73 protein-coding genes and 1 pseudogene (2 of these 74 running past the window's edge) are annotated in these 115,343 nt (G+C 44.0%); 7 read left to right on the top strand and 67 right to left on the bottom strand.

The window, feature by feature from the left end:
- The 6 genes from ACSQ8P_RS11730 to ACSQ8P_RS11705 all read right to left on the bottom strand — a co-directional run.
- A protein-coding gene (locus tag ACSQ8P_RS11730; protein ID WP_436235328.1) for an ABC transporter permease crosses the window boundary here: on the bottom strand, positions 1-94 show its beginning. Its footprint begins 1,616 nt before the window's first position; 94 of the gene's 1,710 nt are visible here — the first part of the coding sequence; it begins with the start codon at positions 92-94; the stop codon falls past the left edge of the window.
- Positions 95-106: 12 nt separating this feature from the next.
- Positions 107-1,117 carry an ABC transporter ATP-binding protein gene (locus ACSQ8P_RS11725; RefSeq protein WP_436235327.1) on the bottom strand — a complete coding sequence of 337 codons (1,011 nt, stop codon included), beginning with the start codon at positions 1,115-1,117 and terminating at the stop codon, positions 107-109.
- A gap of 84 nt (positions 1,118-1,201) precedes the next feature.
- The gene (locus tag ACSQ8P_RS11720) at positions 1,202-2,314 is read right to left on the bottom strand and encodes an extracellular solute-binding protein (RefSeq protein ID WP_436235326.1); all 1,113 of its coding nucleotides are present in this window, start codon (positions 2,312-2,314) and stop codon (positions 1,202-1,204) included.
- A gap of 67 nt (positions 2,315-2,381) precedes the next feature.
- Positions 2,382-3,200 carry an MBL fold metallo-hydrolase gene (locus tag ACSQ8P_RS11715; RefSeq protein ID WP_436235325.1) on the bottom strand — a complete coding sequence of 273 codons (819 nt, stop codon included), beginning with the start codon at positions 3,198-3,200 and terminating at the stop codon, positions 2,382-2,384.
- A gap of 20 nt (positions 3,201-3,220) precedes the next feature.
- Entirely contained in the window at positions 3,221-4,363 is a 1,143-nt protein-coding gene (locus ACSQ8P_RS11710) for a GntR family transcriptional regulator (protein WP_436235324.1), read from the bottom strand.
- 469 nt (positions 4,364-4,832) lie between these two features.
- Positions 4,833-5,204 (bottom strand): winged helix-turn-helix transcriptional regulator, encoded by a 372-nt coding sequence (locus tag ACSQ8P_RS11705; protein ID WP_436235323.1) that lies wholly within the window; start codon positions 5,202-5,204, stop codon positions 4,833-4,835.
- A gap of 128 nt (positions 5,205-5,332) precedes the next feature.
- On the opposite strand from ACSQ8P_RS11705, the gene ACSQ8P_RS11700 reads away from it, so the two are divergent.
- Positions 5,333-6,505 carry an MFS transporter gene (locus ACSQ8P_RS11700; RefSeq protein WP_436235322.1) on the top strand — a complete coding sequence of 391 codons (1,173 nt, stop codon included), beginning with the start codon at positions 5,333-5,335 and terminating at the stop codon, positions 6,503-6,505.
- A gap of 149 nt (positions 6,506-6,654) precedes the next feature.
- Positions 6,655-7,215, top strand: coding sequence for a DUF3231 family protein (locus ACSQ8P_RS11695; protein WP_436235321.1), 561 nt, complete (start codon positions 6,655-6,657; stop codon positions 7,213-7,215).
- On the opposite strand, the gene ACSQ8P_RS11690 is transcribed toward ACSQ8P_RS11695, so the two are convergent.
- From ACSQ8P_RS11690 to ACSQ8P_RS11675, 4 genes are all read right to left on the bottom strand, one after another.
- Positions 7,216-7,377, bottom strand: a complete 162-nt coding sequence (locus tag ACSQ8P_RS11690) for a hypothetical protein (RefSeq protein ID WP_436235320.1) — start codon at positions 7,375-7,377, stop codon at positions 7,216-7,218.
- An 86-nt stretch (positions 7,378-7,463) separates the two neighbouring features.
- Positions 7,464-7,937 (bottom strand): pentapeptide repeat-containing protein, encoded by a 474-nt coding sequence (locus ACSQ8P_RS11685; protein WP_436235319.1) that lies wholly within the window; start codon positions 7,935-7,937, stop codon positions 7,464-7,466.
- Positions 7,938-8,621: 684 nt separating this feature from the next.
- Positions 8,622-11,516: an S-layer homology domain-containing protein gene (locus ACSQ8P_RS11680; RefSeq protein WP_436235318.1), complete on the bottom strand. Its 2,895-nt coding sequence runs from the start codon at positions 11,514-11,516 to the stop codon at positions 8,622-8,624.
- Between the two features lie 113 nt (positions 11,517-11,629).
- On the bottom strand, positions 11,630-13,303 hold the full coding sequence (locus ACSQ8P_RS11675; RefSeq protein ID WP_436235317.1) for a ribonuclease J: 1,674 nt from the start codon (positions 13,301-13,303) through the stop codon (positions 11,630-11,632).
- Positions 13,304-13,630: 327 nt separating this feature from the next.
- On the opposite strand from ACSQ8P_RS11675, the gene ACSQ8P_RS11670 reads away from it, so the two are divergent.
- Together ACSQ8P_RS11670 and ACSQ8P_RS11665 are read left to right on the top strand one after the other, a co-directional pair.
- A complete protein-coding gene (locus ACSQ8P_RS11670) occupies positions 13,631-14,353 on the top strand; it encodes a hypothetical protein (protein WP_436235316.1) in 723 nt (240 codons plus the stop codon).
- Between the two features lie 172 nt (positions 14,354-14,525).
- Positions 14,526-14,915: a WGxxGxxG family protein gene (locus ACSQ8P_RS11665; protein WP_436235315.1), complete on the top strand. Its 390-nt coding sequence runs from the start codon at positions 14,526-14,528 to the stop codon at positions 14,913-14,915.
- A 295-nt stretch (positions 14,916-15,210) separates the two neighbouring features.
- Here ACSQ8P_RS11665 and ACSQ8P_RS11660 read toward each other — a convergent pair whose 3' ends face one another.
- Positions 15,211-16,353: a zinc-dependent alcohol dehydrogenase gene (locus ACSQ8P_RS11660; protein WP_436235314.1), complete on the bottom strand. Its 1,143-nt coding sequence runs from the start codon at positions 16,351-16,353 to the stop codon at positions 15,211-15,213.
- A gap of 158 nt (positions 16,354-16,511) precedes the next feature.
- Here ACSQ8P_RS11660 and ACSQ8P_RS11655 point away from each other — a divergent pair.
- A pseudogene (locus ACSQ8P_RS11655) lies at positions 16,512-16,577 on the top strand (DUF2243 domain-containing protein); the annotation flags it as partial.
- A 91-nt stretch (positions 16,578-16,668) separates the two neighbouring features.
- On the opposite strand, the gene ACSQ8P_RS11650 reads toward ACSQ8P_RS11655, so the two are convergent.
- The 11 genes from ACSQ8P_RS11650 to ACSQ8P_RS11600 all read right to left on the bottom strand — a co-directional run bounded on the left by ACSQ8P_RS11650 (position 16,669) and on the right by ACSQ8P_RS11600 (position 33,315).
- On the bottom strand, positions 16,669-19,923 hold the full coding sequence (locus tag ACSQ8P_RS11650; RefSeq protein ID WP_436235313.1) for a hypothetical protein: 3,255 nt from the start codon (positions 19,921-19,923) through the stop codon (positions 16,669-16,671).
- A gap of 101 nt (positions 19,924-20,024) precedes the next feature.
- Positions 20,025-21,026 (bottom strand): zinc-dependent alcohol dehydrogenase, encoded by a 1,002-nt coding sequence (locus ACSQ8P_RS11645; RefSeq protein ID WP_436235312.1) that lies wholly within the window; start codon positions 21,024-21,026, stop codon positions 20,025-20,027.
- A 23-nt stretch (positions 21,027-21,049) separates the two neighbouring features.
- Entirely contained in the window at positions 21,050-23,302 is a 2,253-nt protein-coding gene (locus ACSQ8P_RS11640; RefSeq protein WP_436235311.1) for a helix-turn-helix transcriptional regulator, read from the bottom strand.
- 50 nt (positions 23,303-23,352) lie between these two features.
- Complete coding sequence (locus tag ACSQ8P_RS11635) at positions 23,353-24,216, bottom strand: carbohydrate ABC transporter permease (RefSeq protein ID WP_436235310.1); 864 nt, start codon at positions 24,214-24,216, stop codon at positions 23,353-23,355.
- On the bottom strand, positions 24,210-25,115 hold the full coding sequence (locus ACSQ8P_RS11630; protein WP_436239508.1) for an ABC transporter permease: 906 nt from the start codon (positions 25,113-25,115) through the stop codon (positions 24,210-24,212). The genes ACSQ8P_RS11635 and ACSQ8P_RS11630 overlap by 7 nt, the downstream gene beginning before the upstream one ends.
- 158 nt (positions 25,116-25,273) lie before the next feature.
- On the bottom strand, positions 25,274-26,884 hold the full coding sequence (locus ACSQ8P_RS11625; RefSeq protein WP_436235309.1) for an extracellular solute-binding protein: 1,611 nt from the start codon (positions 26,882-26,884) through the stop codon (positions 25,274-25,276).
- 319 nt (positions 26,885-27,203) lie between these two features.
- A complete protein-coding gene (locus ACSQ8P_RS11620; protein ID WP_436235308.1) occupies positions 27,204-28,547 on the bottom strand; it encodes a NosD domain-containing protein in 1,344 nt (447 codons plus the stop codon).
- 36 nt (positions 28,548-28,583) lie between these two features.
- Complete coding sequence (locus ACSQ8P_RS11615) at positions 28,584-30,083, bottom strand: glycoside hydrolase family 32 protein (protein WP_436235307.1); 1,500 nt, start codon at positions 30,081-30,083, stop codon at positions 28,584-28,586.
- Between the two features lie 39 nt (positions 30,084-30,122).
- Complete coding sequence (locus ACSQ8P_RS11610; RefSeq protein ID WP_200962437.1) at positions 30,123-30,968, bottom strand: carbohydrate ABC transporter permease; 846 nt, start codon at positions 30,966-30,968, stop codon at positions 30,123-30,125.
- 16 nt (positions 30,969-30,984) lie between these two features.
- On the bottom strand, positions 30,985-31,866 hold the full coding sequence (locus ACSQ8P_RS11605; protein WP_436235306.1) for a carbohydrate ABC transporter permease: 882 nt from the start codon (positions 31,864-31,866) through the stop codon (positions 30,985-30,987).
- A gap of 69 nt (positions 31,867-31,935) precedes the next feature.
- Complete coding sequence (locus tag ACSQ8P_RS11600) at positions 31,936-33,315, bottom strand: ABC transporter substrate-binding protein (protein WP_436235305.1); 1,380 nt, start codon at positions 33,313-33,315, stop codon at positions 31,936-31,938.
- Positions 33,316-33,672: 357 nt separating this feature from the next.
- Here ACSQ8P_RS11600 and ACSQ8P_RS11595 point away from each other — a divergent pair, with 357 nt between their 5' ends.
- Positions 33,673-34,554 carry a helix-turn-helix domain-containing protein gene (locus ACSQ8P_RS11595; RefSeq protein WP_056615607.1) on the top strand — a complete coding sequence of 294 codons (882 nt, stop codon included), beginning with the start codon at positions 33,673-33,675 and terminating at the stop codon, positions 34,552-34,554.
- Positions 34,555-34,761: 207 nt separating this feature from the next.
- On the opposite strand, the gene ACSQ8P_RS11590 is transcribed toward ACSQ8P_RS11595, so the two are convergent.
- The 41 genes from ACSQ8P_RS11590 to ACSQ8P_RS11390 all read right to left on the bottom strand — a co-directional run bounded on the left by ACSQ8P_RS11590 (position 34,762) and on the right by ACSQ8P_RS11390 (position 104,578).
- Positions 34,762-36,819 (bottom strand): methyl-accepting chemotaxis protein, encoded by a 2,058-nt coding sequence (locus tag ACSQ8P_RS11590; protein ID WP_436235304.1) that lies wholly within the window; start codon positions 36,817-36,819, stop codon positions 34,762-34,764.
- Between the two features lie 17 nt (positions 36,820-36,836).
- A complete protein-coding gene (locus ACSQ8P_RS11585) occupies positions 36,837-37,814 on the bottom strand; it encodes an ABC transporter permease (RefSeq protein WP_056615613.1) in 978 nt (325 codons plus the stop codon).
- Positions 37,811-39,367: a sugar ABC transporter ATP-binding protein gene (locus ACSQ8P_RS11580; protein ID WP_056615616.1), complete on the bottom strand. Its 1,557-nt coding sequence runs from the start codon at positions 39,365-39,367 to the stop codon at positions 37,811-37,813. The genes ACSQ8P_RS11585 and ACSQ8P_RS11580 overlap by 4 nt, the downstream gene beginning before the upstream one ends.
- A 101-nt stretch (positions 39,368-39,468) precedes the next feature.
- Positions 39,469-40,467: a substrate-binding domain-containing protein gene (locus tag ACSQ8P_RS11575; protein ID WP_235550475.1), complete on the bottom strand. Its 999-nt coding sequence runs from the start codon at positions 40,465-40,467 to the stop codon at positions 39,469-39,471.
- 470 nt (positions 40,468-40,937) lie between these two features.
- Positions 40,938-44,987, bottom strand: a complete 4,050-nt coding sequence (locus ACSQ8P_RS11570) for a GH32 C-terminal domain-containing protein (RefSeq protein WP_436235303.1) — start codon at positions 44,985-44,987, stop codon at positions 40,938-40,940.
- Positions 44,988-45,396: 409 nt separating this feature from the next.
- Positions 45,397-52,359: a GH32 C-terminal domain-containing protein gene (locus ACSQ8P_RS11565; RefSeq protein ID WP_436235302.1), complete on the bottom strand. Its 6,963-nt coding sequence runs from the start codon at positions 52,357-52,359 to the stop codon at positions 45,397-45,399.
- Positions 52,360-52,541: 182 nt separating this feature from the next.
- On the bottom strand, positions 52,542-54,320 hold the full coding sequence (locus tag ACSQ8P_RS11560) for a sensor histidine kinase (RefSeq protein ID WP_436235301.1): 1,779 nt from the start codon (positions 54,318-54,320) through the stop codon (positions 52,542-52,544).
- A 12-nt stretch (positions 54,321-54,332) separates the two neighbouring features.
- Positions 54,333-55,937 (bottom strand): response regulator, encoded by a 1,605-nt coding sequence (locus ACSQ8P_RS11555; RefSeq protein ID WP_436235300.1) that lies wholly within the window; start codon positions 55,935-55,937, stop codon positions 54,333-54,335.
- A 38-nt stretch (positions 55,938-55,975) separates the two neighbouring features.
- A complete protein-coding gene (locus ACSQ8P_RS11550; RefSeq protein WP_436235299.1) occupies positions 55,976-56,983 on the bottom strand; it encodes a substrate-binding domain-containing protein in 1,008 nt (335 codons plus the stop codon).
- Positions 56,984-57,176: 193 nt separating this feature from the next.
- Positions 57,177-58,652: a glycoside hydrolase family 32 protein gene (locus tag ACSQ8P_RS11545; RefSeq protein WP_436235298.1), complete on the bottom strand. Its 1,476-nt coding sequence runs from the start codon at positions 58,650-58,652 to the stop codon at positions 57,177-57,179.
- Positions 58,639-59,607 (bottom strand): carbohydrate kinase family protein, encoded by a 969-nt coding sequence (locus ACSQ8P_RS11540; protein ID WP_436235297.1) that lies wholly within the window; start codon positions 59,605-59,607, stop codon positions 58,639-58,641. Before ACSQ8P_RS11540 ends, ACSQ8P_RS11545 begins: the two co-directional genes overlap by 14 nt.
- Positions 59,608-59,643: 36 nt before the next feature.
- Complete coding sequence (locus tag ACSQ8P_RS11535; RefSeq protein ID WP_436235296.1) at positions 59,644-61,887, bottom strand: GH32 C-terminal domain-containing protein; 2,244 nt, start codon at positions 61,885-61,887, stop codon at positions 59,644-59,646.
- 24 nt (positions 61,888-61,911) lie between these two features.
- Positions 61,912-63,570, bottom strand: a complete 1,659-nt coding sequence (locus ACSQ8P_RS11530; protein ID WP_436235295.1) for an extracellular solute-binding protein — start codon at positions 63,568-63,570, stop codon at positions 61,912-61,914.
- 117 nt (positions 63,571-63,687) lie between these two features.
- Complete coding sequence (locus tag ACSQ8P_RS11525) at positions 63,688-64,584, bottom strand: carbohydrate ABC transporter permease (RefSeq protein WP_436239507.1); 897 nt, start codon at positions 64,582-64,584, stop codon at positions 63,688-63,690.
- Positions 64,585-64,596: 12 nt separating this feature from the next.
- Positions 64,597-65,511 (bottom strand): ABC transporter permease, encoded by a 915-nt coding sequence (locus ACSQ8P_RS11520; RefSeq protein WP_436235294.1) that lies wholly within the window; start codon positions 65,509-65,511, stop codon positions 64,597-64,599.
- 86 nt (positions 65,512-65,597) lie between these two features.
- On the bottom strand, positions 65,598-66,617 hold the full coding sequence (locus tag ACSQ8P_RS11515; protein ID WP_436235293.1) for a LacI family DNA-binding transcriptional regulator: 1,020 nt from the start codon (positions 66,615-66,617) through the stop codon (positions 65,598-65,600).
- A gap of 80 nt (positions 66,618-66,697) precedes the next feature.
- The gene (locus ACSQ8P_RS11510) at positions 66,698-67,789 is read right to left on the bottom strand and encodes a GerAB/ArcD/ProY family transporter (protein WP_436235292.1); all 1,092 of its coding nucleotides are present in this window, start codon (positions 67,787-67,789) and stop codon (positions 66,698-66,700) included.
- A 15-nt stretch (positions 67,790-67,804) separates the two neighbouring features.
- The gene (locus ACSQ8P_RS11505) at positions 67,805-69,019 is read right to left on the bottom strand and encodes a Ger(x)C family spore germination protein (RefSeq protein ID WP_436235291.1); all 1,215 of its coding nucleotides are present in this window, start codon (positions 69,017-69,019) and stop codon (positions 67,805-67,807) included.
- 51 nt (positions 69,020-69,070) lie between these two features.
- Entirely contained in the window at positions 69,071-70,663 is a 1,593-nt protein-coding gene (locus tag ACSQ8P_RS11500) for a spore germination protein (protein ID WP_436235290.1), read from the bottom strand.
- A 145-nt stretch (positions 70,664-70,808) separates the two neighbouring features.
- Positions 70,809-72,317, bottom strand: coding sequence for a glycoside hydrolase family 32 protein (locus ACSQ8P_RS11495; RefSeq protein ID WP_436239506.1), 1,509 nt, complete (start codon positions 72,315-72,317; stop codon positions 70,809-70,811).
- Positions 72,318-72,481: 164 nt separating this feature from the next.
- Complete coding sequence (locus ACSQ8P_RS11490) at positions 72,482-73,948, bottom strand: glycoside hydrolase family 68 protein (protein ID WP_436235289.1); 1,467 nt, start codon at positions 73,946-73,948, stop codon at positions 72,482-72,484.
- Between the two features lie 214 nt (positions 73,949-74,162).
- Positions 74,163-75,443, bottom strand: a complete 1,281-nt coding sequence (locus ACSQ8P_RS11485; RefSeq protein ID WP_436235288.1) for an ABC transporter substrate-binding protein — start codon at positions 75,441-75,443, stop codon at positions 74,163-74,165.
- A 26-nt stretch (positions 75,444-75,469) separates the two neighbouring features.
- Positions 75,470-76,660: a response regulator transcription factor gene (locus ACSQ8P_RS11480; RefSeq protein ID WP_436235287.1), complete on the bottom strand. Its 1,191-nt coding sequence runs from the start codon at positions 76,658-76,660 to the stop codon at positions 75,470-75,472.
- A 4-nt stretch (positions 76,661-76,664) separates the two neighbouring features.
- A complete protein-coding gene (locus ACSQ8P_RS11475; RefSeq protein ID WP_436235286.1) occupies positions 76,665-78,446 on the bottom strand; it encodes a sensor histidine kinase in 1,782 nt (593 codons plus the stop codon).
- Between the two features lie 280 nt (positions 78,447-78,726).
- Positions 78,727-79,830, bottom strand: a complete 1,104-nt coding sequence (locus tag ACSQ8P_RS11470) for a Gfo/Idh/MocA family protein (protein ID WP_436235285.1) — start codon at positions 79,828-79,830, stop codon at positions 78,727-78,729.
- Positions 79,831-79,876: 46 nt separating this feature from the next.
- Entirely contained in the window at positions 79,877-80,734 is an 858-nt protein-coding gene (locus ACSQ8P_RS11465; protein WP_436235284.1) for a sugar phosphate isomerase/epimerase family protein, read from the bottom strand.
- Positions 80,731-82,236 (bottom strand): DHA2 family efflux MFS transporter permease subunit, encoded by a 1,506-nt coding sequence (locus ACSQ8P_RS11460; protein ID WP_436235283.1) that lies wholly within the window; start codon positions 82,234-82,236, stop codon positions 80,731-80,733. The genes ACSQ8P_RS11465 and ACSQ8P_RS11460 overlap by 4 nt, the downstream gene beginning before the upstream one ends.
- A 20-nt stretch (positions 82,237-82,256) precedes the next feature.
- Positions 82,257-83,795, bottom strand: coding sequence for an ABC transporter substrate-binding protein (locus ACSQ8P_RS11455; protein ID WP_436235282.1), 1,539 nt, complete (start codon positions 83,793-83,795; stop codon positions 82,257-82,259).
- Between the two features lie 59 nt (positions 83,796-83,854).
- Positions 83,855-84,745, bottom strand: coding sequence for a carbohydrate ABC transporter permease (locus ACSQ8P_RS11450; RefSeq protein WP_436235281.1), 891 nt, complete (start codon positions 84,743-84,745; stop codon positions 83,855-83,857).
- A 16-nt stretch (positions 84,746-84,761) separates the two neighbouring features.
- The gene (locus ACSQ8P_RS11445) at positions 84,762-85,667 is read right to left on the bottom strand and encodes an ABC transporter permease (protein WP_436239505.1); all 906 of its coding nucleotides are present in this window, start codon (positions 85,665-85,667) and stop codon (positions 84,762-84,764) included.
- Positions 85,668-85,915: 248 nt separating this feature from the next.
- Complete coding sequence (locus ACSQ8P_RS11440) at positions 85,916-87,535, bottom strand: response regulator transcription factor (protein WP_436235280.1); 1,620 nt, start codon at positions 87,533-87,535, stop codon at positions 85,916-85,918.
- Positions 87,507-89,282, bottom strand: coding sequence for a sensor histidine kinase (locus ACSQ8P_RS11435; RefSeq protein ID WP_436235279.1), 1,776 nt, complete (start codon positions 89,280-89,282; stop codon positions 87,507-87,509). The genes ACSQ8P_RS11440 and ACSQ8P_RS11435 overlap by 29 nt, the downstream gene beginning before the upstream one ends.
- A gap of 35 nt (positions 89,283-89,317) precedes the next feature.
- Entirely contained in the window at positions 89,318-89,971 is a 654-nt protein-coding gene (locus ACSQ8P_RS11430) for a TetR/AcrR family transcriptional regulator (RefSeq protein ID WP_436235278.1), read from the bottom strand.
- 166 nt (positions 89,972-90,137) lie between these two features.
- Positions 90,138-91,736, bottom strand: coding sequence for an alkaline phosphatase family protein (locus ACSQ8P_RS11425; RefSeq protein ID WP_436235277.1), 1,599 nt, complete (start codon positions 91,734-91,736; stop codon positions 90,138-90,140).
- 230 nt (positions 91,737-91,966) lie between these two features.
- Positions 91,967-92,857, bottom strand: coding sequence for a diguanylate cyclase (locus tag ACSQ8P_RS11420; RefSeq protein WP_436235276.1), 891 nt, complete (start codon positions 92,855-92,857; stop codon positions 91,967-91,969).
- Positions 92,858-92,862: 5 nt separating this feature from the next.
- The gene (locus ACSQ8P_RS11415; protein WP_436235275.1) at positions 92,863-93,309 is read right to left on the bottom strand and encodes a response regulator; all 447 of its coding nucleotides are present in this window, start codon (positions 93,307-93,309) and stop codon (positions 92,863-92,865) included.
- Between the two features lies 1 nt (position 93,310).
- Positions 93,311-95,035, bottom strand: coding sequence for a sensor histidine kinase (locus tag ACSQ8P_RS11410; protein WP_436235274.1), 1,725 nt, complete (start codon positions 95,033-95,035; stop codon positions 93,311-93,313).
- Positions 95,036-95,126: 91 nt separating this feature from the next.
- Positions 95,127-96,413, bottom strand: coding sequence for an ABC transporter substrate-binding protein (locus ACSQ8P_RS11405; protein ID WP_436235273.1), 1,287 nt, complete (start codon positions 96,411-96,413; stop codon positions 95,127-95,129).
- A 16-nt stretch (positions 96,414-96,429) separates the two neighbouring features.
- A complete protein-coding gene (locus tag ACSQ8P_RS11400) occupies positions 96,430-100,329 on the bottom strand; it encodes a galactose-binding domain-containing protein (RefSeq protein ID WP_436235272.1) in 3,900 nt (1,299 codons plus the stop codon).
- A gap of 548 nt (positions 100,330-100,877) precedes the next feature.
- A complete protein-coding gene (locus tag ACSQ8P_RS11395; RefSeq protein WP_436235271.1) occupies positions 100,878-101,876 on the bottom strand; it encodes an aldo/keto reductase in 999 nt (332 codons plus the stop codon).
- Positions 101,876-104,578: a UxaA family hydrolase gene (locus ACSQ8P_RS11390; RefSeq protein WP_436235270.1), complete on the bottom strand. Its 2,703-nt coding sequence runs from the start codon at positions 104,576-104,578 to the stop codon at positions 101,876-101,878. The genes ACSQ8P_RS11395 and ACSQ8P_RS11390 overlap by 1 nt, the downstream gene beginning before the upstream one ends.
- Before the next feature lie 204 nt (positions 104,579-104,782).
- On the opposite strand from ACSQ8P_RS11390, the gene ACSQ8P_RS11385 reads away from it, so the two are divergent.
- Positions 104,783-105,685, top strand: a complete 903-nt coding sequence (locus ACSQ8P_RS11385) for a helix-turn-helix domain-containing protein (RefSeq protein ID WP_436235269.1) — start codon at positions 104,783-104,785, stop codon at positions 105,683-105,685.
- A 131-nt stretch (positions 105,686-105,816) separates the two neighbouring features.
- On the opposite strand, the gene ACSQ8P_RS11380 is transcribed toward ACSQ8P_RS11385, so the two are convergent.
- The 4 genes from ACSQ8P_RS11380 to ACSQ8P_RS11365 all read right to left on the bottom strand — a co-directional run.
- Entirely contained in the window at positions 105,817-106,086 is a 270-nt protein-coding gene (locus ACSQ8P_RS11380) for an amidohydrolase family protein (protein WP_436239504.1), read from the bottom strand.
- Between the two features lie 236 nt (positions 106,087-106,322).
- A complete protein-coding gene (locus ACSQ8P_RS11375; RefSeq protein WP_436235268.1) occupies positions 106,323-112,421 on the bottom strand; it encodes an OmpL47-type beta-barrel domain-containing protein in 6,099 nt (2,032 codons plus the stop codon).
- A 386-nt stretch (positions 112,422-112,807) separates the two neighbouring features.
- A complete protein-coding gene (locus ACSQ8P_RS11370; RefSeq protein ID WP_436235267.1) occupies positions 112,808-113,869 on the bottom strand; it encodes a glycoside hydrolase family 88/105 protein in 1,062 nt (353 codons plus the stop codon).
- Between the two features lie 69 nt (positions 113,870-113,938).
- A protein-coding gene (locus ACSQ8P_RS11365; RefSeq protein ID WP_436235266.1) for an extracellular solute-binding protein crosses the window boundary here: on the bottom strand, positions 113,939-115,343 show its 3' portion. It continues 236 nt past the right edge of the window; the window shows 1,405 of its 1,641 coding nt (coding positions 237-1,641); its start codon lies off the right edge, out of view; it ends in the stop codon at positions 113,939-113,941.

Here is a 115,343-nt window from a genome sequence, read left to right as displayed (position 1 = left end):
GAAAGGCGATGACAAACCATGCTATCAAAGCATAGAAAATCAATGTTGATAAAGGGACGGACGAGCGTGCTTTTTTAATTTTCTGTACGTTCAACAATGTGACCCCCTAGTACTGCAAAATATCGCCGGCATGCATATATATGTCTATTTCATCTCCCGTTTGGTATTGGTCATGCCCTTTTTCTGTTTCAACGGTCTTCAGTATCCCGCCGCCAGCAATCTCCACCGAATACTTTGTGTATATGCCATAAAATTCCTGATCCACAATTTTCCCTTTTAGTTGAACGGCATTATTATTGGGAGTTATTGGTGTTAGGCTAATTTTTTCGTTTCGAATGTAAGATTTCTTAGTGGGGTCAATTAAATCCTTTAAGGGAGTGTTATGAATAATCGCCGGTTGAATCAGATTAATATCGCCTATAAAGTTACAAACAAATTCCGTCTTAGATGCATTGTAAATTTCTCGCGGTGTACCGACTTGTTCAACAATTCCCTTGTTAAATACAGCGATTCGATCCGATAAAGTCAGGGCTTCTTCCTGGTCATGCGTTACATATACCGTAGTGATCCCAAATTTCTTCTGAAGATCCTTTAACTCATTACGCAATTGCACTCTCAGCTTGGCGTCCAGATTGGACAAAGGTTCATCCAATGCGAGTATGCTTGGCTTGAGTACAAGAGCCCTCGCGATAGCGACACGCTGCTGCTGACCGCCTGATAACTCGGATACTTTTTTGACAAGCTGTTCCTCGCTTAAATCGACTTTTCTGGCAATCTCTTTAACCTGCTTATCTACTTCGGCTTTAGAGAATTTCTTCACCCGCATGCCAAAAGCAATATTTTCGTATACATTTAACGTGGGAAACAGGGCATAGCTTTGAAAGACCATGCTGATTTCACGCTTTTCAATAGGCACTTGAGTGATATCCCGGTCATTCAACAGGATCTGTCCACTCGTAGGATTTATAAATCCCACCAAGCTCCGAAGAATAGTCGTTTTCCCGCATCCCGACGGCCCGAGAAACGTGAAAAATTCTCCTTCTCTAATGTTGAGATTGAGGTTCTTAATGGCATGAAAATCGCCAAAATGAATTTGAACATCTTTAAATGTAATCATTTTTACCCTCTGTAAAAAGTATTTTTTAATTCTAGCAGGCTGCATGCTTGGAATATCCTACCATGCAGCCTCAATCATCAAACCTTATTTCATAATTTCCAATTGAATTTTTTCTACCCATTTCCCAAGATTTCCGGCAACAAATACCCAGTCAAAAGCAATAGGTTTAATTGACGCATAAAGATTTTGTACATCTTTGTTTGCTTTTGTAGCAGCTTTCGTATTTGCAGGCATGGCATTGAACTGTGCGGCAAATTGTCCTTGCACGTCCGCCGAACCGATCCAGTCGATAAACCTTTTCGCCGTTTCCATTTTCTTGGTTCCATTCGCAATGGCCGCTTGTTCTACAATCATTGGTACTCCACTACTTGGACTTACAATTCCCGCTTTAACCCCAAATTGTTTCTCTTTTGCCTGCAGAGTGCCCGAAACGACGGCTCCAATCGGGGATTTTCCGTTCACCATATTTTGGTAGAAGTCTTCTCCTTTAACAGCCGGTACGCCATTGTCATACAGCTTCTTGATTTCATCCCAGCCTTGCTTTGAAATCCCATATTGGCCTTTGTCGTCTTTGTATTTGGTTAATATGCTTGCCACAATTAGCTGCGGCGTAATTTGATCAAGTTGAGTGGGGGTCTCATATTTACCTTTGAACTGCGGATTGCTATACACATCGGACCAATCCTTCGGTGCTGTATCCGCCGTAAAAGACTTTGGATTATAGCCAATCAGAATGGCTTGCTTGACCAAACCGTGGTAATATCCTTCCGTGTCGTTCAAGCCTGCTTCAACTTCTCCAGCCCATGCAGGGGCATATTTGGCAAGAACTTTTTCTTTCTTTAAATTTTCATATAGCATATTGTTCAATCCATAGATAACGTCCGCAACCGGATTGTTTTTTTCGGCGATCAAGCGATTCGTTAAATTTGCTCCGCCTGCCCCGACAATTTCGATTTCATATCCGGCTTCTTTCGCCTTCTGAATTAACCAATCACCTCTGCCGTCTGAATTCGCGTTTGTATATACAATCAACTTTTCATTCTTAATCGGTTCTTTCACTGCGGGTGCAGATGCGGCTGGTGTACTAGTTGGTGCAGTAGTCCCCGTAGTATTACCGTTTGTATTGCCTCCACCGCAGGCAGTTACCGCTAAACACATGATTGATATCAAAGATAAGCTTACCATTTTTCTCATCATTCTTTTTGACTCTCCTTTGTATAGTTAATTTTTTATAAAGACAGTGGGACTATTAGCAGCTGTATTTCTAGATATTAAAAATTAATCCGTCATAGGCCACCACGACCCCGGCGGGTTTGAAAATTTTATCAAATTCATCGTGAAGAAGTTTGGAATTATGGCTAAAGTGCGTGACGATGATGTGCCCTTCTTCTTTCAAGATATTTTCTTTCCGAAACTCACGCTGAGCTTCAAGTACCGTCTCAATACACATATGATTGCGATCTCGGGAATTCCCCGTGTATCCGTGCGTGCAGTCGAGTATAGCACAATCGAGATTTTTCCCCTTTAACCATGCCCATGTAGCTTCTGGAAACCAGCCCGAATCATGTCCATACAGCAGCTTTTTGCCATCCTTTTCGATCACATACAACAAGCATGTTTCCATACGGTCATGATCCGCCAGGAGCGGTGTAACCAATGCATCACCTACCTTTATCGTCTCGAATGGGCGCAGCAGATGAAAAGCAAACCTTTCTCCTTCGAAGCGTCCGATGGCGACACGCGTATGGTACATCACGGCATCATTCCCATAGATATGCATCGGATGCTGAAGTTCGTGTGCAATTCCCGCTCTCCGACATTCCAAATCATAAGCATTAAAATGATCGGAGTGCGTATGGGTGACAAGCAGGTGCTCAATAGCGCCCAAATCAATGTTGTCGCGAAGCGCCTGCATATAAGAATCTGGCGAATAGTCGAATTTGATGACATCGTCAATGATGGCGGAGGTTCGTGTACGTATGTTTTTCCCTCCAAGCTTGCGTGCTTTAAGGCAATGCTCACAGCGGCAAAATGCATTCGGAAAGCCCTCTGCAGCTGCGGTTCCTAAAAAATGAATTTTCATATAAACTCCCTCTGTCAATCCTAAAGAACGGATTTCCTCTCTACGATTTTTGTTTGAATTTTGATTGTAATCGGTTTCTCATGTGAATGGTTTATGCGCTTCATAAGAAGATTAAATGCCGATTGGGCAAGCTGCCCAGTATCCTGTCTGACCGTTGTAAGAGGAATCGGCGTTAACGCTGATAACTGGATATCGGAGAACCCCACAATTGAAAGCTTATCTGGGACTGGGATCCCCATACTCAAGGCTGTATATAAGGTTGAAATAGCCACATGATCATCCCCGCACATGAGAGCTGTCATCTGAGGATTTTCCTGAATAAACCGTTCCTGTTCGGGGTCGCTCTCGTTAATACGACTTGGATTGCATGCCACGCTTTTAAAATGAATATATTGGTTTTTGACGGGAATCGCATGATCGAGCAACGCCTGGATATAACCTAGATACCTCTCCTCCCTGCTTGTGATATTATCTATCGAGTTCGAGGTGTATCCGATTTCCCGGTGCCCCTTCTCGATCAAATACTTGGTCATCTGGTAAGAACCCTGATAATGATCGTGATACACACAATCAATCTGAACCTCACGAAAGATTCGATCGATAATAACAATCGGAAACTGCTGTAATTTCAATCTCAGCACCTGGTCACTGCATGTCTTGCGCCCCTGGGGAAATAAAATGATGCCGCCTATTCCCCCTTCAACAAGCCTCTGCAGGCAACGGTCCTCATCATCTTTATCCTTGCATATTTTCAGAATGAGATCGCAATCGTGTTTTCGCACTTCAATCTCTGCTGCTGCAATAATTTTTGAAGTGTAATCAGATAGATGGGGCACTATGAGCGCAATCTGATTACTCTGCTTCTTCTCGACTGAAAGCGCTTTATTCTCCGACGGGAGCACTCCGTTGTAAGGCTCTCCATCCCTGTTTTCGGAAAGGAAGGTCCCCCTTCTCGGCAAACGGTACACTAGACCCTGCTCGACCAACCGTTCCAGCGCCAGCTTACTCGTCATCCGGCTAACACCAAACAACTTCGCAAGCTCTCCTTCCGAAGGGACGGGATCATGCGGTTGAAGTCTGCGGCTCTGGATAATTCCTATGGCCTTATCAGCTATTTGCAGGTAAAGTAGACTCGGTTTCTTTGACGCGTGTGCATTTTTCATTACTGGTTATCCCTCGTTTTTAATCAAAATCACATACTGCTAAGAATCACACATAGATCAGTGATCTATAGTGAGCTTAATTCATGTCACTGACATATACAATGACATAGGTCATTAAGTTTTTGTAAAACAAGCATTTCGTGCCAAAAATTCTAGATTCATCAACGATCTCTATATCAATTAATATCAATACTTCCATGCCAATAAATTTACAAAATCGATACAATTGTATTTAAAACTGTTGCTCTATGGTTCAACAGAGGACAATCCGATCTTCCGCCTTTCCTTACGGCAAGACTTGATTTCCCAATGATATGGTGAACACGAAGCAACGTAAAATAGGCGCTCACCCAGAGAGTGAACGCCATTGGATCAATTCAGTTTCAGTTGCACGCGAGTTCAACACTTTCTCATTCAGTACCTTTTGGCCAATTAATAGGTGAAGCTTGCATTCAAGGAAAAGCGCTTGTTAAGAAGAAATGCTGGTCTTCCCGTTTATTTGCTGTGGCTTCCCCCACTTTTGCACCCATTTATTCATTTCGTTCAGCGCAGTTTGGAAGTCGCATCCCTTTTCTGTTAATGAATATTCCACAGTTACAGGTACAGTAGGAAAGACTTGGCGCAGGACAAGACCATTATGTTCCAAATGGCGGAGTGTATCCGTAAGGGACTGCGTCTTAATCACAGCTACATTCCGTTGCAGCTGATTAAATCGCTGTGGCCCGCGAAGCAATTCGTTCAGTACAAGAAACGCCCACTTGGCTCCAAGAATTTGCAATACTTCGCAGATGTCAGAACTCCCCGTTACCAAACAGGATTCAGAATTAACTTGCTCAGTCATCCGGCTTCCCCCTAACAAAAAGTAAGTTAGTCAAAATAGATGGATTATATCCTAATACTTTGCCTTCTTACAATATTATCGCAACCCTTCTATAATGACAATAATTCAAATGGAAGGGAATGAAAGCAATGAATAAATGGACGATTTACGTACTCGCTCTAGGGGTATTCTTAACCGCTACTTCCGAGTTGGTTGTCGCCGGAATCCTGCGTGTACTCGCGAAAGACTTAAACATTTCCATTGCCTTTGCGGGGCAATTAATTACGGCCTACTCGCTGGCCTTTGCCATTGGAACGCCTATTCTGGTATCACTGACATCCCGCATGGGACGTAGAAAAGTGCTGTTAGGTGCATTGACAGCTTTCATCATGGGGTGCTTGCTCTCCTTCTGGAGTTCGGATATTTCCACCTTGATTGTGTCCCGCATTATTCTGGGTGTAAGTTCAGGCGTTTATATTGTCGCAGCATTTGGTGCGGCTGCCAAAATCGTTCCTCCCGAGAGGATAGGCAGTGCGATCAGCACGATCGTTCTCGGCTTCAGCAGCGCGATGATTTTGGGCGTGCCCATCGGCATAGCCATTACGAACTGGTTGAACTGGCAAGCAATTTTCTTGATTTTAGGACTGATAAGCCTGTTGATTACTTTCGTCATTTTCCGCTTGCTACCAGAGATCGATGGGGACGCACCGCTGTCATTCCGACAACAGTTCAAAGTGCTGGGAAGTGCTGTAATCGTGAGCGGTTTGTTTCTTACCTTCTTTAGAGAATCCGGAAATTCCGTGTTGTTTACGTATTTAACCCCTTTTATACAAGACATACTGCAACTTAAAGCGTCCAACATCAGCATCGCCATGCTTGTTTTTGGTATATTTGGCGCAGTCGGTACCCGCTTTGGCGGTTATGGGATCGATCGATGGGGAGCAGCGCGCATCATAGCTTTCAGTACTATCGTGCTCGTTGTTATCCTGGCCCTTCTGCCTCTGTTTGCCGGGTCGACTCTCATCGGTTTACTATTGATTTCACTCCTGATGGTCTCTCTGTTCATGGCCGGTCCAGCGACTCAAACGTATTTCATTCAACAAGCGCCCCAATCTTCCAGTCTCGTTCTTAGCTTGAATACATCGATCATTCATTTAGGATTGGCGACAGGCGCTGGGGCGGGCGGAGCGATGATAAGCACCACTTCCACCGTTCTCTACAATCCATGGATGGCAAGTTTTATTGTAGTGTTAGCATTAGTCTCTGCATTCATCAGTTTTTCGATGGGGAAAAAACGGCTGAGCAATCTACAAAAACGTTAACTTTCGAGGTGTCGCTCTCGGTAATACGATCTTCACCTCTTTGAAAATCAGTGCCATCACAAATAGGAATATGCGCTCGTTTAGTATGAATAAAAAAGATTTCCTGGTAAACAATATCCAAATAAAATACGATGTCGGGAGGAAAAACAATGGTAGGCATATTGGAATCAGCAATTCTAACAATTAAATCTTTGACAGATGAAGAAAAACCCCAACCTCTTCATGTTGGGGAAGTGATGGCTTGTTGGATTTACTTGGCGGGTCTTGAAATAGCCAAAGCAACTGTTCAAGCGGGGATAAACACCACGAATGATGAGGATCTGAAAGAAATGCTTAAAGAAGATTTAGAGCTCAATCATGGGCAACGAGAACGCCTCTATAATTTCATGCTTAACGAAGGAATAACATTACCCCCTGCTCATGAAGATATGCCTAACTCGGATCCTAATAGTATTCCGCTTGGTGTTAAATTGACGGATGATGTGCTTGCCAACGAATTATCTTTTAAAATCGTTAGTTTGATTCTCCGTGCCGCGGGTGCAAATGCAGAATCGATTCGAACAGACTTCGGTTTAATGTTTTTACAGTTCCACGCGGAAAAAGTAATGTTGGGGGTAAAATTGAAACAATTAATGATGAAACGCGGGTGGATTAAAATACCACCGTTTTTCATTTCACCTGGTTCTCCCCCAACATTAACGAATGCCTAACTAAAGTAGTTTTGAACCCATTTTTCCGTCATGCTCGTCACTAATTCCGGATTCGTAATGACCGAAGCCTTCTTCAGTTGGGTGAACGCCGTCAGAGAATAAATGCGATAGTCCTGGCATCAGCTTGTCGCCATGAACGAGCTGCAAACGATTCCGCTGCAACTGTCGTTACCTGAATGAACAAAAAAGGAGCAACCGCGAGGAAGCTCCTTCACTATCTTTTCTCTTTAGTTGAGTAATTTAATATTTCATTTCAAATTTTTCATTAAGTCTTCTACTAATCCCCCGTTAATCTTTAATCCAGTTATATCGCAATCACGAATATCCAGATTTGCCAAATTACAGTTTGTTAATTGCCCGTTAGATAGGTCACAATTTACAAAGCTAATTGGTTTGTATTCGCCATTTAGTTTGTAATTACCATCACCCTCTATAGGTAAAACAACATTGCGGAATTCAGTGCCAAATAAATGAACATGGTCAATAACTGCGTTACTAAAATTAGCATTTTTGATTTCAGTACCAGAGAGATTAGCATTTGAAATTCTAAAATCTGACATGTTTACATCATTTAATTCCGTTCCTTTCATATTTGCATTATTAATTTGTGTCTTTGCCAAATTGACATTGTCAAAATTTAATTCCTCAGCTTTCACCTTCTGAAACCTCGACCCTGAAATATCAGCCATTTCAAAATCTAAACGTTCAATTTTTAATTCCATCTTTAACTACCTCCAAATAATGGTAATAAGAAATTATTCGATTCTCAATTGAAAATCCCTTCATTTTCCACTGGATAGGAAGTATGTATCCACCACCCTCTACTGCCCTGTAGTTGAGAAAACGTCAGTCCTTATGTCGGATGCCGTTTCTTAAACATCTCCAAAAGTGAAATTCTTGATAAGAATAATAATTTAATTAAAAAAACTATCCATATTTCATCTCATCTCTGCTTATACTCTGACGTTCAGTTTATAATTTAAAGTTCACTGAGTGAAAAATCATTTTTACGTGCTTATTAAAACTTACCTAAGTATAGTCTAATTAGCAACCCGTCATCTCTTCATGTAAAAGTAAATCTCCGAGTTATTGACGATACTCTCTTCGTTCCATGTAGGCCACCAGCCCCCGATGAGAATGCCCTGTCGCTTCTAAAACAACTACCAGTTCTTTTCCCGTTTTCTGACGCAGTTCTCCAAACCTATTTCCAAATTATTCAAATTATTCCTCGGTGTGGGAGCACAGTTTTTGTTCCGGGGTTTTCCCCCTAAAAGCCTCTCGTTCTCCCGGCTACCGCCATCTTATACCGAACCTAAAAAAAGGCCAACCAGATTTTTCTAGTTAACCTGATAATATGAAAAAGCCGCCGGACAAAACTCCGGCGACTCTAAACAAGCTTGATTGATTTAGCCTTTCACAATTGTAATTGTAATTGGCTTCACAACCTTCAAGCCATCGTTAGGATGGGTATACTTTAACCCGCTGATCGTGACGGTATGCGTCCCGCTCGTAATTGATTCATGATGAATGATGACAAAAGATTTGTTATAGATATCGACTACCTGTGCTCCATCCATGCCAGTCACTACTGCGTTCAAATCCGAATCGTCATCAAGAAAACCGTCTAATTGAACGATGAAATACTCGCGAGAGTCGCTGGACGGGATGGTGAATTTCAAATCCGCATTCCATGGAATTGGAGCCGAGTAATGGCCCGAAACGACGGCCTCCGTGTCGCTGGTCCAGATTGTTCCGCTCGCATGATAAGTCAACGTCCCTTCAGGGAGAACGGTTACTTCAAAGCTCGCAGTGAAGCCGCTGTACATCGCGGTCACCGTTGTAGATCCGGCTGTTCCCTTGGTAAGCAATCCTGTTGCTGAAACCTGCGCCACACTTGGGTTCGAGCTAGTCCAACTGGTCGCTTGAGACGTCACATTCATCGTCAAGTTGTCGCTAAGTTTGGCCAAGATCTCGAGCTGGTAGGTGGAGGACGTTACCGTAACCTTGGGTTCATATACAATCCCGGTGACGGTAGGAGTGACCGCATCCTGAGCTTGCACAGTCACATCGAACGTTCTGGCGGCCGAATATCCTAGCTTGTACACCGTTGCCGTAAGGGTAACTTTTGCATCGGGACTTCCAAACTTAGGACGTTTCACTACCCCGCTCGAACTAATAACGGATGAATCGCTTGACGCCCATGTGATCGTCGCTCCGTTTGCTCCCGTCGTCGGCAAGGCTATAGGGCCGGTCACCTTGGACGGGACGGTTAAGACGGCTGCATCCTGATCTACATCCCCTTTGAGCTCCACCACGGTCGCCTGCATGCCGGTAAGCTTGCTTAAGTTAGAGATGTCCACCTCTTCGGCTCCGAAGGTTTTGGCTAGCTTGACGGATTCCGCCGCTTTATCGATGAAGCCCTGGAGCGCTTCCGAATAAACGGTGAAAGCGCCGATGGCCTCGATTGCAGCAATAGCGTTGTCAACGGCCTTCGTCTTAACGGAATTTTTGATGGAATCCGGGAGTTTGATTTCGCCGCTCCCTTGGATTTTGATCTTTGTAATGGCTTCTGGGTCGCCAAACAACGTCACTTGCGAACTGGCTTGGATCGTACCGATGTTGGTTCCGCTCTCCAGATTTAATGCCGCCCCGGCCGCCGAATCATCCACATCAACCGTCTCGATAGTACCGGTTCCTCCGATCGACAAGGTCGTATTATTACCGGTCAAACTGACCTTTGAAATGGTGGTGCCAATGCCCGATTGAATGCTTGAGCTTTGGCCGACTTTCAAATTTTTAATCACTGTGGGCAGGGTGTTTCCCGTACTCGGGGGGGCTAACTTGACGGTAGAACCCGGCGCATCCACTTCTACATCGTCTTCAATATTCCCCTTCAGCGTCAGCGACTTGCCGGCAGCTCCCGATGTGAGCTTAATCGTTCCGAGTTTACCCGTGGTCGAAGTTGATTCCAGCACACCTTGCGATTCAACCTCAGTCGTTTCGACAGCCGTTCCGTCTTGCGCTTCAATACGGACGTCCTTTCCGCCATTATTGACGGCGTTCACCCTCAATTGCTTAATGATCGTTTGTTGCAGCTTGATCGTACCATCTTTCCCGGATAATACCACCAGGCGCTCAGGTTCGATGTTGCGAAGGGTCACTTCGCCGTCCGGACCGGGATCTAGGGTCAGCGTACCGGTAATCACGGTTCTTAACCCACTCACATCGCTAGGCCCATATATGCCGGATGACAAAATCGTCACATTCGTCAACGCTTCCCCCCTCGCCAGCATATCGGCCACATTGACCTGCTCTTCTGTGCCCGTATCACCGCCGATGGAAACCGAAGCGGCTCTCGCACCGATTACCCTTAGTCCCGTATCTTTCCCTTTATAGATCAGCTTGTACACGGTACCGCCAGTTTGGGGTTCCGTAGTCAGCTTCACGACTTTCTCGTTCCCTGCTTGAATCGAAGCGGATTGAACCGGAAGCGGAGGCTCGAACTGGAAATCCTCAGCATTCGCAGTCGTAAGCGTCGAATCAAACGTCACTTGAACCATAGCGGGGGTTAGGACGGAAACCGCCTTGACACTCGCCTCTTTGGAAGGCGTATCTATGGTGGATAATTGATCCGCACGTTCCCGATAGGTATCCCGGTTCGTATTGAACTCGTATGCCAAATGAGCCAACTCCTGCCGGACGACCGCCGCTTTCGGCTTTAACGATAACAATCCGCCGGGCTGTTCGATTCCTTGCACGAGGCCGATTCGAGCGGCAAGCGCAACCGCCGGCTTCGCCCAATCCGCCACATCGGAAAAGTCGGAAAACCCGGCCTCCCACTGCCGTTCTTTAGCGGTTTTCTCCAACCCTAAGGCACGAATATAAAACACAATCAATTCCTCACGGGTTACCGTAGCGTCGGGAGTGAACCGGTCGTTCGCCGTCCCATTTGCAATTCCGGCTTGCACCAAGGCGCCGACGTCTCCTTTGTACCAAGCATCGGAGTCAATATCCCGAAACGCATCGGCTGCCCCCGGGTTTGTCTTTAGCCCCGCCGTGAGGACGATCACACGAGCCGTCTCAGCACGTGTTGCCGTGTTGTTCGGGCGGAAGGTCCCGTCATCATAGCCGGACAAAATGCCCGATTTCACCAACCGGTCAATCTCTAGTTTCGAGTAGGCGTAAGATGCTTCCGTATCCGCGAATCCGGCTGCCGCGCTTTCAGCCGCGGTTGAAAGTCCATTCCCTAACAGCAGCGTTCCCACTAGCAATACACTATAAATACGTCGTACTTTTCCCATTTCGCTCCCCTTCGTCATAGTTAATCTTATCTTGAATTAGTATAAAAATCCTAGATTTACTATGCCGTAAGGCCTATTTTCTGTCAATAAAAATATCGTCTACTTCGATAATATTAAACCTGAATGATTATCGGCAATATCATTGGCCTTCTTTTGGTCTGGGTGTATAAATATTTGCCAACCGCTTCTTTAAGTACTTGCTTATAGAGCCCCCATTGGTTCGTTTTAGCATCTTGGAGTTGTGTGATTGTCGCTAATGCAATCCGATGTACTTCCTCCATTAATTCCTCGGACTCTTTGACATAGACGAATCCGCGGGATATGATATCAGGCCCCGATACAACGGTGCCATCCGATTTACTGAGAGAAAGCACAAAAATCAGAATACCGTCTTCCGATAACACTTTTCGATCTCGTAAAACAATATGACCAACATCTCCAATACCAAGCCCATCAACGAGCGTATTTCCATTCGGAACATGTCGATTTTGACGGGCTATAGCGCTTGTAAAGTCAACAACTTCGCCGTTATTGATAATAAAAATGTTATCAGATTCAACACCAACAGCTTCAGCTAACAAACGGTGCTGATACAGCATCCGATACTCCCCATGAATAGGGATAAAGTATGTGGGCTTCATTAATGTCAGCATGAGCTTCAGTTCTTCCTGACTGGCATGACCGGATACATGCATTCCCGTTACGGAGCCGGAGCCGTAGATCACTTTAACTCCTTTCGCGAATAAGTTATCTACGATACGAGATACATTCCGTTCGTTACCAGGAATCGGTGTGGCTGCTATAATCACTGTATCACCTGGGGAAACCCCGACTTGGCGATGTGTACCGCTGGCTAAGCGGGCTAATGCAGCCATGGGTTCCCCTTGACTTCCCGTACAGAGGATGACGAGCTCATGTGGAGAGTAACGATTCACATCTTGAGCTTCAATTAACATGTCAGGAGGCATTCTTAAATAGCCAAGATTTAAGGCAATATCCACGACATTGACCATACTTCTTCCTAAAAGGGCGATTTTACGGTTCGTTTTCTCTGCTGCTACAATAACTTGCTGTAACCTGTTGACATTAGAGGCGAAGGTCGATAAAAATATTTTCCCTGTAGCCTTGGCAAATGCTTCTTCAATATGATCACCTACGAAGCGCTCAGAAGGTGTGAAGCCTGGCCGCTCAGCATTTGTACTCTCCGAGAGTAGAGCAAGTACACCTTTTTGACCAATCGCTGCCATCTTATGAATATCTGCATATTGCTCGTTTACTGGAGTTAAATCAAACTTAAAATCACCTGTATGTACAACTACGCCTTGCGGGGTATCGAAGACGATACCTAAGCAATCAGGAATGCTGTGGTTCGTTCGAAAAAAGCTTAGTGGAATGCCCCCTAATGTCAGGCTAGCATTTGAATCAATCTCATGTAGCGTAGTCGTGCCCAGAAGTCCGTGTTCTTTCAGTTTCCCCTTAATAAGGCCAAGGGTAAGTCGCGTAGCATAAATGGGCATGTTCAACTGTTTGATAATATAAGGAATACCGCCAATATGATCCTCGTGGCCATGTGTGATAACCAAACCTCTCACTTTATCTCTATTTTCAAGTAAATAGGAAATATCAGGGATAATCAGATCTATGCCCAACAGGCTCTCATCTGGAAATTTGGAACCACAGTCGATAACAATGATGTCATCATTATATTGAATGACGTACATATTTTTCCCAATCTCGTTCACACCGCCGAGGGCTACGATTGAAAGCCTATCTTGGTTTGATTTCAATATAAAAACCTCCAAAGCTTACGATTAAATTTTAGGTTAATTTTGCCGTTTGATAATTGTACATATAAAACATTTCGTTTTTTTTCCTTTTAACAATTGCTCATTTTCGCAAACCTCTGTTGTATTGTATCCAAAAGAAATAATCAAACATTCACTTTTCAGTGGTTTTCTTCTACATCCAGTTATAACTATCAATTTAAATGGAGATAATATCGAAAATTTTATAGGGTTAAATAACCATTTATTCACAGGATAAAACCAGGCCGAATCCTTATAATAATGTAGGCTTCTAAGGCCAAGAAAGATATTTTAGGAGGGACAGTAAAAATGAATCAATTCGGACAGCAAAGCCTAAACAATGCATCTCAATCATTTTATACAAACGGATACGCTAATTCTAATACTTCGTATGACCCGGTAATTTCTCATTTTGGAGGTTACCAGGCTCAAAATCGGGAGCAGAGCGGACAGCCCTACCATCTTTCCCATATGAATGCTTACTCTCAAAGCGCTTCACAGCCGGTCATTTCTCACTTTGGCGGCTACCAGGCACAGAATTACCAGCCCAACCATCCATCCCAAATGAATGCTTACTCTCAAAGCACTTCACAGCCGGTTATTTCTCACTTTGGAGGCTACCAAGCACAGAATTCCCAACACTACATGCAGCCTAACCATGCATCCCAAATAAATAATTACTCTCAAAACGCTTCACAGCCTGTCATTTCTCATTACGGCGGCTATCAAGCCCAGAATTCCCAGATCAGCTTTCAGCCTAACCATGCATCCCAAATGAATACTTACTCTCAAAACGCCTCACAGCCTGTCATTTCTCATTACGGCGGCTACCAAGCACAGAATTCCCAGATCAGCATGCAGCCTAACCATACATCTCAAATAAATGCTTACTCTCAAAACGCCACACAGCCTGTCATTTCTCATTACGGCGGCTATCAGGCACAGAATTCCCAGCACAGCGGATATCCACAACAAGGATCAATACAATCATCACAACCGGTCATCGCGCATTACGGGTATACCAGTAACTAATTTAGTCGAATAAGTAAATTGAGGACTTTCACCCCTAGTGTTTAGGGAGATGAAAGTCCTCTTTTATTGTGCAAAATTTGATCATTCCCACTAACTCCCCCATTAAAAAACGCCTCTATTGAACATCCTAATTAGCGATACCAAATAAAGAGTTGAGAGGAGATCGATCATTATGAAAAAGGTTCAAACTCTTACGTTAGCTATTTTATTAACTTCAGCATTAAGTTTTGGAACAGTTGGAGCACATGAAAATACAGGTGTTGGGATGAATTCTTCAACAGGTTCAACAAGTATAAATACAAATAGTAATGTGAATAATTACGGTGCTTATGGCACAAATACAGGAACGATTAGCTCGCCTCCTGCGTCTCCCAGTACTAAGCTAAACCAAGCAAATTACGGCACTGGGATAAATTCTTACTACTCTAATAATTCAAATTCTATCCGTGCTTATGATACTGCAAATTCGGGATCGAATGCTTCGAACTGGGGTTGGCTTGGATTGCTTGGTTTGATTGGCCTAGCTGGAAAAAGATCAAGAAATAACGTTAGTGAAAGATAAATAACGGAATTCCTCCTATTCCTATGCTTCCTGAAAGAGCGTCAGTTGGCTGATTCCTCCGCCACTAATTTAAAAGACCTGAGACAGTTAATTCTTAAGGATTAAGGTAAATAAGTGAGCTCGGATCCCTTAGCAGCAGTGGAATCCTGCTCACTTTTTTTACCCTCATAAATAACTAAGTTTATAATTTATATGGTGATTAATTGAACAAAAAAAAGGCTGTTATCTTTAGGAATTCCAAAAGATAAAGCCTTTGATAGTTACTTGATTAATCATGCCAAGCTGTAAAATCAGGCTAAGGTTTCAGTATAATTTTAATAGCCTGATCCTCCTTCTTATTAAAAATACGATAACCATGCTCCGCATCATCCAACTTCAATCGATGGCTAATGATATCGGTTGGATCGAATATACCTGCCTTGATTTGGCGATATAAATCAGCCATATAGTGAATAACTGGCGCTTGACCCATTTTCAGCGTAATGTTACGGCTAAACAAATCACCAAAAGGAAAGGCATTATAATTCATTCCATAAACGCCAGTTACCTGGATCGTGCCGCCTTTGCGCACCAGTTTAGCAGCCATTCGAAATGCCCCTAGTCCACCACCTTGGAGTTTCAGCATCGTTTCTATTTTCTCCAATAAGGTCTTCTCAGAATCCAGTCCTACAGCGTCGATGACCACATCTGCTCCACCGCCTGTAAGTTCAGTTAAATATTGAAGCAGATCATCTTGTTTTTTAAAATTAAAAACCTCGACCTGATTCGTTTTACGTGCATGTTCCAAACGATAATCGACATGATCAATCGCGATAACGCGTTTTGCACCTTTTAACCAAGCAAATTTCTGTGTCAGCAATCCCACGGGTCCACACCCCAGAATAATAACGGTATCACCAGCCTTAACACCTGCATGATCCACACTCCAATAAGCAGTAGGAATAATATCAGAGAGAAATAGAAGTTTCTCATCCTCCATTTCAGCATCCTCAGGGACTTTGAAAGGGATGAAGTTTCCGTATGGAACACGCAGCAATTCAGCTTGTCCCCCTGCATATCCGCCAAACGTTTCCGAATAACCGAAATACCCACCTGTATCGCCATGTAAAAAATCATTCGAATTATCGCACTGGCTTTCTAATTGATGGGTACAGTACCAGCATTGGCCACATGCGATGTTAAAAGGAAGGATGACGCGGTCTCCCTTTTTCACCTTGGTTACATCTGTTCCTATCTCCTCCACGATTCCCATAGGCTCATGACCGATAATAAAGTCGTCTCGCATATTTGGAATTTCCCCATTATAGAGGTGAAGATCCGAGCCACATATGCTAGTAGTCGTGATACGAACCAGAATATCATCCGATTTTTCTAGTTTGGCATCAGGTACTTCTTTAACTTTTACATTTCGAATCCCTTGGTAGGTTAATGCTTTCATTGTATCCTTCCTTTCTCAACTGCCATTATTCTTCTCAGTTGCTCTCTTTCTTATCATGTTGAATCCTTATATGGTTACAACATCAATAATTGGGCAAATTAGGAGGAAGAAAAAAGGTGGCAGATTAGGAAAGGTATTCTAAGAATGAATACTGCCGTTTTATTGATGAAACGATATTTCATCAACTTTTGCATTGGCATCATTTCTACGATATATCCACGACCCAATCGTCGAAAAGCTTTACATCTCAAAAGATGGTTTGGGGGTGTTTTCCTAGGCAGTGATCGCAGCTTCCTAGACACCCCTTCCTTCTCTTTACAAATAACCAGCCAGTTTTTTTAAAATTTGCGCCTGCTCGGCAGTCAATTTCTTGCCGCTCAAAGCATCCATTTCCAGAGCAAAAGCGCGCAGAATTCCTTTCTTGATCATCGGCTTGCCGCGCTGCTCCGCCTCCTGCGCCAGCATCAGCTCCCTGCACAGCGCTTCGGCAAGCAGCTGATTCGCGCCCAGAAAGTCACGAATGAGCGCATACATTCCGTCATAAGTTACCACAATCCGATACGTAAAAAGCCCCGTCATCATATTCCCCGCCTGGTCAACGGCTGTTACGGAGACTTCTTGCGCACCGGGCTCGAGCGTGTAGGCTGGCGCTTGGACGAGTTGTCCGGAGCACGGGTTCGTTACGAGCCCCGACACTGCATCAGTCGCCGTGCAGCCGATGTAAACGGCTTGCTGCACCGTATAGACCGTCTGGCCAGAGAACATAACGACAGGCGCTGACTTGTCGAGCCGCACGTCTAGCGTACGCGCTGCTTCCACCAAGCCTGAGAAGTTGACGGCGCTATACGTAACCGTCGTAACGCCTTCTGTCGTGACCGGCATATGCACCTCGCTGCCTTGCACCGTCACAGGCCCTGCCACCTGGGCACCGGCAGCGGCATACGTCAAGCGGTAGGCGCCATCAGCCTTGATCGCAACGTCAGCGTCCCGATTAATCCAGCCATACGCATTGGGCTGCGGGTCCACCGAAGCAACGGAAAACGGAACTCTCGTATCCTTTACGCTCACTGCAAAATCATCATAGTAAGCCGACGATATATTGTACCGGCTCGTCACTGCTATAAGACTTGCGGTAGCAGCATTTTCCGGCGCCTTCCCTTGGAGCGTAACCTTCTGCCACTGAGCCAACCGCGATTCATCGAGATGAATTTCCAGTGTCGAGAGTGTCGCGTTATTCTTATCAAAAAAGCGGAACATAAAGCCCGGCTGACCGGATTCAATGTACAGATTTACACTCGCTTTGTACTCCTCGCCAGGGATGACCGGAATTTTAGCGCTCTGTAAAGCAACCGATGCGGTGCGCAATTTGTCAATGATTTTCAAGCTTCTAGCCCCTGTAAAGCGCTGCACATCGCTAATCTCATAACGATAGTCGGGCGCAGTCGCAAAGAGCGAAGACCAGCCAGGGATCGTGCTTCCGCTCAGCGGCTCTTCAAACCCCGCATTGCGAACGGCGACAGGAAGACCCGGTGGCGGCTCCACGTATTCACCGTCCACCTCCATGCGGTACAGAATCGTATTCGTCGCTTGATCCGTGAAATACAGATTGCCGTCCATACCCAAATCGAATCGGGACGTATCCGCCAGCGTCCGGGATTCAAGCGTTTCTGGATCGATGACCGTCAGCTTATTATTAAACAGCACATAGAGCAGCCCGTCTTCGGACCAGCGCATCGGATGATGGGCCCACTGGCTGAAACTGAGGCTAGGATACACTTTCTTGCTTTTTACAACCTGATACGTGACAGGATCGATGGCAAAAATATATTCATAGGACGCGCCCCACAGAAGTCCGTCCGGCCCAGCCGAGAGATCACCTATGAAAATCGGCTTGCTAAGCCCTGGCACCCGGAGCGGAAACTCGGTGATTTTGTGCTGGGTAGCCGCATCCCAGACGAAAATTTTCGCTTCTTCCGCCGTCGGCTGAGAACCCAGACCGCCGCGTATGGTGGTCGAGCCGAAAATTTTACCGTTCACATAAGCCGCGCTAAGCACGCTTTGATTTTCCACGACATTTCGGTGGACATCGAACGTGCCTGCAGCGGGATCATACACGGTCAGTGAACCGCCAAGCGTGCCATAGCCCGAAATCGTGGAAATATAGAGCTTGCCGTCCGCCTCGGTGATATTTACAAGCCGTTCCTGATCGTTCCCGAGCACCGCTAACCGCTTAGGGTTCGTTTCACTCGGCTCTGCATCCAAATCAAACTCGTACAGCGCACCTTCGGGATAGACGCCCATATACACTTTGCTGCCAATTGCATAGACACTGTCAGCCTGACCGATGCTGAAGGGCTTAGCCGTATTGTCCGTCAAATTCACAAGCGAAGAACGCGCCTGCGAGCCGGTCGTGATGAGCTGTGTAGGGGAAACGGCCGCCACACGGTTGACGACACCCGGCAGGCCGGGAATCACCGGCGGCTTCAACACGACCTGCTTCGTGTCGATATTCAAGAACGTAACCCCGCCGTCATAACGAACGGTGACGAGCGTTTTGCCCGGAAGCTCAGGGTTGTTCGGAAACTCTACCCAATCGGCACCGCGCAAACCGGAGGCGTACTCCATCCCGGTGAACGCCACTTCGTACGTTGCCAAATCGAAGGTTTTCAGCTTTTTATCGGACATGTAATAAAGCTTGCCGCCCACCGAGTCTGTCGCGTGAAGCCCCGTTACGTTCTCCAGCTCTACATTCAGCCATGAAGACGTGACTGCATCATAAATATACGCTTCACCCGGTATCCCGCTGCCATCCGTTACGCGGGCAAACAGGTAACTGTCGTCGATCGTATCCAAATCATAGATCGTATCGTTTTTAAGCGTAAAGGGGAGCGATGCGGCAATTTCCGATTTGGCCCCAGTCGCCAAATCGACCTTCACAATCTGTTTATGCGCGGTTCCGGCATAGATGCTGCCGCCCTGATAAGCGATTGAGCGCACATACTCCTGATCGGTCGCCCCGATCACCCGGCCGTAGTCCCGGGTAAGCTTCGTTGTTGGATCGTATTGGTACACTTTGCCACCGGGATACGTCCCAACATACACGCGCCCTTGCTCATCCGTCGTGATGCTGTTCGGCACAGACTGTCCGTCGAACTGTGCGACTTGAACCGGCGTGTGTGTCACCGGCGAATAGCTCCACAACCTCGCTCCGCCCCCATCCGCTGCCAAGTACAACGTGCCGTCCGGCGCGACCGTATGCGCCCAGGAGCTCTCCGAAGGGGCGAGCGGCAGACTTCTCAGCAGCTTGTAATCCTCCAGATCGATCACATTCAGATGGCCCGGCTTTCCTTTGCTGGTGGCATACAGCACATAATGCCCGTCTTCCTTCCCGACCGTGCCGTTAAAGACGGCAACCGTATAATTATTCGGAATCAACAGCTCTTCGGGGCTGCCGAACGTCTTCTGGGACAATCGGCTTTCAGCCGCTGACGCGGCTCCCGCCCCCCAGCCAACCGCCAATAAGATCACACACATTAAAAGGACAACGATACGATAAGATACCTTCCTCATTACGCTACCTCCTCCTTCTCTTTCAGACTCTTTTTAGTGAAAGCGTTTTCATTTAAATCTGCGTCCTTCCCGCCCACACAGCCCTCTCGCCCTGTCAACCTTTAATGCCCATAGGTCAGAAGGGTCCCTATTACGGTCGATGCCGATTCATAGCCCTTATAAGCCTCTTCCGCCTGTTCCACCGGGTACGTATCAGTGATCAGCCCGTGAAGAGAGATGCGCTTCTCCGCCAGTAAGCGTATATACGCCTCGACATTTCTACCTTCGGTCCACCGCACATAACCAATCGGGTAATCCCGATTCTCCAGCTCATACTGCGTGTCGTAGCGCCCGGGGCCTCCGGCTCTCGAGATGAGTACCTGCGCCTCTTTCCCGAACATAAGTCCCCTAGAAAACTCGGTCGTCAAATCCCCGACGATCACGATATTGCCTCGATCGCGAATCCAGCGCATAGCGCTGTTGATCAGAGATTCACCCGACCCTCCCGCGCACAAAATTACGCTGTCCGCGCCGGCTGCGCTGACCGCCGATGCCAGCTGTGCCTCCAGCTTTTCCTGGCTGTCACAAGCCTCCTTAACGCCCCCTTGGCGAGCAAGCTCCACCCGCTGCGGATTCACATCGAGCGCCGCCACGCGCACAGCAGCCGCCGAAGCAATCCGGGCGATAAGCTGCCCCAGAATGCCGAGCCCCACGATCACGACGGATTCACCGAATCGCAGATCCGCCGTGCGGAGCGCATGAATGGCAATCGCCCCAAGGCCCGCGAAAGCCGCCTCTTTCGGCAGCACCTGCTCGGGGACGACCGCCGTTAAATTCGACGGCACCGTCAGCCATTCGGCATGCCGAACGTACGGTGCGCCATAGCAAGCGACGCGCTGCCCAACGTGACGCCCCTCGACCTGCGCCCCCAGCGCCTCAATCACGCCAACGGCGCTGTAGCCTAGCAAGCTCAGCTGATCCGACCCGCGCTGAATGAACGTTATTTCCGTCCCCGGGCTGATCGCCGAAAACTCCGTTCGGACCCGCACATGCCCAGCCGGAATCGGCCCCGGCTCCATGTCCGTCAAAATAACCTTCCCTCGTAAAACCCCAACAGCTTTCATCCTCATTCCTCGTTTCCCGGCAGTCAGCCTGCCGCCATCTTGCGAAACTCGCTCGGCGAAATGCCATAATATTTCTTGAAAGTTGTGGTGAACGTAGAGGCGTTGAGATACCCGGTCTTCTCCCCAATTTCAGCCACGCTCAGTTCCGAATGCCGCAGAAACTCTCGAGCATGCGATAACCTGACTTTATTGAGGTAATCGACATAACCGACGCCAAACGTTTTTTTGAAATAATTCGAAAAATACTTCGGACTCGTATTCAGCAGCTCCGCCATATGGTCAAGATATAAATTTTCCATATAATGCAGCTCAATATACTGGTTGATGAAATCTGGATTCAGCTTGCTTTTCCCTTCCTGCAGCCGTTTGTTGCCGATGAACCGCACGATGTCCTGGAGGGCTTCGATCACTTCCGTGCTGCAGTAAGCGTGATCTACCTTTCGGCAGAACGCCATTTCAAGCTGCAAGCTCTCTTTGCTGTCGGCAGCGATACTTTCGTTAGGTTTCATCAAATAGAAAAAGACGCTTTTCGCAAGATGAGCAAGCTGGTAATGATGAATGCCGAGTGCCGTATTTTCCTCAAAAATGCTTTCCAGCATGTTTAAGGCTTCATCCGTTTTGCCGCTCAGCAGCGTATTTGAAAGCCTCTCGAGGCTCTCAAAAGAAAAATGAATCGCGGGTACATACCGAATCGACTCCATATCGACAACCGCCCGCACAGAATCAATGTTCCGATAGTCCCTGCCGTTCTTGAGGTCCTGATAGGCTTCCTGGCAGTTGGTCACTTTGGAATCGTACAGTCTGCTAAGGCCGACCCATAGCCCGCAGCTTTTGAGCTCTTCCTTGACCACCCGCTTCGTCCAGCCTTCCAGCGCATCCAGTACCGCTTTCCGCCCGGAAGGCAAGGGGATGCCCACCAACGCCGTGAATTGCATTTCGCCCGTATAAAAGGCAGCTACCGGTCCCGTTTTGCCGAGCACTTCCACCAACAGACTCGTGATCTCGTCGATGGGAAGCCCCTGCCGGGAATCTCCTTCCGAAGGCGGCTTGATCAGCAAAGCGACCATCACAAACTGCCGCTCCGGGAAAAAGAATTCGTAAACAGGCTGCAGCCGCATTTCCAGCTCTCGGGTGTGTGCATATCCGTCTAGCATTTGCAGGAAAAGACTCCTTCGGAGTTCCTGATCCGCGAATCGGATCTGCTCCTTCAGCGCTTCATTCTCCGTTTGCACCTTGACGATGGCGCTGTAAATTTTGCGGAAATCGTTCCCCTTCACTTGACCTCCGCCGAACAGCTTCAAGATGTCCTTGACCGGCCGGTACAAGTAGACACTAAGGAAAGCGGATAGCAGCACTGCGCTAATAATAGCAGAAATCATAATCATATGGTTGGCGGTGCCCACAGAATCAATATTTTGAAATTTGAACGGCACCTTGTTGATATAAATAAAATCGTTGTACTCCGACTTATAAAAGTGGTACTCTACGTCTTTGCGGGTCAGTGTCGCTTCCTTCTCCGGTGAGAAATATATCTCGTTCAGGATGTCGCCGGGCTCCTGCGTCGGATCTGTGCTCAACACCACATTGCGGCTGGCGTCCAGCACAAGGAGTGAAGCGCCGGGAATCATCGCTTTCAAATCGATTTGCTTGAGCAGCTTCTCCGCATTCAGCAGCACCATCACATTCTTACTAGACAAGCGGACCTTGTTGCCATCCATGGCCACCATCAATTGCTGCGTTCTGCGTGTCAAGCCGTCCGTCGAAACCGCATAATCCGCAATCGGGAAAAACGTGAGCGCATGCTTGGAGGCAGCAACCATTTGCCAATAATTGGCGGTATACGTATCGTGCTTATACTTTTTATCGAACAGAACTTGAAAGTCGCTGGTCCCCCTCGAAGTCACAGCCAAATCAAGACCATCATAGAATACGACGATATCTTCGACATAATCAATCGACGAGGCTAGTCGGGCTAAGTGCTCTTGCAGCGTATACGCCTTTGACATTTCGATGGTCTTATTTTCCGACTCCAAATCGTACGGCAGCCCGTGAACGCTAAAAATCAAATTGTTCACTGCAGCGAAGGAGCTGTCGAACGATTGAATAATATTTTGTACGATGAGCCGGTTGTTTTGCGTGACTTTCTCGTAAATGCCGGAAATCGAGTTTTTGTAGACAATGTAGTTGGAGATAAACATGATCACGATGACTAACAATAATGCGAAAAAAATTTGCAGAAGTCCTCTGCTCGCCATTAAGCGGTTGAACGGCGTCACCCTATCACCTCGTTCGGAGTCATCCAACTACTATTCAACATGCGTCCGTTTTAACCCTTTTCCGAGCCGAGCATCACCCCTTTGGCAAAATATTTTTGGGCAAACGGATAAATCAGCAGCACCGGAATCATGGAAAGCACAATCGTTGCATTCTTCATCGCCTGTGGCGCCAGTGCAGCCCGGTCGACAAGACCGGCGTCGTTTTCAGCATTGTAGATCAGCATATCTCTCAGCACAACCTGCAGCGGGTACATTTCCTTGTCGCTTAGATAGATCATCGGGAGGAAAAAGCTGTTCCAATGCCCCATGAAGTAGAACAACCCGATGGAGGCGAGCGCCGGCTTCGACAGCGGAATGACGATGGAGAACAAAATGCGGTAATCGGAAGCACCGTCGATGACAGCAGCTTCGCGTATCTGGGAGGACATATTTTCATAGAAGCTTTTAAGAATAATCAGCTCCATTGTCCAAATCGCATTCGGCAATACTAACGCCCACACTGTATCGAGAAGGCCGAGCTGCTGCACGACCATATACGTCGGAATGATCCCCGCGTTGAAAAACATCGTGATGACGATCATCAGCATGAAAACTTTCCGTCCGAAAAAGGTTCGCTGCGAAAGCGGATAGGCGGCGACGGCTGTGAAGAGCAGATTAATAAATGTGCCCAGCGCCGTATAATACACGGAATTGAAGTAGGCTCGTGGGATCTTATCGTTCTTCATTACTTCCCGATAAGCGTCGAGGTTAAGCCCCTTGGGAAAGAGAAACACTTTTCCTTGAATGACGGCCGACGTATCACTGAGCGATACCGACAGAATGTACAATATCGGATAGAGCGTGACAATCGCGATTCCGGATAACACGAGGGCGTTTACAAGAGTAAACAAGGTGATTTTGCGGCGGCCTACCATAACCCATTCCCTCCGATCCGTTTGCTCATATAATTCGCTCCGAGCAGCATAATCATGGCCGCTAGCGCTTCAAACATCCCAACCGCCGCCGCATAGCTGTAGTTGGACTCCAGCAAGCCTTTTCGATAGACATAGGTTGAAAACACATCGCTTACCTCATAGGTCATCGGATTGTAGAGCAGCAGCACCTTCTCGTACCCAATACGGATCATCGAACCTGTTTTCAAAATAAACATCACGAGCAGCGTCGGCAGCAGTCCGGGCAGCGTAATGTGCCGCATCATGCGAAACCGGCTAGCACCATCGACCTTCGCCGCCTCGTAGAGCGTTGGGTTAATGCCCGCAATTGCCGCAAGGTAAATAATCGCTTCATAGCCGATCTTCTCCCAAATATCCGAGATTACGTAGATCGGGCGGAACCAGTTCGGATTCACGAGAAAATACGTCTTTGGAAAGCCGAGTGCCGCCAATAATTGATTGAGCAGACCGCTGGTCGGCGACAGAAAGTCAATGATCATGGAGCAGATGATGACCACGGATAGAAACGCCGGCAAATAGCTCAGGGTTTGCACGGTTTTTTTAAACCAGGTTAGGCGGACTTCGTTCAGCAGAATAGCCAGGAGAATCGGAAATGGAAAGCCGAATACCAGCGTGTAGATGCCTAGCAGAAATGTGTTGCGAAAGAGCATCCAGAAATCCTGATTCGTAAAGAATTGGATAAAATACTTAACGCCTACCCAGTCGCTGTCCCACACCCCGGTAAACACACTGTAGTCTTTGAAGGCGATAACTAAGCCGTAGAGCGGGCCGTACCGGAATATCAGATAGAATAGCAGGCACGGGGCAAATAAAATGAGCAGCTGACGATCCCGCTTCATATGTTTGAATGCGGCGGCCATTCGGGCTTGTACCGGTCGCGTTCGCCGACCTTTCGGGGCTGTCTCCTCTATAATGGGTTGTTGCATATGGGTCCCCTCCAATCCGGGATGAGAGGCGCCTTCCGACTAATATGCATCCTATGTAGCGTTGACCCGGAAGGCGGTACTCTCGATCTGTCTTATTTGACGGCTTCATAGCGCTTCTGCGCATCGTTGTATACCTTGATGTAGGCGTCCACACCTTTTTTGGCAATCGTTTTCTTCCATTCTTCCCACTGCTCGTCGCCGTATTTTTTATCCAAAACATACTTGGCGTTGAACTCCTCAGCTGCCTTTTGCAGTGCCGTTTGCAGCTCAGCGAGGGTCGAAATCTCGGCGTCGGTAAAATTCAGAATCGGGTCAATCGGCTCTCTTTTGCTGCCTTTGAGAATTTTATCCTGCGCTTCCTTCTCTTTCTCCGAGAATTTGTAGTACACGCTGCGGTGATCCGGGCGGAGATAGGCGCTTTCCAACCACATCGCATAGCGATCCTCCAGCACGGAAATATCCACCAGCGGCAGATCCTTCAGCTCCGGATACACAGGCGCGCCGTCCTTGCCCCACTCGAAGTTCACGCCTTCGACGCCCAATGTCATCAGTTGCGAGCCGGATGGGGAGGTCAAATAGTCCAGCAGCTTTAGCGCAGCTTCTTTATTCTTGTTGTTCGCCACCGTCACACTGAAATCGGACACCTTCGGCAGCGTTCTGACGTTGCCCGTCGGACCTACCGGATTCGCATAGCGCAAATTGTAGTCCGGATTCTTTGCTTTGATCTGGTTGTAGAACAGATCCAGGCGGCCGATCCAGTCCCACGTCACAAACGATTTGTCCGTCGTCATCTTCGTTGTCCAGGAATCCTGCGTGTCCGTCAAAAATTCAGGATCGATCAAACCCTCGTTATACAGTTTCTTCATGAAATCCAGCATGTTCTTATGCTCCGGCTGAATGCTGGCGAACTTCCACGCTTTCTCTTTCTCGTCGTAGTACGCCGGATAGCTGTCACTGCCGATTCCCCAGCCGTAGGACCAGTCACGAAAAACGTTGGCAAGCCCTTTAGACGCATAAGGATAAGCATTCGGATACGCTTCTTTAAGCTTCTTCAGCGCCTGATAGAACTCGTCCGTCGTTGTCCATTCCTTAATCCCGAGCTTGTCAAAAATATCCTTGCGATACAAGAAGCCGTGATTGACATCGCGGTTCAAATCGTAGATCGGCCATGTGTAGAGCTTTCCGTTCTCGTCACCGTAAGACTTGACGACCCAGCTGTTTTCTTGCAGATACAGCTTCTTGAAATTCGGAAGCATCTCGGCGTAGTCATTAATAGCGACGACGCCTTTTTGCTTTCCGATCTTTTTGAGCTCCGCCGCTTTGAGCCCTTCGAAAATATCCGGCAGCTTCCCGGAGGCAACAATGACTTTGAGCTTATCTTGGTAGGTTTGAGGGGAATACGTTTGAAAATCGACTTTAATGCCGGTTCGTTTAAGTATCTCCTGAACGACGAGTTTATCTTCTTTAATGTTAGTCGAGTTGCTTGGCAGCATCCAGGTGAGCGTCGTTGGTTCATTGACGAGCGGTAGTTTTAACCCTCCCGTATCGCCGTAAGGATTGGCGGCTTGTGTAGCTGCAGGGGCAGTTGAGGCGCTGGCGGCGGCACCTCCTTCCTTCTGGCCACCGGTCGTCCCGCTGCAGGCGGTTAAGATCGAAGTCATCAAGGCAATGCCGGCAACGGAGCTGATCAGCTTCTTGGACATGTTCGTTCCTCCCTTTTTTTGTTGTTTGCGTGTTCTGAATTTATCATAAAAGCGCCTTCTTCTTTCGTAAACCTCACAATTTCCGCACCCTTTGTTTTATCGCAGAGTGAAACCAAAAAATCCGAAAAACCTTGTTGCATCAAGGTTTTTCGGCATGTGGAGAATGCTAAAGTAGTAGAAAATCATAAAATATGAGGGTGTGATGGGAGGCACTTCCATCGCTAGGAAGCACCAAAAAAAATTAAATGACAAACGAAATAATTCAAGTGTCCGACTTGCAATTGAAACTTTGGAACAAAAACATAGTTGAATATATTATTTATGTTCCTGGCGTTGGAGTGGCTCTGAATGCATTTACAGTCTTGTCCATAACAACCTGTGCATCACTTCCCGAATCAAGAATCGTATTTTGAAGCGATTCTTTTTCTACCAATACTGTTGTTACGGTAAGCGGCTCTGATGCTTCGGTAGTCAACAAAGCGTCTACTTGCGCAGAGAAACAAGAATCACTTACCTTGGCATGAACCTCCGTGGCAACAACATGATTATTAGAAATATAATTTCCATTACCCGAAACAATACGTATGATTACAGGTGTTGCACCTACCGGCTTGATGTTCTGAGTATTAATTCCTTCAGAAAAGTGATTAGCAATTACAGAATTATTATTGCCACTGATATAGAGGAGACCATACAGATCATCTAAACCATTGTCTATTCCCAGAAAAGGAGTCCAAGGTTCATGGTCTCGTAAAAAGTGATTTGAAGAAACCAAGTTTTCAGAACAATTTTCCCTGAATACAACCATTCCTGGATAAAATGAGTGAAGTCTATTATTAGTGATACTGGAACGTGTCACACCATCAAAATAGATACTGCTCGCACCTCGTGGAAAAACATTATTCGCTGTAATCAAAAGTCCACCAAAATTTTGAGCGTAAATTGAATATCCTTTAAAACCGGCTCCTATCAAGTTATCGGTTATTTTTGAAGCCTGGCCCCAACCTCGTAGTTCTATACAGTTACCACATTCAGCTATGAAATTATCATGTATAGTCAGTGCATCTGCATGATAAATAGTAATTCCATGCTCTAAATACACAAACCCCATGCCTGTAATCCGAAATGAGTCACAAGCACTTGCAACATAAATACCCGTTTTCCCGTTAATGTATGTGTTTTCCGGATTTATTTCTCCTGAACCATCTTCAATAAAATGCAAACCATCAATACAAAAGTCAGAAAACTCTACCGAACTTATTCGGGGATTTCCACTTCGTTCAACATAAAATGCAGCTCCTTTATATTCCTCGTCATTTACTTCTAGGGGAATATCTACGAGTATGCGACTTCCTCCCGGCCACAATTCATGCAAATCCGCCCATTCATTCTCAGATGTATTAAAACGAATACTCGAAGATGTAAACCCGTGTCCAGAACCCATAATTTTAAGATAACTGATGTCTATAACTACTTGACTGCCAAGATGATAATCTCCCGGTGGAATATAGATAACCGCACCCGGCTTTCCGCCTTTATTCACATCAGTGTCCGTTTGCCTACTTTTAATATCTGCTATAATGCTATTGATTACCTCACCAATATCCTCATACGGATTACCGACAGACCACTCTGTTACGTCGTAATAATTTTTACTAGCCATAAATAAATTCTCCTATCAATTAAGTGTGTTCTTCCTTCACCATACAGAGTGAAGTTGCCATATATCAAGAGAAATGAGTTCCACCTTATCTCCGAGGCTAAAAAGTTTCAAGTTTATACTGTACGGATTAGGATATATGTTATTGGTCATTGTCGTGCGCCCTTCATCCGCAAATACTTCAACAACGCAAGTATCTACGTAGATATGCAGCCTTAATGTATCCTTATCGGCAGATTCTAGTTTACATTTTCGAATCCCCTGACTCCATCCGTCCGATCTGTTTCTATCAAATTGAAGTTCGCCGGTCTTAGGCGAATAAGAGAGTACCGTCTCCTCGTTGCCGTCATCCGACACCCGCATTTTGAAGCCAAATTCCTCCGCGTGACAATTTTCCAGATTAAATTCCGCCACAATCTCTAAACTATCCCCTTCTATCGATCGGGGAAGCGCTTGTATTTCCCCTTCTATCGCCGTACGGTCAAGATGGAAATGTCCCCCCCGTATCGCCTTTAATTCTTCAACTGGAAGAAATCTCAAATGTCCGTCATCGTCCATTTCTACAGTTCTTGGAATGGACATCGCGCCGCACCAATTGTTTTTAAAAGTGGGACCGAAATTTTGAAACCACGGCATCCAATCCCAAGCGTTCAACCAACCTATAATAATTCGTCTTCCATTATCATCAAGGAAGGATTGAGGAGCATAGTACTCGAACCCGCAATCCACTTCTCCACAATAATCCCAAGTAAATTTCCCACTACTATAATCTAATGAACCAGTTAAATAACTCGCTTTTTTTTCTCCCATTCCCATTGGGGAGAACATTAGTACATAACGATCGCCAAGCTGAAAAATATCCGGACATTCCCACATCGTACCCATCGTACCGTCACTCTCAGCCAATACACTTACATACTCCCATACATACAGGTCATTCGAGCGATAAAGCAAAGCTCTTCCTTTTCCATCTTTACTTGAACCTACGACCATATACCATTTATCTTCGTGTTTCCATACTTTCGGATCCCTGAAATCAGAGGAACTCCCTTCTGGAGGAACAGAGATAACCGGATTCCCTACATATTTTTGAAATGTCACGCTATCGGTACTGGAAGCTATACTTTGGGTTTGAATGACACGCCCTTCCTTCATAATCGTGCCGGTGTAGATCAAAGTCAATATCCCGTTGTCATCGACGGCGCTTCCGGAAAAACATCCGCCTTTTTGGTCAAGATCATAGACTTCACTTGGCGCAAGTGCAATAGGAAGGTGTTCCCAGTGAACCAAATCTTTACTTTTTGCATGGCCCCAATGCATCGGACCCCACTCGGCTGAATAGGGGTGAAACTGGTAAAACATATGATATTCTCCTTGATAGTATATAAGCCCGTTAGGATCGTTCATCCAATAGGCGGGAGGCATAAAATGAAACTTTAAGCGCATAGGGTCTTTACCCACATGATCCTTTATAGTTGCAACTGATTGTTCTGCTTTACCTAACATGAGATTATGGAACGTATGGTGATCATATTGCATCAATATTTCCTCCACTCTTTATTTCATCATACAAATTCTCTATTCTTTAACAGCACCCATTGTCATTCCGCGAACAATGTATTTTTGCATTACAAACGAAAACAGCATGACAGGAACGCTAAATATGGTTGCCGCAGCCGTCATTGGGCCTAGATCCAAACCGTAAGCTGTTAAAAACTCTGAAATTCCTACTGGCACCGTTTTGGCTGAAGTACTTGTTAAAAGTAATGCGAACAAGAAATCATTCCAGGAAAGCATAAAGCTAAAAATTGAGGTAGTTGCGATTCCAGGCAGCGAGATCGGTAAGATAATACGCATAAAAGTTCCAAACATCCCGCATCCGTCGACACGCGCAGATTCATCAAGCTCTTTTGGCAAATTGTCAAAAAAACCAATCATCATCCAGATAACAAACGGAATGTTTATGCTGGTATAGACTAAAACTAATGCTAATTTTGTATCCATTAAACCTAATTGCCCAATAATACGATACATCGGTATTGCAACACTAATCAGAGGCGTCATACGAACACCCAAAGTAAAAAGCAGAAATAAATTCCCTAACTTTGATGCGAATCTGGTTAAGCCATAAGCAGCTAATGAACCCAGAAAAACACTCAATAGTGTACCTGACATTGCAGTTATAAGACTGTTAACAAAATATTTGCCGATTGCCAGTTGATGAAACAGGGCATTATAATTGGCTAAAGTAAACACAGAAGGCAACAACGTAGGGGTTGTGGAAATCACTTCCCTTGGCGGTTTCAGTGAAGATAACACAAGGTAAGCGTATGGAAATAAAGTAACAACCAAAAAAATACATGAGATGACGAATACAAATAAACTGGCAACTCTGGATTTTTGTTTACTCATAGTAATAACCATCTTGCTGATCTCCTTCCTATCGAACCGCTTTCTTATTTGGATTCCAGAATTGTTTAAAAAAGAATGAACAGATTACCAACAAGATAATCATAAAGATTACAGCCATTGCGCTTGCATATCCTTCTTGATTGTATCTGGCTACCGATTTATAAATTAATGTGCTTACTAAGGAAGAGGAACCATTCGGACCGCCTTGTGTCATCACCCAAATAATATCAAAGGATTTAGCTGCATCAATCATACGTATGACAACTGCAACTAAAATGACCGGTTTTAAACTTGGCAGTGTGATATGCAAAAAGTTTTGAAACTTATTTGCTCCGTCTATGCGGGCAGCTTCGTATAAACTTTCAGGTATACCTTGTATGCCCGCTAATAATATCAACATCATAAATGGCGTGGTAAGCCATACATCGGCAATCATACAGGAAATTAAAGCCAACTTGCTGTCAGATAACCACAAGATACTTTGAGGATTCTTAATCAAGCCCAATTTGTATATAATTACATTTAAGATACCAAATTGGTCGTTTAGCATAAATTTCCATATTAAACCACAAACCAAAGGAGAAATCATTAATGGACTCAACAGCAAAGTACGAATGATGTTGGCGCCTTTAAACCCTGTACTTAGCAGAAGAGCAAGAAACATGCCCAATATTAACTCAATTGCAACTGCACCTATCACATACACAATTGTATTGAGTAAGGATTGATAGAATGTGTCCGAAGTTAAAGCGTGAGAGTAATGCCGTAGACCAATAAATTTTGAAGGATCTTCATCCTCAAAAAAACTATCTTTAAAAAGTAACATCATTGGGTAAACAAAAAACAAGATCATGAAGACGAAAGCCGGTAGAAAAAATAAGAAAGAAAGCTTCTGATCTCTTAGAGACATATCCATCATCCTTCTGTAAGAATTGGAATTCGGTTAAAAAGGGGCTCGAACCTGAGCCCCTTTTTCCATTTATTTTCCTTGTATCTCGTTAATTTTTGCTGCGGCTCTGTTTAATGCTTCTTGCGGTGTTTCCTTTCCGGAGAGAGCTACTTGAATTGCAGAGACTAATGCTTCATTTTCGATTTCGTTCCAATGTGGCAATATTGGACGATTTTGTGTTTGGCTGGCAGCCAGTGTAGTTTCAAGCGCTTTTAGGTGTGCATATTCAGGTTTTTGACCGTATTTGTCAAAGACCGATTTTCGTGCAGCCACTCCTAATGCTTTCATAAACAATTCATTTTTTTCATAAATAAATTTCACGTATTGTTTTGCGATATCTTGTTTTTTGGAAGTGCTCGGGATCACTTGATACCAAGGTCCAGGCACAACCCCTACTCCGGAATCACCAGCAATCATTGGAGCGGCGCCCACTTTCCCCGCTACTTTCGATTTGCCTGGGTCGTTAGAAGGGACAAAGAAATGAGCCCACTCAAGCATCATAGCCATTTTTCCATTCCAGAACATTTCAGAAATTTCAGAAGAGGCCATGTTTAGTGCACCTTCTGGCGCAGACTTGTCTTCACGTAAAATCTTTGTTTCAAATTCCAGAGCCTTTACATATGGTTCCGAGTTGACTAAGGCTTTATTATCTTTACCCACAACCAAAGGTTTTGCTCCTGCTTGAGCGGCATGGTCCAACCAACTGGCAACCGAATCCCCGTTATTCATCCCTAATATGCCCGTACCATATAGATCAGTTGCCCCATCTTTATTCGTATCACGAGTAAAGAACTTGGCGACATCCCTGTATTGCTGCCAATTCGTAGGCGGCTTCAAATCATATCCATATTTAGCCTTAAATGCATCTTGTTCCTTCGGATCATTAAACAAATCGGTTCGATACAATAAAATTTTTGAGTTCGTCCAAACCGGCATGCCCAGAATTTTACCGTTCACTTTACCGCCATCGACTACATTAGGTACAAAATCATTTTTGACCTCATCCGTCATTAAGTCATCCATAGCTACCAAGTTTTTTGCCAAAGCAGGAAACCACAAGATATCGATCGTGGCAACATCGTATGCTCCTGAGTTAGCTTTCATTTCTACATTCAATTTGTCATAGACACCGATGTAGGGAACCGTTTCAATCTTCACTTCATAGCCAGTCTTTTGCTTAAATTCTTCCGCCGTTTGGCTGGCGACCGTATTGGCCGGACTTCCACCCTCAACCAGAACCGTGATAGATTTATTCGACGAGCCAGATGCTCCTTTCTCAGAAGTTTGTTGTCCTTTATTGGACGCAGAGCTTTCAGGGTTCTTTTCATTACTAGAACATCCAACCAAAATCGCTGAAAAAGACATGCACATTACAAGAACACCAGATAATAATTTACCTTTTAATTTCATAAAAAGTTACCCCCTCATTATTATTTAACAAATGGTAGTCCTTCTAAAGGACTATTAGGTTGCCAAGCGTTCATAGTAAGTTCCTACATCATTTTCATTTGTTTTGTCATTACGCTTTCAAATACACTCAAATATCCCCAGGACCCCCCCCAAGTAAACAGAAAAGTTTATCCAAAATTGTGTTTCTCGAAAACCGTTTGATTTTCTCAGAAAACGTTTGATTTTCTCAGAAAAACGTTTTCTTTTCTCAGTTAAACGTTTTCTTTTCCACAAAACCAATGATATACTAATAATGAAACATTGTCGTTGGCTTAAATTATGATTAATTTGTCAAATATTTTGGTTGGAGGTTACTACATGAACTTACACAATCTGTCTCCTTATTTACGAATTGCTATGGATAGCTACGTCTCATTTCCTTGGTTTTTAGAGGAAAGGGTATTATTTGACTATGAAATCCTTTATCTCAAAGAAGGCAGATTAAAAGTTACTGTAGAGGATGATGTTTATTTTGGAGAACCAGGTGACATATTTTTCTTTCGCCCCAAACAAAGGCATTCGATTAGTAAAATTGGAACTGATTTAGTCCGACAGCCCCATTTGCATTTTGATTTGTTCTATCAAGAAGATAGTCCCGATGTTAAAGTTTCTTTTAAAAAATTAGAAAATATGACAAACGATGAAATGAAGTGGTTCCGAAGCGACGAGATTGACAGATTAACTCTTCCTCTAGCAAGTCATATACGGTTGCGGTATCATTTAGCTATAGAAAAATTACTTTATGAAATTATAAGAGAATTTCAAATGAAGCTGCCATTTTATGAATTAAATATTAAGGGATTATTTATTCAATTATTCACCGCATTATTGCGCGAAAACTATTGGAACAGAAATCCTCACTTATTTTCCAATATCAATGAGTTGGAGCAAGTCAGAATTTTCTTAAAGCATAACATTGGTCAAAGGGTGACTTTAGATGAACTTGCCAAAATATCTGGAATCAGCAAGTACTATTTGATCACACTGTTTAATCAAACATTTGGAATGAGTCCTATCCACTATCACCAATTAATGAGAATAGAAAAAGCAAGAGAGATGATCCAATTCACTGATGAACCTTTAAAACGAATTGCGGAACTTATCGGATTTCCGGATATTCATTCTTTCAGTAAAGCGTTCAAAAAAATAGAAGGCGTTAATCCTTCTTTTTATCGGAAAAAGAAAACATCTCGCTCATAATTACATGTCCATAGATGTGTGTTATGTCCAAGCATTGCCCAGTGTAACCGCTTACATATAATGACAAAAAAAGGTCTGCATAGCTATCCCTAGGCTATTTGAGATTCCCCCAAATTGCCTATCAGCTGAAAGCAGACCATCTAATGTTACTATCATCACGTAAAGTCAATTAGTCTATGTATCGCTTAATCACATCCGATTTACAAATTACTTGAGTTTAAATGAAGCTACAGATTGCTGTAAGACCTTAGCCATATGGGCTAATTCGTTGGAATAAGAAGCAACTTCTTGGATTGCCGCTGTCTGTTCCTCTGTCGTTGCCGAGATGTGATTGGTTGAACTTGCTGAACTTCCGTAGAAATTAGAGACTACCTCCATGTTTTCAACCATTTTCTGCATATTCATTCGAATCATTATAATGTCATTGGTCATTTCGCCCGCTTGCCCAGATACCCCATCGACTAAGTTAAGAATCGTAGAGAAGGAATCTCCAGCCTTTGTCGTAAGCTGCTTCCCTTCTTGAATAGATGAATCTGCATTTTCCATCGCTTTCACTACTTGCGAAATATCTTCCTGGATCTCTGCAATTAATGTTTCGATCTCACTATTTGATTTCGTTGAATTTTCAGCAAGAAGGCGAATTTCACGAGAAATCACCGAAAATGTTTTACCATTAGATCCCGCTTCGGCGGCAATAATACCTGCATTTAAAGCAAGCATTTTCGTTTGCTTGGCGATAGTGGAAAGTAAGGTCATAATCTGATTGATCTTTCTGGACTTATCTTCTAACTGTCGGACTATTCCAACCGAATCGAGTGAGTTTTGAGAAATCAAATTGATCTGATTTATTGCTTCCACAATATCCGCTTTTCCTTCAATGGACGTTTGCAGCGCTTCCTTTGCGGATTGGCTCGCAAGTTCAATTCGTTGCGTTATTTTTTTAATATTCACAAACATAACTTTTGTTTCTTCTACAGCTTCATCGGTTAATGAAAGTTGTGTATGCGTCCCACCCGCTACTTCTTGAATCGATTGTGCAATTTCTTCTGTTGCTTTCGCGGATTGTTCCGCATTATCGGATAAAAGAACAGAAGTTTCAGATACGCTTTTCGCGCTTTCAGATACTTGCAATAAAATGGACTTCAAGTTACTTGCCATTGTATTTAGATTTGTGCCCATTTGGCCAAATTCATCGACCGTTTTTATAGGTATAGTCTGGGTTAAATCCCCGCTTGACATCGATTGAGAAAGAATATTTACTTTCTTAATGTTATTGGTGATGTATAAACTGTAGAAATAAATCACCATGACAACAACACATATCAATACAATTATGATCATAACCGAGATCATGAAATAATCGTTTAGCTTCTGGTAAAGCTCCTCCTGCGATATGACGATGGCTAGTTTCCATGATGTATCTGGAACCGTCTGATAATAAACGATATTGAGCCCCCTATCGTCACTAAAAACGGCATTTCCATTATTATTCGCCAGTATTTCTTGGCCAATTTGTGCCAAGCTTACATTAGAATCATTCTTGATTTGATGATTCGCCACGCTCTGGTTATCTTTATTAGCAATAAAGTTCCCATTACGATCCAACAAAAATGCCCATCCATTTTTTCCAACATGAATGTCTGAAATCTTCTGCTGCAGGCTGTTCAAATTGATGTTGGCTGTAACTACGCCTTGAAATTTATTATTGGTGTAAAATGGAACCGCTGTTGTTAAAATCATAGCATTGGAGGTTTTATCAAAAAACGGATCCGTCCAAACCATGGTTTCCTTTGTGTTTTTACCAAGCAGATACCACTCTTTTTCGGGATAATTATATTCTTTCGTATCATAATCATTGGAAAATAAAATGCGACCGTTGTCTCGGTAGGCATAGGAACTGTAATATTGCAAATAATTTTTATATTGATAGGGCTCATACCATATCCCAACTCCAAATGTGTCCGGGTTTGTGGACAATAAACCTTGAATAATCTGGAAATATTTACCTTTATCAATCTTGTCTCCTACAGGTTCAATCGTGCGTGCTAAGCTTTCAGGTATTTTACTGTGTGCTGTTAATATGGTTTGCATATTGTTGATCGTTGCGTTTAATTGATATGCCATTTTATCTTGAATTTCTGCATTGATGATATTTTTAGAATAACTGTAACTTAACGCAGACAACGCAAACATGGATAAAATTAACATTGGTAGAATCGTGACGATTGTGCGGGTACGTATGCTTTTAAAACGAAATTTCACCATATTAACAGCCCTTCCTCTTACTTATCGCTACGGAGACGATCCAAAAGTACCGCAAGTACGATAACAACACCTGTAATAACGGTTTGCCAAAAGAAGCTAACATTTAATAGTGTCAATCCATTTCTAATTACGCCCAAGATTAACACACCAATAATCGTCATTTGAATTCGGCCAATTCCCCCAGCTAGGCTCGTACCGCCTAGAACAACTGCAGCAATGGCATCAAGTTCGGCCATGCTTCCAGCATTCGGCTGACCGGAAATTAAACGGCCTGCTAGAACTACGCCAGCTAATCCCGCACATAAACCACTAATGGCATACACATTAATTAACGTCTTTTCAACCTTAATACCTGTTAATCTCGCTGCCTCTTCATTTCCCCCAATTGCATAAATATGTCTGCCAAACATCGTGTATTTAAGTACGATAAACATTACAACATATACACTGAGCATAATGTAGATGGGGGTTGGAACCGATAGTATCTTCCCTGATCCAATAAACTTAAACGGTTCCGAAGCCAGTATCGTAGGTAATCCTCCGCTAATTACGAAAGCAGCACCTCTTATATAAGTCATACTTCCTAATGTAACAATAAAGGATGGAAGTTTGGTTCTTGCAGTCAGAAAGCCGTTAATCCATCCTGCTGCATATCCCACCGCAATTCCAGCGAACATGGAAATAAAAGGGTTAACTCCTTGTTTGGAAAGCATGACGGAAATAACGCCCGAAAGTGCGATCGTAGATCCCACAGATAAATCAATCCCGCCAGTCAGAATAACTAATGTCATACCCGCTGCAAGAATTCCGTTAACGGATGATTGTTTTAAAATATTGAGAATATTCCCCGTATCCGTGAAATTAGGTGCAAAAATGGCGAGTATAATACAAATAGCAACTAACACGATTAACATGCCTAGTTGATTCCAAATTTTTCTCATGGATAATCCAATATTACGTTTATTATTAATGATTGCTTCCATTCCAGCGCTCATTTGATCTCCCCCGTTGCATAATACATAATTTTCTCTTGCGTCGCGTCTTCGCGCCTAAGGTTTGCTCGTAATTTCCCCTCATGCATAACAAGTATACGATCACTCAACGCTAATATTTCTGGCAGCTCAGAGGAAATGGCTAACACAGCAAGGCCGTTTTTGGCTAATTTACAAATAACTTTATGAATTTCAGTTTTGGCGCCAATGTCGACACCTCTTGTCGGTTCATCTAACAAAAGCACTTTAGGCTGGATGGATAACCAACGTGCAAGCAGCGCTTTTTGCTGATTTCCTCCGCTTAAGCTAACTACCTTTTGTTCTTTACTTGCCGTTTTAATGCCTAATTCTTTAATATACATATCAGCTTCATCATTGATTTGCGACCAATCTAAGAGCGATGCTTTTCGATATTTAAACATTTCAGCCATCATAATATTTTCTTTGACAGACATATTTAGGAATAGTCCCTGTTCCTTACGGCTTTCCGGTACATGGGCAATCCCATATCGCATGGCATCCTCTGGAGAAGATATTTTCACAGATTGACCATTAATCAGAATTTCACCTGCTGATATTTCTGATAAACCAAAGATCGCTCTGACTAATTCTGTTCTTCCTGCACCTACCAATCCTGAAATCCCAACAATTTCTCCTGAATACACCTCTAGCGAAATATCCTTTACATTTTTGTTATCAGATAATCCTTTAACCTCTAAAACCGGCATTTTATCTTTGATCCAGCTCGTATGTGAAGGCGGTTTTTGAAATAAATCGGTTAATTCACGGCCAACCATTGTCTTAACCAGATGCTCCGGATTGGTTTCGGCGATAGGGATCGTTGTAATCCACTCTCCATCACGCAAAATGGTACACCGATCAGAAATTTTAAAAATTTCATCCATACGATGTGAAATGTATACAATCGCAACACCTTTTTGTTTTAGTTCATTGATAATAATAAACAGCTTATCTATTTCTTTGTGGGTTAACGAAGCTGTTGGTTCATCCATCACTAGAACTTCTGCTTCTATAGAGAGGGCTCTCGCGATTTCCACCATTTGTTGTTGGGCAACACTTAAGGTTGAGACATATGATCTTGGATCCAAGTCAGATCCGATTGATTTTAATAGAAAATGGGCTCGTTCGTGAACTTTCTTCCAGTCCACCATACCGAACTTGTTTTTAGGAAATTTGGTTCCCATCAATACGTTCTCACCGATGGTTATATTCGGAGAAAGATTAAGCTCTTGATGAATGACACTAATGCCTTTCTCACGCGCTTCCATCGCATTACGCCAAGTGATCGATTTGCCTCGATACCTAATCTCGCCGTTATCTGGACGATGTATCCCTGCCATAATCTTCATAAGTGTCGACTTACCGGCGCCATTCTCTCCCATTAAAGCATGTACTTCACCTTTATGCAGGTCGATATTTATGTTTTTTAAAACGGTAACCCCAGAGAAAGACTTGGAGATCGCTCTCATGCTTAACGCTATTGACGATGATTCAGAGGAAATGTTCTTTTCAACTTCCGCTTGCACAGCTTCCATGTTCTCACTCCAACCAATTTAATAATGAATATCATTTAATGACAATTGAATGAATACGATGTGGCACTCAGGTAGAGAGTAACCACATCGCAAGAATAAAACTACCAGCCTTTATAGTCTTTTACGTTTTCTGTCGTAATGAAGTCAGTTGGAAGTTTAATTAATGGTTCCACTTTTTCACCAGCAAGAACTTTAAATGCTGTTTCAACCGCAATTGTAATCATATTAAATGGGTTTTGTGCCGAGCTTCCAACATAGCTTTTGTTTTCTTTCAGTGTTGTCACTGCATCAGGAGATCCATCCACACCAACGATAAACATTTCCTTGTCGCGACCGGCTTGCTCTGCAGCAATTTTGGCGCCAATACCTGTTGGATCATTAATAGCAAATACAGCGTCGATTTGTCCTTTACCGTTTGCTTGTAAAATGGTCTCCATCTTAGCAAGCGATGTTTCGCGATTACCGTTACCATTTTGATTTGCAACTATTTTAATTCCCGGAGCTGCTTTGAGAGCTTCATTAAATCCTGCAATGCGGTCTGTTACAGCGGACACCGGCGGTCCATCTAATACGGCAATATTTCCTTTTCCATTCAACCGTTTAACCAAATATTCACCCGCAATACGTCCTGCTTGAACGTTATCGGAAGTTACACTCGCATTAACGCCACCTTCAGAAATTGTATCGACAGAAATGATTGGGATACCTGCTGCTTTAGCTTGACCCACTGCTGCTGCGATACCTTTGGTATCTACGGAACTTAGAATAATCATACTTACTTTTTTGGTAATAAAATCTTCGATTTGAGCGGTTTGTGTAGCCAAATTATCTTCTGCACTAACGGCGATTACTTCACCGCCGTGTTTCTTAGCAGCTTCAGCTGCACCTTTGGACATCGCTACGAAGAAAGGATTGCTTAAGTTTTGTACGGTCAAACCAATAACTACTTTTTTCTTTGGTGCCGGATCTGCTGCTTTAGCTGCGCTAGCTGTTTCTGCTGGCGCCCCAGTTGCTGCTGCGGGTTTTGTTTCCACTGCTTTACCACAAGCCGAAAGTGCAAATACAACAAATAGTAACAAGAAAATCTTCATGTTTTTCATTTTCAAATTCCTCCGAATTATTATATTTTTTTTAAAATAAGTTTGGCGAATAATAGGAAGCTATGTGATAATTAAAGTGTAATTGTTTTTCTATGAACATGTTTTAGAGTCCAATTGTCTATCACGTTTAGCGACACAAGTAGCCAATTGCAAAACTCTTTAGCATGTTCTTTTTCCCTCCTTTTTTTGATACAACCAAATCCCCCAATTGAAGCATGATTGACACTAATCACTTACCTAAAAGAAATCTCACCTCCTTAAAAGAGTGGATGTTTGTTTTCTGTGTATTCATCATACCTGTGTTAAATACAAAAAATAATAGAAAATCTTCTTGAAACTGTTGAAATTTTTCTATTATCTTCATTCAGATATGAGAAAACCTCTTTTCGGGAACCGAAAACTTATACTTTCTTATGTGATAAAAAAGACTTAGCATGATGTGGAATCAGGCTAAGTCTTTAAATCTTGTTTTAAGGGATTCTAATTGGAACATTCACATCATCAACATTGATATGGCCAAAGCCACCCATCGCGTTGTCGACAATCTTAATGTAGCATGTCGTTCCTATATATGCGGATGCATTCCAATTCTTTCGAGTATACGCCTCACTATTTAGTCCAGTTTCTTTGAATAAGATAGCGTTGTCGGAAGCCCGGACAAGAGCAACGTACAAGTTATTCAAGTCTTGCCCTCCCCCAACGAGAAGGTCGATCTGTCCGTCCCCTCCAAGCACAAAATTGGTGGATTGCATCGAGCCAACCTGGCCATCACCTCCATTATTGAAGCCCCAATAGTGATACGTACCTTGTTTGTTGAAAGATTGCGGCGGATTCCAAAAAGTCGATGCGGGGCTCACGTCGCCGTCCGTGAATGCATTGCCGTTTGTCACGTTCCAACCGCTTAAGTTGCCGAGTTCAAAATCGTGGTTCGCCAACTGGCCTATCAAAGAACCGGGTTGAACAGGAACATTCACGGCATCGAGATTGATATGGCCAAAACCTCCTGTCGAATTATCGACCACTCTAATATAGCATCTTGTGCCAATATAAGCTGAAGTATCCCAGTTACTTACTGTATATCCCTCGTTGTTAAGTCCCGTTTCTTTGAACAATATAGCGTTGTCGGAAGCTCTAACAAGAGCAACGTACAAGTTATTAATGTCTTGCCCTCCTCCTACGCGAAGGTTGATTAATCCGTTCCCTCCAAGCACAAAGCTTACGGATCTCATCGCGCCAACTCGATTATCGCCTCCATTATTGAAGCCCCAGAAGTGATAATCGCCTTCTTTGTTGAAAGATTGCGGTGGATTCCAAAAAGTCGATGCAGAGCTCACATCACCATCGGTGAACGCATTGCCACTTTCCACAATCCAACTGCTCAAGTTGCCTGCTTCAAAATTATGATTGGGTAGTTGCTCTGTTGCTTGGACTGGTATATTGAAATCATCTACATTAATATGACCCCATGAATCGGATCTATTATCGACGACTCTAATATACATAGACGTTCCGATGTATTGGGTTGCATCCCAGTACTTCCTCGTATACTGTTCAGTGTTCCCTTTATGATCTGGCCAATCCTTATAGGTCCCAGGCCCGCTAGTCCGATAAAGCTCTTTGCCGTCAGAAGAACGAACAAAAGCAACATAAAGGTTGTCAATATCAATACCGCCTCCAACCAGGAAATTAATTTGTCCATTACCTCCTAACGTAAAGGTTTGCGATCTAAGCTCGCCGATTGAGGTGTCTCCTCCACCTCCATTGGAACCCCACAGGTGAAAGGCGCCTTGTTGGTTAAACGGTTGCACGCCCCACCAGGTTGGAGATTGGGTCACAACGGCGGGATCGGTGAATTCATTGCCGCTGACGACCGTCCAATTGCTTAAATCCCCCGCTTCGAAATTGCCATTGGTCAGAGGTGTTGATGCAGGAGGCGCAATAACTGTAACGGTGCTTGTCGCCAGGAAACCTCCGTCTCGCGTTTTCGCCGTAATGATCGCGGTTCCAACCGAGTTTCCGCGAACACTTCCATTTGTTACGGTTGCGACGGCAGGGTTGCTTGAAATCCAAACGATGTCTTTATTCGTTGCGTTGGACGGAGCTACAGTAGCGTAAAGCGTTTGCTTGCCTCCGGTGAAAACTTGGGAACTCTCCGTATTCAGGCTTACTCCGGTTACGGGTACGGGAGTATAGGCAGAATTCATGTTCCAGATCTGCAAATGTTTCACCTTGATCGTATCCGGGTTGACATCCCCGAACAACTCCAAACCTAGCGCATCGGATTTTGAATATGTACGGGTAGTAATCGATTTCAGCCCGTTCAAATAGGATTCCACCATCGATTTATCGAGGAAAATGTGAAGCTTTACCGTATCGCCGGCCAAATCGATCGTGCCGCTGTCGATGCCCTGCTGCGGCGGCCCGGTGATGGTGTTCGTCCGGTCTACTCCGTATTCTTTCGTGCTTTTTTTGTAGTACAGCAGTGTCTTCTCACCGCTGGTAGGAGACTTCCGTACATACATGCCGACTTTATCCGCCTCTCCGGGCGCTAGTTCCATATCGATTTCAAGCGTATCACCCTGAATGTGGGACAAACGTTCGTTCGCATCAGTAAACGAAGTGTCCGTAGCGATATCCAGCAGCTGCGTACCCCTGAGCGATTGCAGTTCAGAAATCGGATTGATGCCGAGTCGACCGTCAGGACGCAGATCCAGTACAACAGGTAATCCAGCATTGTGCGCCCAACCGGCATCCGAGTCTGCCTGCGAACTCCGATTTCCTTGAGCGATCGTATTCAATATTGTACGATTTGGTGTATTGTACGCTGATGTTGATTTATCTACAAATCCGCTCGGCCCGGTAAAATGGAAACCGCCATAGTCCATCAACTGCGGCGCATCTGAACCGGGATCAGGTTTAAACTTGGATGTGACGTTATCCCAGGTGCCAATCCAGTAAAATACGCGGGCTTGCCCCCCGACAGGGCTGACCATAAATATGTATTTCTGGTTGCCCAATGAATCCTTGATCGGCAGCAGAACAGGCAGCTCCCATACATTACCCAACTTCTCAGGGGATAGATTATTTTGATAAAGCGGTCCCTTATACTGCCAGTTTGTCATGTCCGACGAGGTATAGACCAATGCTGTTCCGCCTTGACCGTTAACGCCTGATCCAACAAGCATATTCCAGGTGCTACCATCCTTAAATACAAATGGATCACGAAATTGGCCTTGTATTCCCTGACCATCCTGTTGAGTGACCGCAAGTGAAGCGTCTTTATCCCATCGCTTCAAATCATTGTCGTGATCTGTAGGATACGTGCTTCTGGCCAATCCAACATTTTCTTTATTAGTAGCCTTCGCATCATTACCCGCCGTGAAAAACAGCGCAGGATTCCCACTGTCATCGATAACCGAACTGCCCGTCCAATCGCCGTCCGGATCAACTTGGAAAAGTGATGGCGCGAGTGCAGGGGGAAGATCCCGCCAATGCACCATATCCGTGCTGACCCAGTGGCCCCAATGCATATTATGCCAGTAAGGCCCTTGCTGATTAAATTGGTAGAACATATGATATTGCCCGTTAAAAAAAAGTGGTGCATGTGGCTCATTCATCCAATGCTGGGGCGCAATGGCATGGTAGGTCGGTCGGTAATTATCCCCGTTATAAACGCTCCGATCAAAAGACAAATCGGGTGTTGGCAAATTGCCGCCAAGGTTGGTCAAATACGAGTTGTACGAATTTTGGACTTCAGTTGCTGTCAAAGCGCCGTTATAAATTTTCAACTCATCAATTAAACCGTTAAATGTATGATACGGAAACAAGGATGGACTAGCGCCGTATGTGCTTTCGTTATTAGTCCCAATCAACAAATTGTTTGCGGATGAAGTAATCAACGTATGGAGTGGCGTTCTTTTTGAAGCCACCTGCTTGCCGTTCAAGTAAAGCACAGCCAGACCTCCCGTATTATCGTAAGCGCTGTCATAAGTAGCTACGATATGGGACCATTCGAATTTAGGCAAGGGCTCATAGGACCATACATCGTACCAGGCACCGTTCGAACCGAATTGGAAGGACCATGTCCCAAAACGATACATACCTAATAAAAACCCTTGTTTTTCGTTTTTGGATTGCTGATTGACAATAGCATCCAGTTTGAAATCATCACCCCATGTATAAGCCCGCGGAGCAACCCAAGTTTCAACGCTTATTTTGCTCTGAGGAATGGAAATGGCAGGATGCGATACCCAGGTTGAATAGCCGTCAAAAAGCAGAGCGCTGCTGCTAATGCCATCTGTTTTCCACTCTGGAATAGCAGGCGTAGGTTTAAAATAATGGATCGGATCATCTATCTGGGAAATTTGCTCCTTCGTCACATTGCCCGTCCCTTCATTGAAGTTCCATTGAGCGACAACGCTTGAAGCCGCGTTAGAAACCGGGGAATTAATCACTATACTTGAAGCAAAAATAACCATTGTGAAAAACAGGACCCGCAATTGTGTCCATTTAATTTTCATGTATCAGCTCTCCTTTTATTTTCTGATGGTTAGTACAGCAATTCATTATTTTAACTTCTCTCCACTTGCTATTTTTTTCACGACATGATATCACCCCCTTAACAGATTATTGATGACAATTCGCCAAAACGAAAAAAAACAACCTTTGGCTCCGAATGAAACAAGAATAAGTCTGTTCCCGTAACGTTGCCACATGTTGTCATGTTGTTGATTTGCCTTGCACTCCCTAAAAGAGTGGATTGTTGTTTTTTCACCTTAATCATACCTGTGATAAATACAAAAAATAATAGAAGATTTTCTTACAACAGTTGAAATTTTCCCACTAAACAAAATAGCCCTAGCCTGTTATGACAGGCTAGGGCTATTCTGTTACTTCTCTTCACACCAACACTATTCGTCTTGGCTACGATTATTCCTGTATCAATAATCGGTAAAGGACTACAGCCGTCTCAGCTCTCGTCGTATGATCGAGTGGATGAATCTTCCCGTTGTTTCCTTCAATAATATGGGATTTCACAAGAGAAGAAACACTGTCAATGGCATATGACGAAATATCATTACTATCCTGGAATACAGTCAAATCCGATTTTGCACCTTTGGCTGTATCGCGTTTCGCTGCAGCCATCGCTCTATTCAGCATAACTATCATATCTTGCCTTGTAATGGAAGCATTCGGGTTAAAATGACTCCCATCTATGCCAGTGGTAATGCCTAACTTTTTGGCGATGCTGACCGCTTCATAATAATAATCGTCAAAGTTAACATCATCAAAGCTGGAATCCGCTTGGGCCGTTAATTCAAGTGCGCGTACAAGCAGCAGAATAAAGTCTGCCCTTGTAATATCCTCTTGCGGAGCAAATGCTGTCTCTGTTGTGCCTTGAATAATGCCTTTGGATGCAAGGAGTTCGACCTGCTTTTTAGCCCAAGCATAATCATTAAGATCATCGAAGGACTTATTCACGTAAGCAATTGCATAATAGCTGAAATGGATCGTTTTAAAGATCATTTCACCTGTTGCTTTATTAAATTTGGCATTCGGAACAGGCACGATGCTGCCGGATGGATCCAGATACCAGACAACTAAATGATCTGCATTGTTCATTTCTTCTGCTGTAGGCGTGTATTTGATAGCTACCTGTACCGGAGCATCCGCATTACGCCATGGAATAACTTTACCATTCAAAGTGGCAATTAATTCAAGAATTGGTCTTGCTCCGATTTCTGATTGTTTGCCGTTACCAGCTGCATCACGATCAACAAGGGTCATACTTACTACAATGTTGTCATTCTCATTGAACACGCCTTCGGTAAACATCTGACTCGATAAAGTCATGGTGCCTATTGGACTACGAATTTCAAATTGCCGATTAGCATGATTACTCGATATGAACGCAGATGGTATCTCGATGCTATACCCTTTAACATCATCCGCTTTGCCCAATTCGATTGTAATTTTTTTGGTGCCTTTCGCGTCAACCCTTGCGGCATCCAACGCTTTACTCAACGTCTCTTTCGAAACTTTACCTACAGCAATTTTATTAATTAAACTAGTCGGAACAACAAGTCGGCCCTGATTGTTTGGCGTTGTGCCCGCCCCTGTAGTTACTGGGGTTTCTGGTGTAGGGTCTGAATGAGTTTCATTTGATTGTAAAACCGTGACAGAAGCTGTTGTCACATGTCCTTTATACGCAGCTGTAATCAAGGTTTGACCTGGTCGCTTTCCGTACACTATGCCGGCAGCAGTCACAATGGCTACAGAAGGATCAGAGCTTTTGAAGACGGCTTGGTCCGTAACAATTTGTTTGCTTGTCAGATCGCCATATCCATATACCGTTAATGGCATACCCTGCAAACCTCCATACACGATTCCCGTTACAGAGTTGCTTGTATCTGGAATGGCACCGCCATATACCGCTTGGCTTACAGTTTGAGTCATTGGACTTAAAACAAGAGCCGATACAACGGTTGAGAGGGTACTATTCGTTTCAAGCGTGTAGCTTCTTTTATCCATTTGAAGCTTCTTGATCGACCTATCTGCCCAAATACTGTCAAACTGATAAATACTTAAAGAGTTGACGTTCACTTCCCCATTTTCAGCATAAAGCTCAAGGCCCTTACTGTTCGAATCAGGGAATATTTGATCTGTGAAAACTTTTCTCCCATCATTTGCAAACACTTCAAGGGTATCCTCATCTACGAAGATATGAAGTTTAATTTTGTTATTTTCCGGAATAAGAGGAGCTTCTTGTCGGACAGGGACAATATCACTTACATCAGGCCCTCCAGAATGCGTACGGTCCACAAACACTTTTTGACTTGACGTGTCATACCCGATCACTGTCTCCTGAGAGTTGGACTTACGAACTTTGAATCCAAATTCTGATGCATCCTGAATACCGAATTCCGCGACAATTTCCATTGTACTTCCATATACGGCTTGCAACACATTGTTATCCTGCCCAACTTGGAAATTAGTCCAATGCAGAACCGGCTTTCTTAATTCTTCCAACTGCTGCACCGGCTGCTGAATCAGACGAATTCCATCCGTTGTCGTCTTAAGCTCAACCGTACGCGGAATGCTCATTGCACCCCGCCAAGTACTTGTAGGCGTATTGCTCGCATATCTCCAGTTACTCATCCAGCCGAGCCATACGGGTCTTTCTAGCTCATCCCGAATATTGCTCCATGTTACTGCTGCATAGAAATCTGAACCATAGTCAATCCAATTGGATTGATCAGCAGTTGGCCGTTCATCAGGTGTAAAGGTTTTGCCATCGAACGTGCCGACAAAATACATCATACCTGATCCTTTGCCAGGAGGCTCTGGGTCAACATCTCTTCTGTTTCCGTTACCATCGCCGGTACTAATGATCATAACCCATTTCTTCTTGGTTGGATCTCCATCGACGGGTAATTCGATCAAATCAGGACATTCATAAATGCCGAAATGTGAGCCAAGACCGTCAGAACCAAATGAGTTTTCATAAGTCCATTCTTTTAAGTTGGGCGATGAATAAAACTCGATGTGATGACCTACCGCTAATAACATTATCCATTTGGAAGTAGCCTCATGCCAGAATACTTTAGGATCCCTAAAATCCGGTGCAGTTCCTTTAGGTTCCCTTAAATCCGCTGCAGCTTCTGGTAACAGGACAGGATTTCCTGTATATTTCGTCCAGGTTCTGCCATTATCCTTGCTGTAAGCGATACTCTGCACCTGCTTCGGTCCATTTTGCGTATAGAACGCTACCAGACCGGAGCCTTCTTCATTAAAAAATCCGGATGAGTTATGCGCATCTACTACAGCGCCGCCTGAGAATATGGCACCATGTTCATCAGGCGCTATTGCCGGTGGTAGTTCTTTCCAATGGGTAAGATCTGTACTTACCGCATGCCCCCAATGCATCTTATCGAAAGCAGGGGATGTGGAAGAAGGAGTATACTGGTAAAACAGATGGTATTCTCCATTATAATAGACCATACCGTTTGGATCATTCATCCAATTTTTTTCAGGTGTGTAATGGAACTGTGGTCTGTATGGTTCTGAATAGTTTTCACGCGGAATACTCAATTGAAAATCATCTACATTGATATAACCAAAAGCGCCTGAGGTCTTATTGTCCACGACTTTAAAATATACTTCTTCCCCTAGGTAAGCTGAAGCATCCCATGTAACATCCTGAAAGTTGTCTGAGTCCGATCCCGTGGCTCTAAACAGTTCCATATGATCAGAAGCTCTGACTAGGGCTACATGCAGCTGATCAGAATCCTTACCTCCAGCGACCAAGAAGCTCAGAATACCAGTCCCTGTCAATTGGAATACTTTGGATGACAATGTACCTGTCAAGGCAGGGTTATTCGCTTTATTCCCGTTCACATAATACGTTCCATAGTTTCCATTGCCAGGTAAATTTGAGACAGAATCTGCGAATGCATCACCTTCCAGTGTCCACCCAGACAAATCACCAGTTTCAAAATCAGAGTTTTCCAATTGTGAAACTGCATTCACCGTTACAAAGCGATCCAGGTTGAGATGTCCAAATCCGGCAGTTGTTTGGTCCACAATCCGGAAATAGAGTTCTTCCCCTGCATACGGGGTAGCGTCAAAAACATGCTCTGAATATTGCTCATCACTCATACCTGTAGACGTGTAAAGAATCTCGCCTGTTCGATCCCTTACAAGCGCAACATATAAGTTGTCAATATCCGAACCACCGCCCATCAGGAAAGTTAATCTTCCCGATGTAGGGATATTCTTATCGCCCAAAGCGATGAAATGGCTGGATTCCATAATTCCCTTTCTGCCGTCTCCACCGCCTTGAAACCCCCAGAGATGATACTGTCCACTGTGCTTAAATGGCTTTGTTCCCCAGAATTTATCCTGCGTAGTAATCGTATTATCGAATGCGTTACCCTCAACAACCTTCCAACCACGTAGGTCTCCGCTTTCAAAATCGCCATTCATAACTTCATGAGACACATAATAGTTGAAATCATCGACATTGAGATGACCCGTCGCCACATTGTCGACTATGGAGAAATAAAGCTCTTCGTTTATAAATTTCGAAGCGTCCCAACTGACGGTTTGATAACTGTGAGAGTTGTGACCTGTTGCTCTAAACAATTCTTTATGGTCGGATGCTCGAACTAATGATACATAAAGATGGTCAACGTCTATATCTCCGCTAATTTTAAAATTAACAGTCCCTGTCCCTGCCAGCCTGAATGTGCTGGATGTTAAAGTGCCTGTCGCTTCGTTATGTCCAACAACATGATAATTGCGCTGTTGCCCGTAGGCATTTCCCGAAGAATCATTGTCCTGATCAGAAACTGAAAATGCGTTTCCAACTACTGTCCATCCAGATAAATCTCCTTTTTCAAAATCTTCATTATTCATCACATAAGAAGGAGAACCTGTATTGCGAACATGGAAATCGTCGACATTCAAGTGTCCTGTTAGGCTATTATCCATAACTTTCAAAAACACCTTTTGCCCTAAGTAGGCTTTGGCATCCCAAACGATCCGTCGAAGAGATTCAGGACTTACCGCACCATTTGCCGGCGTCTCACTGAATAGAATTGAATTGTCTTCCGCCTTTACTAACGCAACGTAAAGATTATTCGGATCATGGTTTCCACTTAACATAAAGTTTATTTCACCGCTACCGCCAAGTTTAAAAACTGACGATTGAAGAGAGCCTGTTCTTGCATCCGCATTACCGGAACCGGTCCCGGCTAAGCCTTGAATATAGTAATTGCCTATTTGGTTGATTGGGTCTTCACCCGACATTGTCTCAGCGGAAACAGTTCCTGTAAAAGCATCACCTGCAGCTTGCCAGCCCTCTAAAGTGCCTGTTTCGAAGCTTGGATTCAAGATATCTGCCGGGTCGTTGTTGAATACATGAATATCGTCGAGGTTAACATGCTGCCATCCTCCGCCAGGTACGCTATCCACTGCTTTCAGATACACTTCCTCGCCTAAATATGCAGAAGCATCCCAAACAACTCGGTCATAGCCCTCAGAGCCTGCATGAGCTGTATGCGTGGATTTGATCAGTTCTTTCCCGTCTGAAGCGCGAACAAGTGCAACATACTCCGTTTGAGGGAAATTACCTCCACCTAACATGAAATTAATTTCGCCGTTCCCGCCAAGTACAAACGTGCTTGATTGGATACTGCCTTCCTTCCAATCATCACCCCAGAAATGATACTCACCGACTTTATTAATTGGGTCAGGATGCCAGTAATTTACTTCTGAAGTAACCCTACCAGGCGCCTCTCCGCTCGTAACCGTCCAACCCGTCAAGTCCCCGGTTTCAAAGTTAGGATTCACAATGTCATGAGGCAGATTATAAACTTGGACATCGTCAAGATTCACGTGCTGCCACCCGCCTGCTGCTATCTGGTCCACAAGCATTAAATAGACTTGCTCACCCAGGTAAGCCGAAGCATCCCAAGTCACTCTTGCATACGCCTCCGAATCTGCAAATTGTGTATTATTTGCTCTCATCAGTTCTGTATTGTCAGAAGCACGCATTAAAGCAACATACTGCGTATCAAGATTTCCGCCACCCATCATGAAATTAATTTCGCCAGTTCCACCAAGGACAAACATACTGGATTTGATTGATCCTTGCTTCATGTCATCGCCCCAAAAATGGAACTGACCTGTCTTATTAATCGGATTTTCATGCCAATATTTTACGGTTGGCGAAACTTGACCGGGCGCTTCTCCGGATACAACGGTCCATCCTGTTAAGTCGCCCGTTTCGAAGTCAGGGTTTACAATGTTATGAATGGTATTATATACGTGGAAATCATCAACATTGATGTGCCCTTGACCCAGATCAACAGCTTTCAAGTAAACCACTTCGCCAAGATGAGCCGAAGCATCCCAGATCACTCTTCTCATGGATTCTGGACCGTCACCTAGTGAAGAACCGGTTGCTCTATATAATTCTGTATCGTCGGACTCTCTGACTAGAGTGACATAAGTATGATCTATATCATTCGTTCCGCCGATAAGAAAGTTTACTTCACCTGTTCCTTCGAGCTTGAATGAGGTAGACTGCAGAGAACCTAACTTTGCTTCTGCACTTCCGGCATCACCGTTCAAGCCCGATACAAAGTACTTTCCTTTTTGATAATAAGAGGTTTGATCCTCACCATAAGTTACCGCGTTTGAGACTGAAAAAGCATCGCCCTTAGCGTTCCAACCACGCAAGTCTCCCGTTTCGAAGCTTGGATTGTCAATACTATTCGTTACATTATATACATGAAAATCGTCCACATTAATGTGCTGACTTGTGCTATTGTCCACAACTTCAATATAGAGATCTTCCCCTATGTAATCTTGAGCTTGCCAATTCACTCGCACATATCTTTCATATTGATCCGGCAATGCGAACCCAGCGCTTTTAAACAAGATTGTATGATCAGAAGCGCGAACGAGAGAGACATACAAATTGTCGATGTCATTGCCTCCGCCAACCAAGAAGTTAACCTCACCATTCCCGGAGAGCCTGAACGTACTCGATCTCAACGTACCTGTTCTTGGATCTGAGATGTTTACGTTGTTAGAATCTACTACCGCTGGATTCCATCCCCATGCATGGTAATTGCCGTTCAGTTTAAAAGGATGGTCACCCCAAAAATGCTGTGCAGTTGAGGGTAGATCGCTGAATGCATTCCCAGTTGTCGTCCAACCTGATAGATCGCCAGCTTCAAAATCAGGATTTTCAATTGTGACAGGATGTTGTAAAGCATTCGCGGCTGTTGATATTCCACTAAAAGCAACAACATTAGAAAATAACATAAAACTAGCTAAACCTAACGCAACATTACTTTTTAACTTTCGGGCGCTAATCGCCATTTCTGTAACCCCTTTCATAAAACCCCTAAATGAGTAGATATTTGTTTTTTCCTCGTCTTCATCATACATTCGATAAAAACTAAAAATAATAGAGAATTCTCTTGCAAGTGTTGAAATTTTTCTACTGAACAAAAAAGCCCTGGCCTGTTATGAAGAATCAGGCTAGGGCTATATATTTACTTCTATTCTATGACTGGCAGCCAAATATTGACGGTAGTTCCTTTCCCAAATTCACTCTCGAAATGCAGCCCATACAGATCGCCAAAATGGAGCTTGATTCTTTGATCCACATTTTGCACGCCGATACCACTACCTTTCGCAGACGTACGATCTTTATGGTAAATGTTTTGGATCTCCTCGGGAGACATTCCAATTCCATTATCGATGACCTGAAGAAGAATACGATCCCCCTTACGTATGCCAGTTATTTGAATATTACCTTTCCCCGCATTATTTCTTATTCCGTGATAAATGGCATTTTCTACTAGAGGCTGTAAAATAATCTTGATCAGCTTACAGGAAAGAATACTCTTATCCACATTGATTTCAAAATCCAATTTAGATTTGTACCGCATTTTCTGGATCGTCAAATAGTTCTTAATATGCTCGATTTCGTTAAAAATAGAAAGGAATTCTTGTCCTTTACTAATACTTAAACGGAATAACTTTGCTAAGGAAGCTGTCATAAGGATAACCTCTTTCGACTTTCCAGTCTCTGCCATCCATATAATTGAATCCAACGTATTATACAGAAAATGAGGATTAATTTGAGCTTGTAATACCTGCAACTCGCTCTTTCTTTTTAACTCCTGTTCCTTCACATTTTGCAGCATCAGTTCCTTGATCTCTGTCGTCATTCGATTAAATCGATTACTTAAGTGCCCGATTTCATTGGAGCTTTGAATATCAACCTGAATGTCGAAATTCCCCTTCTCTACCTCTTTCATCGAACTTTCAAGTTGTTTAATGGGCCTTGAAATACGTAAGGATAGAATAATAGAGAGCAAAACTACGATGATAAGAAATCCTATACCTCCAAAAAAAGTATACATTTGCAACTCATTCTTATTGGAGACTAATTCGTCCACATAAGTGACTCCGACAATTTTCCATCCGGTGCTTTGCGATGTTTTAATCGTGTACATCCGGCTATTTTTACCTTCTGAAGTCACAAAGCTGCTGCCAGGAGTACGCATAACTTCAGAGATCAATTCAATTTTCTGATTGTTGTTAATCATTTGCTGCTCAGGGTGATAAACAATGTTTCCATTTGCGTCCACAATGAAAACATATCCCCTATTTCCAAGTTTAATCTTATTGCAAATATCGTTGATGACACTATAGTTCAAGTCTACAAGCAGAACGCCAAGCTTTTCATTCCCGACATCACTACTCAGTTCACGACTTAAGGATATCACTGAATTATAGTCGTTAAGAATCATATTTTGTACATGTGAAGAAGAAATAACGACTTTCCCCTTCGCTTCAATTGCCTTCATATACCAGCTTTGCACCGTTGGATTTACTTGTGGATTTAGTTTAATATTTTCATTGTAAGGGATAATCTCCCCATTTGTACCAAATATAAGAATCGACGAAATATCCTTTCTTGTATTCAACACAGTATTCAATTGGAAGGATATTTTCTGTTTCAAGTCTTCCTTACCAATTGCACCAAGATATACTTGCTTCAAAAGGTACTCTTTAATATCATAATTGGAAAGAACCATTCGCGAAATATTGTCCATATAATTGATGTAACTATCTATATTCGAGCTTACTTGTCCCATAAGCTGATAGGTATAATCCCGTGAATTTTTTTTCACTGCATCTGTGGAAAGGTGATAAGACATCCATGCAATCACCGTAATTGTGACCACAATTAAGCATGAAAAAGCGACAGCAATGGTTGACTGGATACTTTTGAAATGAAAAAAGTGCTTGATTCGATTTCTTACCATTTTTACGCCCCTTTACACCATTCTGCGATACACAGTCGGGGTCATACCCGTCGCTTTTTTGAAAATTAAATTGAAATAATGGGGGTCAACATAGCCTATACGATTTGCGATTTCATAAGTCTTCAAATCCGTACATTTAAGTAATTCTTTCGCCTTTTCTACACGAATCCGAGTAAGATAACTTATGAATGTTTCTCCAGTATGGTTTTTAAAAATAAGACTAAAGTAACTTGTGCTTAGAACCAGATACTTACAAACCATATCCATGGAAATTTTCGCATCCGCATAATTTTCCTTTATATATTCTTCAGCCTTTAAAGCTTGCATCTTACAAAAGTTGTTTCTTGTTTCGAGGATGGAACCTGTGGTTTGCAAACAATAATTTTTCAGCCAATCTTCAACTTCATCAAGTGTTTTTAACCCGTAAATTTCGGTCAATGGATTGGAAGATGTGCTATGAAGTGTTTCCCGAATCTCAAGCTCATCCAAAACATCCAAAATCGAGACGATTATTTGCTGTATGTGAATATAACAACGATCCATTGGCAGATAGGATTCCTTAAGATTTTCAATAATTTTCTCAATGATCAATTCTATCTCTTGCTGAGTTCCTGACTTTAAGGTAGTATAGAGCTTCCTTTCCCAATGTTTATCGTAAGGAGTTCTCTCACTCATTCCCCCTTCCATATCGCCAAAATGTATGATCCGATTCTTTCCAAGAAAAAAGCGATAATCAAGAGCAAATGAAGCCCTTTTATGAGAATGATGAATTTTATTTAGAGAAGAGCAAATATCTCCCACACCAATAGACACTGTAAACTTCAGATAATCTCGTACCGATAGGTTGATCTCTTCGAAAATTAGAGCTGCTTCTTCACGGAGTATTTCCACATTCTCGTCATAAAGGATCACAATTGTTTTTTCATTATTGTTTTGGAACACGAGTCCGTTCTTTTTTCTTGTAATAATTTCTCCACTAATGTTACACACTGCAAAATAAAGCAGTTCACTCTCGCTTTCGGGATAAAATCTTTGCAGTTCCCCATGATCATCTACATCAATCACTGCGACTAAATAATGGCTTCCCGGTAAATCAATATCCAAATAGGCAAGCTTATCCTCAAGCTTGCTTTCACGTAGTTCTCCTGTAACCAACTGATTCAAGAACCGCTCTCTAACGAGAGGCAAACTCTCTCTTAGCTGCTGCTTAAGCTTGCTTAAATCCTCCACTTTACGATTCTCATCATCAAGATCCGCCTTTACTTTGGAGAGGATTTGACATAATTCATCTGCTGTATTCGGCTTTAAGATATAATCATGCACCTTCAGCTTCAATGCTTGCTGAGCATATTCAAATTCATCGTAACCCGTAAGAATAATTATTTTTGTCTGCGGATAATGTTCATAGAGATAGCGTGACACTTCTAAACCATCCATCAACGGCATGTTAATATCCGTTAAAACCACATCAGGTTGAATCTGTTCTAGGGCCTGGAGCACCTCACGACCATTTTCAAAGTCGCCAACCACCTCAAATCCCAACTCATTCCAGTTTAAACTATCTCGTATTCCTTCCCTAACGTTATCTTCATCATCCGCAATGATAATCTTATACATACATTTCACCACTATGCTTTCGAATTTGATAAAGAATATTACCAACCTTTGTAGGTTTCCACATTATCTTGAGTAATCAAGTCAACAGGAATTTTAATTAACGATTCTACCTTTTCACCTTTTAGAACTTTAAAGCCTTCATCCATTGCCAATTTAATCATTTCAAACGGATACTGTGCTGAGGTTGCAACGAAGCTTTTCTTTTCTTTAAGCGCACTAACGGCATCTGGCGCTCCATCTACACCAACAATAAACATTTCTTTGTCGCGACCTGCTTGTTCAACAGCAATTTTAGCACCAACTCCAGAAGGATCATTCGTTGCAAATACAACGTCAATCTTTCCTTTTCCTTTGACTTGTAAAATGGTTTCCATCAATGTAACCGATGTTTCACGGTTGCCAAACCCATTCTGTTTAGCAACTACCCTAATTCCTGGAGTCGCTTTAATTGCTTCTTCAAATCCATTGATACGATCTGTTACAGCAGATACAGGAGGACCATCAATGACAACAACATTTCCTTTTCCATTTAAACGCTTAACAATATATTCCCCAGCTAATTTTCCAGCAAGAAAGTTATCTGAGCTTACAACCGTGTTCACACCTCCATCTGCACCTACGTCAACTGCAATGACGGGGATACCCGCAGCTCTAGCTTGGCTAACAGCACCCGCTATACCTTTGGAATCTACAGCATTTAGAAGAATTACACTTACTTTTTTTGTAATAAAATCCTCGATTTGAGCTGTTTGCTTAGCCAAATCACCTTCTGCACTTACTATGATTACATCAGCACCATGCAGCATAGCACCTGCAGTAGCACCTTTGGACATCGCGACGAAGAATGGATTACTTAAATTTTGTAAAGTAAATCCTACCACTACTTCTTGCTCTTTTTTTGCCGGTACTGCTTTTTCTGTTACTAAAGGTGCAAACGTTTCTTCAGATGTTTCTGAAGGTACCGTTATTTTACTTGAAGAGCATGCGGTAAGTGTAACCCAAGCAACGGCAATTAATATAAACGATACTACTTTAATACTTTTCATAATAGACTATCCCCTATAATCATTTACCTTCAATTTTAACTGCCAGTTAAAAAATAATAAAGGACGATGCTAAGTTTTCTAAGACTCTGATTGAGAAAAACTACTATCGAAGTACTTCGTAAACAAAACCCCCTTTCATCCGTAAGGGGGTTCTTGCAATCTTATCCGCAGCACTTTCTTCTCATAAAAAATACTAATCAAGCAATATGGAATTAAGTGTGTAAATCGTTAACGATTTCACTCTAACAGTACCGTCTTTCGCGTACAATTTTATTTCTGCTAGTGTTGATAATGGGAAAATTTGATCTGTCACGACACACTTCCCATCATTTGCAAAAACTTCAATGGACGATCGGTCTACGAAAATATGCATTTTAATAATGCCATTCTCCGGTTTCAATACAACACTGTGCTTGCACGCAAAATGTTCATGAAAATCGGTAACTCCAGATCGACTTCGATCCATATACAGCAATTGCTCCTGAACGCCATAGCTTACAACCGTTTCTTCTGTCTCGGAGGACCTTAGCTTCAAGCCAAAATCTAAGGCATCGCCAATTTCAAATTCAGCAATAATTTCAAATAAATCGCCGTCAGTTATTGTTATTTCGGAATTGCTCAGCTCGAATGCTGCCCGATTTACTTTATTCCGCCTCTTAGCCTCCAGCTCGCGGATCGGCTTCTGATGGAGTCGGACTCCCTCTGATTCTGTCGCAAGTGTTAGCTCTCTAGGAAGCGTCATCGCCCCTCTCCAATTGGCAGTTGGAATGATGTTGGCATATTTCCAATTGTTCATCCACCCGATAAACAGACGCCTTCCCTGCTGTTCAGGCACATCTGACCATGTTACGCCTGCGTAGTTGTCTCTCCCGTGATCCAGCCAAAGTAGAGGAGCAGGACATTCCTCAGGAACAAAAGTGACCCCATTAAAAGCCCCAATAAAATACTGCGTACGGGATCCTTCAGGGAAGTTAACATCTTCTCCAATACTAACAATAAGCACCCATCTCGTGTTGTTGACGTCATTGTCGACAGGCAACTCGAATAAATCCGGACACTCCCAAACGCCGTCATGCGAGCCTTGCCCTAATCCAAATTGACCCGTATATGTCCATTCTTTCAAATTCGGTGATTTGTAGAATCGAACGTAGTCACCCGCAGCAATGACCATTACCCAGCTTTGCCCAGGTACGTACCAAAATACTTTGGGATCACGGAAATCAGGAAGAGCTTCCTCCGTAAGTACAGGGTTATTTGCATATTTTGTCCATGTGCGCCCGCGATCCATACTGAACGCAAGACTCTGTCTTTGCCTAATTTGATCCGTCCCTGGTATCGTATCATGATGCGTGAAAATAGCGACAAGACCCGATTTTCCGGCAAAAAATCCGCTCGTATCATGCTTATCTACCACTGCGCTTCCTGAAAAAATAGCGCCATGTTCATCAGGAGCAAGCGCGATAGGAAGATGCTCCCAATGAACCAGATCCTGACTGACAGCGTGACCCCAATGCATAGGTCCCCAAACTGTACTTTCGGGGTGGTATTGATAGAAAAGATGATACTCCCCCTCATAAAACACCATCCCATTCGGATCATTCATCCACTGATCTTTCGGTGAGAAATGAAGCTGCGGTCGGAATTGTGTTTGATTGTTAGCTGTTATCATGAATCTTAGTCACCTTTCGTATCTCGTCTAGACTTGGAATCGCCGGAATGGCACCTCTTCGGGTCGTGGTTAAGGCACCTGCTGCATTGGCGAAGCTGATCAAGCCCTGAATGTCAGATTCGCTCATGGTGTGAACGTCATGATTTGCATCCAGCCATCCGTGAAGAAAACCGCCAAAAAACGCGTCGCCCGCACCTGTAGCATCTATGGCATCTACTGCATATCCACGAACGATTCCCGTTCTTTGACCCAAGCGGTAGAAAGCTCCTTTTTCTGCTAGTGTTATTAAGATGACCGAAGTACCAAAGGTCTCATATAGCATGCGTGATCCCTCTTCAAGATCCGTAACACCCGTTAGGAATACGAGCTCTTCTTCGGATAATTTCACGAAGTCAGCATAAGCCAACCCAAACTCCATCATACGTTTGGCGTGTTCCAAATCGTCCCAAAGCGGAATTCGCAAATTAGGGTCAAACGATATCTTGCAGCCATTTTCCTTAGCGAAAAGGAGTGCTTTCTTTGTCGCGGAAGCTGAGGGTTCATTCGTCATAGACAACGAACCAAAGTGAAACAACTTTGAATCCGCGATTAAATCCAAGCGTACTTCATCTTCTGCTAGCAGGGTATCAGCTCCTGGTTTACGATAAAAGCTAAAGGAGCGGTCGCCACTTGCATCTAATTGAACAAAAGCCAGCGTCGTATTTGCTTCCTTGCTCATTACTACGCCCTGCGTATGAATACCGCAATTTTCTAGCGTATCCACTAGAAACTGTCCGTGATTGTCAGCTCCTACTTTACTGATGAAGCCAGTCCGTTTGCCCCACTTGGCTAATGCAGCCAGCACATTGGCTGGCGCGCCTCCTGGATTGCGTTCAAATAAAACATATCCTAAATCTGACTGCCCAGCTGGTGTGAAGTCGATTAACACCTCACCTAATGCAACGATATCATACATCGCTCTCTCTACCTCCCGATATGCTCTTCCTTTTTTCTACACCGACACTTGAAATGCCGGTTTGATCTCCCACATTTGCATGGATATGATTTGAATGTCTCGCTCCCCATGCAAAAGTAAACCTAGCGCGTCCAACCTAGATGGGTAGGCGCGTGTCGTTAAGCATTTTTGCCCGTTAGCGTAAGCCTCGATCAATGAACGATCAACAAACACCCGCAAATTCAGTGGTTCTCCATGGAGTTCAAGCAAACCCTCTTGAATGCCTGTCGTTCGTTCACGCACATCTAACGTTGATTTATTACGATCCACGCCAAGCCGCTCGCGATCCTGATCATAGAATAGAACCGTCTCCTCTTCCCCATCCGGTGTTCGTCTGACCGAAATTCCATATTGGTGCACGGCTCCTGGACCAAAGGTTAGCTCGATCTCAAATGAATCATTCCGTATGTGCTGCAAGCACTCATTAGCTACATCTAACCTAACATTTTGTAAGTTCAGAAGCTGCGCGCCCCGGAGTTGACGCATCTCCTCGATAGGTTCAATCCCGAGCTGCCCATCCTCCCGCACAGTCAAACTGATCGGCATGCCGGCACCGTGCGACCAACCACAATCGTAATCGATTTCTGGTGTTCGCTCACCTTGAGCAATCGTAAACAGCAGCGATCTTCCTGTTACAGGATCAACCATGCCGCTTGGGCCAGTGAAATGGAAATCACCTACATCAATGAGCCTTGGTTCTTCATGATCCGGGATAAAGCGGAAACGGCTGCTATCCCACTCTCCCATCCAATAATTCACTTCTACTTTAGCTTCTGGCCCCCATGGGCTTATTAGCAAAATATGTTTACCTGTTTCCTGGCCACCACGCTTTAACGGCAGCAGTACAGGAAGCTCCCATACAACCCCAAGGTAGGGGTATTGCTCGTAATTGCTTACATACAGGGGACCTTCTAACTCCCAATCGGTTAAGTTCTCTGAGCGGTAGACCATCGCGGTACCGCCTTTCCCCTCAATTCCCGTACCGACGAGCATAATCCATGTATCATTTTCTTTCCAAACAAAGGGATCCCGGAATTCACCAAAGTATCCCATTCCGGGCTTCTGAACAACAATTGGCTCAGAATGTTTCACCCATTTTTTCAAATCTAGATCCCCATCCTGCGGATAAGTCGTATAAGCCAGACCTACCGATTGATTTGGAGAACAAGCGTAATTCCCTGCTGTATAAAATAAGGCCGGATATCCATTTTCATCATACGCCGCACTGCCTGACCAGATCCCGTCCGGATCAATACCGGGCTCTGGCGCTAAAGCAACCGGAAGATCTCGCCAATGAACCAAATCCTCGCTCACCCAATGTCCCCAATGGATATAATGCCAGAAAGGGCCATTCGGATTGAACTGGTAGAACAAGTGATAGAGCCCATTGAAATAAATAGGCGCATGCGGTTCATTCATCCAATGACCCGGTGAAGTCAAATGGTACTGCGGACGATGCCGATCCTGGGCAAAGTTAGCTCTATGAATGGCCAGATGTTCGTAAGGAATAGCTGGTACAACCCCGCCGTGTTCGCTTAAATAAGCCCGGTATGATCTTGCGATATCCTCCTCAGACATCGCAAGATCATAGAGACGAAGCTCATCCATCAATCCGTCGAACATATTCATAGTAAAGGCTTCTGCTAAGATAATCCCCTTATTATTTCGTCCTATCAACAAATCTTCCGTACTTGCAGTAATCCCGATATCCTTCTTTGAAAGCTGCTTTTCGGCAACCTTACAACCATTTAAATATAGCTTCATAAGACCTGTTAAAGCTTCGTACGTAGCAGAGACAAATGACCACGCTCCCTTAGGGATCGGGTGATCATAGCACCAGACCTCCACCCACTCTTCGCCTAACGCAAGCTGGAGTGACCAAGACCCATGACGGGATAATCCAAATACATAACCCTCGCAGCGTTCTCTGTCATGTTGATTCACGATCGCTGCTAGGCGCTGCTCATCTCCGAAGTCATAGCTGCGTGGAGCTATCCAAGTGGTAATCGTCAACGATTTCGACAACCTTGGACTTTGGTCTACTGAGCGCTGCAGCCATGTTGAATAACCATCAAATAACAGGGCATACCCGCGAATGCCTTTCCGCCAAACCGGATCTTGCGGAGGCTGAAACCGGCCTTTGGCAAGCGCATAATGAATTTGATCCTTACTACTCGTACTTCGTTCATGCGCTATACACCCCTGCCCCTCATCGAAGGACCAATAGGCAATAGGTTCCATGGTTGGATACCTCCTGATTTCTCATTACTTGGACGCTTTGTTGTAGCGGTCCAATGCGTCTTGATAGATTTTCAACAAATCATCTAATCCCATTTTCTTTAGCGTCGTTAAGTAAGAATCCCATTCCTTCTCTACGCCGCCTTCCATCAACCATTTGGAGCGTTTTTCATTGGTCAGCTTGGCAAGATCAGGTTTAATTTTACTGATTTTATCCAGCTCCTCCGGCGTAAAGAAAATACTCGGGTAATTCTCTTTTTCCATCTGAGGAACGAAGGTATCCTTGATGCGATTCATTCTTTCCAATGCGCGAGGCTCGGGAGCGACGAGGTTTTGGAAATCCTCTGCCAAGATAACACCCGTCATGTTCGGCGCAACCTTTTGACGGAATTCGCCTGCGGCTACCCCTGCATCAAGTGGTTTCTGTACAAGTTTGCCGTCTTTTTCATCGAATGCAACGCCAATCGGTCCCCAATGAAGCTGCGCAGCCATCTTCGGCTCATATTGCAGATCTAGCCATCTTGCTGTGATTTCAGGATTTTTGTTCACTTTCGTGATGACAGGACCTCCACGACTCCAAGGAGAGCCATTATTATATTTCACGACCATGCCCTTGAAAGGCGGTACGAGCGCATAATCCTTGGCGCGGTCCGGTCCGACAATTTCCGTCTCTTCCCACCAGAGGTAGGAGCCTAGCGTAACATCCTTCGTTTTTCCTTTTGCAAAGTAAGGAGCCGGATTGTTGTTGAAAGTAAAGGAATCTTTATCAATGAGGCCCTCTTCAACCCATTTGTGAAAATAGGAGACTGCTTCTTTGTATTTGGGATCGGTTGCCGCATAATTCACTTTGCCGTCTTTCACATTCAAGTGTTCAATAAACGAGTTATCGCCAGGCTGATACGTTTTGTCAGGAACTCCGAAAGCTCCGAATAAATAACCGATATCGCCAGTCCAGAAGGTATTCATAAAAGACATCGGCACTTCATCGGCTTTACCGTTACCATTAGGGTCTTTCGTTTTAAAAGCGCTAAGCACATCGTGCAGCTCTTCAATGCTCACAGGCATCTTCAAACTCAGCTTATCCAGCCATGCTTTGTTCAAGAAGAGAAAATCCGGATTCGAACCGATGCCAGCTTGCCCTTTGCCCAACTCTTCCGCCACAGGAAGGGAGTAAATTTTCCCGTCGGGGGCAGTAACGAATGCTTTCAGCTCCGGTCTTTTTTCAAACAGTTTCTTCACGTTAGGCATATACTTATCGATAAGGTCATTCAGAGGAATAATCGTGCCGTCTTTGCTGTATTTCATCAAATCGTTATCTGTGAATCGAGCGCCATAGAAGACATCTGGTAAGTTAGAGCTGGCAAGCAGAATGTTCTTCTTATCGTTGTAGTTCGCTTCCGGCACATTATCCCATTCCACATGCACGTTGGTCTGTTCTTCCAGGCGTTTGAAGATCTCCATCTCTCCGTAATTCGGTGCAAGTGGCGCTTTCGGCGATACCATTTTCACTGTTACTTTATCTTTTACGATCGGGTAACCGCTTTCGTTAAAGTTCTTGGCTGCCACTTTCTCGCTGTTTTGCGGGGCTACCGTATCTTTTACCTCAGGCGTTTTGTCACTGCATGCTGCCAGCACCAGACTCAAACTCATCGTCACCATCGTTATTGTCGTTAATTTTTTCTTCATTCTCGATACCCTCCTCTTTATATGTAACCGTTAAGATTTATGACTGATCCTTAGATGCACTCTTTTAATATCACCGCAAGACCGCCACCACCTCCTCTAATGCTTGCCTTCGCATCTCTAACCTTTTACAGATCCAATTAGAACACCTTTAACGAAGTAGCGCTGCAAGAAAGGGTATAAAATGAGCAATGGTCCTGCTGCAATGAGAATAACCCCATATTTAATTAGTTCCGAAACCCTTTGTTTAGCTAAAAGTGAGTCAATATCCGACACCATGTCGCCGATTGGCTGGCTTTGGACCAGAATATTACGCAAAACTAGCTGAAGAGGATACAGTTTTTCATTTTCCAAATAAATTAATGCATCAAAGAATCCGTTCCACTGCCGAACAACCGCAAACAGCACTAGCACAGCAATGATCGGTTTGGATAAAGGAATAACTATACTCCAAAGAAATCGTGTATTCTTGCAGCCATCCATGAATGCCGCTTCCCTAAGTTCATCCGGTATGGTGGATTGGAAGAACGTCCGGGCAATAATAATTCCGAATGCATCCACGGCTGATGGCAAAATGACTGACCAAATCGTATCCACCATACCCAGCTTTTTGACCAACAAATAGGTAGGAATTAAGCCGCCAGAGAAAAACATCGTAAATACAAAAAACAGCATAAACACATTGCGCCCATAAAAATCCTTACGAGAAAGCGGATATGCGGCTCCTATCGTTAGTGCAACACTGATCAGCGCGCTTGCGGCTGCATAGATAATAGAATTTCCATATCCAGTCCAGATCTGTGGATCCGATAAAATTCTGCTGTAACCTTCAAGCGTAAAACCTTTGGGCCAAATCCACACTTGGCCGGCATAAATATGATCGGGCTCACTGACAGAAGCTATAACTACGAAATATAGCGGATACAATATGAGCAGCGCAAAGCCACTCAATACTAGAATGTTTAAAGCGTCGAACCATTTATCAGCAGTGCTTTTTGCTGTAATCATAAGGTGAATGCCTCCTCTCTTTTAAAATAGCCCACTGCCGTTTATTTTTTTGACAAAACGGTTAACGGAGACCAGAAGGACGAAATTGATCAAGGAATTGAACAAACCAACTGCTGCGGAGAAGCTGTATTCCGCTCGCTGCAGACCAATTTTGTACACATAGGTAGCGATAATCTCAGATGAACTGGCGTTTAGATCATTTTGCATGAGAAACGCTTTTTCAAATCCAACATTCATGAGATTCCCGATCGCCAATATGAACAAAATGAGAATTGTCGGCTGAATCCCCGGGATATCAATATGCCAAATCCGGTGCCATTTCGTTGCTCCGTCCACGACCGCCGCTTCATGAAGATGCGGATCGATACCGGCTAATGCTGCTAAATAGATAACCGAGGCAAATCCTGTTTCTTGCCAGACGCCAGAGAAGACATACAGGCTTTTAAACCATTCTGCCTTAGATAAAAAGTAGATTGGCTCAACGCCAAACAGTTGAATAATGTGATTGATGAGCCCGCTTCCAGGCGATAAGAAAACATACATCATACCAACAAGCACTACGGTAGAGATGAAATAAGGAGCATAAATGACCGTTTGGATAAAACGTTTATACCTTTCGTGGAGCAGCTGATTAAGCATCAGTGCAATAAGAATCGGTACTGGGAATGAAACCACTAACGAGAAAAGACTAAGTCCTAACGTATTCTTAATGACCGTCCAGAAGTTAAAAGAATCGAAGAACCGTTGAAAATGCGTCAATCCTACCCAGGGACTTCCCCAGAATCCCTTGGAAGCGATGAAATCCTTAAATGCGATTTGGACCCCGTACATCGGCCAATATTTAAAAATAATGAAATAAATCACAGTTGGCAAAATGAGAAGATACAGCTCGTAGTTGGCTTTGATCTGTTTGAGAGGTTCTTTGAATGTGCTCATTTTAAATGGTGCAACCCCTTTCTTTTTATCGGGAAATCGTTTACGTAAACGTTTTTCTAATAGTCAAAAAAAAGCCGGATCAGCTTTTAACAAGAGCCTCGCAGGATTAACGCAGTTGGCAGTCTGTATTCTTTGCCAATCGAACCTGGGTTCTCAATCCGCTCTAACATGATCTCTGCCGACTTCACACCAATCTCATAAGAAGGCTGCCGGATAACCGACAACGGCGGGGTAGTAATCTGAGTCCAATCGTAATCGTCAAAGCCAATAATGGCCAGTTCGGCCGGGATTTGAATCCGTCTTTCTTGCATGTATTTCATGGCGCCCATTGTTAACACATTATTAGCAATGAACAGCGCAGTTATTTCCTGCTCCGCAAGCAGATCTTTCATACTCTCGTAACCGCTCTCAAGGTTGGACTCCGCTATCCTCACAATAGAAGAATCAAATGGAATGTCGTGATCTGCTAATGCTTTTTTATATCCCTCATAGCGCTCATTGCTCGTTGTAATACCAAGTTCCCCGGTTAGCATCCCTATTCGACGGTGGCCTTTTATAATAAGGGTTTGGACTGCCTCATAAGCGCCTCCGATGCCGTCAGCCAGTACACTATCCCCATTATAACCGGTAGGTTTACGGTCGATAAACACGACGGGATAATTCGAACGTACGATATCGGTTAAATAACTGACATCTTCAGCAATAGAAGCAATGAACAAACCGTCAATCAGCTTGGAATTAAACAATTTAATCTGTTCTTGTTCATCTTCAATTTGTTCCGTTGTATTGTTGCTCAGCAGTAAATGATAGCCGTGCTGCTTCAATGTATACTGAATCCCCTGCGCTACCATCATAAAGAAGAAATTAGAGGTATCCGAGGGAAGAACCGGCACAATAAGTCCGATCGTGTTAGATTTCTGGCTGCGCAAACTTCTGGCTGCTGAATTGGGACGGTAATCAAGCTCTTCCATCGCTTGGTGAACCTTGCGCTTAACTTCATCCGATACATAGCGGGTGTTATTAATAACATGAGACACAGATGCTATTGAAACACCAGCATGTTCGGCTACCTGTTTAATACCCGAACGCATAATAATTGCCCTCATTTCTCATAAAAACGTTTACGTAACCGTTTTCTTAATTATATGTTCCCTATATTTAAGTTGTCAATGTTTTTTATAATGATCTATTGTGGTTTGTTTCCTCGGCCTTTCATTAACATAACGAGAAAAAGAATGGACGGTATGATTCCAATGAAAATCTTGTTGACCATAAATTGATTTGCCACGATTCTCCCAATCTCTAAATGCGACTGCCAACTTGTCGGCAGAAGAGCTGTTATATAAATAAGCCCCCCGACAGGAAGCGCAAACCTTCGATAGTCCGTATGAAACATTTGAGATAACCCAAGTACGGATGCCAAAAACCATAATGTCGATTTGATTAATATCCCTGCGTAAAAAAGTAAGATAACCAGAGCATCAAAACGCTCAAATACTTCTGCGATCTGAATCAGTTGTACCGACTGTAATAAAGGTACAGTACTTATGTTAACTAATTGCGGACCTAGAACGATCAGATTCATTATGTTGCAGAGAGTGATAACAAGCCCGGATACAAAAAAGGATCGAATCGTCGTTTTTGTCATCTCTTTCTTCTCGGTTAAATAACTCCAGAACACGAGAAAAATCACCATTTGACCAAATGGAAACCAGACGGATTCAGCTATACTTTCTTTTAATATAGGTTGGATGCCTTTTTCCATCATCGGTAGTAGATAATTAAAATGAACAACACCCGATACAAAGTGCATAATAAGTAAAATTAAATAAAAGGTCAGCACACCCACTACAATATATTCGGCTAAACGGAAGAAAACTTCTATTCCCTTGTATATCGCATAAATCGATAAAGTCACCATAATCAGCATAATGATTGAAATAGGACCCTTAGGAAGAATAGTCAAGAGCGTAAGATCACCAAAGTCCCGTACATTTCGCATAGCTTCGTAAGCAAACATTAGGGCATAGAGGAATAAGACGGTCTTTCCCACAAATGAACCGAAATAAGTAATCAATATCTGACTTAAATTTTTTTCAGGTTCCCTGCTTTGGATCGCCAAAAAAAGAAAAAGCAGCAGTAATCCTAGCAGCATGCTAATTACTACCACCAACCAGGCGTCTTGACCAGTTTTGATTCCTAATTCAAATAATGGCGTGCTTCCAATTTGAAATAAGATAATCATCGCACCTAACTGATATTTGCTGATCCGCTCCATACGAAGCCTCCTTTCTCATTCTATTTTTTCGGATAACTTGGAAAAGGAGTCATTAATCATTCCAGTTCGTCGGATCGTTACGTGAACTTTAACGTCTAAGTTGATATCAGCGAATTCTTTCTCCCAGTTCTTACTCAGGACTTTCCAGTCTTGTGGATAAGACTGGTGGAATTTGTCACCGAAGCCCAATATGTCCGCTTTCATCTTTTTCACGGCTTGGAAGGAGTCTTCCACATCATTTTTTATTTGTTCCTGAATATATGTCTCGAGTTTATGTAAGGTTTTAGGCTCTTTCAGTTTCAGATTACATGCCGTTTCATTCAGATTTCCTTTGACTTCAATTTCTATGGACATGAACAAGTTACCGTCCGTAATTTTCGGTTTTAAGTTGGTGTGGGATTTTTCAACCAAAAAGGAGGATAGCTGTTCGCTGAGGGTCTCTCCTTCACAAGAAAAAACGATAGTCATTTTCTTTATCTGATTCGTTATCCAAGGGATTCCGATGCTTTCATTCCGGCTTAACCATCCTGCAAATTTATCTTCCTTAAATACCCCGACTCTATCCAATTTCAATACGGTGGATTTACGCGTTTCTTTGAGTGCGTCTAAAGAATTTTGTCCCTCTCGCTGACCTGTGATTTTGATTTCCGGCACTGTAGAGCTAGCGGTAGGATTTGTCATTGTGGTCATGAGTTCGTGCATTTTAGATGGGACTAAGTTGGTTAATCGGTCTGCTTGTTCACTTACCAAATTGGAAATCGCGTTTCCGGGAATGGATTCTAATGGAGTAAGGATCTCAAGAACATTCTTTGCGTCTCCATCCGAAAGGAGAACATTCGTATTTTCCCTTGATTCGTAACTTCTCAAGTACGCGTCTAATATTTGATTGACACCATATTTAGCAACACGTTGGCTGATAATAATGACCCGAGTATGGGAGAAAAAGAGGTGACGAGGAGCCTCTAAATCACTCTTTTGAATGGCCTCCTGTATGGTCTTCCCCTTCGATGAAAAGACAGTAACCGGAGATTGGGAGCTGCCTCCGCCGGACTTACTCTGAGTTGACTTCGGTATGATAATTTGAAAGGTCAATACCCATTGATTATTTTCATCTAAATCAAAGGCAATTGCGCTGATAATCCCCAATTTGTTTAGTTCGATATGGTTCGAACAACCACTATTAACAACTAGCATAAAGGTGATCAACAGCAGGATTATCCATCGTTTCACTTCCTAATCCCCCTTGATGTCCGTTTCCCTCCCCGTATGAATGAGAGACAATTACTTTTCTTTCTCCTTATCTGAGGGCTCCGGACGTAAGTTTACTTTTTGGCGCACATAATTATTCTTAGCAAATAGACGCGGTCTGGTTACCATCATCCACCAAGGCACCCTGATCACCGTATCTTTTAAGTTGCTTGGTATAAAAGGTGCTATGGGTGCCATGTAAGGAACTCCGAAAGAGCGTAGAGACAACATATGGAGCAATAGAAAAAAAAGCCCCGACATAATTCCGAACAAACCTAAAACTCCGGCAAGAACCATCAGTATAAACCGAATCAACCGGGCGGCAATTGAGATATTAAAAGCCGGAACGACGAAGCTAGAGATCGCCGTAAAGGCTACCACGATCACCATGGCTGCCGAGACTAGCCCAGCTTCAACTGCTGCCTGTCCTAAAACAAGAGCTCCAACGATGGAAATTGCAGAACCGATGGCTCTAGGCATTCGAACCCCTGCTTCCCTTAACACCTCAAATGTTAACTCCATCAATAAAGCTTCAAAGAATGCTGGAAAAGGAATTCCTTCCCTTTGTGCAGCAAGACTGACCAAGAGAGTTGTCGGTAACATTTCTTGATGAAAAGTCGTAATTGCAATATATAAGGAGGGCAGTATCATAGAAGTGGTAAATGCAAAGAAGCGCAAAATTCGCAAAACTGAAGAAATATCGAATCTTTGATAATAGTCTTCGCTGGCCACAAAGAACTTGAGAAAGGTGATCGGCAGCACCAGAACAAAGGGTGTTCCATCCACCAGAACAGCAACCTGCCCATCCAAGATAGAACCCGCAACCGTGTCGGGACGTTCCGTGTTAATAATTGTTGGAAACGGGGTAAAGGTTTGATCCTGAATAAATTCTTCCAAATAGCCACTTTCCAGTATGCCGTCTATTTCGATGCGATCCAGTCTTTGAAGCACTTCATTCACGACTAAATCATTGGCGGTTCCTTTCAGATACATAACACTAACGTCTGTTTGGGTCACCGTTCCGATTCGCCTGTCGATTTTCCATAGATTCGGACTTTTGATTCTGCGCCGGAGTAAGGCTACGTTCGTGCTGATATCCTCGGTGAATCCATCTTTGGGTCCGCGAATAACAGATTGAGACGAGGGCTCCTCTACCCCCCTTTGCATCCATTTAGCTGAACTTGCGGAAATGCCTTGATCCCAGCCCTCAGCGAGAATAACGGTAGACCCGTTGTATAAAGAAGACATGAGTTCATCTATATTACTCACCGTTTTTGTGGAACTAACAGTAAGAATTTGGTCTTTAATAACCGTCAAAGAATCGGATGAATTTCTCTGTTGAGCTTCATTTACTTCTGCATCGGACATGATCGGATTCATGATGTGATCGTTAATGACCACAGTATCGGTTAAACCGCTTATATAAACAATAGCCATAGGTAAACTATTAGCCCCTTGAAATGTACGGATGACAACATCTGAGCTGTTACCGGTTAACGCAGATAAATTCTTGATATTTTCCTGTAAGCTATTGGAAAGGGATTCGATTTGTTTGCTTTTTACTTGAGTATCCTGTTGTGAGCCCTCATTATATTTCCGGGCAAATCGCTGTAAAAGTCTGTTCATCCGATAGCCTCACCAAGTATGCCATATAATACCATTCATTTTCGCCTTAGGTTCCAAGAGTTATACCTTCATCGAACCACCATAAACATACAAAGATACCCGTAACTGCGATTTACGCAGCCCTTAATGAGATAATCTTCTTTGGCTAGTTGAAGTGCTTGATTACAACATTATTAAAGATCGCGGTGCCGCCTTCAGAAAAAAGAGTAATTCCTTGCTCGTTTAATTCCGGGAAAATTTCATTGGAAAAAACGATGGTTCCATCTTCCATAAAGACTTCAATGCTTGTTTTATCGACGAGAATTTTTAAGTGAACGTTTTTCTTATTCACATCAAAAGGTGACCTGCTTTCAAAATATTTACCACTCTTGTCGGGCTGCCCTGTAAAAGCTCTATTGACATAAGCATACTGGCTTTCTATAAACACTCCGACATCTACATGACGGTTTTTGTCTGTTGATTCTCGAAGTCTTAATCCGACATTCTTGATCTCTGACCACGATATATCTGTCTCAAGCTGGTAAGCATCACCCGTTATAGGAAGAGTTTTAGAGCCATTAACCACTATTTGTTTCAACGAATCCGTTGTAATTGTCAATTGATTCAATGCTTCAATGGGTTGTGAAACCAAACGATACGTATCGCCATCATGTGTTAAGTTAATTTGACGAACAATCGAATCTGTTCCGTTAAACCCTTCTTGAAGCGTTGGCGTATTATGGGGATAATCCCAATTATTCATCCAGGCTAAAGCATATCGATGATTGTATTTATCGCTGTCTTTCCCTTCTTCAAACGTGACAGCACCATACCAATCAAAGCCGTAATCTAACCACAGAGGGTCACTTTGATCAGGAATAAATTCCTTGCCATTAAAGTGTCCAGTCCAATAGGCATAAGTGTTTGGTTGACCTGCCGACTTACCATTTGCGCTGACACCAAGAATCCATTTATAAATCCCGTCATTCGCACGCATCAAATAAAGATCAGGACACTCCACAATGCCGATATTTTGTGTCATAAAACCACCCGTATATTGCCAATCTTTTAAATTCGGAGACTCATAAAAACCAATTTTCGTCCCTTCCGCCATTGCCATCACCCACTTATTAATCTGATGATCCCAGATGATTTTCGGGTCTCTAAAATCTTTAGTACCAGGATTTGCAATAATGGGATCGTCACGATAAGAAGTAAACGTTTTTCCTTTGTCTGTACTGTACCAAAGATATTGTTCCTGCTTCCCGCCTTCTGCAGACGGCTGTGTGACTATCGCCACAAGAGCACCTTTTCCAAAGCCTGCTGAATTGGTGTCATCCACGACGACTGATCCCGACCATGGATCACCATTTTTATTCGTATATTTAGGAATGGCCACCCCTTCATCTTTCCAATGCACCAAATCCGTTGTTGTCGCATGCCGCCACTCGGTTCCATTTCCGTTCGGATAATTATGATTATAGAGATAATAGTAATGATACTTTCCATCGAAATATATCGGCCGCTGAGGGTCGTTTTTCCATTTGTCGGGCGTAGTGAAATGATAGCTAGCTCGATACGTTGGTATAACTGAATCGATGATTTCGTTCTTCTTATTGCTTTCTGAATAATGAACCACTAACCCTATCGTCATCAAAATAATGAAACAAATCATAATTACACCTATTCGTTTTGCTGCTTTCTTATGATTTGTTGTATAGTTCAAGTCGATCCCTCCTCGCTGAGCTGCTGTTTATTCCCTTTTGTAAAAAAGAAAATGCCGATTTACATCGGCATTTTCTTTGCTTTATTGAGGATGTTTACGTTATTTTTGTTAAGCTACTTCGTATCAGTCGTTAATTGCCCTTGTGCTAGGATACTATCACCCACAACAGAAGTTTTTGAACCACTAATGTTCAGCAAGAAACTCGGAGCAAAAGTAGATTTGTGGTCTGCAAATAAACCTCTGTTTGTCATGTAGCTTGTGATAACCACATTTTTACCATCAGCTTGCGGTACTGCAAAGTGAGAATAAGTCCAGGTAAGATCTTTAGGATCAAGATTCATGTTTAATACAAGTCCGCTGTCATTTAACGGTTTGTATGTTCCAGTTAAGGAATCGGACACATAACCTAACATGTATACATCATTCGCCCCGATTCCATCAATCGTCATTTTGGAACCCCTGGAATCTGTGAACAAATACCATTTGCCATTCATTTTAAATACGTTGGCACGTTCGATTTCATCTGTTACAGTATTCGATGCAATTAACGGTTTCATGACTTTTTTCAACGTATAATCATCGTTCAATTCAATAATACCCAATGCGCCATTCGCTAACTCAGCAGCACGTTTTTTAGGACCCTGCAGCAATTTATTTTTTTCATCCTGGAAGAAATGCGTGTTTGCGCCGTAAAAAGCTTTGTTGAAGAGCGATGCCTCTCCTTGATAACCAACTTCCGTCCCTGTGTTAGCTTCGAAAACAAGGTATTTATGACCATTGTCTTCCACATAGTGAGGGTCTCTTAATGTATGATTATCCGAATAGTTCTCCGCTTCGATTCCTTGCATAACATTTTGATAAATTTTGCCGTCTCCGCCATCAAAAATCGATTTGAGATCCTCGACGCCATCAATTTTAAGCGTACTTTTATCTGGTTGAGATACATTTACTTGGGCTGTTGTTAAGGTTTGTTTACCATAAAATCCGTGATTGGGATCCCAACCCTGACGATCAGTATAGAATAAGCGAACTTTTCCATCCGATGTTAAGGTTGCGGAGCCTGACCATTCTTCTGCTTGATATTTGAGAAAAGGATCGTTAGGAACGAATTTATCGCTATCCTTAAATACTCTTCCTGCATTTTTCCAGCTATCAATAGAAGTATCTCCTACTTTTTGATAAAACATGTAGACAAAGGTGTCCCATCCTCTTTTAGGGTCTCCTGCTAAAGCAAATACGATATTGTAGCCATTATAATTTGCTACTGTTCCATCCGCGTTTTGCAGCGGCCAGCTATCCCAAACATCGATATCGATCAAGTTGCCTTGCTCATCATAACCTTTTGCCGAAGGAATATTTTTTATTGTTGATGCATCGAATTGAGGTGCTTGAAATTGTGTATTCTTTTGTTGTTCAGGTATTTTCAGCATATCAGCGCGAGTAATGTGGGAAAAGCCATAGTTTTCTTTGTAATCCGTATTGTCTTTCTCTTTCGCAAATGCTTGAGCACCACCTCCTACCAGCATGGCTGTAGTCAAACTTACTGTTGTTGCTCGTTTAACAAATTTCTTGATGTTCATAATCTAACAACTCCTTGTCTACTTTTTGTTTTTTTCTCTCCACAATTTAAAGTTTAAGGCAAAGGGAAAGTTATGAACATGTCGTACATTGATAGATTTACAGGCTTATATTGATTCAACTAGACGAGCTTTACAAGCACAAAATAACCCTTACCGCCTTGATACTAAGCATCAGAGGTGAAAGGGTTATTTATCTAATATGTATGCCAACCAATTATTTCTGTTCAGCCTTTTTCCAGGATTTTTGGAACTCCTGAAGCAATTGGACACGGTTAAGCTGTTTGCCTACATAAGCTTGCATAGCATAGCCGAACTCTTCTCTAGCCCTCGAAGGAAATTTAAACCAGTTCCAGGACAATGTTTTCTTCTCCTTTGAGTAACGAATAATATCGTCCACGAGCGGTCCCGAACGGTCCGTCTCTATATTTTTAAACGCAGAAATAAAATGGAATTGTTCCTTCATAAAGGTTTTGCCTTGTTCCGAGGAAACCATCCAGTTCAAGAATTTCTTTGCTTCTTTCTTTTTCTCCGGCGAAGATTCTTTATTTACGACCCAGTTATTGGATACGCCCACCGCCAAGGCATCGTTTCTGGCATCATCATTTATAGGAATAGGTAAGAAACCGATATTCATATTCGGCGTTATTTGATCAATCTTAGATTGAGCCCAATTCCCTTGTTTAAGGATCGCCGCTTGGCCGGTTGCAAACAAAGAGACTTCGGTATTATAGTCGGTCGTCAGAAAATCTTTATTGCCGTATTGAACGGTCAAATCCAGCATTCGAGTCAGATCTTCGAACTTTTTGTTCCCTACGATGGTTTGCGTCCCTTCGTTCAAAGCTTGAATAAAAGCGTCCGGGTCGTCCTGCTGGGCAAAAGCAATATTCATCATGAGAATGAAAAACCAACTATCTGAATAACCGACTGCAAAGGGGGTAATACCAGTGGAATGCAGCTTTTCCGCCGCTTCCTTTAATTCGGTAAGCGTTTTTGGCAGGGTGTGGATACCGGCTTTAGCGAATAAATCCTTATTATAGATAAAGCCGTAGCCTTCCAAATTTATAGGCATCCCGTAAATTTTCCCGTCCATCTTCATCGGCTTAAGCGCCTCATCAACCACATTTTTCACCCACGGCTGATCGGACAAATCCTCCAAATACCTTTTCCATGACAACGCTTCTTCGTAACCACCGTTAGGAAAGATATCGGGACCTTTATTTGCTGCAAATCTTGCTTTCAATTCGGCAAGATAATTTGCCCCTCCGCCAAAGGTTAAAATATTCATCTTAACATTCGGATTTTCTTTCTCGTATTCCTTTACCATCTGCTCAAACTCTGTGGAAATTTCTACTTTGGGATTCAGTACCTCTAAAGTGATTTTCTGATCAGCACTGATTGTATCTATTTTCTTCACCGAACGATTGTCCGCCCAGCAAGAAGAAAGCGCTAGGGTTAGCAACCCGGCTAAAGCACATTGAAAAACCTTGATTATCATGATACCCCCTCGTTTCATTTACAACTTTAATGAAGTAATCCCAATTCCGTTATTTCCCGGTTTCCCTCCATATTTCGATATTCAAGAGGCGTCATGCCAACAATTCGTTTAAACAATTTCGAAAAGTAAGTTTCATCCTGGTACCCGAGCTTTAATGCAATCGAGTACATTTTCTCGTCTGTTTGGCTTAACCACTGTTTAGCTTGTTTTATTCTTAGCTGAATAATGTAGTTGGAGAGGGTCATCCCGTTTTCTTGCTTAAATCGTCGCGAGATATGTTCGCGGCTCAGGAAGAATCGGTTTGAAAGTTTGTCCAAACTTAACTCTTGCATATAATGTTCATTTACAAAAGCAACAATATCATGCATGCGCCTGGCATCATCCAAATCCGTCAAACGGTGTATGGCTCTGAAATTTTGCTCAGCCATTGCCCTTTGCGCAGATTGAAAAGATTGCGGGAGCTCTTGAAGCGATGTCAGTGGGAGGCCGCAAACCAGACGAACGGGAATATCAATATGCTGGGTAATCCATTCCTCTACCGGGAAGAATTGACCGTGAACAGAAAGTATCACACAGACATTAGGGTCGTTCTGAAGAGCATAGGCATTCCCCCACTCCCGAGTAACCAGCTCATCCGTCAAATGCTGGAGGTAGGGCTCCGAATGATGGGTTTGGTAAAAATAAATCAAGGTAAGATCGTATGCGTCCGCTTGCGGAAGAGACATGGCTATTTCTTCAGAATCAAAAAGTTCCCCGTTACATGCCGCGGTAACCCCCTTGTTTAAGCGAAGCTTCTTAGCCTCTTCATAGACGCCCGGCTCTACAATGCTGCGTTCTTCCTCTTCTTTTTTCCAGGATTCTACCGCTCCCGCGAGTGTTTCATTTAGCATTTCATTTTCGATAGGCTTCAACAAATAATCGAAGCTGCCGTGCTTAATCGCTTTACGCATGAAGGAATAGTCATCAAACCCTGTAATCAATATCACTTTTCCCGGGTAGGAATTGGCATCCAACCACTCCATCAACTCAATCCCGTTCTTTTTGGGCATTTTCACGTCTGTCATGATGATCTCCGGACTTTCCAGATCAATTAACGCCTTTGCCTCTTCACCATTTCTGGCTTCCAAAATGTCGGTAATCCCATGTTTCTGCCACTGTCCCATAAAACGAATAATTTTCCTTACATTAGACTCATCATCCACGATAAGAGCTTTCATTACGTCATTCCTCCTTAAGGTAGAGTGGAATCATCAGCTGAACGGAAAACCCTTGTCCCTGCAAAGAATCAAGTAGGATTCCCGCTGTCGGATCATAATTAAGAACCAAGCGATCATGAATATTTTTCAAACCGATATGCTGGGGCGAGTTGTTTTCTTCGCATACCGGCGCGTAGATTTTATTTTTTAATGCCGTCAGCTCATCATCCGTCATACTGCGGCCGTTATTTTCTACAACCAGATTCAAATATTCTGCTCGTATTTCACCGTAAATACGCAAGTGGGCTTGTTCGTATCCCTCTTCATAACAATGTTTAAAGAAGTTTTCAACGAGTGGCTGCAAAATCATACTCGGAACTGAAATATCAAGAATGTCCTTGGGGATGTCGATGGAATAGCTAAAATCGGTTTGAAAACGCTCCTCTTGAAGGTTCAAATACGCTCTTACATAATCTACTTCACTCCGAACTGTGGCCTTTTGATCCACACGAATAGAGTACCGCATCATTTTGGATAAGGAGACTACCAATTGGTATACTTTCGGAGATTCGGTGAATAGGGCAACCGCACCAATGGATTGAAGGGAGTTGTATAAAAAGTGAGGATTAATCTGCGACTTTAGCGCTCTGTGCTGATTCTTCCTGTTCTCAATCTCCAGCTTGTACTCACGGTCGATGTGACGATTAATCCGGTTCATCATTTCCTTGATATGCCTCTCCAGATTGCCGATTTCATCTTCCCTCTTATCGTCAAACGGAGCATTCATGTTCCCGCCTTCAATGCTCAGTACTTTCCGGCTAAGCAGCTTAATCGGACGAGTAATCTTATATGATATGATGGCTATCATGATTAAGCCCAGAATTCCCACGATTACACCGACGATAATGTTCTTGTAGGCGGTTTTCCTCACATCATTAAATAAGAATTTGCTTGAGGTTATCTTAACAAAGTGCCATTGATTTAACGGTTCCGACAACGTTTTGGAAAAGATAATATCGCCATTCGAAAACTGTGCGCCTGCAGCCGACTGATTGATTTTCTTTTGTAATTCTGCCGGAACAGCCTTCCCTATCATGGCTTCATCGCTTGCATAGATGACATAACCGTCCGAATCGGAAAGCAATACGGATTCTTTATTTTTTTGAAGAAAATGATTAGATATGCGAGAAAATTTATCCGAATCGATGTCAATCGTGATGATGCCGAGAAATTCTTTCGAAAGGGCATCCAAGATTTTGTGATGAATCGTCAATACCATCGTTTTGTCAGATGGGGGCATAATTGCTGTATTGTTATAATTTTCAATCTGATGTGGCGGTTCGATTAGAAAGTTCGAATCAGAGTTTATTAGCTTCTGAATAGAGGCTTGTTTCAATAAATCCGGCTGCCGCTTACGGGAACTTATCATCGCATTATAAACCGTAAACGAGTTTTTTCCTTCCTCAATGTATAACCGAACCTGCCTAATTTCGTTTCTCATCAGATAAAAGGTTGTCATGCCTTTATAGATTTCAAGCTGATTGAAATAAAGAGACCCTTCGAAGCCTTTTTCGAAAATCATGAACAAGTCAGGATTTCGGTATAAAATATACGGGAGATTAACGATATCATTAAAGTATTGCTCCAGGTCTTCGGACGCCTGCCCAATTTGTTCGCGGCTGTTCTCAAGCTCATGCCGTTCCACATTCTCTTTCGTTTGCCTATAAATCAATAGCATGGACAAAAAATACGGTAGGATAATAAAAACAAGCAGCATGATCAATAAACGGCTTTGAATGCTTTTCACAAAAATACTCCTTTTATTTAAAATCACCTTACTATTATTCTAACCTCTTAGCATTGTGATTTCTTTCGCCAATATCTGTAAAGGGATCTTCCAGCTGTTATAAGATTCGGTCTTTGATAAAAAAATCAGTCCGTAGAAATGTTTCAAGCTATACCTGGCCTCTAACCGAATACGAAGCAACGTAAATTTCCGCACTAATCGCAACAATTATAAAAAAAATCGCCCCTCAGTGAAGTTACACTAGGAGCGAAAATTAATTCAACACAAAGACGATCAACAACTATTCAAATTCAACCGTTTTACCTGTTCTTGCCGATTCATAGATAGCTTCTAAAATCTGGGTAACAACAAAAGCTTGCTCTGGTTTGACAAGGGGCTCAGTGTCATTGAGAATGCTTTCCAGCCATTGTCTAGCCTCTTTAACACCTGGATCTTCAACACTTGCGTCGAAATATGCGATACCTCCGCCTGTCGTAGCATTGGTTTCGACTAACTTTCCATACTTTGCGCTGTTGAAAACCAATTCCCCTTTACCAATAGCAGGACTGCCTTTCATTTCCGCTCCGCCCTCTGTTCCACATAGGGTCGTCATGGCTTCTCTCGTATCCGTTATATTCAACGCCCAAGCACATTCCAGGAATATCGTTGCACCATTTTCCATTTTAATAAATCCGAAGGCCGAATCTTCTACCTCATAAGATTTCGGATCCCATGGACCGAACATGTTGCCTTCAAACTTATCCGCTAATTTATGGAATACAGATCCTGTCACTGATTTCGGCTTGTAGTTGTCCATGAACCAAAGAGATAAATCTAGCGCATGCGTGCCAATGTCGATCAACGGTCCGCCACCTTGCTGCTCTTTGTCAGTAAAAACGCCCCAGGTTGGAACTCCGCGTCTGCGAAGGGCATGGGCTTTGGCAAGATAAATATCGCCGAACTCACCATGGCGGCATGCTTTGTACAATACCTGCGAATCGTCTCTGAACCTATTTTGGTAACCGATCGTTAATTTTCTGCCTGTCTTCTTGCTTGCCTCTAACATTTTTTTAGCTTCAATAGAGTTGATAGCCATTGGCTTTTCGCACATGACATGTTTACCTGCCTCCAGCGCAGCCACCGTTATGAAGGAATGCTGAAGATTGGGGGTCAACACATGAATAACGTCAATTGACTCATCTTGCAATAATTCCCAATAGTCAGTGTAAACTCTCGCCTGCTCCGTTCCAAATTCCTTTGCTGCTTTCACAGCTCGCTCTTCCACGATGTCACAGAAAGCTACCATTACGCCCAGATGGGTAAGCTTCGCTAATGAAGGCATATGCTTCTGGTTGGCAATACCGCCGCAGCCTATAATTCCAATTTTCAATTTAGCTGTTGACATGATCGAACAACACACTCCTTAAAAGCTAATTTGTCATTTGGCGGTTCTAAACAACCTTTTGCAAAACTTTTAAATCATTCGCTATACTTGTAAATTTATCGTCGCTTATACCTTCATTTTCAACAAAGGCATACTTGATAGTACCCAATTCTTTTAATTTATCGTAGGTAGCTTTAAAATCAATTACACCGGTTCCAAGATCCACAAAGTCACCTGCTTGTATGTATCCTTTTCCGCGATATAGCTGCATCATATCCAAATCTTCATCACCTGGCTGGAGAGCGTCAAATACGTTTAGATGAAGGACCTCTTTATTTAAATCTTTCTGATGGACGATATCGCATCGGCTGCCTAATTTCTCAAGAACAGCCATAGGATCTAAACCCGCGCGCATAACCCATACCAAATCCAACTCAAATTTGACATATGCTGGATCCGTATTTTCAACTAAAACGTCGTATAAAGTCGTGCCCCCCCATCTTTTGAATTCATGGAAGTGATTATGAAAGTAAAATTGCAAACCACTTTCCTTGCATTTTTTTCCGATCGCATTCAACTGTTCAGCGGTTTTCAATGTATCTTCACGATTTTTGATCCAAGCGGATGGCAATACAATCGCTTTACATCCAAGTTCAGCATTTTCTTGAATTAACTGATTCCAATTCTCGGCATCTTGATCCAGTCGTTCATGGGCAGCTATGGGCTTAAGCCCAAGTTCATCCAGCTTATTTTTGATGGTTTGCAAAGGGAAGGTATCACTGTATCTGACGCCTGTCATAAAATTGGTGGTGATTAATTCCACATTGGTATAGCCTGCTGAAGCTACCTTTTCCAGGGTGCCGAAATAGTCGTTGTTTAGTGCTTGGAATACTGAAAATAAATTAACGCCAATTGAAATGTTCATTTTAACTGCTCCTTTTGCGTTAAATTTTGGACGTGCCGAAGCTTACTGTTCGCGAGATTTGCTTTCCGAGTTTTGCCTTTGTAAAGCATCCAAACGAGAGGAAGGCCGACTAACACGATCATTGTCGCCACGATGTACACGTCATTGGAGCTCATGGTGAAGGCTTCCGCCTTCAGCAGCTTTCGCTGGGCTTCCGCAGCCCCATCTAAACCAAGTGCTTGGTTGTGTACGGTCAATCTTGATGCAATAAGTGAAGTAAACAACGCGATTGAAAAGGAACCGAATACTTGGCGGATCCAGTTATTCACCGATGAGGCGTGACCGGACAGCTCACGCGGGATGGCCTCCATACCGACATTAGTAAGCGGCATGATCGTTAACGAAAGCCCAATATAGCGAATAGTTAGCCACATAACGATATATCCGTGCGAAACGTTCACATCCAAACGTCCTATTGCTAGCGTTCCAACCGCGATCAAGAATAGCCCGGAAACGATGAGCCACTGCGGAGCAACCTTCATATACAGCTTGCCGACGAGCGGCATCACGCCTGCCATCGCAAGTGTGGCCGGAAGCAAAATCAAACCAGCCTCCAGTGCGGATGCCCCCTGAATGTTCTGCAGGAACACTGGTATCAAGTAGGCGCCAGAATACAAGTTGAGCGTAATAACGGCCAGAATGGCAAGACTAACGGTATATTTCTTGTTGACAAATACCTTCAAATTCAAAAGTGGTTCGCGGATCATTAATTCTCTCCGAATAAAGCACCCGAGCATCAGGAAGCCGAAAGCGAGCAGCAACAGCGTTCTCCACGAGCTCCATCCCCATGCATGCGCTTCACTGAAGGCGATCAGGATGGAGCCGCTGCTCAAAATTACGGTAACCAAGCCGGGCAAATCGAACGTTTTCGGTGTATTCAGTTTGTAATAGGGAATAAGCCGCCAAGCGACTGCAACTGCCGCAATGCCAAACGGAATGTCCATGAGAAACAGCCATTTCCATTCGAACATTCCAATCAACCAGCCAGCCAACAGAGGTCCGAACGCGGGCGAAAGCATCGTCGATAAGGTCCACATGCTGAGCGCGAACGCCTGTTTTTCTCGGGGAATCACCTGATAAAGAATCGTCATGGTGGCTGGCAAGATCATCCCGCCAAATATCCCCTGCGCAATTCGAAACGCAATTAACGATTCAACATTCCATGCGAAAGCGCTAAGCCCTGAAATCAGCGTATAGCCAATAAGCGCAGCGATATAAAGGTACTTGGTGCTGATCTTTTCCCCAAGATAACCGGTGACGGGAGCTACCACTCCGGTTGCCAGTAAGTAGCCCGTCATCGTCCATTGCATAGTCGTCAAATCGGTATGGAACTGTTCCATCAAAATTGGGAACGCAACGCTAATCGAACTCATTCCGAGTGTCGCGAGAACGGATCCGAAAAAAATCGCAATCATTACTGGTACAAACGGTATGTTTCTCTCCAGTATCTCTGTATGGGACATGCAGCTTCTCCTCGCAAAAACTACTTATTGGTTTTCGCCCATTCATCAAGCTGCTTTTGCTTCTCAGCAATAATTTTGTCCATGCCTGAAGCCTTCAGTTTGTTTATAAATTCCGGCAAGTTTTTATCCGGATCCAGCGTACCGGTTTCCAAACCTATTTTAAATTGGTCCTTCACGCTTTGAACAGCAGCCACTTCCGTTTTAACCGGATCAACTGTGAAGCTGAAGCCGAGCGCTTTCGATTTTTTGGACGATTTGTTGAAATCAGCCTGATCTTTCCAAAGACTAACAGGATCCGTTTCCCAAATGTAAGAAAGGAATTGATTGCCCCACTCCCATCCATGATTCGGGCTATAGGTGGCATTCTGCGTATCCACGCCATTCGGGAAGCCGATCAACTCACCCTTCTTGACGTAGTGCTTTCCTTCAATGCCAAAGTCGATCAAGTTAATCAAATCTTTGTCAGAGTAGAGCAGGTTAAGGAACATCATTGCTCTCTCTGGATCCTTCGAGTTTTTGGCGATACTGAACATGATATTTGCAATCGACGACGTAGAAGTGACAGGTGGGATAATGCGAGCTGCAACCATCGGTGTGCCTGTCAAAATGGCTTCCTTCGTTTCATAGCCAGGCTTCATATGTACTGTAAAGGAAAAAGCTTTGCCTGCCTTCACAAGGTCTTCAGGGCGGATTTTGTTTGTAGCGATGTCCTTAGGGATATAGCCGTCCAAATACCATCTTCTAACCATTTTCAATAAATCCGCATAAGGCTTCGATTCAAACCAATTGACTACCTTCAGATTATTATCGTGGTCCGGCAGCACGCCGTTATCATCATTCAAAGGGTCCATAAAGCCAGGTGCAATGGACGCGATAAAGGACGTCCCCCCGCCTTCTGGAACAATAGCCGCCATATTCGGCTCGTTATCTTTGACGACCTTGAATACGGCATCCAAATCATCAAAGGTCTTGATCTTGCTCAGATCAATCTTGTATTTATCAACAATATCTTTGCGCATCAGGATGCCGTAGTCGGATGCCCAGTCGCGTACGCTAGGTATGCCATAAAGTTTACCGCTGGCCATCGTCGCTTTTTGAATCTCTGGTGTGACAACCTTGGTAATATCCTGTCCATATTTCTTTAGCAATTCCTCCAGAGGAACAAGCTGTCCTTTCGCCGCCTGCGTACCATAGCCGAGTGCTGTCAAGGTTACAAGCAAGTCCAGATTTTCATTGCTCGCCAGCATCAGATTGATTTGTTGCTGATACGCAGCAGGGTCAATAGGCACAAATTTGACCGTTGCATTAATCTTCTCTTTGGTCAGTTTGTTAACGGCATCCTGAATCTCCTGCAGATCTTTAATGTTACCGATTTTATAGTAGGCCACTGTTAGTTCATAAGGCTTTAGTTCCGTTTTCGCTTTTGCTGTTTCCCCTGACGCGGTTGGCGGATTTGTCGACGTAGAGCCTCCGCTACTACCGCCGCAAGCCGTTAATAGCAACGTAATCGCCGCTATTCCTGCTAATACTGATTGGATGCCCTTTATATTTCTTCTCATTTCATAGCCTCCCTAGGTTTATCTAGCATTTATGCTAACCGGCTGATGCCGAGTATAGCCTAGCCTTTAACTGCTCCAATAACGAGACCTTTGACGAAGTATTTTTGAAAAAAAGGATACGCGATCAGCAAGGGAACAGTCCCAATAACTGCCATAGCCATCCGGACCGATTCCATCGGGATGTTGCTGCTTGCAGCAAGTTCCGTTGTGCTGCTGCTCGCGTTGCTTGACAAAAATTGCGCGTTTAACAAAATCCGGTTTAACAAATTCTGCAAACTGAACAGCTTGCTGTCGGTGACATAGATTAATCCGTTGAACCAATCGTTCCAATAGCCAATCGTTTGCATCAAGCCAACTGTAGCCAGAATGGGAAGAGAGAGCGGAAGCACGATCTGGAAAAAGATTTTAAATTCCCCAGCCCCATCAATGGATGCCGATTCAATAACCGGGGTTGGGATTGAAGTCATAAAAAAGGTGCGCATAATCAGCACGTAAAATCCGTTTGATAACAAACCGGGAATGATTAAGGCCAGCAGCGTGTTTTTCATATCGAACAATTGTGTATATACCAGATAGGTGGGGACCAGGCCCCCATTAAACAGCAGTGTGAAAAAAACGATAAAGGAGAGCGGCTTACGAATCAGCATATCTTTTCTAGATAATGGATAGGCGCATAGAGCCGTAATTGACAGCCCCACGAACGTTCCAACTAAAGTTACCAGAATGGTAATACCGTACGCCCGAAATATGTTGGAGGAATCATTCCACAAGAATTCGTACGCAGCAAGGCTAAATTTGCTCGGAAAGAAAGAATACCCTTCTTGCACAATAGTCATTTCATCGGTAAAAGATGAAATCACGAGCAGAAAAAACGGAAGAAGACAGAGACAAACAATGCCAATAAAGAAAACATGAATGAACGCTTGATACAGTTGACTTTTTACTTTCATTTGGATTCCCTCCTTATTAAAACAAAGCGTTATCGCTGTTTCGCTTGCTCACCACGTAATTCGAGATGAGTACGAGAATGAATCCCACAACGGATTGATATAGGCCCGCCGCCGAAGACATGCCGATGTCGCCTAATCTTAGTAATGCCCGATATACATACGTATCGATAACGTTAGTTGTCGGGAAGAGCGCGCCCGTATCAAGCGGTACTTGATAGAACAATCCGAACTCCGAGTAAAAAATACGGCCGATTTGCAGCAGCGTCATAATCACGATAACCGGAGTGATTAAAGGGATTGTAATGTTCGTGATCTGCTGCCATTTACTTGCTCCGTCAATCCTGGCCGCCTCATAATATTCCGGGTCGATTCCAATAATCGCCGCTAAATAGATGACGCATAAGTATCCAACATGCTTCCAAATGTTCACTAGGGTCAAAATATATGGCCAATACTTGGCTTCGCTATACCATGAGATCGGATCCATTCCAAGCATAGGCATGATCTGTTTATTAATGTAACCGGTTTCTCCGCTTAGCATGGCAAGCACCAAATAACCGACAATAACCATTGAAATCAAGTAAGGGATGAGAATGACGCTTTGGTAAAACCGGGCAAATAATTTCTTCTTCACTTCATTCAGCAAAATTGCTACGCCGACGGCGATGATCAGATTAATGATAATAAAAGCTGTATTATATAGAATCGTATTTCGGGTAATCAGCATGGCGTCTGATGTTTTGAACAGGTACTCGAAATTTTTAAATCCAACCCAATCGCTGGCCCAAATTCCTTTCGTAAAGTTGACATCCTTGAACGCGATAATCAAGCCAAACATCGGTAAATAGTTGTTGATGATCAGATAAATGATTTCGGGTATTACCATCACAAACAGAGGGGCATACCTCCATATTTTTCTCATTTTTTTGCTGGTTATTGATTTCGTTGACGTTATCTTAGCAGCTGTCGTGGTCGCTGAAGTTGATCTTGTTGTTGTCGTTGACCCCATATCGTTCCCCCCTCATCGGTTATACTCTCATCATATATAACTGTCACTTTGCACTCTACCTGTTTCCCGACTTCCTGTTATAGCATTTCCGACTTCTTATTAAACAAAAAAGATCGCGCCCGAGAAGGGAACGATCTCATTGTATTAGGAACCCTAGGTTGCTAAATTTCATATAATTTGCGGTAATCCTGTGGATTCGTTGAAGTTGCTTTCTTGAACATTTTTGAGAAATGGGAAAAATTATTATAGCCCACCGAAGAGGCAATACTGCCAACCGGAAGATCCGTCTTTACCAGCATCTCTTTGGCTAAGGAAACCCGTTCCTGCAGAACATAATCAGAAACCGTCAAGCCAGTTTCTTTCTTAAAAATTCTTGTCAGGTAGTCCGGATTCATACTCACATAGCTGGCAATGTCCTCCCGCGAAATATCTTCGTTGATGCGCTGAGCGATATATTGTTTCGCTTTTTCAATAACGGTCTGGCTTTCAGCCACAGTGTTAATTCGACACGTAGCTTCTTCGATCATCGTGATTATCCATTGTCTAAGATTAGCTATGGAACGGGAAACATACGATGCTTGCATAGACAGAAGTTCTTCCGAAAAAACTTGATGTGCCCTCAAGCCTTTATAATGCAATACGTGATGAATCATTTGGAGAAAGTCCTCATAAAATCCACGCAGTAATTTGGAATCGAGTCTCTCCATTTGCTTCATTGCATCCAAACTTTGATCGATTTCTTTGAGCAGTTTCCCTTTGCATCCACACTTGAGCAATTCCGCCCAACCGTTCATTTTAGGGACTTGATATGTTTCGTAGCAGCTGCATCGTTGCTCACTTAAGAAGAAAATTTTATTCGTTTGTGTAACATTGCGGGATTCCATCGTAACTAAGGATTCAAACATCTCGAGCATTCCCTCCGTATATACGGGCGCACCGATATAACAACAAAGATCACAGAAAAAGTATTGGTTACAAGCATCGATATACCCCTGTAATTCGTTGGTTAGCTTCGCTTTATCGATCTTGCTACCCGGGTCGACTAAGAGGATGGGGAGGATGGCCAATAACCCTCCGCTTTTGACCTCAACGATTTGGCCGTTTGCCTCTTTCCGTACAGCCAATTCCTCCAAAGAGTTGCGCAAGGCGAATTCCATTATTTTTTCTTCACGAAGAGTCAGTTTTTTATGCCAACGTTGTACACTGATCCATATCGGCACAAATAAGGCTGTATCGCTATAAGGTATATTTTGCTTTGCCATAATTTCTTTGATTTGAACCTTATTAGAAGGGATCGACCTATGTATTAAATCCTGCCAAAAGCGCTCAACGACCATGGGTTGGTACGATTCCCATAACTGATAGTAGTGTTTATAGGTTTCATTAAATTGGACCAATCTTCTTTTCTTTTCCAATTGGTCGATGGCTTTTCGAACGGCTTTCTCCAATTCCGGAAAACGGACAGGTTTGAGCATATAATCTAGACTACCTAATTGAATCGCTTTTTGCGCGAATTCGAAATCAGCATGACAGGTTAAGAAGATCGATTCCGTATCAGGAGAGTGTTCTTTGACCCAAGATAACAGTTGAAATCCATCACCTTCCGGCATTTCAATGTCGCAAAGCAGAATATCAATTTTTTGGGTCCCAAAGATTTCCTTCGCCTGCCGTATGTTAAAAGCTTCATGAACTCTTGAAAATCCAAGTTGATCCCACTCTACACCCGCTTTTATCCCTCGTACAGCATGAATTTCATCGTCTACGACCAATAATTGAAGCATAGCCCTCTCCTCTTTCCTTCTCATGAAATGGAATGAGAATTTCAACTGCTGCGCCAAGGCCATCCCCATTTGAAAATGTGATCCGGGCTTGATCATGATACAGCAGGCGCAATCGGCGCTGCACATTCCATATCCCGATATGATGACCTTCTCCGTTACCAATATCCATTTCCATCTGCAGCTGAGCCAAAATGTCCTCAGGAAATCCTTTTCCAGTATCCTGTACCCTTATACGGATTCTATTAACTTCTTTGACTTCAATGGTTATACCAATATGAACCTGTTTATCCATGCTAACTGCGTGTTTGATCGTATTTTCCACAAAAGTTTGAATAACAAGCGGAGGAACCAATTCGTCCATCAGATTATCTGGAACGGATAGATCGTAAGTCAAATTTTGAGGAAACCGCATCTCCTGGATACGAAAGTAATTAAGCGTATGCTGGACCTCATCCCTTAAAGCGACGAATGTCATGTTGCTCCGAAACATAAAGCGAAAATATTCTACGAGACTAAGCGCCATTTCCTGAATCAATGTAAAGTCTTTCACCTGCGCCAAATTATAAATAATGTTCAACGAATTCAGAAAAAAATGCGGATTAATTTGAAGCTGTAATTGCTTGAGTTCCGCCTTCTGATGATTTAATTTTTCTTTCAAAACATTAATTTTCAATTCCTGTATTTGCGATATCATGCGATTGAAGGATTGGTTCATCTTGTCGAATTCAATGATAGAAGGGCTGTAGGTTATGCGAACGTCCAAATTCCCGTCTTCTATTCTCCTCATAGCCATCATGATCCTATTTATCGGAACCAAGATGATTTTCCTTAAAAGAAATAAAATGAAAGGGAGCAGAATAAGTGATCCCAACAAAATGAACGATACCATTCGGCGAAGAAAAGGAAGATTCTCCAGAATGATGCTGTCTGGTATGGCAGCGATTAAGCTGAAACGGCCTTTCGCGGATTTTTCGCCAACGACTAGAAATTGTTCATCTTTTCCAGTCAGTTTGTAACCGTTTCCAACGCCATTCAAATTAATTTGATTTTCTTGTACAAAAGCTTGGTTAGACATGGTCTCGAACTGGTCCGTAACCAGCAGAGCCCTGCCGTTGTTGCCCAAATCGACTAAGTTCAGCGGCACCATTAATTTGCTCGCATCCGTCCATGCACCGATATAAACATTCCCATATTTGATCACACGGGTCAAATAGTATTTATCTCCAAGCTTAAGCATGAACCATTCTCTCAGACTTGTCTGATTTGTACCATCTCGTTGGTCTTGAAAAATGGTCTTAATGCTATTTTCAACTGCTTCTTGTCTGGTGTAAGTGACTTGATCACTCATAACTGTCAATAAATCTTGATTCGGCTCAGAGTAAACAAAGAACATATCCATTGATTTATAACCAGGAAGGTCTTTTAATAATTTATTATTTAATTGAATTTTCGTAAAAGAGTACCTATCCGCATTTTGATCCCGCTGTACATCTAGTACCAACAGCCCCGTGTCTTGCGCAGCTAAGTTGAATAAATACTTGTCTACCTCATCCAGATTACGGTCGATCTGTCCCATATATAGGCTGATTAAATTTTTATTCGATTGTGCCACTTGATTTCGAACAACTTTGATGGCATACAAATTGTTGTAGATCATAAAAGCCACAATGGGTATGACAATAATTAGCAAACCAAATATCAACTTAAAGCGCAGTGATTTGAACAGAGGCAGCGTACGTAATAGCACGGCTGATAGACCTCCCTTCCTGAAAGTTAACTCGATCAGATTGAATGCGCTTCCGATTTCAGATAGGCCATGATCATGTCAATTAACTGCCGCATCATTTCGCCTGGATCGATCTCTTGTTCAACGCGAAGAATATTCCCCCTTGATGCCATTCGTTGCGTCATGCTCATCATCGTGTTTGCAATCATGGCTGAAGATTTGACTGGATCAAGATCAGGACGAATCGAACCATCTTGAATGCCTTCCAGAATAAGTTGAACAGGCGATGGAAAGACATTTCCGATGAATTTTTTGTACTTCTCCTCCAATTCACGGGTTGGATACATTTCACGATAATAGTGATCAAACATTCCAATAAAACGTAAATGACTAGGACTAATCTGGGTGAAATCTTGCCAAGCCAATAACAAGTTCCGCATTTTTTCTTCGGCTCGTTCACCGATTTTGTGAGAATCGACAAATCGAAATAAATCGTCTAAAACCTTCATCTGGACTTCAAACGCCAGTTCATCAATTGAGTTGTAATATTTGTAAAGTGTAACACGGCTGATCCCCAATTGATGCCCGATGTCTTTCATCGTTACACCCGCCAAATCTTTTGCCAAAAAAAGCTCTTGAGCCGCTAGAATAATTTCCTGCCGCCGTTTATTTCTTTGCTCCTCTAATTCCTGTTTCCATCTGCTTGTCATGTAAACACTCCTTGATACAGAAACTACTCACCAAATCTATTTACACGATGTAAACACCCTGATTTTAAACCAATTATATCCAAAAGCAAATATTGATGCAAGACGAATTGATTGATATCGGAGAAGAACCAGTGATGATAAGGAATGGGACAGGATCATTTCAACATTACTCATGGCCTATTAGTTCAAGTAAATATGACTTAAAATCGACGATTCGCTGGCTCCTTGGTCTATGTTCCGTCCCACCAATGAGAACTGGAATTAGAGAGTCTGATTTGTGCAAAGAACCATGGGCTCCTCCCCCTTGATGAGCTGGATTACTTTTATCTATAAACTCGAACCCAGGTTTGGAAGTAATGACGAAATATTCGCCATCATGAGAATTCAAAGCCGAGGATAGACGCTGCAGCGCATCCGGATAATCTCCATAATCTACAGTATTCCGTGCATGATTCCAATTAAGATCCAGGACTTCAACACTACCCTCCAACGTCCATTTTTGAAGATAGGGATCTGTAATGATACCAATCGGTTTATACCTCATTTCTTTCAGGTTATTGCCCTTGATGACGTTAATCCATCCATTTTCTCTCCATGAAATCAAGTCGATCCGCTTATCGGTACTTAATCGATCCGCAATAGTGCGGTTGCTGTATTTGCCATTGGCATTGTATACATAGGCCATCGTTTCGTTTGCAGCCAAGATCAAATCTGTTTGGTCCGTTACTGGATCACCGGGGTTATTCAAATTGTAATTTTGAAAAAGCTCGGTTAATTTTATGACAGGATTTTCCCTTCTTTGCTGGACTTGGCTTACACCGCTATCTCCTGCCACAATAAAAATCGCTTTACGCAGTGCTTCATCAAGAGATCCGTAGTTTTGCATAATTCCTTTTATTTGCTGATCGACTTCAATTAGCTTCTTCATATGGGAAGGTCCATCCCGATGTAATGCCTGATCCAATTCTGGAAAATAAACATATAGAAAATCAGGCACTTGGCCGGTCTGTATTAAATAGGAGGCGACATTAGCAGCGTATTCATTATTCATGCCCATTTGTTTCGTTACATTCTCCGGTAAGTCTATGATGCCTCTGAGGGGGTTGGAAAAAGCTGCGAATGTGAAAAAATCCGGCCCTTTCACGGTAGCTGCTTCGGGTAAAGATGTAGGACCCGATAACCAGCTAGGAAAACTGAGCTGATGATCGGTATTTCCTCGGTAAATGATTCCATTCACCGACCCTGACTTTAACCCAAGTTTGGCCAAGTCCTCATAGATCGTAGGTGCATTCTTACTAAGATGTTTGTTATTTAAATCAACGAAAACCTGACTTAAAAAAGGATTGGGACCTCTTCGCATGATGTCTCTTATGCCTGTTCCATAATTGATCACGTCTTTGTCAGCTGAGGAGTACCAAACCAACCCAGGAATTCGATGCTTGTCAGGATAAGTTCCCGTTAGTAGAGTACTGTCAATAGTCACGCTCATCGTCGGAAACGAGCTGACAAATTCTTTGTGATATTGCCCATGTTCCTTCAAGAATTTGAAGGTTGGAAGCATATCCTTACTAATTCCTTCATCAATTGCGGAAGATAGCATGGAATCCACATTTATGAGGATAACCGGTTTTACCGAGTGGGTTTTGTCTATTGCTTTCATCTGAACGAGATCATTTTCTTTGTTTTCCGGTTTCCCGCAGCCAATAACCAAAACGATCAAGAAAATCAATGTTATCACTTTGCTTTTATGCAGGTATCGATTCATATGATTCACATCCGGTACTATTATTTACTTTCATACTTAATATCTTCCAAAATGTACCGAATAATTCTCTCTAACCTTAACCAATAAAAAAACACCTGTAACTTATCACAGTCACAAGTGGCAATCTAAAAATATCATCTAAATTAAATGCATCCCGAAAAGCAACGTAATCTTACGTATAAAACATTGACTATATAATTCCCCAGGAATCAGAATCAAGTAGATTAGTCCTACATGACTTTTTCTTTTTTATTGATATACATTCGATGATCCGCTTGGATAATTAATTCGCCTAAAGTTACGGGCATAGCCGGATTGTAATGAAATAATCCAAGACTAATCGAAAGGCGATAGATTCGGCCAGCGCTCAAATTAAAGCTGTCTAACTTTTGATGGATTTTCAAGATGATTTCCTGTTCAAATGCATCTAAATTCCATGAATGTCCCTGAGTCTCCGGTAAAACCACAGTGAATTCATCTCCACCCATACGAGATATAATATCGGAATCGCGGAAAACTTCTTTCAAAATATTCGCCGTATCCATTAAGGCCAAGTCCCCCATATGATGACCATAGGAATCATTGATTTGTTTCATGCCATCCAGATCGGCAACAACCACATAAAAGCCTTTGCCTTCCTGAGCATTCGCATTCATAAACTGCTGAGCCTGATTAAAAAATCCTCGACGATTATAGAGACTCGTCAGCTCATCGATAATCGATAAGTTATAAAGCTCATCCTGAAGACGATGACGTTCTATAGCATAACGCATTGAACGCATAATTACCGAACTGTTGACTTGACCTTTAATCAAATAATCCTGAGCCCCATGTTGTACGGCATTTAACGCAACCTCCTCATCGTCAAGTCCGGTCAGTACGACGATTGGGATTGCGGGCGCTTGCTCCCGAAAGTCGATGATAGTTTCCATACCATGACTATCTGGAAGTGAGAGATCGAGCAAAACAACATCAAATGCATTTTTAGTAATTAGTTCAATACCTGTTTCCAACTGATCGACCCATTTCAACTCAACATTCAAATGATCTGTATCCGACAAAACTTCTCGAATCAATCGTGCATCCCCAGGATTATCTTCAATTAATAAAACCTTAATCAATCGTTTTACCTCCTAGGCAGCTTTACAATCGTTAGCCAAAAATTTTCAATTGATCGCACAACTGTTAGAAACTGCTCTAGGTTGACAGGCTTGTTGATATAACAATTCGCATGTAGATCATATGCTCTTAAGATGTCTTGTTCGGCTTCGGAAGTTGTTAAAATAATGACTGGAATATATTTCAACAATGGATCCTTTTTGATTTCGGCAAGAACTTCGGTGCCATTGATTTTGGGAAGATTTAAATCTAATAATATAATGTCCGGCACAATCGCATCTCGATAGCTGCCTTCGCGCCTGAGATAAGCCAAAGCCTCTTCACCATCTTCAACAACACTTAAATTATTGTGTATTTTCCCTTCCTTCAACACTTCGACAATCAAACGAATATCTCCGGGGTTATCTTCCACTAATAAAATTTCTACATTTTGACTCATCTTATTATCGATCATTTTATATATTCTCCCTGTCTTGTAGCGTGAAGTAGAAGGTTGTTGACTGACCCGCTTCCGACTCAACCCATATTTTCCCGCCATGGCGTTCAACAATTTTTTTACAAATAGATAACCCTATACCCGTCCCCTGGTATTTTGTTTTATTATGGAGCCTTTGAAAAATGAGGAAAATGCGGTCCCGATACTTCAGGTCAAAACCAATCCCGTTATCACGAACTGAAAATAACCGCTCTTTGCCCTGTTGTTTAATCCCGATATGAATGACGGGCGCGCGATTGGCATCACGAAACTTAATGGCATTACCAATTAAGTTTTGCAATAATTGCACCATTTGTGTAGAATCCGCAAGCAAAGTAGGCATAGGATCATGAGTGATCAACGCATCACTTTCTTGAATCGCGTGCTGTAGATTCGTCAATACATGTTGCAGCACCACTTCAAAATCAACAGACTTAAGCTCCTTCCCCTTCGTACCTACTCTGGAAAAAGCCAATAAATCGTTGATCAAATTCTGCATACGCTGCGCACCATCCACTGCGTAATGAATAAAATCATCCGCATCCTGATCTAATTTACCTTGGTAACGCTTCGCCAATAGCTGCACATAACTGGCTACCATTCGTAAAGGCTCTTGTAAATCATGCGAAGCGACATAAGCAAATTGCTCCAATTCCGCATTGGAACCCGCCAAGTCTTCCTTTTGCTGCTTTAGCTCAATCTCATTGTCTTGAATATTTTGCGACATTTGGTTAAATGCCTCACATAACTGCAACAACTCGACGGGTGCGGACTTCATACTGGCGTAATCGATTTTATACTGATAATCTCCTTGCTTCAATCGCTGAACCCCTTTCAATAAATGCTGAACGGGATGTTCAATGTGATGTGATATTCGCAACATCGCGATAAATCCAAATGTAAGCACGATACAAATGATTATAATCATAACAATTAATTGCCTGTTAAAGGTTCGATACACTTCATTCCGCTCAATTTCGTTAACGGCAATCCATTTTCCGTTATTCACCAATTGATACGTACCAAAAACCTGCTTGTCACGGTAATTCTCATAAGTCGAGGTTATTTCTATCCCCTGCTTCGCGCGTTCCAGAATATCGCTATTCAATTGGAATTCCAATGGTTTCCAATTCCCTTGGAACCGCGATTCAGTTATCAAATAGCCATTTCGATCAATTAAATACGATTCACCGCTGTCTCCGTAGCGAAATTGCGCCATAAGCTGCTCGATTGTCTTTAGCTTAACCGTTCCATAGATGACTCCCTCATATTGGTTCTTTTTATTCATAACAGGAGCAGAAAATAAAATCATAGGTTGGTTGGTAACCTTACCCAAAAGCACATCAGAGATATATTCGTGCCCTTTTGCGGCTTCTTCCAAATAGGTTCGTTCGGTGATATAGGCGCCAATTTGGTTCATTGTGCTAAATTCCACAATACCTTCTTTATTGGCAAAAGAAACCGCTTCAAACTCCTGTTGATGAGAAGCAAAAAATTTAAGGTTATTTTGAATATTATCGAGATCAAGCTCTGTGGTCGATTGCAAGTTTGCTAGATTTCGAATTTCAGACGCTCTGGTAGCTACCCAACTATCTATGGCTGTTTGCTGGATCGCACTATCCTTTCGCATTGAATTCATCTGATTGTTCTCAGTTTGGCGATACTGTAGAAAGGAATAAGATGAAATCGTTAGCAGTCCAACCATAAGCACCAATGATATTCCAAAAAAACGCAATCGTGTTTTTAAACTTTGGAGTCGAAGTAATCGCAATAAAGAGTTCATTGGTCCTTCACCATCAATCCAGAATAAGGGTCGCCTTATCCTTTATATAATTCACATCGGCATCTTTCAATTCATTTTGCAGCTCTTTTCCTGACAAAATATGAGTTAAAGCTTCATTAATGGCATTATTCGCTGAATCGGTAAATAAATGTCCCGGGTTGATTGAAGTTGGATATAGCTGCAGTGCTTTTTGAACATCCTTCATCGCCGGATTTGAGTAATCAGCAATTACATCTTTAAAAGCAGATAAAGCAACATTTTTGCTGTAAATCGCAAGCATGTCTTTATCGAGCAGAAGGGACAATAAATATTTAGCTTTTACAGGGTATAATGTCTTCGCATTAATGGATACTTGCTTGTCTGGCGCCGCTGGCATAACTGTTTTTCCATTCTGATCCGGCAAGGCGAAAAAACCCATTTTGAAATCAGTCGTCTTACTATCTACTACCCCGGGCGTCCAACTCCCCATCAACTGCATGGCGCCTTTTCCATCAATAAATTGCTGAGTAGATTCCTCATAGCCTATATGTAAAGCATCCGGATTAAAAAAGCCTTTGTGCGCTAGATCAGAAAATTTCTGCATCGCGTTATTGACTTCAGGACCGTCAATTTTGACTTTCCCCGCATATAAATCCATTTCAAAATTAGGGTTCAGGAGAAACTCTGACGTTGCGGCAATGGGCAGGTAAACGCCCTGAATCGTCCATACATCTTTAAACCCGCCTACGATTGGCGATAACCCATCCTGCTTAATCTTGCCGTTCAACGCCATAAATTGATCCCATGTTTTAGGCGGCTCCAATTGCAGACGTTCAAAAATTGTTTTATTGTAATACACGCCGAAGGTACTTACATCCAGCGCTGCGCCGTAGGTTTTCCCTTTGTAGGCTACAGTTTGCTTCGCAGAATCAATCATACGCTGGGTCCATGGTTGATCCGATAAATCCAGCAGGTAGCCGGCTTTGGCATAATCTTTAATTTTTTGATTAAATAGGATATCGGCGGCTTGACCTGATTTTAACTGGTTATCCGTAACCTCGGCAAACGTTTTTGGATCCAATCTATCCCACTTGATTGTCGCGTTCGGATATTTCGCTTTAAACTTCTTTTCTACCTCATCTAAGTATCCGTTTTTATCTTCCGCCCAATAGGATACGCGCAGCGTAAACACTTCATCTGTCCGATCATTCTGTATCTGATCTTGTCCTTGGGTTAGACTCGGTTGCTTCGACACCTTGTTGCATCCTGCTGTTGTGATAACAGCGCATACTACGGTCAAAACAATGATCCATTTACGCATCCGCTCACTCTCCTCATTAGTTATAAACTTCAAACTCATAAATTCTGGCGTAACCGTCAAACCCTGTCTGAGTGCCTTGTGTTATGTACAATCTGACGTATCTCCCTGTTGCGTTTACATTCCGATCCGTTGAATTGGCTGTGTTCCCCGTCACGGTATCGACATCGGTGAAATTAGTACCATCATTGCTCACCTGCAATTTGTAATCCTTCGTATTCAAATTAGCAGACTCTCCATTCACTGCAGCATGTTTGACGACCCAGCGGCTAATGTTAGTCACAAATCCAAGATCAATCTTTAACCAATTTGGCGATGCCGCGATCGATGCCCATTTAGTGCCAGTTGAACCGTCCACAGCATATTGCGGCGCTTCATTCGACAAATTAAACGCGTTTGATGTAGCAGTCATGTTCAGCGCGGCATTTCCGCTGGCTGTACCATAAACTTCAATTTCTTGAATTCTTGCATATCCATCATAACCAAGTTGTGTGCCTTGTGTTATATATAGTCTAACATATCTTGCATTTGTATTGATGACACGATCTGTTATATTTGTCGAATTTCCTGTTACTGTGTCGACATCTGTAAAATTGGTGCCATCATTGCTTACCTGCAGCTTAAAATCCCTTGTGTTATAAATCGCAGATTCCCCACTTGCTCCTGCGTGTTTAACGACCCAACGTTTCAAATGGTAGGATTGACCTAAATCGATTTTCAGCCAGTTGGGTGAAGCCGCAACAGACGCCCATTTCGTATTCAATGCGCCATCGTTTACATATTGCGGGGCTTCATTCGGTAAATTATAGGCATTCGCTGTAGCTGTTCGATTCATAGCAACGTTAGTCAAGCCATAGACTTCAAAATCAACAATTCGTGTTGTGCTAGCCCCATCCTGCTGACCCGCTGTTACATAAAGGCGAACATATCTGCCGTTCGTGGATACATTGCGATCCGTGAGATTGGCCGTATTGCCTGCTACCCAGTCAACATCGTTAAAATTCGTACCGTCGCTGCTAATTTGCAGCTTATAATCTTTTGTATTATAAGAACTGGATTCTCCGTTATAACCTGCATGTTTGACGACCCAACGGCTTATATCATAGGAGGCTCCCAAATCAACTTGCAGCCAATTAGGCGCTGCCGCAGTCGAAACCCATTTCGATGTGCCCATGCCATCTACAGCGTGATTCGGCGTATCTCCACCCAAAGAGCTATTGCTGGTTGCCGTTTTATTTTGCGAAATTGGGAGGGAATAAACGCTCATGTCTTTGTCGTACACGTTGACAGTGCCGCCGCCAATACTTACGCTTTTGACAATATTCCCCCAAAGTAAAGAATCATAGATGTTTAAAGTACCGCTAAAAGATGATGTCGTTCGCACATAGTTTTGCGTTGTACTGCTTCCGGCCTGCAGTCCAATCATCTGGATTGTTCCCCCACCTTCAACGGAAACATTCGGGCCGGAAGAAGTGTCGACGGAAGGTAAATAAAACATTGCATTTTGCGGTCCTGCGCCCGCACCTTCCTTGATGGTGCGAATGCCAGATTTCACACCGAAGGAATCAACAGCGAATGTTTCGAGGTCATTGCCATTGCCGACCGTCAGTGTATCCGTGTTAGCCAGTGTGTAGTTCATTGCATGTGTAAAGCCATATGTATGCGGACTATTATTATGTTTCGATTGAAAATGAATGCCGAACGTGGATACTGTCTGCTCCACCCAGCCGCGCTGTGTTCCGCCGCCCACATAAACTGCTTTTTTGGCAGCATTAATCCAATTGCCAGAAACGACAAAATCATTCGATGCCGTCGTGGCGAAATCAGCACCGTTATAGCTATTTTCAAGCTCGACATATTTCATCCAGGAGCCTGAGCCTGCACTGCGAACAGCATACGGATATGTATGAATCGGATACAGTGTTCTTAAATCGGAAGGAACATTCGTGTCACTGCCATTCACAAAGCCTTGCTCAGGATGAAAGATTGTTAAACCGCGAACACCCGCGTTCGCATTCAACGTAATGAAAGCTGTCGCCGTATCAGGCGTAGCTGTATCCTTGCCGTCATATGCAAGAAGAACAGTTGTATCTAAATTTTCATGTGCATGCAAGTAGTCGTAGCTGCCTCGCAGTTCAACACCGCTTGGAACATTCAATGTTGTTGAGATTTTGTACGAACCTGGAGGCAGAAATACGGTTCCTCCTCCGGCATTGCCTGCGTCGGTTAGTGCAGTCTGGATTGCTGTGCGGTCATCTGTGATCCCATTCCCCGCAGCATTGTACGGCGCATTTTTCACATTATAAAAATTCGTATCGCTTGTGGGCTTTTTTGCGGGAGCAAACGTATAATGCTGTCCACGAGCTTGCCACACCTGGTCGAGATTGAGAAACTCGCCAACCTCTGGACGCAAATAATCCTGCTGTACGGAAGCGTTTATTTTCGACATTGCTCCATAAGAACCGTTAGAGGTGGGTGGACCCTGTTCCATCAAAATCCCCATTTTGGCATCGTTAACGCTAATATCGTACATCGTTAAACCATCGTTTTTCCACAGCTTCATCCCATACAAGTATGAATTTGTGTACGTTTTAATATATCCGGTTTGTGTGCTGTCCGGTTTATTTGTGATCGCTGAAGGCGCATTTTTCCATATTCCCGTATCCATAAACACATTCGTCACATACGAATATTCATAATTGCCATCCATCGTAATGCCTTGAAACAAAAAGGTTCCGTAGACATTACTAATATTCGTGCCGCTAGCTGATGAAAAATTGATGCCTTTAAAAGAATTATAGAACGTCACATTCGCCACATTCGCCGCAAAAGAATTCGAATCAATGGTGTACGGATAAGTGGTAGGCGTAAACACGCCGCCCGTATAGCTGCCTTGATTCGGATACCAAATACTAAGATTGCGAACGGTCGTATTCGGCGCGTTCAAAGAAATCGCCGATGTCGTCGTGCTGTAAGCAGCCAGTATCGTACCTGCTGCAGGCGTGCCGTCGAGAGGACTTTTCCAATCCCCGCGCAATGTTACATTGGTTGGAATCGACAAGCCGCCGTTCAATCGATAAGTCCCGGCTGGCAGGAAAACTACACCTCCGCCCATTTCCCGCGCTTGATTAAGAGCCGTCTGAATCGTTGCTGTCGTATCATTCGTCCCTGTTGTATCTGCACTTACCGTCACATTGGCTACAACCACCTCGTCTGAGGTCAATAAGCCGGTTTTAATCGTTGGAGAAGGATACGTAGGCGCAGTCCCCCTCTTCGTAAACGTAATACTGTCCAAGTACGTCGCCGGATCCGGACCGCTAAATTCAATGGTCAGCACATGTGTCCCCGTGCTCAAATTAACAGGCATCGGTACTGTATAGTCTTGGAAAGTTGTACCTGTTATCGCAGGCGTCGAGCCTAGCTGAATCCCGTCTATAAGAGCAGTAATCGTCGATTTCGTTGTCGTACTGCCCATTTTGGCACGGAATTTGATATCATGCCAACCGGTATTCGCGCTGCTGACATTCACCGTATATTTCAGATATTCGCTTACATACCCCGCTGTTGGCGATCCGCTGACCTGATCATTGGAACTTACTATGTAGCGATAGGTTACCGAATTAATCACTTCTTTAAAGATATCAAGATTCTGCACATCCCGATAAGTCGTATCGCGAGAAATTTGCGTGGACGGATGCGCATAATAAACATCATTTATTGCGCCACTATTAAAATCCTCCGCCTCGAACGTCCCAGGTACATTGATCGTCGAAAATGGTGTTCCATCGGAAGCATATGCGACTTGCGGCATCATCCATGGAAACAAACTCAAAATCAAAAAGAAACTCAAAACAACAAGACAAACTTTATATTTCTGACTAAACATGATATCAATTCCTTCCGACATTTTATGGTTCATTATTCATGAATTAAGTTCCAGCAAGAAGTGCTTATTTAAGACCAAGATAAATTTAGGTCTAATTACCTATGAATATATTACCACAAACAAACTAGATGTTTAATAAAAAACTACAAATTTCGCACTAGTCATGAGATGGGGCAATTACCATGGCTTTATTAGTTGGAAAGTCTTTCGTCGCTGCCTGAAGCGGACAATCCGTTTCCTAATTTCAAAAGAGTCACCCTATAACCAAAAGAAAACATCGCCCCCTCGGGAAGATGCCTTCTTTTTACTGGATTTGGCTTTTCGGTACTTCCAATTTCAATCGTTTAGCTTATTGACTGAAAATTGCCATCGCCCCCTGAAGCTCCATGACTAATTGACCCGAGGATGATAGTGAGTATAGCCATTGCCCCTTTTGAAGGCTTCATCGCTGTAATTTGAAGCAATTAAAAATCCCGCCCCAAAGACATTCTCTTAGGGACGAGATTATTGTTCCAATTCAAAGAATCACCCGAGCAGCTCGGTCACGATTCGATCTAGATGACCATGATTTCCCCTACCCACTAAGCAAATTGATTCTCTTCGGGATCTTCCGTATCATAGCCAAAGACATCAAGCGCCGGCCATAGCTCTGGGGCAATCGGGTATGTCGCAAGCTCCAACGTCTGGGCTACCCGTTCCGGTTTGCTCATGCCGACGACCGTGCTGGCGATCCGCGGGTCGCGAAGCGAAAATTGAAGCGCTGCGGCGGCAAGTGGCACATCGTGTTCCTGACAAACTTTAGCGAACATACGCGCTCGTTCCATTACGCTTGGCGGAGCATCGCTATAGGCATACCGAGCGTATGCATCCGGACCTTTAGCTAATATGCCGCTGCCATAAGGAGCGGCGTTAATGACGGCGACGCCCATGCGATTAGCGACATCAAGCAATGGTTCGGCAGCTCGATTGAGCAACGTATATCGATTGTGGGTTTCTACAGCGCTGAACGCTCCCGTTTCGACATAACGAATGAGCATATCGATCGGTCCGCCGGAGATGCCGATGTGTTCGATGACTCCTTGTTCTTGAAACTTTTGAAGCACTTCTAAAGGTCCGCCGGGTCCCATCACATTTTCGAAGGTGGTATGTTCCGGATCGTGGATGTAAACGTATTGCAGACGATCAAGTCCTAATCGTTCAAGACTTCCTTCGATGGAACGTTTGATCTGTTCGCCGCTGAAGTCGCCGGTCTTGAAGTCGCGGTCGGCTTTGGTAGCCAACACGTAACCAGCTGGAAGTCCACCATTCGCTCGAATTGCCTTGCCAATCCGCCGTTCGCTCTCGCCTTCACCGTATGCTGCAGCCGTATCTATAAAGTTAATCGGGCTTTCAAAAGCGGTACGCAGCGTTACCAATGCTTGTTCCTCTGACGTACTATATTGAAAGGTCTCCGGCATATCCCCGAGCGGAGCGGCTCCAATACATAGCGGTGATATGAGTAGGCCAGTACTGCCAAGCGGCCGTAGAGATAATAATGCGTTCGTCATGGAGTTTACCTCGCTTTCAGATATTGTCTGCATTATAACGACACCCCCAAAAAGCCCCGTGTCATTTGAAAATCGATATTACCTTGCTGATAGAGACGCGGTACATAAGTATGTTCCAAAATTTCTTTGCTACGCTCGAGTATGTGATCCACCCATAAGCTCGGGTTGCCCTCGAGTACCAAATCGACATCTTGCTTATGGTTATGGAGCACAGCCTGTTCCGACGTCACTTGCAGCATTGGGACGAAAGGATGCGTCTGCATTGGACGATCACCAATCAGCGCGATTATTAATTCCACACCTGTGGCGGCGAGTCCTGTAATCGTCTCCACCCCATGCGTTGTTGGAGTCTCCATAATATGGAATCCATTTCGGCGAACGTGTTCCCCATAGGCGATAGACGGCCCAACTTGAGACGCGCTAATTAGCTGCTTACTGAACGCATCCTCGGCAAGCAATCCGCTGTTCTCGGGAACGACGACCAAGCCTCCGGCCCCGACAATCATCTTGGTTAGTGCCCCCAGCTGCTCGCCGGCATCTTTGTTAATGACACCAACGCTTACGATCCCGATGCGCAGCCCTTCCAAGCCTACCGTCACCTTCTCCGCAGTATCGGCCGCAACCAATCGATTGGCGAACCAGGCCTCAACCTTCTCGCTCACCTTGGCAATTCCGCCATCAAGCTGGATGCTGGCATAACCAAGACGGCTCGCATCGACACCCATCACATCCATCTGATGGCGCATGTAGTCGTTATGTGTTTTCTCGCAGCCATGCTCTAGCAGCAAACAATGCTCCACCATCGGATGCGTAATATAGCCGATCATCGTACGGGCGAACAGCGATTCGGCTGGCCCCCCCGAAGTGCCGCATCCTTCCGTGTGCGCCAATGTGACAAAACGCGAGAGCCCAGGCTGCCCTGCTCCTTGCTCGTTCAGGCGCCTCGTGATCATGCCCGCTACCTGTCCGGCACAAAGACTGGTCGGCACGATCAAGCCGATATTGTCACTAGATTGCCGATTGCGATGTCGAGTAAAGGAAAATTGGATCGGGTTAACCATCGTTATAGCATCATCTTTAATTTCTATCGGATCTCCTGTCGGTACAGGAGTGTGAAGCAGCGTCTCTAGCTGACTCGCATCGTTCTGCTGCCAGTTGCGCCAAATTTGTACTTGGGCATGGCCCGCCTTCTCGCCGACGCTTCGCTGACCAGAGGCAATTTGGAGCGCCAAGTCGAATACCTCTTGGCCCAGCTCATCCATCGACTTGCCTTCCAGATACTGCCCCGCGTTCACATCCATATCGTTCGAAAGCAATTGGAAGCGGCGAGTTGTCGTGACCACCTTGACCGTAGGCACATATGGAAAGTTGGTGATCGAACCATTTCCCGTTGTAAAGAAGATCATGTTGCAGCCTGCGGCTACCTGTCCGGCGATGCTCTCCAGGTCATTGCCAGGGCTATCCATAAAATAGTAGCCGCCATCCTTCATGAGCTCCCCGTACTCAGTTGCATAATCAATCCGAGTTGTCGGGTCTTTCTTCATAGCGGCTCCTATAGATTTGAGATAGATGTTGTACAAGCCGCGATACATGTTGCCACCTGACGGGTTACCTTCCGCACTGGTGCCGTGCCAGGACGTGCGCTCCTTAAATCGGTTCACAAGTTCCAGAAATTTGCGCGCGGTTTCCACGTTGCTTACTTTCGAGAGGACATAGGGCTCCGCGCCAATCAACTCATCAGTTTCCGCTAGACTAGCCGCACCGCCGTAACGCACCAAGTGTTCCGAAACCCAGCCGAGCAACGGATTCGCGGATACTCCGGAAAATGCGTCCGAACCACCGCATTGCAAGCCGATTCGCAAGTGGCTGATGGATTCAGGCGTTCGCTGCATCGTGTTGACCGTTGATAGCCATTCGCGTACTAACGCTTCACCCTTAACCAGCTCCTCTTCGAAGCTTCCTGTGAGCGATACGAACTTATGCAGGACTTCATCGATCGGATAGCTATGCTCACGAGCATAAGCCTCCACCATCTTGTTCGTGACCGATTCATTACCATAATCGACAACCAATACCGCTCCGACGTTCGGGTTGACCATGAAACCTGCCAGCGTCCGCAGCAGCAAGTCCACATTATTCGGCTTCTCTGTGCCGCCCTCCGTGTGAGCGACGGGAACGATCCCGTCTATATTCGAATCGTTCTTCCATTCGCCTTGCAGACGAGTGGCAAGCTCATTCACATAGCTCCCCGTGTGCGAGGTGGTGCCGAGCAATACGATGTAGTTCCGGGTGCCAACTCCGCGATCTTTATGGCGGCGATATCCCATGAAAGTGCGCGTATCGGTAAAAGCTGGGGATGCCTGAGCCGGCTGGAAGTTCTCCTCGTCAAGGATATAAGGAGAAACTTGATCCGCGAAATTGGGCTCCGCCGGAACCGCGAATGTCAACTGGCGCACACTGAGCGCTTTCCGTACTGTTTCGTTGATCACATAGTGACCGGGCTGAATCGGCTTAAGCGCCACGCCGAATGGCAAATGCCACGAAAGCAGATCTTCGCCAGGAGCGATCGCCTTCACCGCAAATCGATGGCCTTCCATAACCGTGTAATCCAAGATGAGGATTTGGCCTTCATACTGAATGGCCGTACCAGAGTTCAATTGGTGAATCGCAACGGCGCAATTATCCCCGGGCAAGGGAAGTCTCGCTACTTCTTCAAATTGGTAAACAACGTCCATCGATGACTGGCTCCTTTGATGAGATTTTCCGAACAATCTATAAGAGAAATAAATTGAGTTTCTTCCAATGCTGGTGCTGCTTAATAATATTGTACCAAGATTATGGCATTTGTTAATTCTTTACCTTTGCAAAAACATACTCTATTTTGATATTCTATAAATAAGACAAATAATGAATTGAGTTGATCTGGGGAGGCTCGCAAAATGCAAAAACCGCTTATAAAGAACTTTATTAACGACGACCTCCTGCCATTTGACATTGTATTTAAGGACAAAAAGACACCAATTCGAGAACTTCCAGAGCATCTTCATGATCGCTTTGAATTGGTTTATGTTTATAGTGGAAAAGGTACGTTTTTCTTAAACCAAATGCTCTATGAGATGAATGAAGGAGACCTCTTCATCATTCCTGGCAATACCATTCATCAGGCATTGCCAGATTCTGAATCTCCTATTACCGCCACCGCTGTCTTTTTTGATCCGCAACTGATCGGACATTATTCAGCAGGTGATTCGTTTACGAATATGCAAGTTTTTGAGCGAGCACGAAAATATAAGAGCTATAAGCTTGTTGTCCCAGCAGTCATGCGCCCTCATCTCGAAGAAAAACTCAAACAAATGCATGATGAATTGGAACGACACGAAGCTGGTTTTAGATACGCAGTTCAACTACATTTAAATAGCCTTCTGATCAGCATTAATCGTTTGATATTAAAAGAATCCCATCATCAACTGGCTGGGTCCGATGTCGGACCCTCCTGGTTACTAAACATACTTCAACACTTAGATCAGTATCACACGGACCAAATCGTTGGACTTTCTTATTTGGCAAAGCAGACTTCAGTCTCAGCCGCTCATTTATCTAGGGTGTTTAAACAATTAACCGGGATGAATATCACCGACTATGTGAATGCCAAGCGAATTTCAACTGCGAAGGAGCAGCTTTTAACTACCAACTTAGGTATTGATACGATCGCCCACAATTGCGGTTATGAGAGTTTACCTTATTTTCATAAGTTATTTAAGAAGTTTACTGGCGTTACCCCAGGCTTATACCGAAGAAAAGTAATTAAAGAAATTAGCTTCCAAATAGACAACATGACATAAAAATGTGAAAGTATCGCAAGAGCATATTATTGTAATATTACTCACCGAAGCTAATTAAGAAGAGCCTGCTTATAAGAACAGCAGGCTTAGCGGTGATATTTCCAATCCTGTGCTTCCGAGTTTACGATTTTTCATTGAGATTTCCTCAATTTAAGTTTATAGAAACGTTCCGCATTTCCGCCAAATAGTAGCGCACGCTCCGTTTCTCCCCAGTGTTGCGGAATCGCATTCAACAAAATCTCCATTACCTGATCATAATCCGCAGAAAGCAGACAGACTGGCCAATCACTACCGAACATAACCCGCTCCGGCCCAAACATCTCCAGTATGGATTGAATATATGTTGTAAAGTCCTTCTGCTCCCATCCATCATGCCCCCTTTTTAAAGAACTTGCTCTGATAAAATCATGATAATTGCCTTCCCTGTTTGCGCGATGCGGGACATTAGCTTATGAATTGCTGATTGGCACCTACGTCGTGTTTGATCAATTTGTTGGAAAAACAACCAACCACCGAGCTTTGAACGATTAACTCGGTGGTTGGCTGAATATTATGCCTAGGCAATAGCCCCTTTTCAGTACCAGTTCATAGTGCTATTGAGCTTTTACAATCTCTCTACCATTATATATTTGTGGTATTACGATTTCAGAAGAGAAATCGCGTTTATGATAGATGCTGCGAATTGCATATCGATCGTTTTGCCTGATTGCGCACGAACGTAATTCTCAAGCATATTGAAATTATTCTTAGCCTGAGGCTTACTCAAATTTGCTTGCAAGGTCTCGATCTTATCTAACAAATTAGTGAAAGTGGCCGGGGCGTATATCCAATTCTGTTGGTTCGCATAGCGCACAGCCTCATCCAAGTGATTCGCATCCATCTGGACTTTCAGCGAAAACGTTCCAATAGTTTCATTTCCTGCTGAATCAGAAGCCGTCACCTTCACGTTATGATCGCCAATCTCAAGAGAGAATGGATTGAATGAATAAGGGAGACTAACTTGCGTGCCGTCAACCTCGAAAGACTTGCTAACAACTTCACTTAATGGATCGGAGATATCAAACGTCAGACTGCCGCCATCCGTCCAGAATACTTGCATGGAGCTGGTTGGCACGATCACGGGTCCTGTCGAATCGATATTCACTTTGGTTGATTTTACGTCTTCTTGATTGCCTAAAGAATCGACACTCCAATACGTAATTACATGCGAACCCTCAACTGACAAAGAAATCGTGGTTCCTTGCTGAGTCGGTTTCCCATCCACGGTGTAGAAAGTACCGCCAACACCAGAACCGCTGTCACTCACCGTAAGTGTCACTGTTACAGGGTGATTCACCCATCCTATCGGTGCATCATCTGTCGTTACTGGCGGAATTGCAGGTGCTGGCTCGTTCACAATGGCAAGGTGAGGCTGGGCTGGCTCTGTCATACCGACGCCAAGATAAAAGCTTGTGTGCGGCGGTTGGTTATAACCCGTATTTTGCCATGCTACCCCTGCTCGGTATATCGGATCATGCATCAGCGTACGCAACCGAGTATCGGTCAATGTCGTCGTTGTATAAATCCGCAGCTCAGAGCTGTCTGTATTGCGCCATACGACTTCTTCGCGCCAATCTCCAAACAGGTCAGCTTGCAGATTCGGCGTTGATTTCGTGCTATTGTTGGACAGCGCGTCATCCGCGGTAAACAAATTGTTGGTCACATGGTTCACATAATCCCATTTATCAATGCGATTGCTATCCAACAATTCACGATTCAAGTCACCGTCCCACCATATGCCGAAGTTTGTTGAACTCGGAATCGTCGTGGAGATCAATTCACCTTTCGCACTGTATAGGCCTGTAAGCGGAATATGCTGCGCATTCGTGATCGTAGCGGCCCATACTTCTTCACCCACATAGTTCGGATCGATGTCTGCCGACATGCCGCGCCCGGTATCAATGCCTGTATGCACGCCCCACAGAATTTCACCCGTTTTCGCATCCCGGAAATCCATCCCATAAGGAGAATCCGTATGCTCATGCACGTTGAAGAACTCCAACCCTGGTCTGGACGGATCCAGATCGCCTAGATGCTGAGCATCCCCGTGACCGAGCCCTGTATTGTAAAGCGGTGTACCGTCATCATCGATAGCCATAGCCCCGAATGTGATCTCATCCTTGCCGTCGCCATCTACATCACCGATGGACAAGTTATGATCGCCCTGTGCGGTGTATGCATCTCCAAGTCCTTCATCGTTGGTATCGAAACGCCACCTTTTCGTTAAGGCACCATTCTTGTAATCGTAGGCCACAATCACAGTTCTTGTATAATAGCCACGGCTAAAGATCAAGCTTGGATGCTCACCGTCAAGATAAGCTACACCAGCAAGGAAACGGTCCACACGGTTGCCGTACGCATCGCCCCAATCGGCCACGACTCCGCGAGGAGGATCATAATTGGTCGTCGTAATTGCTCTGCCAGTTAATCCATCGAAGACAGTCAGAAATTCAGGTCCTTCCAGTACATAACCTGAGCTGTTTCGGTGATCGGTAGATGCATCGCCAATGACAACACCTGTTCCGTCAATCGTGCCATCGGCTGTTTTGAGTGCGACTTCCGCTTTCCCATCTCCATCAAGATCAAACACCTGGAACTGTGTATAGTGTGCACCGGCGCGAATGTTTGGTCCGAGGTCGATACGCCATAGACGAGTGCCGTCCAGCTTGTAAGCATCGAGATACACGTTGCCTGTGTAACCAGCTTGTGAATTATCGTGGGAGTTCGATGGATCCCATTTCACAATCAACTCGTACGTGCCATCGCCATCCACATCGCCGACACTAGTGTCGTTCGCGCTGTAGGTGTAGGCTTCTCCTGCTTTCGTGATGCCGCCCTCCGGCTTCTGCATCGGAATAGACATATAATTGTGCTGCCATACGGTCGTTTCTTTCGAAGCTACCCGCTCAATACCAGTGATCACGGTTTTCAACTGATACACCGATGTATCTGTGCCAGCTTCATCAAGCAAATTGGTTGCACCTGTGATCGGTGATGCATTTACTTTGACGCCACCACGGTACAAATTAAATGCAATGTCAGATGCATCCGTGCCCAGCATTTTCCAGCCTACGTAGACACCGTTGTCTTGCTTCACCGCCACAAGCGCGCGATCGAGATACTCAGCTTGACGGTTCAGTACGGTAACAGCTGGTGTCTCCAGCGTTTCGGATTGGCCCGATACACCACCTGCGCTTACAGACGCTACCTTATAAAAGTATGGAATGGTTGTTAGTACTGTGGTATCGGTATAGCTGGCTTGACTGGATTTGCCAATCAACTCGAACCTGCCGCCAGCTGACTCTGAACGGTAAATGTTATAGGTCATGGCTCCCGTGACCGCATCCCATTGAATAGTGAGATCGTTCTTGTTCACTGCGCTTGCTTGCAGATGGACAGGTATTTCTGGGATTGGCACAGTTGGATCAATCATGGAAACGGCAATGGACCCAGATGGTCCTGTCTCCGTTGAAGCCAAGTCCACGGTTGTCACTTGGTATTCGTAGTTCATGCCTACATCGACGGTGTTATCTATATAGGTATTCGTTGTTGCGCTGCCCAGCAGCTCGAACTTCGATGTTCCGGCCACTTTGCGATAGACGTTATACTTCGCAGCATCTTCGACCCCAATCCACGACAAGGTGATGGAAGGATTTGCTGGATCTACTTGTTTGCTCTCAACCTTCAGCACTGAAGGTGCCATAAGAATAGGCGTAATCTCCAACCCATTTACAATGCCAGTAGAACCGCCAAACTTGAAGTTCATTTGTCCATCACTCACGGAGGTTTGTGGAATTATTTTTTCAACCACAGACTTATTGCCTGCTGTAACGGTTCCATAATCGGTCCCCTCGATGGCAACAGTCGTTCTTGCACTTCCCAGATAGTCGCCAACGTATAGCTTAACGGAGTATAGACCATTTGGAAGATCAACCATGAATTCCCAGCCAACATTGAAATAGCCGAGCCAATCGCGAAGCACATCTGTGCCCGTAGCACGATCACGGCCAATCATACCTGTAGGATTCTTAATGCCATAGCCTTTGTCTGCTGAATAAACAGTAGATAGATTAACGCCAGTATAGCCTTCTTGAACAGGTGATGTAGCCAAACCGAAGTCGTACTTGATCGTAGCATGTTTCGTTGTAATAACAATGACATCCGATTGCTCTGATTCGCCTTTGCCGTTAATTGCTGTCACAACAACATGGTAGGTTTGTCCTTCTGTCATACCTTGCGTCGTGATGGTAGGAATCGTCGAGGTCCCGACTAAGACGTAATCCGTTTCAGAAGCTAACTTTCTGTAAATTTTATAAATATCTGCACCCTCTACCGTATTCCATGTCAGCACAGCACCTGCATTGCTTATACTGCTTGCCACAACCCCTGTAGGCTTAGATGGAACAGCAGCTGGCGGTGCAACATCGGTGACATAAGCGGAGACCGGGATATTAAGATCTTTAATTCCACCTGATAACAGACGCGCAATCTGAATGGCGCCATACTCTTGGAAATGCGTGTCATCTGCGTTGCCGGCAGGGAAGGCGGTATACGTTCCGGCCGGTACATGAAGGAAGACGGCAAGCGTCCCGATTGGACCGATCGTGTTGTAGTACGCACGACTTAATGAACTGAGGTCCACCAATTTGACATCCATCTCTTGTGCTACTGCTTTCATCCCATCGACATACTCAGGGAAGCTGATATTGAATAGACCCGTTGTTGCGTTAAAGTCTCTTCGACCAACAGGTGTTACCAGAATCGGGATCGCTCCACGCTGTCTAGCCCCGTTGATATAAGTCTTCAGATAGTTTTTGAAATCCGCAGGGGAAGCATATCGTTCTGGAACTGAGATCGTCGCATCATTATGTCCGAATTGAATTAAGAAGTAGTCATTCGGTTTAATCGCTCGCAAAATGGTATCTAAGCGGCCTTCTGTGAGGAAGGTTTTGCTGCTTCGCCCACCGATGGACTGGTTGCTGAACGTAATATCAGATGTAAAATAGCGGGAAATCATCTGTCCCCAACCGGCTTGAGGCTTCCAGTACGGATCATAAGTTTGCACGGTAGAATCGCCCGCAATATATACCGTAGGCGTTTCTCCTGCTGCGCGATCCGCCAGCTTTGAAATGACGAGTCCATTAATTTTTGGCGCAGACCCGGAGAAGAAAATGTTCAATTGACCATCCACGAGAGCAACTTCGAACGATTGCTCCAAATAGTCGCCAGCTGCTTTAGACGTGAGCGCAATTTTATTCGCTGTCATTCCTTCTACGGATACAGCAACTTCCGTTGCTGCACTTGCATCACCTGCGGTAACGGAAACTGCGTAATCCCCATTGGGCAGATCCACGTTGAAGGACGTACCTGCTGGTGACAAATAATCGGATTTCAGCGGATCTGCAGTACCGCTGTTACCAGAGCCGACAAGCGATGGATCGGCGAAGCCGTATTTGATCTGAGGGGAATACGCAACTGGAGCCGTGATCCCAAAGTAGCCGTCCGCAACGGCGCCAGGACCGAAGTCGATTTTCAATGGTAAGTCAGATGGAAGCGCATGAGGAACAACAAATACTGTACTTGCTACCACATTAGAGGCCGCAGAAATACCTGTTGCGTTGAAAGCTTTCACCTGATAGTAATGCACAACTGATGTATCCGCTGTTGTGTCGGTGAAGGAAGTCGATGCAACCGTACCTATTTCGGTATAGGTTCCAGCAGCAGAGTCCGAACGAAGTAAGGTATACCCCGTTGCGCCCGCTGAAGCTGTCCATTGCAGGGATACTTGACCTGCAGTGACACCACTTACCATTACATTCGATGGAGGAGCTGGAAGGATGACGGTTTGTACCACATCAGCTGTCACAGATGTACTAGCTGTGGATTCAACGCCTCCTGCGTTAATAGTTGTAACTTGGTAGGAATATGTATTTCCTGCCGATACGGCTGTATCAATGAAAGAATTCGTTGGCACTTGTGAGATCAAATCATAGCTTGTCGCGCTATTCGTCGCACGGTACATGTTGTAATAGACGGCATCCGTGACACTGTTCCAAGCTAGTGATACGGATGCTGCACCAGCAGTCGGATTGATATTAGTCACTGCGAGAGCTGTAGGAGTCGAGGGAGCTGTAGCTATCACCTGCTCAATGATTAGACCATTCAAATACCCCGCCCCTGTACCGCTGTAACCAGTTGTGATACCTACGGTTAACTGACCATCCGTGACGGTTGTGCTATACGTTGCTTGCGCAATTGCAGTCTTCGTGGAAATCGTCCCTTTCGCCACACCTTCCAGGGAAACCGATGTCTTCGTTGTCGACGTTCCCGCAAGGAGATCGCCCGAATAAATCGTCACATTATAGTTCCCGTTCGGTACGTCCGCTAAGAACGTGAACGGCGTTCCCAGAATGAAATCGTTCGTCAGATCCGTTCCGCCTGAACGGTTCCGTGAAGCGCCTGTTGGCAATGCCGTTTCAAGCCCGTAGCCTCTCGCCTGCGTATAAGTCATTTGATCATGAACTTGATTATACCCCGCCAAGACTGGACTGCTTACTGGACCAAAATCAAATTTACCTACATATGCATCTGCAGCATGTGCCGTTGGTTGAGCGTTTGGCAGCACTTGGATTGCAGTGCTTGAAATCATAAGACCACATAATAGCATAGCTGCTATTCGACTTGCTTGCTTTTTCATTAGACAAAGCCCTCGCTCTCTACGTGGTTTTCCTTCTACCTAGATGCTCGTTCTCGTTGCGTCAACTCATACCTCCCCTTTATTGGGAATATTAACCTTCTCACATCATAATGGGTTTTCTTTGTCATTCACATGTAAAAAATCGATCTGTTTGTTAAAAAAACAGTTTTTTTGACTGCGCTTACAATCCATCTGTTTTCGAGTATTCAAATGAATTCACGAGATATATAGATATATAGTCCTATTTATATTCGTATTTTACATTATTTTGTCGAAAATCAATGAATTTCGCCAAATACAAGAAATACAACCCAATTTTATAGAGATTTACTCTCTACGATCATGGGTTTGTTTCCAATCGTAGCATACTAGGGGATCGCTTACATTCAATCCCGAACGGATCCGGCTTCTTCCTCCGTTTCGGCCGTCTCGATGACCGCTGCGAGGAATGCGAGCGTGAGCCCTTGTCCCCAGCCTTGCGCCCATTTACGGTCAATGCGGAGATACCCTTCGATATCGTTCATGACGGCCGTCCCGCCGGATACGTTCGCGACCCGCCCGTTTTCGGTGATATTAGCCAGTATGCCGTCTAATGCCTTCCGAACGTACTTCGCATGCAGTGGATTGCCTTGCATCACCATCGCGGAGGCGATGCCCGCCGTCGCCGACACTTCGCCATAAGCAACCGGGTAATCGAGCACAGTGCCCCAGAGGCCGTCTTCCTTCTGCAGCTTTTTGATTGCTGCAAGCTGGTCGCGCAATGAACTCCAAATATGCATCATTGGGGGATACAGATAGCCTTCCGGCACCAACCTTGCCGCACGGGACATCGTATAGGCCGCCCAAGCATTGGCGCGCGCCCAGTGAATCCCGGACATGTGATCCTTGTTGATATGGTTATAGCCGTGGTACCATAGCCCGTTTTCCTCATCCTGCAAAAAGTTGATATGCCAGAAGAACTGATGCAGTGCATCGTCGATCAATCGCTTCTCCTTCAGCTTGACACCGACGCGTAACAGAAAATAGGCCGCCATAAAAAGTGTGTCCGCCCAGCATTGCTCCGGAAAATCGTTGTTAGAAGATACCGTATGCTGAAGCACCCGGTCCCCGAAACGTAGCGCCTTGTTCTCCAGATAGCCCACCTTGCTGAGGATGAGATCGAGGTATTTCTGATCGTTTGTTTGATCATAGAGAGTTAGCAGTATGTGCCCCATTGCGCACGTGTTTACCGTCCAACCTGGAATTCCAGCATCGATATACTCGTCGCACCACGCCGCCATCCGTTCCAGATAGGCGCGTTCGCCCGTCACTTCAAACAGACGGCTGACGCCATAGAACGCAACGCCGCCCGGCCAATCCCACGTCAGATCCATCCCGAAAGTATAGTCCGCCACACGACCGGCAATCTGTCGCAAATCGTTCGCTGTTGTATCAAATTTCAGTTTCATGTTGCCCTCCATAAATTAGAGCCCCCGCTTACGGCAAGGGCTCTGGAAATTTAGACTCGGTTATCGTGATTACCGGAATTGACCCGCATCGATTGCTTTTTTCTTCTCATCCAGAATCTCTTGGTAGCCTGCCTGGAGGAACTTCTTCTTAGCATCTGCATACAGCTTGTCAAACTGATCCTGAGGAGACATAACAACCTTCAGGTAGAGCTCCTGGAAGAGGGCGTTCAGGTCCGCTTTATGCTCGGTTACATTCTTGAGTACAACGGAGAACAAAGCATCCGGCGTACGGTATTCTGCGGTAGCGTTCCAATTTTTCATCAGCTGTTCGGTCAATTGCTCCTGTCCGGGAACCGTCCAATTGCGCAGGTTCGCCTTGGTTGTCAATTCCGGAGTGGAGAATTCCGCGATTTCGGTCACAAGCGCCCAGTAATCCTTATTGTTGTTGTTGGAAAGCTTCGATTCGCCTTTGAAATCCGCAATTTTCTTCGGCAGGCCATCGGCATCGAGGGTATAGTTCTGACCTTCGACCCCATTCTGCAGGAAGAACAAGTTCTTCGGCTGGCTCATCCACTCGAGATACAACCAAACGGCAACTCGTTCTTGTTCGGTTGATTTGTGGTTAATTCCCATGATGAACCCAAACGGCCAGTCGGCGCGTCCCTGCGGCTTGCGGCCTTGAGGTACGCCGGCCTCTGGAGGGATGACGGCAAATTGGGCTTTTGGATTGTTCTTCAACGTAGCGGCGAATAGGTCAGTATTGCTGGCAAGATAAAGTCCATATGTTCCGGTCCTGCCCGCCACAAACTCGGCTTTGATCTTGTTGTCGTCGTCGCGTAAATAAAACTCCTTGTCAATCAAACCGTTGTTATATTGATAGTTTAAGTTCTTCAGCCAGCGCTCCGTATCAGCGGTAGTGAAATCCGCAACGGCAAGATCGGAATAAAGCGCGCGGTACTTCGGATCAACCGGCCAATCGCGGAAGGCATAGCTGTAATTGAATACGTTCCGGGTTAAGGATCCACCCGATACGCCGAGTCCCGCTGCCTTCCATTTCATGAGCATCTCGTTGTATTTCTCTAGGGACGTCAGATCCTCCACTTTCATGCCGACCTTTTCGACCCAGTCTTTCCTGATGAGGCTCACAAAGTTGTTATAGTTAGGACGCTTAGCGAAGAGGAACATATTCTTCTTGTCCACTACACCATATTGTTCAATCGTTTTGCTCGTGTTCTTCCAGTAGGTCGGTGCATACTTGGCAACCTCGTCCATTTTGAGCGGCTGCAAGACCTCTTCGGAGTAGTAGGTAAGCGCCTGAGGCATGTCATAATGGAAGATTATATCCGGTGCCTTGCCGGCTGACAGCAGCTGCTCGAAATCCCTCACTTCGTTACTGCGCGAGATCGGCACGAAATTGACTTTGACATTGTGTTTCTCGCCAAATTCCTTCTGGATCCATCGTGTGTAGTAGTTG

Origin of the sequence: Paenibacillus sp. LjRoot153 (genome assembly GCF_964253085.1) — a bacterium.
In the GTDB taxonomy this organism is placed as follows: Bacteria; Bacillota; Bacilli; order Paenibacillales; family NBRC-103111; genus Paenibacillus_E.
Note: the sequence above shows the minus strand (reverse complement) of the source record. Positions and strands in the feature narration are given on the sequence as shown.

Bases quoted from the DNA above. Each gene is read 5' to 3' on its own strand.
- ACSQ8P_RS11630 (WP_436239508.1), bottom strand. From the start codon at position 25,115: ATGGCCGCCGCATTCAAACATATGAAGCGGGATCGTCAGCTGCTCATT.
- ACSQ8P_RS11440 (WP_436235280.1), bottom strand. From the start codon at position 87,535: ATGCTTCAATTATTGGTCGTAGACGATGAAATTCATGCTGTACGAGGG.
- ACSQ8P_RS11450 (WP_436235281.1), bottom strand. From the start codon at position 84,745: ATGAAAGTAAAAAGTCAACTGTATCAAGCGTTCATTCATGTTTTCTTT.
- ACSQ8P_RS11430 (WP_436235278.1), bottom strand. From the start codon at position 89,971: ATGACAAGCAGATGGAAACAGGAATTAGAGGAGCAAAGAAATAAACGG.
- ACSQ8P_RS11395 (WP_436235271.1), bottom strand. From the start codon at position 101,876: ATGCAGACAATATCTGAAAGCGAGGTAAACTCCATGACGAACGCATTA.
- ACSQ8P_RS11565 (WP_436235302.1), bottom strand. From the start codon at position 52,359: ATGGCGATTAGCGCCCGAAAGTTAAAAAGTAATGTTGCGTTAGGTTTA.
- ACSQ8P_RS11465 (WP_436235284.1), bottom strand. From the start codon at position 80,734: ATGAACATTTCAATTGGCGTTAATTTATTTTCAGTATTCCAAGCACTA.
- ACSQ8P_RS11710 (WP_436235324.1), bottom strand. From the start codon at position 4,363: ATGAAAAATGCACACGCGTCAAAGAAACCGAGTCTACTTTACCTGCAA.
- ACSQ8P_RS11585 (WP_056615613.1), bottom strand. From the start codon at position 37,814: ATGAGCGCTGGAATGGAAGCAATCATTAATAATAAACGTAATATTGGA.
- ACSQ8P_RS11460 (WP_436235283.1), bottom strand. From the start codon at position 82,236: ATGTCCCATACAGAGATACTGGAGAGAAACATACCGTTTGTACCAGTA.
- ACSQ8P_RS11610 (WP_200962437.1), bottom strand. From the start codon at position 30,968: ATGGTTATTACTATGAGTAAACAAAAATCCAGAGTTGCCAGTTTATTT.
- ACSQ8P_RS11540 (WP_436235297.1), bottom strand. From the start codon at position 59,607: ATGTATGATATCGTTGCATTAGGTGAGGTGTTAATCGACTTCACACCA.
- ACSQ8P_RS11425 (WP_436235277.1), bottom strand. From the start codon at position 91,736: ATGAATCGATACCTGCATAAAAGCAAAGTGATAACATTGATTTTCTTG.
- ACSQ8P_RS11685 (WP_436235319.1), bottom strand. From the start codon at position 7,937: ATGGAATTAAAAATTGAACGTTTAGATTTTGAAATGGCTGATATTTCA.
- ACSQ8P_RS11695 (WP_436235321.1), top strand. From the start codon at position 6,655: ATGGTAGGCATATTGGAATCAGCAATTCTAACAATTAAATCTTTGACA.
- ACSQ8P_RS11520 (WP_436235294.1), bottom strand. From the start codon at position 65,511: ATGAGCACATTCAAAGAACCTCTCAAACAGATCAAAGCCAACTACGAG.
- ACSQ8P_RS11625 (WP_436235309.1), bottom strand. From the start codon at position 26,884: ATGTCCAAGAAGCTGATCAGCTCCGTTGCCGGCATTGCCTTGATGACT.
- ACSQ8P_RS11555 (WP_436235300.1), bottom strand. From the start codon at position 55,937: ATGTATAAGATTATCATTGCGGATGATGAAGATAACGTTAGGGAAGGA.
- ACSQ8P_RS11570 (WP_436235303.1), bottom strand. From the start codon at position 44,987: ATGAAAATTAAATGGACACAATTGCGGGTCCTGTTTTTCACAATGGTT.
- ACSQ8P_RS11500 (WP_436235290.1), bottom strand. From the start codon at position 70,663: ATGAACAGACTTTTACAGCGATTTGCCCGGAAATATAATGAGGGCTCA.
- ACSQ8P_RS11725 (WP_436235327.1), bottom strand. From the start codon at position 1,117: ATGATTACATTTAAAGATGTTCAAATTCATTTTGGCGATTTTCATGCC.
- ACSQ8P_RS11385 (WP_436235269.1), top strand. From the start codon at position 104,783: ATGCAAAAACCGCTTATAAAGAACTTTATTAACGACGACCTCCTGCCA.
- ACSQ8P_RS11715 (WP_436235325.1), bottom strand. From the start codon at position 3,200: ATGAAAATTCATTTTTTAGGAACCGCAGCTGCAGAGGGCTTTCCGAAT.
- ACSQ8P_RS11400 (WP_436235272.1), bottom strand. From the start codon at position 100,329: ATGAACCATAAAATGTCGGAAGGAATTGATATCATGTTTAGTCAGAAA.
- ACSQ8P_RS11600 (WP_436235305.1), bottom strand. From the start codon at position 33,315: ATGAAATTAAAAGGTAAATTATTATCTGGTGTTCTTGTAATGTGCATG.
- ACSQ8P_RS11515 (WP_436235293.1), bottom strand. From the start codon at position 66,617: ATGAGGGCAATTATTATGCGTTCGGGTATTAAACAGGTAGCCGAACAT.
- ACSQ8P_RS11660 (WP_436235314.1), bottom strand. From the start codon at position 16,353: ATGAAAGCATTAACCTACCAAGGGATTCGAAATGTAAAAGTTAAAGAA.
- ACSQ8P_RS11635 (WP_436235310.1), bottom strand. From the start codon at position 24,216: ATGGTAGGCCGCCGCAAAATCACCTTGTTTACTCTTGTAAACGCCCTC.
- ACSQ8P_RS11705 (WP_436235323.1), bottom strand. From the start codon at position 5,204: ATGACTGAGCAAGTTAATTCTGAATCCTGTTTGGTAACGGGGAGTTCT.
- ACSQ8P_RS11680 (WP_436235318.1), bottom strand. From the start codon at position 11,516: ATGGGAAAAGTACGACGTATTTATAGTGTATTGCTAGTGGGAACGCTG.
- ACSQ8P_RS11530 (WP_436235295.1), bottom strand. From the start codon at position 63,570: ATGAAGAAAAAATTAACGACAATAACGATGGTGACGATGAGTTTGAGT.
- ACSQ8P_RS11650 (WP_436235313.1), bottom strand. From the start codon at position 19,923: ATGAGGAAGGTATCTTATCGTATCGTTGTCCTTTTAATGTGTGTGATC.
- ACSQ8P_RS11645 (WP_436235312.1), bottom strand. From the start codon at position 21,026: ATGAAAGCTGTTGGGGTTTTACGAGGGAAGGTTATTTTGACGGACATG.
- ACSQ8P_RS11390 (WP_436235270.1), bottom strand. From the start codon at position 104,578: ATGGACGTTGTTTACCAATTTGAAGAAGTAGCGAGACTTCCCTTGCCC.
- ACSQ8P_RS11595 (WP_056615607.1), top strand. From the start codon at position 33,673: ATGAACTTACACAATCTGTCTCCTTATTTACGAATTGCTATGGATAGC.
- ACSQ8P_RS11480 (WP_436235287.1), bottom strand. From the start codon at position 76,660: ATGAAAGCTCTTATCGTGGATGATGAGTCTAATGTAAGGAAAATTATT.
- ACSQ8P_RS11405 (WP_436235273.1), bottom strand. From the start codon at position 96,413: ATGCGTAAATGGATCATTGTTTTGACCGTAGTATGCGCTGTTATCACA.
- ACSQ8P_RS11375 (WP_436235268.1), bottom strand. From the start codon at position 112,421: ATGAAAAAGCAAGCAAGTCGAATAGCAGCTATGCTATTATGTGGTCTT.
- ACSQ8P_RS11495 (WP_436239506.1), bottom strand. From the start codon at position 72,317: ATGATTTGTTTCATTATTTTGATGACGATAGGGTTAGTGGTTCATTAT.
- ACSQ8P_RS11370 (WP_436235267.1), bottom strand. From the start codon at position 113,869: ATGAAACTGAAATTTGATACAACAGCGAACGATTTGCGACAGATTGCC.
- ACSQ8P_RS11490 (WP_436235289.1), bottom strand. From the start codon at position 73,948: ATGAACATCAAGAAATTTGTTAAACGAGCAACAACAGTAAGTTTGACT.
- ACSQ8P_RS11605 (WP_436235306.1), bottom strand. From the start codon at position 31,866: ATGTCTCTAAGAGATCAGAAGCTTTCTTTCTTATTTTTTCTACCGGCT.
- ACSQ8P_RS11670 (WP_436235316.1), top strand. From the start codon at position 13,631: ATGAATCAATTCGGACAGCAAAGCCTAAACAATGCATCTCAATCATTT.
- ACSQ8P_RS11720 (WP_436235326.1), bottom strand. From the start codon at position 2,314: ATGATGAGAAAAATGGTAAGCTTATCTTTGATATCAATCATGTGTTTA.
- ACSQ8P_RS11575 (WP_235550475.1), bottom strand. From the start codon at position 40,467: ATGAAAAACATGAAGATTTTCTTGTTACTATTTGTTGTATTTGCACTT.
- ACSQ8P_RS11615 (WP_436235307.1), bottom strand. From the start codon at position 30,083: ATGCAATATGATCACCATACGTTCCATAATCTCATGTTAGGTAAAGCA.
- ACSQ8P_RS11700 (WP_436235322.1), top strand. From the start codon at position 5,333: ATGAATAAATGGACGATTTACGTACTCGCTCTAGGGGTATTCTTAACC.
- ACSQ8P_RS11545 (WP_436235298.1), bottom strand. From the start codon at position 58,652: ATGATAACAGCTAACAATCAAACACAATTCCGACCGCAGCTTCATTTC.
- ACSQ8P_RS11590 (WP_436235304.1), bottom strand. From the start codon at position 36,819: ATGGTGAAATTTCGTTTTAAAAGCATACGTACCCGCACAATCGTCACG.
- ACSQ8P_RS11415 (WP_436235275.1), bottom strand. From the start codon at position 93,309: ATGATCGATAATAAGATGAGTCAAAATGTAGAAATTTTATTAGTGGAA.
- ACSQ8P_RS11550 (WP_436235299.1), bottom strand. From the start codon at position 56,983: ATGAAAAGTATTAAAGTAGTATCGTTTATATTAATTGCCGTTGCTTGG.
- ACSQ8P_RS11620 (WP_436235308.1), bottom strand. From the start codon at position 28,547: ATGGCTAGTAAAAATTATTACGACGTAACAGAGTGGTCTGTCGGTAAT.
- ACSQ8P_RS11455 (WP_436235282.1), bottom strand. From the start codon at position 83,795: ATGAGAAGAAATATAAAGGGCATCCAATCAGTATTAGCAGGAATAGCG.
- ACSQ8P_RS11560 (WP_436235301.1), bottom strand. From the start codon at position 54,320: ATGGTAAGAAATCGAATCAAGCACTTTTTTCATTTCAAAAGTATCCAG.
- ACSQ8P_RS11535 (WP_436235296.1), bottom strand. From the start codon at position 61,887: ATGGAACCTATTGCCTATTGGTCCTTCGATGAGGGGCAGGGGTGTATA.
- ACSQ8P_RS11510 (WP_436235292.1), bottom strand. From the start codon at position 67,789: ATGGAGCGGATCAGCAAATATCAGTTAGGTGCGATGATTATCTTATTT.
- ACSQ8P_RS11410 (WP_436235274.1), bottom strand. From the start codon at position 95,035: ATGGTTGGACTGCTAACGATTTCATCTTATTCCTTTCTACAGTATCGC.
- ACSQ8P_RS11445 (WP_436239505.1), bottom strand. From the start codon at position 85,667: ATGAGAAAAATATGGAGGTATGCCCCTCTGTTTGTGATGGTAATACCC.
- ACSQ8P_RS11470 (WP_436235285.1), bottom strand. From the start codon at position 79,830: ATGTCAACAGCTAAATTGAAAATTGGAATTATAGGCTGCGGCGGTATT.
- ACSQ8P_RS11580 (WP_056615616.1), bottom strand. From the start codon at position 39,367: ATGGAAGCTGTGCAAGCGGAAGTTGAAAAGAACATTTCCTCTGAATCA.
- ACSQ8P_RS11485 (WP_436235288.1), bottom strand. From the start codon at position 75,443: ATGATAATCAAGGTTTTTCAATGTGCTTTAGCCGGGTTGCTAACCCTA.
- ACSQ8P_RS11665 (WP_436235315.1), top strand. From the start codon at position 14,526: ATGAAAAAGGTTCAAACTCTTACGTTAGCTATTTTATTAACTTCAGCA.